The 113,671-nt window shown below is 73.5% G+C and carries 93 protein-coding genes, 1 other RNA gene and 1 pseudogene; 52 read left to right on the top strand and 43 right to left on the bottom strand.

From position 1 onward, the window contains the following. Positions 1-60 precede the first annotated feature (60 nt). Positions 61-795 carry a hypothetical protein gene (locus OG286_RS28155; protein WP_405365856.1) on the top strand — a complete coding sequence of 245 codons (735 nt, stop codon included), beginning with the start codon at positions 61-63 and terminating at the stop codon, positions 793-795. A gap of 84 nt (positions 796-879) precedes the next feature. Here OG286_RS28155 and erpA read toward each other — a convergent pair whose 3' ends face one another. Continuing rightward, entirely contained in the window at positions 880-1,233 is a 354-nt protein-coding gene (gene erpA, locus OG286_RS28150; protein ID WP_209411899.1) for an iron-sulfur cluster insertion protein ErpA, read from the bottom strand. A 246-nt stretch (positions 1,234-1,479) separates the two neighbouring features. On the opposite strand from erpA, the gene OG286_RS28145 reads away from it, so the two are divergent. Next, on the top strand, positions 1,480-2,355 hold the full coding sequence (locus OG286_RS28145) for a GNAT family N-acetyltransferase (protein ID WP_396319438.1): 876 nt from the start codon (positions 1,480-1,482) through the stop codon (positions 2,353-2,355). Between the two features lie 66 nt (positions 2,356-2,421). Here the strand turns inward: OG286_RS28145 and OG286_RS28140 are convergent, their stop codons facing one another. The 3 genes from OG286_RS28140 to OG286_RS28130 form a co-directional block, all read right to left on the bottom strand. Continuing rightward, positions 2,422-3,789, bottom strand: a complete 1,368-nt coding sequence (locus OG286_RS28140; RefSeq protein ID WP_396319439.1) for a pyridoxal phosphate-dependent decarboxylase family protein — start codon at positions 3,787-3,789, stop codon at positions 2,422-2,424. Between the two features lie 209 nt (positions 3,790-3,998). Continuing rightward, a complete protein-coding gene (locus OG286_RS28135) occupies positions 3,999-4,463 on the bottom strand; it encodes an Lrp/AsnC family transcriptional regulator (RefSeq protein WP_396319440.1) in 465 nt (154 codons plus the stop codon). A gap of 136 nt (positions 4,464-4,599) precedes the next feature. Then, positions 4,600-5,523, bottom strand: coding sequence for an NADP-dependent oxidoreductase (locus OG286_RS28130; RefSeq protein WP_396319441.1), 924 nt, complete (start codon positions 5,521-5,523; stop codon positions 4,600-4,602). Positions 5,524-5,745: 222 nt separating this feature from the next. On the opposite strand from OG286_RS28130, the gene nadA reads away from it, so the two are divergent. Beyond that, positions 5,746-6,978, top strand: a complete 1,233-nt coding sequence (nadA, locus tag OG286_RS28125; RefSeq protein ID WP_396319442.1) for a quinolinate synthase NadA — start codon at positions 5,746-5,748, stop codon at positions 6,976-6,978. A gap of 93 nt (positions 6,979-7,071) precedes the next feature. Here the strand turns inward: nadA and OG286_RS28120 are convergent, their stop codons facing one another. After that, positions 7,072-7,365, bottom strand: coding sequence for a PspA-associated protein PspAA (locus OG286_RS28120; RefSeq protein WP_396319443.1), 294 nt, complete (start codon positions 7,363-7,365; stop codon positions 7,072-7,074). A 37-nt stretch (positions 7,366-7,402) separates the two neighbouring features. Further along, positions 7,403-8,203, bottom strand: coding sequence for a PspA/IM30 family protein (locus OG286_RS28115; RefSeq protein ID WP_396319444.1), 801 nt, complete (start codon positions 8,201-8,203; stop codon positions 7,403-7,405). A 301-nt stretch (positions 8,204-8,504) separates the two neighbouring features. Between OG286_RS28115 and OG286_RS28110 the strand changes: the two genes are divergently transcribed. Together OG286_RS28110 and OG286_RS28105 are read left to right on the top strand one after the other, a co-directional pair. Then, entirely contained in the window at positions 8,505-9,104 is a 600-nt protein-coding gene (locus tag OG286_RS28110) for a DUF3043 domain-containing protein (RefSeq protein ID WP_396319445.1), read from the top strand. A gap of 200 nt (positions 9,105-9,304) precedes the next feature. Continuing rightward, complete coding sequence (locus OG286_RS28105) at positions 9,305-10,003, top strand: class I SAM-dependent methyltransferase (protein WP_396319654.1); 699 nt, start codon at positions 9,305-9,307, stop codon at positions 10,001-10,003. A gap of 37 nt (positions 10,004-10,040) precedes the next feature. On the opposite strand, the gene OG286_RS28100 is transcribed toward OG286_RS28105, so the two are convergent. Beyond that, complete coding sequence (locus OG286_RS28100; protein ID WP_396319446.1) at positions 10,041-10,244, bottom strand: hypothetical protein; 204 nt, start codon at positions 10,242-10,244, stop codon at positions 10,041-10,043. 106 nt (positions 10,245-10,350) lie between these two features. On the opposite strand from OG286_RS28100, the gene cobU reads away from it, so the two are divergent. The 7 genes from cobU to OG286_RS28065 all read left to right on the top strand — a co-directional run bounded on the left by cobU (position 10,351) and on the right by OG286_RS28065 (position 19,268). Then, entirely contained in the window at positions 10,351-10,929 is a 579-nt protein-coding gene (gene cobU, locus OG286_RS28095) for a bifunctional adenosylcobinamide kinase/adenosylcobinamide-phosphate guanylyltransferase (RefSeq protein ID WP_396319447.1), read from the top strand. Positions 10,930-11,080: 151 nt separating this feature from the next. Continuing rightward, entirely contained in the window at positions 11,081-12,196 is a 1,116-nt protein-coding gene (gene cobT / locus OG286_RS28090) for a nicotinate-nucleotide--dimethylbenzimidazole phosphoribosyltransferase (protein ID WP_396319448.1), read from the top strand. Positions 12,197-12,335: 139 nt separating this feature from the next. Beyond that, a complete protein-coding gene (locus OG286_RS28085; RefSeq protein ID WP_396319449.1) occupies positions 12,336-13,127 on the top strand; it encodes an adenosylcobinamide-GDP ribazoletransferase in 792 nt (263 codons plus the stop codon). Between the two features lie 297 nt (positions 13,128-13,424). Continuing rightward, positions 13,425-14,930 carry a leucyl aminopeptidase gene (locus OG286_RS28080; protein WP_396319450.1) on the top strand — a complete coding sequence of 502 codons (1,506 nt, stop codon included), beginning with the start codon at positions 13,425-13,427 and terminating at the stop codon, positions 14,928-14,930. Positions 14,931-15,363: 433 nt separating this feature from the next. Further along, entirely contained in the window at positions 15,364-16,752 is a 1,389-nt protein-coding gene (lpdA, locus tag OG286_RS28075) for a dihydrolipoyl dehydrogenase (protein WP_396319451.1), read from the top strand. Between the two features lie 57 nt (positions 16,753-16,809). Next, positions 16,810-18,573: a 2-oxoglutarate dehydrogenase, E2 component, dihydrolipoamide succinyltransferase gene (sucB, locus tag OG286_RS28070; RefSeq protein WP_405359606.1), complete on the top strand. Its 1,764-nt coding sequence runs from the start codon at positions 16,810-16,812 to the stop codon at positions 18,571-18,573. 179 nt (positions 18,574-18,752) lie between these two features. Then, positions 18,753-19,268, top strand: coding sequence for a DUF4240 domain-containing protein (locus tag OG286_RS28065; RefSeq protein ID WP_396319453.1), 516 nt, complete (start codon positions 18,753-18,755; stop codon positions 19,266-19,268). 162 nt (positions 19,269-19,430) lie between these two features. On the opposite strand, the gene OG286_RS28060 is transcribed toward OG286_RS28065, so the two are convergent. Both OG286_RS28060 and OG286_RS28055 read right to left on the bottom strand, forming a co-directional pair. Further along, positions 19,431-20,459 carry a DUF2510 domain-containing protein gene (locus tag OG286_RS28060; RefSeq protein WP_396319454.1) on the bottom strand — a complete coding sequence of 343 codons (1,029 nt, stop codon included), beginning with the start codon at positions 20,457-20,459 and terminating at the stop codon, positions 19,431-19,433. Between the two features lie 251 nt (positions 20,460-20,710). Beyond that, complete coding sequence (locus OG286_RS28055) at positions 20,711-21,208, bottom strand: GNAT family N-acetyltransferase (RefSeq protein ID WP_396319455.1); 498 nt, start codon at positions 21,206-21,208, stop codon at positions 20,711-20,713. Positions 21,209-21,281: 73 nt separating this feature from the next. On the opposite strand from OG286_RS28055, the gene OG286_RS28050 reads away from it, so the two are divergent. Both OG286_RS28050 and OG286_RS28045 read left to right on the top strand, forming a co-directional pair. After that, positions 21,282-22,187 carry a TIGR01777 family oxidoreductase gene (locus tag OG286_RS28050; protein WP_396319456.1) on the top strand — a complete coding sequence of 302 codons (906 nt, stop codon included), beginning with the start codon at positions 21,282-21,284 and terminating at the stop codon, positions 22,185-22,187. Between the two features lie 471 nt (positions 22,188-22,658). Continuing rightward, the gene (locus tag OG286_RS28045) at positions 22,659-23,990 is read left to right on the top strand and encodes an NAD(P)/FAD-dependent oxidoreductase (protein WP_396319457.1); all 1,332 of its coding nucleotides are present in this window, start codon (positions 22,659-22,661) and stop codon (positions 23,988-23,990) included. A 265-nt stretch (positions 23,991-24,255) separates the two neighbouring features. Here the strand turns inward: OG286_RS28045 and OG286_RS28040 are convergent, their stop codons facing one another. Further along, positions 24,256-26,094, bottom strand: a complete 1,839-nt coding sequence (locus tag OG286_RS28040) for a regulator (RefSeq protein WP_396319458.1) — start codon at positions 26,092-26,094, stop codon at positions 24,256-24,258. Positions 26,095-26,403: 309 nt separating this feature from the next. On the opposite strand from OG286_RS28040, the gene OG286_RS28035 reads away from it, so the two are divergent. The 7 genes from OG286_RS28035 to OG286_RS28005 all read left to right on the top strand — a co-directional run bounded on the left by OG286_RS28035 (position 26,404) and on the right by OG286_RS28005 (position 34,056). After that, on the top strand, positions 26,404-27,165 hold the full coding sequence (locus tag OG286_RS28035) for a 3-hydroxybutyrate dehydrogenase (protein ID WP_396319459.1): 762 nt from the start codon (positions 26,404-26,406) through the stop codon (positions 27,163-27,165). Between the two features lie 49 nt (positions 27,166-27,214). Continuing rightward, on the top strand, positions 27,215-28,591 hold the full coding sequence (locus tag OG286_RS28030) for an MFS transporter (RefSeq protein WP_396319460.1): 1,377 nt from the start codon (positions 27,215-27,217) through the stop codon (positions 28,589-28,591). Positions 28,592-28,790: 199 nt separating this feature from the next. Continuing rightward, positions 28,791-30,731: a helix-turn-helix domain-containing protein gene (locus tag OG286_RS28025; protein ID WP_396319461.1), complete on the top strand. Its 1,941-nt coding sequence runs from the start codon at positions 28,791-28,793 to the stop codon at positions 30,729-30,731. A 182-nt stretch (positions 30,732-30,913) separates the two neighbouring features. Then, positions 30,914-31,711: a lipoyl(octanoyl) transferase LipB gene (lipB, locus tag OG286_RS28020; protein ID WP_396319462.1), complete on the top strand. Its 798-nt coding sequence runs from the start codon at positions 30,914-30,916 to the stop codon at positions 31,709-31,711. A 182-nt stretch (positions 31,712-31,893) separates the two neighbouring features. Continuing rightward, positions 31,894-32,847 carry a lipoyl synthase gene (lipA, locus tag OG286_RS28015; protein ID WP_396319463.1) on the top strand — a complete coding sequence of 318 codons (954 nt, stop codon included), beginning with the start codon at positions 31,894-31,896 and terminating at the stop codon, positions 32,845-32,847. 184 nt (positions 32,848-33,031) lie between these two features. Further along, a complete protein-coding gene (locus tag OG286_RS28010; protein ID WP_396319464.1) occupies positions 33,032-33,217 on the top strand; it encodes a hypothetical protein in 186 nt (61 codons plus the stop codon). Between the two features lie 140 nt (positions 33,218-33,357). Next, positions 33,358-34,056, top strand: a complete 699-nt coding sequence (locus tag OG286_RS28005) for a DUF4191 domain-containing protein (protein WP_396319465.1) — start codon at positions 33,358-33,360, stop codon at positions 34,054-34,056. Positions 34,057-34,224: 168 nt separating this feature from the next. Here OG286_RS28005 and OG286_RS28000 read toward each other — a convergent pair whose 3' ends face one another. Next, entirely contained in the window at positions 34,225-34,692 is a 468-nt protein-coding gene (locus OG286_RS28000) for an RDD family protein (protein ID WP_396319466.1), read from the bottom strand. Between the two features lie 254 nt (positions 34,693-34,946). On the opposite strand from OG286_RS28000, the gene glnA reads away from it, so the two are divergent. Further along, positions 34,947-36,359, top strand: a complete 1,413-nt coding sequence (glnA, locus tag OG286_RS27995; RefSeq protein WP_396319467.1) for a type I glutamate--ammonia ligase — start codon at positions 34,947-34,949, stop codon at positions 36,357-36,359. 184 nt (positions 36,360-36,543) lie between these two features. On the opposite strand, the pseudogene OG286_RS27990 reads toward glnA, so the two are convergent. Together OG286_RS27990 and OG286_RS27985 are read right to left on the bottom strand one after the other, a co-directional pair. After that, positions 36,544-37,329, bottom strand: a pseudogene (locus tag OG286_RS27990) (PP2C family protein-serine/threonine phosphatase). A gap of 387 nt (positions 37,330-37,716) precedes the next feature. Further along, positions 37,717-38,934 (bottom strand): cytochrome P450, encoded by a 1,218-nt coding sequence (locus OG286_RS27985; RefSeq protein ID WP_405365855.1) that lies wholly within the window; start codon positions 38,932-38,934, stop codon positions 37,717-37,719. 143 nt (positions 38,935-39,077) lie between these two features. On the opposite strand from OG286_RS27985, the gene OG286_RS27980 reads away from it, so the two are divergent. Next, positions 39,078-39,443, top strand: a complete 366-nt coding sequence (locus tag OG286_RS27980) for an arsenate reductase family protein (RefSeq protein WP_396319471.1) — start codon at positions 39,078-39,080, stop codon at positions 39,441-39,443. 72 nt (positions 39,444-39,515) lie between these two features. Here OG286_RS27980 and OG286_RS27975 read toward each other — a convergent pair whose 3' ends face one another. Further along, complete coding sequence (locus OG286_RS27975; protein ID WP_396319473.1) at positions 39,516-39,986, bottom strand: pyridoxamine 5'-phosphate oxidase family protein; 471 nt, start codon at positions 39,984-39,986, stop codon at positions 39,516-39,518. 76 nt (positions 39,987-40,062) lie between these two features. Between OG286_RS27975 and OG286_RS27970 the strand changes: the two genes are divergently transcribed. The 3 genes from OG286_RS27970 to OG286_RS27960 all read left to right on the top strand — a co-directional run bounded on the left by OG286_RS27970 (position 40,063) and on the right by OG286_RS27960 (position 42,201). Then, complete coding sequence (locus OG286_RS27970; RefSeq protein WP_396319474.1) at positions 40,063-40,614, top strand: DUF1697 domain-containing protein; 552 nt, start codon at positions 40,063-40,065, stop codon at positions 40,612-40,614. Positions 40,615-40,719: 105 nt separating this feature from the next. Next, positions 40,720-41,265 (top strand): FHA domain-containing protein, encoded by a 546-nt coding sequence (locus tag OG286_RS27965; RefSeq protein WP_396319475.1) that lies wholly within the window; start codon positions 40,720-40,722, stop codon positions 41,263-41,265. 342 nt (positions 41,266-41,607) lie between these two features. Then, positions 41,608-42,201: a DUF6891 domain-containing protein gene (locus OG286_RS27960; RefSeq protein WP_396319476.1), complete on the top strand. Its 594-nt coding sequence runs from the start codon at positions 41,608-41,610 to the stop codon at positions 42,199-42,201. Between the two features lie 94 nt (positions 42,202-42,295). Here OG286_RS27960 and OG286_RS27955 read toward each other — a convergent pair whose 3' ends face one another. Next, the gene (locus OG286_RS27955) at positions 42,296-43,054 is read right to left on the bottom strand and encodes a hemerythrin domain-containing protein (RefSeq protein WP_396319477.1); all 759 of its coding nucleotides are present in this window, start codon (positions 43,052-43,054) and stop codon (positions 42,296-42,298) included. A 194-nt stretch (positions 43,055-43,248) separates the two neighbouring features. After that, positions 43,249-44,316, bottom strand: a complete 1,068-nt coding sequence (locus tag OG286_RS27950; RefSeq protein WP_396319478.1) for an alpha/beta hydrolase — start codon at positions 44,314-44,316, stop codon at positions 43,249-43,251. Positions 44,317-44,710: 394 nt separating this feature from the next. On the opposite strand from OG286_RS27950, the gene OG286_RS27945 reads away from it, so the two are divergent. Further along, complete coding sequence (locus OG286_RS27945; RefSeq protein WP_396319479.1) at positions 44,711-45,490, top strand: SDR family oxidoreductase; 780 nt, start codon at positions 44,711-44,713, stop codon at positions 45,488-45,490. 29 nt (positions 45,491-45,519) lie between these two features. On the opposite strand, the gene OG286_RS27940 is transcribed toward OG286_RS27945, so the two are convergent. From OG286_RS27940 to pulA, 6 genes are all read right to left on the bottom strand, one after another. After that, a complete protein-coding gene (locus OG286_RS27940) occupies positions 45,520-45,741 on the bottom strand; it encodes a hypothetical protein (protein WP_405359616.1) in 222 nt (73 codons plus the stop codon). 131 nt (positions 45,742-45,872) lie between these two features. Continuing rightward, entirely contained in the window at positions 45,873-47,618 is a 1,746-nt protein-coding gene (locus OG286_RS27935; RefSeq protein WP_405365854.1) for a carbohydrate-binding module family 20 domain-containing protein, read from the bottom strand. 591 nt (positions 47,619-48,209) lie between these two features. After that, positions 48,210-48,548, bottom strand: coding sequence for a P-II family nitrogen regulator (locus tag OG286_RS27930; protein WP_396319482.1), 339 nt, complete (start codon positions 48,546-48,548; stop codon positions 48,210-48,212). Beyond that, entirely contained in the window at positions 48,545-49,870 is a 1,326-nt protein-coding gene (gene amt / locus OG286_RS27925; RefSeq protein WP_396319483.1) for an ammonium transporter, read from the bottom strand. The genes OG286_RS27930 and amt overlap by 4 nt, the downstream gene beginning before the upstream one ends. A 311-nt stretch (positions 49,871-50,181) precedes the next feature. Next, positions 50,182-52,515, bottom strand: coding sequence for a M4 family metallopeptidase (locus OG286_RS27920; protein WP_396319484.1), 2,334 nt, complete (start codon positions 52,513-52,515; stop codon positions 50,182-50,184). 558 nt (positions 52,516-53,073) lie between these two features. Beyond that, a complete protein-coding gene (pulA, locus tag OG286_RS27915) occupies positions 53,074-58,599 on the bottom strand; it encodes a pullulanase-type alpha-1,6-glucosidase (protein ID WP_396319485.1) in 5,526 nt (1,841 codons plus the stop codon). 320 nt (positions 58,600-58,919) lie between these two features. Here pulA and OG286_RS27910 point away from each other — a divergent pair, with 320 nt between their 5' ends. Then, positions 58,920-59,885, top strand: a complete 966-nt coding sequence (locus OG286_RS27910) for a phosphatase PAP2 family protein (RefSeq protein WP_396319486.1) — start codon at positions 58,920-58,922, stop codon at positions 59,883-59,885. A 133-nt stretch (positions 59,886-60,018) separates the two neighbouring features. Here OG286_RS27910 and OG286_RS27905 read toward each other — a convergent pair whose 3' ends face one another. Then, on the bottom strand, positions 60,019-63,042 hold the full coding sequence (locus tag OG286_RS27905; RefSeq protein ID WP_396319487.1) for a bifunctional [glutamine synthetase] adenylyltransferase/[glutamine synthetase]-adenylyl-L-tyrosine phosphorylase: 3,024 nt from the start codon (positions 63,040-63,042) through the stop codon (positions 60,019-60,021). A gap of 298 nt (positions 63,043-63,340) precedes the next feature. Between OG286_RS27905 and OG286_RS27900 the strand changes: the two genes are divergently transcribed. Beyond that, positions 63,341-64,108 carry a class E sortase gene (locus tag OG286_RS27900; RefSeq protein WP_396319488.1) on the top strand — a complete coding sequence of 256 codons (768 nt, stop codon included), beginning with the start codon at positions 63,341-63,343 and terminating at the stop codon, positions 64,106-64,108. Between the two features lie 150 nt (positions 64,109-64,258). Here the strand turns inward: OG286_RS27900 and OG286_RS27895 are convergent, their stop codons facing one another. Next, positions 64,259-65,443: an LAETG motif-containing sortase-dependent surface protein gene (locus tag OG286_RS27895; protein WP_405359624.1), complete on the bottom strand. Its 1,185-nt coding sequence runs from the start codon at positions 65,441-65,443 to the stop codon at positions 64,259-64,261. Positions 65,444-65,683: 240 nt separating this feature from the next. Further along, on the bottom strand, positions 65,684-67,045 hold the full coding sequence (locus OG286_RS27890; protein ID WP_396319490.1) for a glutamine synthetase family protein: 1,362 nt from the start codon (positions 67,043-67,045) through the stop codon (positions 65,684-65,686). Positions 67,046-67,196: 151 nt separating this feature from the next. Here OG286_RS27890 and OG286_RS27885 point away from each other — a divergent pair, with 151 nt between their 5' ends. After that, positions 67,197-68,978 carry an NAD+ synthase gene (locus OG286_RS27885; protein ID WP_405359626.1) on the top strand — a complete coding sequence of 594 codons (1,782 nt, stop codon included), beginning with the start codon at positions 67,197-67,199 and terminating at the stop codon, positions 68,976-68,978. 7 nt (positions 68,979-68,985) lie between these two features. Here the strand turns inward: OG286_RS27885 and OG286_RS27880 are convergent, their stop codons facing one another. The 3 genes from OG286_RS27880 to OG286_RS27870 all read right to left on the bottom strand — a co-directional run bounded on the left by OG286_RS27880 (position 68,986) and on the right by OG286_RS27870 (position 72,904). Further along, entirely contained in the window at positions 68,986-70,113 is a 1,128-nt protein-coding gene (locus OG286_RS27880; protein ID WP_396319492.1) for an endonuclease/exonuclease/phosphatase family protein, read from the bottom strand. Between the two features lie 309 nt (positions 70,114-70,422). After that, positions 70,423-71,055 (bottom strand): TetR/AcrR family transcriptional regulator, encoded by a 633-nt coding sequence (locus OG286_RS27875; RefSeq protein WP_396319493.1) that lies wholly within the window; start codon positions 71,053-71,055, stop codon positions 70,423-70,425. 220 nt (positions 71,056-71,275) lie between these two features. Continuing rightward, positions 71,276-72,904, bottom strand: a complete 1,629-nt coding sequence (locus OG286_RS27870; protein WP_396319494.1) for a DHA2 family efflux MFS transporter permease subunit — start codon at positions 72,902-72,904, stop codon at positions 71,276-71,278. 339 nt (positions 72,905-73,243) lie between these two features. Between OG286_RS27870 and panB the strand changes: the two genes are divergently transcribed. From panB to OG286_RS27855, 3 genes are all read left to right on the top strand, one after another. Next, a complete protein-coding gene (panB, locus tag OG286_RS27865; RefSeq protein ID WP_396319495.1) occupies positions 73,244-74,113 on the top strand; it encodes a 3-methyl-2-oxobutanoate hydroxymethyltransferase in 870 nt (289 codons plus the stop codon). A 189-nt stretch (positions 74,114-74,302) separates the two neighbouring features. Continuing rightward, complete coding sequence (locus tag OG286_RS27860; RefSeq protein WP_396319496.1) at positions 74,303-75,334, top strand: ATP-binding cassette domain-containing protein; 1,032 nt, start codon at positions 74,303-74,305, stop codon at positions 75,332-75,334. Next, entirely contained in the window at positions 75,331-76,143 is an 813-nt protein-coding gene (locus tag OG286_RS27855) for an ABC transporter permease (protein ID WP_396319497.1), read from the top strand. Before OG286_RS27860 ends, OG286_RS27855 begins: the two co-directional genes overlap by 4 nt. Before the next feature lie 125 nt (positions 76,144-76,268). Here the strand turns inward: OG286_RS27855 and OG286_RS27850 are convergent, their stop codons facing one another. Then, complete coding sequence (locus OG286_RS27850; RefSeq protein ID WP_396319498.1) at positions 76,269-79,610, bottom strand: ATP-binding protein; 3,342 nt, start codon at positions 79,608-79,610, stop codon at positions 76,269-76,271. A 288-nt stretch (positions 79,611-79,898) separates the two neighbouring features. Here OG286_RS27850 and OG286_RS27845 point away from each other — a divergent pair, with 288 nt between their 5' ends. Next, entirely contained in the window at positions 79,899-80,714 is an 816-nt protein-coding gene (locus tag OG286_RS27845; RefSeq protein ID WP_396319499.1) for a site-2 protease family protein, read from the top strand. A gap of 30 nt (positions 80,715-80,744) precedes the next feature. On the opposite strand, the gene OG286_RS27840 is transcribed toward OG286_RS27845, so the two are convergent. Both OG286_RS27840 and npdG read right to left on the bottom strand, forming a co-directional pair. Beyond that, positions 80,745-80,942 carry a hypothetical protein gene (locus OG286_RS27840; RefSeq protein ID WP_396319500.1) on the bottom strand — a complete coding sequence of 66 codons (198 nt, stop codon included), beginning with the start codon at positions 80,940-80,942 and terminating at the stop codon, positions 80,745-80,747. Between the two features lie 145 nt (positions 80,943-81,087). Beyond that, positions 81,088-81,780 carry an NADPH-dependent F420 reductase gene (gene npdG, locus OG286_RS27835; protein WP_396319501.1) on the bottom strand — a complete coding sequence of 231 codons (693 nt, stop codon included), beginning with the start codon at positions 81,778-81,780 and terminating at the stop codon, positions 81,088-81,090. Between the two features lie 47 nt (positions 81,781-81,827). Here npdG and OG286_RS27830 point away from each other — a divergent pair, with 47 nt between their 5' ends. The 3 genes from OG286_RS27830 (at position 81,828) to OG286_RS27820 (ending at position 84,679) form a co-directional block, all read left to right on the top strand. Beyond that, entirely contained in the window at positions 81,828-82,427 is a 600-nt protein-coding gene (locus OG286_RS27830; protein ID WP_396319502.1) for a hypothetical protein, read from the top strand. Positions 82,428-82,546: 119 nt separating this feature from the next. Continuing rightward, on the top strand, positions 82,547-83,944 hold the full coding sequence (locus OG286_RS27825) for an MFS transporter (protein WP_396319503.1): 1,398 nt from the start codon (positions 82,547-82,549) through the stop codon (positions 83,942-83,944). Positions 83,945-84,004: 60 nt separating this feature from the next. Then, on the top strand, positions 84,005-84,679 hold the full coding sequence (locus OG286_RS27820) for a GNAT family N-acetyltransferase (RefSeq protein WP_396319504.1): 675 nt from the start codon (positions 84,005-84,007) through the stop codon (positions 84,677-84,679). Positions 84,680-84,714: 35 nt separating this feature from the next. Here OG286_RS27820 and OG286_RS27815 read toward each other — a convergent pair whose 3' ends face one another. Then, a complete protein-coding gene (locus OG286_RS27815; RefSeq protein WP_396319505.1) occupies positions 84,715-84,945 on the bottom strand; it encodes a hypothetical protein in 231 nt (76 codons plus the stop codon). Between the two features lie 106 nt (positions 84,946-85,051). On the opposite strand from OG286_RS27815, the gene map reads away from it, so the two are divergent. Continuing rightward, the gene (map, locus tag OG286_RS27810; RefSeq protein WP_396319506.1) at positions 85,052-85,897 is read left to right on the top strand and encodes a type I methionyl aminopeptidase; all 846 of its coding nucleotides are present in this window, start codon (positions 85,052-85,054) and stop codon (positions 85,895-85,897) included. An 18-nt stretch (positions 85,898-85,915) separates the two neighbouring features. On the opposite strand, the gene OG286_RS27805 is transcribed toward map, so the two are convergent. After that, positions 85,916-86,617: a bifunctional DNA primase/polymerase gene (locus OG286_RS27805; RefSeq protein WP_396319507.1), complete on the bottom strand. Its 702-nt coding sequence runs from the start codon at positions 86,615-86,617 to the stop codon at positions 85,916-85,918. Between the two features lie 461 nt (positions 86,618-87,078). Between OG286_RS27805 and OG286_RS27800 the strand changes: the two genes are divergently transcribed. Together OG286_RS27800 and OG286_RS27795 are read left to right on the top strand one after the other, a co-directional pair. Beyond that, on the top strand, positions 87,079-87,309 hold the full coding sequence (locus OG286_RS27800) for a hypothetical protein (protein WP_405365853.1): 231 nt from the start codon (positions 87,079-87,081) through the stop codon (positions 87,307-87,309). A 40-nt stretch (positions 87,310-87,349) separates the two neighbouring features. Continuing rightward, complete coding sequence (locus OG286_RS27795) at positions 87,350-87,550, top strand: hypothetical protein (RefSeq protein WP_405365852.1); 201 nt, start codon at positions 87,350-87,352, stop codon at positions 87,548-87,550. A gap of 37 nt (positions 87,551-87,587) precedes the next feature. On the opposite strand, the gene OG286_RS27790 is transcribed toward OG286_RS27795, so the two are convergent. Beyond that, complete coding sequence (locus OG286_RS27790) at positions 87,588-88,253, bottom strand: PadR family transcriptional regulator (RefSeq protein ID WP_405365851.1); 666 nt, start codon at positions 88,251-88,253, stop codon at positions 87,588-87,590. A 158-nt stretch (positions 88,254-88,411) separates the two neighbouring features. Here OG286_RS27790 and OG286_RS27785 point away from each other — a divergent pair, with 158 nt between their 5' ends. Both OG286_RS27785 and OG286_RS27780 read left to right on the top strand, forming a co-directional pair. Continuing rightward, positions 88,412-88,810 carry an ACT domain-containing protein gene (locus OG286_RS27785; protein WP_405365850.1) on the top strand — a complete coding sequence of 133 codons (399 nt, stop codon included), beginning with the start codon at positions 88,412-88,414 and terminating at the stop codon, positions 88,808-88,810. Positions 88,811-88,975: 165 nt separating this feature from the next. Further along, complete coding sequence (locus tag OG286_RS27780) at positions 88,976-89,233, top strand: Prokaryotic metallothionein (RefSeq protein ID WP_148645382.1); 258 nt, start codon at positions 88,976-88,978, stop codon at positions 89,231-89,233. A gap of 70 nt (positions 89,234-89,303) precedes the next feature. On the opposite strand, the gene rnpB is transcribed toward OG286_RS27780, so the two are convergent. From rnpB to OG286_RS27765, 3 genes are all read right to left on the bottom strand, one after another. Next, positions 89,304-89,723: RNase P RNA component class A (rnpB, locus tag OG286_RS27775), an RNA gene on the bottom strand. 13 nt (positions 89,724-89,736) lie between these two features. Continuing rightward, positions 89,737-91,173 carry an MFS transporter gene (locus tag OG286_RS27770; protein WP_396319656.1) on the bottom strand — a complete coding sequence of 479 codons (1,437 nt, stop codon included), beginning with the start codon at positions 91,171-91,173 and terminating at the stop codon, positions 89,737-89,739. Positions 91,174-91,277: 104 nt separating this feature from the next. After that, positions 91,278-92,756 carry an RNB domain-containing ribonuclease gene (locus OG286_RS27765; protein ID WP_396319512.1) on the bottom strand — a complete coding sequence of 493 codons (1,479 nt, stop codon included), beginning with the start codon at positions 92,754-92,756 and terminating at the stop codon, positions 91,278-91,280. 246 nt (positions 92,757-93,002) lie between these two features. Here OG286_RS27765 and yaaA point away from each other — a divergent pair, with 246 nt between their 5' ends. Then, on the top strand, positions 93,003-93,788 hold the full coding sequence (gene yaaA, locus OG286_RS27760; protein ID WP_396319513.1) for a peroxide stress protein YaaA: 786 nt from the start codon (positions 93,003-93,005) through the stop codon (positions 93,786-93,788). 66 nt (positions 93,789-93,854) lie between these two features. Here yaaA and OG286_RS27755 read toward each other — a convergent pair whose 3' ends face one another. Next, entirely contained in the window at positions 93,855-94,514 is a 660-nt protein-coding gene (locus OG286_RS27755; protein WP_396319514.1) for a DUF1062 domain-containing protein, read from the bottom strand. Between the two features lie 838 nt (positions 94,515-95,352). Here OG286_RS27755 and OG286_RS27750 point away from each other — a divergent pair. Beyond that, positions 95,353-95,787, top strand: coding sequence for a tyrosine-type recombinase/integrase (locus OG286_RS27750; protein ID WP_405359640.1), 435 nt, complete (start codon positions 95,353-95,355; stop codon positions 95,785-95,787). A gap of 89 nt (positions 95,788-95,876) precedes the next feature. Here OG286_RS27750 and OG286_RS27745 read toward each other — a convergent pair whose 3' ends face one another. Beyond that, positions 95,877-96,677, bottom strand: a complete 801-nt coding sequence (locus tag OG286_RS27745; protein ID WP_396319515.1) for a maleylpyruvate isomerase family mycothiol-dependent enzyme — start codon at positions 96,675-96,677, stop codon at positions 95,877-95,879. 123 nt (positions 96,678-96,800) lie between these two features. Here OG286_RS27745 and OG286_RS27740 point away from each other — a divergent pair, with 123 nt between their 5' ends. Together OG286_RS27740 and OG286_RS27735 are read left to right on the top strand one after the other, a co-directional pair. Next, positions 96,801-97,550 carry a hypothetical protein gene (locus OG286_RS27740; RefSeq protein ID WP_405358688.1) on the top strand — a complete coding sequence of 250 codons (750 nt, stop codon included), beginning with the start codon at positions 96,801-96,803 and terminating at the stop codon, positions 97,548-97,550. 129 nt (positions 97,551-97,679) lie between these two features. Continuing rightward, positions 97,680-98,999: a transposase gene (locus OG286_RS27735; protein WP_405365849.1), complete on the top strand. Its 1,320-nt coding sequence runs from the start codon at positions 97,680-97,682 to the stop codon at positions 98,997-98,999. A 373-nt stretch (positions 99,000-99,372) separates the two neighbouring features. Here the strand turns inward: OG286_RS27735 and OG286_RS27730 are convergent, their stop codons facing one another. The 3 genes from OG286_RS27730 to OG286_RS27720 are packed head-to-tail and all read right to left on the bottom strand — an operon-like array spanning position 99,373 to position 102,138. Then, positions 99,373-100,530 carry a bifunctional RNase H/acid phosphatase gene (locus OG286_RS27730; RefSeq protein ID WP_396319516.1) on the bottom strand — a complete coding sequence of 386 codons (1,158 nt, stop codon included), beginning with the start codon at positions 100,528-100,530 and terminating at the stop codon, positions 99,373-99,375. A 4-nt stretch (positions 100,531-100,534) separates the two neighbouring features. After that, entirely contained in the window at positions 100,535-101,278 is a 744-nt protein-coding gene (locus tag OG286_RS27725; protein WP_396319517.1) for a zinc ribbon domain-containing protein, read from the bottom strand. Between the two features lie 23 nt (positions 101,279-101,301). After that, positions 101,302-102,138 carry a Nif3-like dinuclear metal center hexameric protein gene (locus OG286_RS27720; protein ID WP_396319518.1) on the bottom strand — a complete coding sequence of 279 codons (837 nt, stop codon included), beginning with the start codon at positions 102,136-102,138 and terminating at the stop codon, positions 101,302-101,304. 570 nt (positions 102,139-102,708) lie between these two features. Between OG286_RS27720 and lanL the strand changes: the two genes are divergently transcribed. The 6 genes from lanL (at position 102,709) to OG286_RS27690 (ending at position 112,429) form a co-directional block, all read left to right on the top strand. Next, entirely contained in the window at positions 102,709-105,705 is a 2,997-nt protein-coding gene (gene lanL / locus OG286_RS27715; protein WP_405365848.1) for a class IV lanthionine synthetase LanL, read from the top strand. Next, entirely contained in the window at positions 105,702-107,810 is a 2,109-nt protein-coding gene (locus OG286_RS27710) for an alpha/beta fold hydrolase (RefSeq protein WP_396319520.1), read from the top strand. Before lanL ends, OG286_RS27710 begins: the two co-directional genes overlap by 4 nt. Before the next feature lie 161 nt (positions 107,811-107,971). Next, positions 107,972-108,115 (top strand): VenA family class IV lanthipeptide, encoded by a 144-nt coding sequence (locus OG286_RS27705; RefSeq protein ID WP_153882823.1) that lies wholly within the window; start codon positions 107,972-107,974, stop codon positions 108,113-108,115. A gap of 297 nt (positions 108,116-108,412) precedes the next feature. Then, positions 108,413-110,089: an ATP-binding cassette domain-containing protein gene (locus tag OG286_RS27700; RefSeq protein ID WP_396319521.1), complete on the top strand. Its 1,677-nt coding sequence runs from the start codon at positions 108,413-108,415 to the stop codon at positions 110,087-110,089. A gap of 176 nt (positions 110,090-110,265) precedes the next feature. After that, entirely contained in the window at positions 110,266-112,104 is a 1,839-nt protein-coding gene (locus OG286_RS27695) for an ATP-binding cassette domain-containing protein (protein WP_396319522.1), read from the top strand. A gap of 160 nt (positions 112,105-112,264) precedes the next feature. Then, positions 112,265-112,429, top strand: a complete 165-nt coding sequence (locus OG286_RS27690; RefSeq protein ID WP_396319523.1) for a hypothetical protein — start codon at positions 112,265-112,267, stop codon at positions 112,427-112,429. A 71-nt stretch (positions 112,430-112,500) separates the two neighbouring features. On the opposite strand, the gene OG286_RS27685 is transcribed toward OG286_RS27690, so the two are convergent. After that, complete coding sequence (locus OG286_RS27685) at positions 112,501-113,589, bottom strand: alcohol dehydrogenase catalytic domain-containing protein (protein WP_396319524.1); 1,089 nt, start codon at positions 113,587-113,589, stop codon at positions 112,501-112,503. Positions 113,590-113,671: the final 82 nt, after the last annotated feature.

Genomic DNA, 113,671 nt, shown 5'->3' with positions numbered 1-113,671 from the left:
TCACATCCGCGCGGTACGGCCGGGAAGGCGGTGCCGCTGAGCCCTCGGGAGGATGGACAGATGGATCTGTTGGATCTGGAGCCGATGCCCCGGCACACCGGTGGTGTGCCTGCCCGCCGGTCGCGCGGGCGGCGGACGGTGGCGCTGGCGGGTCTGGTGCTGGCGGCGGCCGTCACGGTCGCCGGGTGCGACGGGGGCGGCAAGTCGGCCTCGGACGCGGCCTCCGGCTCGGCGCAGCCGGTGTCCGCGAGTGCGACGCCGTCGGCCACCGCGTCCCCCGGCGGCCCGTCCTCCGCGGCGGCGCCGTCGGCCGGCGCCACCACGCCGGTGACGCCCCCGCCGGCCGATCCGTCGGCGGGCACCCCCGACCCCCGGCCCTCGTCGACGGCGCAGCCGCCGGCGCCCCCGGCCGATCCCCCGGGCAACGGCATCGCGGTCGGCGAGCCGGCGCCGACCGGGCAGGGGAGCGGGGCGGCGGTCCACCCCGCGGTCACCTACCGGGTGGACGGCAACAAGCTGACGGTCTGGTTCTACGGCGGCGTCTGCGAGCGGTACGCGCTGAAGGCGGACGAGTCCAAGCCGGGCCGGGTGGACGTCAAGGTCACGCTGGCGGCGCCGGTTCCGGCCGGGCAGGTCTGCGCCGAGCTGGCCAAGCGGCAGACGGTGTCGGCCGAGCTGAAGCAGCCGCTGGCGGGCCGGGCGGTGACGGACCTCGCCACCGGGCAGCCGGTGCCGCTGGAGGCCGACCCGCACGTCGGTCCGGACCCGGCGACCCCGGACGTCTCCGGGAAGTAGGCGGCGGGCAGGCGGCACGGACGGTCCGCAGAAACGGCGAAGGCGGCCCCGGGAGGATCCGGGGCCGCCTTCGCCGTCTGCCGACTAGCTGAACGAGTCGCCGCAGGCGCAGGAGCCGGTGGCGTTCGGGTTGTCGATCGTGAAGCCCTGCTTCTCGATGGTGTCCACGAAGTCGACGGTGGCGCCGCCGAGGTACGGGGCGCTCATCCGGTCGGTGACGACCTTCACACCATCGAAGTCCTTGATCACGTCGCCGTCGAGCGAACGCTCGTCGAAGAACAGCTGGTAACGCAGGCCCGAGCAGCCACCGGGCTGGACGGCGACGCGCAGAGCGAGGTCTTCGCGGCCCTCCTGCTCCAGCAGGCCCTTGACCTTGGCCGCGGCGGCATCGGTAAGGAGGATGCCACTCTCGACGGTGGTCTCGTCCTGGACGGTCATCTGCTTTCTCCCGGTCTTGACGACGGTCTGCCGCCAGTGCCAACCGATGGCCGTCCGGATTCATTTCCCGGACGACGGTGTATTTCGTCGGTGGTCCTCTGCGGCGGAATTTCCGTGGGCCGGGTGTACCACCCGCTCCCCTACGCTCCCCATGCTCGCACACCGGCGGGGGTCGGGCACCGCCCCGGCCTGCCGATCCGGACGAACCGGCCCCGTCCGGGCGTCCCGGCGGCCAGGATGGAAGGCATGATCCTGCGACAGGTCCAGGACACCGCCGCCGACGCGGAGGCCGTCCAGTACATCGCCCGCGCCTCCTTCGCCTCGCTCCCCGACTCCCCCGGCGCCGGCACCCCTGCCGACGCCCCGCCGCCGGTCCGCTCACTGGCCCGGACGAGACACCTGGTGCGGACCGACCCGCAGGGCTGCTGGCTGGCGGAGAGCGGCGGCCGGCCGGTGGGGTCGGTGCTGTCGCTGCGCCGCGAGGGCGTCTGGATCCTCGCGCTCTTCGCGGTGGTGCCCGAGGCGCAGGGCAAGGGCGTCGGGCGGCTGCTGCTGGAGCGGGCCGCGACGTACGGGCGGGGGTGCCTGCGCGGGATGCTCTGCGCCTCGCCGTCCCCGGCCGCGGCCAGGCGCTACCGGCTGGCCGGGTTCACGCTGTACCCGGCCATGCGGCTGGCCGGGCGGGTGGACCGGTCCGGGCTGCTCGATCCCGGGGACATCCCGGTGCACCCCGGCAACGCCACCCACCGGCACCTGCTGGACTCGGTGGACCGGCGGCTGCGCGGCGCCGCGCACGGGCCGGACCACGAGCTGATGCTGGCCCACTGCGAGGAGCTGCTGGTGGCGGACGCGCTGGCCGGCAGCGGCTACTGCTACCGGGACGGCGGCGAGGTGAAGCTGCTGGCCGCCACCTCGAAGCGGATCGCCGTGCGGCTGCTGCGCGAGGCGTTGGCCCGGGTACCGGACGGGGTGGAGGCCCAGGTGGAGTACCTGACCGCCGAGCAGGAGTGGGCGCTGGACGTCGGGCTGGAGGTGGGCCTGGCGCCGCAGACCCGGGGCTATCTGGGCCTGCGCGGGATGCGGCCGCCGACGCCGTACCTGCCGAACGGCGCGCTGCTGTAGCCGGCGCAGCGGTAGGGACGGCCAACCCCCCGCCGGGCGCCCCGGCGGGGGGTTTCGAAGGCCTGGTCAGACCATGGTGTCCAGGATCTCCCGGACCATGTCCATGGTGGTGCCCGGGTGCAGGAAGGCGAAGCGGGCGACCGTCTCGCCGTCCCAGCCGGTCGGGGTGACGAAGCCGATCTGGTCCGCGAGCAGCTGCTGCGACCAGCGGTAGTAGTCCTCGTTGGTCCAGCCGGTGCGCTTGAAGCAGACCGCGGAGAGCTGCGGGTCGAACAGCAGCTCCAGGTGCTCGGTGTCGCGGATCAGCTGCGCGGTGTCCCGGGCCAGCTGGAGGCCGGTCTCGATGGCGTCGGTGTACGCCTGGGTGCCGTGCACGGCCAGCGAGAACCAGAGCGGCAGGCCGCGGGCGCGCCGGGTCAGGTGGTAGGCGTAGTCGGTGGGGTTCCACTCGTCGCCCTCGGTGTGCAGCACGTCCAGGTAGGAGGCGTCCTGGGTGTGCACGGCGCGGGCCAGCTGCGGGTTGCGGTAGATCAGCGCGGCGCAGTCGAACGGGGCGAACAGCCACTTGTGCGGGTCCACCACGAACGAGTCGGCGTGCTCGATGCCGTTGTAGCGCTCGCGCACCGAGGGGGCGAAGAGACCCGCGCCGCCGTAGGCACCGTCCACGTGGAACCACAGGCCGCGCTCGCGGGCGACCTCGGAGAGGCCCTGCAGGTCGTCGACGATGCCCTCGTTGGTGGTGCCGGCGGTGCCGACGACGGCGATCACCGTCTCCGGGTTCGGGTCGGCGGCCAGGGCGGCCCGCAGCGCCTCACCGGTGAAGCGGCGGTCGACGGTCGGGACCTTGAAGGCCTCGACGCCGATGATGTTGAAGGTGTTCTTGACCGAGGAGTGCACCTGGTCGGCGACGGCTATCCGCAGCCTGGCCTCGGGGCCGACGCCGAGCCTGCGCCGGGCGGTGTCGCGGGCGACCACCAGCGCGGAGAGGTTGCCGGCCGAGCCGCCGGAGACGAAGGTGCCGCCGGCCGTCTCGGGCATGCCGGCGCGGTCCGCGATCAGGCGCAGCACCTGGTTCTCGGCGGCGATGGCGCCGGCCGCCTCCAGCCAGGAGATGCCCTGGAGGGAGGCGCAGGAGACGACCATGTCGAAGAGCAGCGCGGCCTTGGTGGGGGCGCACGGGATGAACGACAGGTAGCGCGGGCTGTCGGCGGAGATCACCGCGCGGGAGAGCTCGTGGTCGTAGAGCTTGAGGACGTCGGCCGGGTTGTTGCCGTCCGGGTTGAGCAGGCCGGCCAGCTGGGCGCGCAGGTGCTCGCCGTCACCGGGGTGGTCGAGCGGGACGGGGTCGTACTGCAGCCGCTCCCGCATGTAGTCGAAAACCAGGTCGACCAGTTCGTTGTCGGGCCGGTGCATGCGGTCGGGGGCTGCGGACACGGGGGTCCCTCTCGGCTGTGGGGTGTCGGGGGAGGACCGGCGGCGCGGGGCTCGTCACCGCGTTGCCGGACGTCATCAGCCTAGGCAGCGGGGGGCCGGCGCCGCGCGTCGGAACGCGGCCGGCCGGGCAGGATTCGGGCGTCTTCGGGCCGGTCCGCGCAGGATTCCTGCGCCGGGGCCGGCCGGGGCCGTACTGGGCCCTTCGGGGGTCAGCCGATGAGCTGGGAGAGGACGACGGAGGAGCGGCTGCGCTGGACGCCGGGCTCCTTGCGGATCCGCTCGATCACCGCCTGGAGGTGGTGCATGTCGGTGGCGCGCAGGTGGACCAGGGCGTCCGGGTCTCCGGTGACCGTCCAGGCGGCGACCACCTCGGGGAACTGCCTCAGACTGGCCAGGATCTCCTCGGGGGCGGTCCGCTCGCGGCAGTAGACCTCGACGAAGGCCTCGGTCTGCCAGCCGAGGACGGACGGGTCGAGGACGACGGTGAAGCCGCGGACGACCCCGCGCGCCCGCAGCCGGTCGATCCGGCGGCGGACGGCGGTGGCGGAGAGGTTCACCTGGAGGCCGATCTCGGCGTAGGAGGCGCGGCCGTCTCCGGCCAGCCGGGCGAGCAGCAGCCGGTCGGTCTCGTCCAGGTCGGCCCCGACCGTCTCGTGCGCTCGGCTGCTGCTCATCGGTGCGGGGCTCCACAGGTCGTACGGGATCGGCGAGGGGCAGCTGGAGGCGGCGGCCGCCGAAACGGTTCTGCACCATTCTGGCGGATGACAGGACCGAGTCCACCGCTGGCAGATGACGACCGTTGGACGGTTGTCAGTCCACCAGCAGGACGATCTTGCCCCGGGTGCGGCCCTCGGCGCTCAGCGCCTGGGCGGAGGCGGCCTGGGCGAGCGGGAAGGTGGAGGCGACGGTGACGGTGAACCTGCCGGCGTCGGCCAGGGCGGCCAGCTCGGCCAGCCCGGCGGCGTCCGGGCGGACCCAGAGGTACCGGCCTCCGAGCGCCCTCACCCGGTAGTCGGCGACCGAGGCGATCCGGGCCGGATCGGCGACCAGGCCGGCGGAGAGCTCGGCGGCGCCGCCGCCGACCAGGTCGAGGGCGGCGTCCACACCGCCGGGGGCCAGCGCGCGGACCCGCTCGGCCAGGCCCTCGCCGTGCGCGACCGGCTCGGCGCCCAGAGCCCGCAGGTAGTCGTGGTTGCGCTCCCCCGCGGTACCGATCACCCGGGCGCCGAAGGCCCTGCCGAGCTGCACCGCGAGGTGGCCGACCCCGCCGGCCGCGGCGTGCACCAGCAGGGTGTCGCCTTCCCGGATCCCCAGCGCCTTGAGCCCCTGGAGCGCGGCCAGCCCGGCCAGCGGCAGGCCGCCGCTCTGCGCCCAGTCCAGCGCAGCCGGCCTGCGGGCCAGGGTGCGGACGGGCGCGGCGACCAGCTCGGCGTAGGTGCCGTGCTCGACCCAGTCCTTGCGGACGTACCCGAAGACCTCGTCCCCGGGGGCGAACTCGGTGACCCCGCCGCCGACCGCGCGGACCACCCCGGCCACGTCCCAGCCCATCACCAGCGGGAAGTGGGCGTCCAGCAGCCCGTCCAGGTGCCCCTCGCGGACCCGCCAGTCCACCGGGTTCACCCCCGCCGCCCTGACCTGCACCAGGACCGAGTCCGGCCCGACCTTCGGGTCCGGCAGCTCGGTGTACTCGACCACCTCGGGGCCGCCGTAGCGGCGGATCGCGATTGCCTTCACGGGCCAAGCCAACGCGATCCGCCCCGGATATCGATTCGGCCACGCCGGACCCCTGCCGTATCTTGCTCCCGGCTCCGCCGGAGGACTCCGAACCGGCGAGCGGTTCTCGTCACATCGACAGGACGGCCATCGTCAGTCTGACGCTAACCGGTTATCATAGATAGCGTCAGATAGACGAGAAGGCTGCACCGACCGATCGGCCGCACAGAAGGGCACCCGCCCGTGACCACCACCATCACCGAGACCTACGGCGTCGACCCCACCCCGACGCCGCTCGCTCTGCTGCTGCTCGGCCGTGAGGCCGACCCGAACAGCGAGCGTGGCGTCGAGTGCCCCGGCGACCTCCCGGCCGCCTCCGACCCGGACCTCGTCGAGCGCGCGCGGGCGGCCAAGGCCGCACTCGGCGACCGCGTCTTCATCCTCGGCCACCATTACCAGCGCGACGAGGTGATCGAGTTCGCCGACGTCACCGGCGACTCCTTCAAGCTCGCCCGCGACGCCGCCGCCCGCCCGGAGGCCGAGTACATCGTCTTCTGCGGCGTGCACTTCATGGCCGAGTCGGCGGACATCCTCACCACCGACGCCCAGCAGGTCGTCCTCCCGGACCTCGCCGCCGGCTGTTCGATGGCCGACATGGCCACCGCCGAGCAGGTCGCCGAGTGCTGGGACGTGCTGACCGATGCCGGCATAGCCGACGTCACCGTGCCGGTCTCGTACATGAACTCCTCCGCCGACATCAAGGCCTTCACCGGCAAGCACGGCGGCACCATCTGCACCTCGTCCAACGCCAAGCGGGCGCTGGAGTGGGCCTTCGAGGAAGGGGCGGCGCGAAGCGCCTCGACCGAGGGTGACGGTGGGCGACGGGTGGGCGAGAAGGTGCTCTTCCTGCCGGACCAGCACCTGGGCCGCAACACCGCCGTGCGCGAGATGGGCTTCTCGCTGGACGACTGCGTGCTCTACAACCCGCACAAGCCGAACGGCGGCCTGACCGCCGAGGAGCTGCGAAACGCCAAGATGATCCTCTGGCGCGGCCACTGCTCGGTGCACGGCCGGTTCTCGCTCGACTCGGTGAACGACGTCCGCGCGCGCATCCCCGGCGTCACCGTGCTGGTGCACCCCGAGTGCAAGCACGAGGTCGTCGCGGCCGCCGACATGGTGGGCTCGACCGAGTACATCATCAAGGCGCTGGACGCCGCCGAGCCCGGCTCCAAGTGGGCCATCGGCACCGAGCTGAACCTCGTCCGCCGGCTGGCCAAGGCGCACCCCGACAAGGAGATCGTCTTCCTGGACCGGGCGGTCTGCTTCTGCTCCACCATGAACCGGATCGACCTGCCGCACCTGGTCTGGGCGCTGGAGTCGCTGGTCGAGGGCCGGGTTCCGAACGTGATCAGCGTCGACCCGGAGACCGAGAAGTACGCCAAGGCGGCGCTGGACCGGATGCTCGCCCTGCCGTAACCCGGCGCCGTACGAACGCAGAAAGGGCGGGCCCCCTCCATCACGGAGGGGGCCCGCCCTTCATCGCGTCTGGCGTCCGGCGCGAGACGGCAGCTACTCGGGGATGCCGGGGATCAGGCCGTCACCCTCGGCCCGAAGCAGCTGCCGGACCTGGTCGATCGTCGCGTCGGCATCCGGGAGGATCAGGTCGGACGGCTCCAGCGAGTCGTCCGCCAGCGGGGTACCGAACTTCTTGACGGCACTCAGCAGTTCACCGAGCGCCCGCCGGAAGTGTTCCTCGTCCCCCGACTCCAGTGCGGCGAGGAGCTCCTCGTCCAGCTCGTTGAGCCGGTTCAGATGGGTCTCGCCCACCTCGAACTGGCCCTCCCCCATGACCCTCATGATCATGCCGTGCGTCTCCCTGGTTGGTGGGGTGAAGCTCAGATCACTTGTTGTAGTTGATACGCGGGGTGTCCTGCTGCGACGCGTCCTGCGCCTTGCCCTGCTCGATGGCCTGCGGGCCGGAGGACGGCGAGCCGCCCGTCAGCTCGGCCTTCATCCGGGCCAGCTCCAGCTCGACGTCCGAGCCGCCGGCCACGCGCTCCAGCTCCGCCTCGATGTCGTCCTTGCGGCCGAGCCCGCTGGCGTCGTCGAGCGCACCGGAGGCCAGCAGCTCGTCGATCGCACCCGCGCGGGCCTGCATCTGGGCGGTCTTGTCCTCGGCCCGCTGGATCGCCAGACCGACGTCGCCCATCTCCTCCGAGATACCGGAGAACGACTCGGCGATCCGGGTCTGTGCCTGGGCAGCGGTGTAGGTGGCCTTGATGGTCTCCTTCTTGGTGCGGAAGGCGTCCACCTTGGCCTGCAGCCGCTGGGAGGCGAGCGTGAGCTTCTCCTCCTCGGCCTGGAGCTGCTGGTACTGCGTCTCCAGGTCGGTGATCTGGGACTGCATGTTCGCCTTGCGGGTCAGCGCCTCGCGCGCGAGGTCCTCCCGGCCGAGCGAAAGCGCCTTGCGGCCCTGGTCCTCGTACTTCGCGGACTGCTGCTGGAGCTGGGTCAGCTGGAGTTCCAGGCGCTTGCGCGAGGTGGCCACGTCCGCGACGCCGCGACGTACCTTCTGGAGCAGCTCGAGCTGCTTCTGGTACGAATAGTCCAGCGTCTCTCGCGGATCCTCCGCCCGGTCCAAGGCCTTGTTCGCCTTGGAGCGGAAGATCAGCCCCATACGCTTCATGATTCCGTCGCTCATGGGCCTCGGGTGCCCCCTTCTCCGGCCTGCGGTCTCTATCTCGTTACCAGACACGACGAGTGTATGTGCAGCGAGCCCGTCGCCGCAGTGCACCTGCCTGCAACAAGACTGCTACAGCGACCCCCGCGACTGCCTCATCCCCGCGGTGGATCCGGCCCTCATCCCACCCACCGACCTCCGAAGTGATCCCCTACGGGAAGACCCCCGGAAACCCGGCACCGGGCCCGGCCGCACGCGATCGATATGCGTTTGGGTCCGAGGACACCCGAAGAAGCGGTCCCGCACCCCGTACGCTGGTGGTGTGTTCCGACGCCGTTCAGATGATGCCGCCGCCTCCGCCGCTGTGCTGGAGAAGCAGGACGAGACGACCCAGGCCCGCGACCCGCAGGCGAAGAAGGGCCGCCCCACGCCCAAGCGCAGTGAGGCCGAGGCCAACCGGCGTACCCGGGTGACCGTGCCCAAGGACCGCAAGGAGGCCTCCCGCCAGGCGCGCGAGCGCATGCGCGCCGAGCGCGAGAAGCAGCGCACCGCGCTGCTGGAGGGCGACGAGCGCCACCTGCCGGCCCGCGACAAGGGCCCGGTGCGCAAGTTCGCCCGCGACTACGTGGACGCCCGCTGGTCGCTCGCCGAGTTCTTCCTGCCCGCCGCGGTGGTCATCCTGGTCCTCAGCATCGTGAAGGTGCCGGCCCTCCAGCTGCTCTCCACCGTGCTGTTCCTGGCCTTCTTCGTACTGGTGATCCTGGACTTCGTCCGCCTCGGCTTCGGTCTGCGCAAGCAGCTCGCCGAGCGCTTCGCCGGCCAGAACACCCGCGGCGCGGTCGCCTACGGCGTGATGCGCATCCTGCAGATGCGCCGGCTCCGGCTGCCCAAGCCGCAGGTGCGGCGCGGGGAGAAGCCCTGACCGCCGAACCGGTGGACTCCGGCTGGGCCCCTCCCGCCTGGGAGGGGCCCGGCCTGTACGCGCTGCCGGGCCAGGGGGACGGCGGCCACGACCGGATCGCCCAGGAGCGCCGGCTGCCCTCGCGCAGCGGCTCCTTCGCCGGCGGCACCGGCCCCTGGCTGGACCGGCTCGGCAGCCTGCGCAACCTCGTCCGGCAGGAGATGGTCGCCCGGCAGCTCGCCGAGCAGCTGACCGGCCGCGTCGCGCAGCGCGTCCTCGACATCGGCTGCGGCCAGGGCACCCAGGCGCTGCGCCTGGCCCGGGCCGGCCACTACGTCACCGGGATCGACTCCGACCCGGTCGCGCTCGGCGTCGCCCAGGGGGCGCTGGCCGAGGAACCGGCGGAGGTGCGCGGCCGGCTCCAGCTGCTCAGCGGCGACGGCCACCAGTGCGGACGCTGGTTCGGGCCGCGCAGCTTCGATGTCGTGCTCTGCCACGGCGTCCTGACCTACCTGCCGGACCCGGACCCGATGATCGCCTCGCTGGCCCGGCTGCTGGCCCCCGGTGGGCTTCTCTCCCTGCTGGTCCGCAACCGCGACGCGCTGGCCCTGCGTCCCGCCGCCGCCGGCGACTGGCGGGCCGCCCTGCACGCCTTCGAGAGCGACCGGTACTACAACCGGCTCGGGCTGGCCGCCCGCGCCGACCGGCTCGCCGACCTCGCCGTCACCCTCTCCGAAGTGTCCGTGCCGCTGCGGCACTGGTACGGCGTCCGGGTCTTCACCGACAACACGCCCGACGATGCGGCGCCGCCGGTGGACGGGCGGCAGCTGGCCCAGCTGCTCGAAGCCGAGGAGCGGGCCGGCCGCACCGACCCGTACCGGCAGGTCGCCGCGCTGCTGCACGTGTTCGGGGCCAAGTAGCCCGTCCCTCGCCCCTGGCCTCCGGGGCACCCGGCCCTCAGGCCTCGTGCAGGCTCATCGAGTAGATCTCCCGGCCGTCGTCGAGCAGGACCGCGGTGTCCACCCCGTCCTCGGCCAGCTGCTTCCAGGACTCCCCGATCCAGGTCTCGGCGTCCCCCTGGCCGGCGAACTCCTCCTCCTGGCCGCCGCCCGGAGCCACCGCGGTGCCGTCCGCCTTCTCGTACCGCCACGTCCACACCATGCCCGGCTCCTCCTGTGTGCTGCCTGCCCTGTACGGCCCTGTGTGCTGCGCACCTTAGCCTGCCCGGTGGGATCTTCCGTATGCCTCGTCCGGCAGGATGAGCGGTATGGCAACTGCTCCCGCACTCCCCCGCACGCTGGTCCTCGGCGGTGCGCGCTCCGGCAAGTCCACCAAGGCCGAGCAGTTGCTCGGCCGGTACGAGGACGTGCTGTACGTGGCCACCAGCGGCACCCGGGACGACGACACCGACTGGGCGCAGCGGGTCGCCCTGCACCGCGAGCGGCGGCCGGCGAGCTGGCGCACCGCCGAGACCTGCGACCTGGAGGCCGTACTGGCCGACGACGCGGACCGGGCGCCAGTGCTGATCGACTGTCTGGCGCTCTGGCTGACCGCCGTGATGGACGAGTGCGGTGCCTGGGACGACACCGTGTGGGCGGACGGCGGCGAAGCGGCGGTGCAGGCCCGGTGCGAGGCGCTCGCCGGGGCCTGGGCGGCGACCGGACGGCAGGTGGTCGCGGTCAGCAACGAGGTCGGCATGGGCGTCGTCCCGGCGACCGCCGCGGGCCGGCGCTTCCGGGACACGCTCGGAAGGCTGAACATGGCCGTGGCGGACGCCTCGGAGCGGGTCCTGCTGGTCGTGGCCGGACAGGTCCTGGCCATCAAATCGGTGGGAGTCGGCGTGTAGCCTTCCGACCGGTGACTCCTCCACCTCGGCGACGAGGCGGCTTCTCACTCGACCACTTGGGCAGTCTCATGACGGCCAAGCCCTGACCGCTGCCTGAGGCAGACCTCGAATGTACTGCGCGCATCCCGCGCTGTGAGCGAGAAACGGACAAATGGACACGACCGTGGATCTCGACACGTTCTCCTCGCTCGTCGAGCGCCCCGACGAGAGTGCCCGGCGGGCCGCCGAGGAGCGCTGGCAGACGCTGGACCGGCCGCGCGGCGGTCTGGGCCGGCTGGAGGAGCTCGGCAGCTGGCTGTCGTCCGTACAGGGGCGCTCCCCGGTGCGGCCGCTGTCGGCGCCCAAGGTGCTGCTGTTCGCCGCCGACCACGGGGTGGCGGCCCTCGGGGTGTCCCGCCTGCCCGCGCAGGGCGGCACCGCCGCCCGGGTCCGGGCGGTCCTGGACGGCACCGCGCCGGTGGCGCTGCTCGCCCGTCGGTTCGGCGCCGACGTACGGGTGGTGGACGTCGCGGTGGACGCGGAACCGTCCGACTTCCCCGACGCCGTGGTCGCGCACCGCGTACGGCGTGGCTCCGGCCGGATCGACCGCGAGGACGCGCTGACGCCGGAAGAGACCGTCAAGGCCTTCCGGGCCGGGATGACCGTCGCCGACGAGGAGGCCGACGCCGGGACGGACCTCGTGGTGCTGGGCGACCTCGGGGTCGGCTCGACCACGGTGGCGGCGGTGCTGGTCGGCGCGCTCTGCGGGACGGACGCGGCCGCGGTGACCGGGCGCGGCTCGGGCATCGACGACAAGGTGTGGATGGTCAAGTGCGCGGCCATCCGGGATTCGCTGCGGCGGGCCCGGCCGGTGCTCGGCGACCAGCTGGCACTGCTCGGCGCCACCGGCGGCGCCGACTTCGCCGCGATCACCGGCTTCCTGCTCCAGGCCGCGGTGCGGAAGCTGCCGGTCGTCCTCGACGGGGTGGTCTCGGCGGCCTGCGCGCTGGTCGCGCAGCGGATCGCGTTCCGTGCGCCCGAGTGGTGGCGGGCCGGGCAGTCCAGCGGCGAGCCGGCCCAGGCGAAGGCATACGACCGGCTGACCCTGACGCCGCTCCAGGAGCAGGGGATCATCATGGGCGAGGGCATCGGTGCGCTGATGGCGCTGCCGCTGCTCCAGGCCGCGGCGGACACCCTGGCCGAGCAGGCGCCCGCGCCCTTCGTGCCGTCGGCGCCGAAGGAGCAGCCGAAGCTGCCGTCGGCGGCGGAGCTGCTGGGGCGGGTGTAGCGGGGCCCTGCCCATTGGGGCAGAGAGCGACGGCCACCGGCCGTCGGCGCTCCAGGACCGATGGCGGCCTTCCGCCGCGCGCAGTTCCCGCCCCTTCCGGGCCGCGGTACTGGGCGGTGACCGACCGAGGAACGGGTTCGTGCAGAGCAGAGACGACCAGGCCGGCTGGGGGGAGGGACTGCGGTTCGGGTTCGGGACGCTGTCGGTGCTGCGGGTGCGGGTCGAGCGGTGGGACCGGGCGGCGGCGGGGCGGGCGATGGCGTCCGCCCCGGTGGTCGGGGTGGTGCTCGGGGCGATGGCGGCGGGCGCGGGGGCGCTGGTCGCGTGGCGTGCGGGCGGGCTGCTCGGCGCGGTGGCGGCGGTCGGGGTGCTGGCCGCACTGACCCGGGGGCTGCACCTGGACGGGCTGGCCGACGTCGCCGACGGCCTGGGCAGCGGCAAGCCAGCCGAGGATGCGCTGCGCATCATGAAGCAGTCGGACATCGGGCCGTTCGGCGTACTCACCCTGGTCCTCGTCCTGCTGGCCCAGATCGCCGCGCTGGCCGGGCAGTTCGACGCCTCGGTGCCGCGCGGAGCGCTCGCCGTCCTCACCTCGGCCACGGCCGCGCGGTGCGCGCTCGCCTGGGGGTGCCTGCGCTCGGTGCCGGCCGCCCGGCCGGGCGGGCTCGGCGCGATGGTCGCGGGGACGGTTTCGCCGGCCGCCGCGATCACGGCCACGGCCGGGTCGATGCTGGCGGCCGCCGCCGCCGGCACGGCCGACGGATGGTCAGTCCTCCGGCTTCCGCTGGCCGTTGTGGCCGGGCTCGGGTGCGCCTGGCTGCTGTTGCGGCGCTGCGTACGGCGGTTGGACGGGATCACCGGGGACGTCCTCGGCGCGATGGCGGAGACCACCGCGACCGGCACGCTGGTGGCGCTCGCGCTGCTGGGCTGAGGCGCACCGGCGGGCACCGGCAACGGACGGCCGGGCACCGGGCGGCGCGTGATCCCAGCATGCGGACTACCATGCGTGGAGCACCGCAGCCCTGCACCGTCGCAGGTCCTGCCCGGCCGACGCGCGTCGAGGAGCCGGGGCTTCTGGTGTGTGCGGCCGCCGCGACCGGCGGCCGCGCGCGCCAGGGGCCCCGGACCCGGCCCGCGCCACCGGGAGGCCCGCGGCGGCGGCTGGCTGCGCCGGTGCGGCAGCCGCGCCGCGACCGGTCGTGGACCGCGAAAGAACAGGACGCATTACGTGACTGCATTGTCTGTGAGCACCTCCTCCGCCGCCTCGCTGCGCGCGGACGCCTTGGTGATCGGTGTCGCGAAGGGCCCGAAGGGCATTGTGCTGGCCCCCGGCGCCGAGGCCGTGAGCGAGGCGTTCGAGGGCAAGCTGGCCGAGGTCCTCAGCACCCTGGGCGCGACCGGCGCCGAGGGCGAGACCGTCAAGGTGCCCTCCCCCGCCGGCCTGAAGGCCGCGCTCGTGCTCGCGGTCGGCCTCGGCGAGGCCGCCGACGGCGGCTACGGGCTGGAGGCGCTGCGCCGCGCCGCCGGTGTCGCCGCCCGCGCCCTGGCCGGCTGCAAGAAGGCCGCGCTGGCGCTGCCGGCCGAGTCGGCCGACGAGGTCGAGGCGGTCGCGCTGGGCGGCCTGCTCGGCTCCTACGCCTTCGGCACCTACAAGGGCAACGGCAACGGCAAGGAGCCGGTCGGCGAGCTCGTCCTGCTGGCCGCCCGCAAGGGCAGCAAGGACGCCAAGGCCGCCGTCGAGCGCGCCCTGGTCGTCGGCGAGGAGATGAACCGGGCCCGCGACCTGGTCAACACCGCCCCCAACGACCTGAACCCGAAGGGCTTCGCCGCGATCGCCCAGGCGGCCGGCAAGGAGCACGGCCTCAAGGTCGAGGTGCTGGACGAGAAGGCGCTGCTCAAGGGCGGCTTCGGCGGCCTGCTGGGCGTCGGCAACGGCTCGGTCAACCCGCCGCGACTGGTGAAGGTGGCCTACACCCACCCGAAGGCCAAGGCCACCCTGGCGTTCGTCGGCAAGGGCATCACCTACGACTCGGGCGGCATCTCGCTGAAGCCGGCCGGCCACAACGAGACCATGAAGTGCGACATGGCCGGCGCTGCTGCCGTCTTCGCCGCCGTGGTCGCCGCCAAGCGGCTCGGCCTGGCCGTCAACGTCACCGCCTGGCTGGCGCTGGCGGAGAACATGCCGTCCGGCTCGGCCACCCGCCCGGGCGACGTGCTGAAGATGTACGGCGGCACGACCGTCGAGGTGCTGAACACCGACGCCGAGGGCCGTCTGGTGCTCGCCGACGCCATCGTGCGGGCCGGCGAGGAGAAGCCGGACGTGATCGTCGACGTCGCGACGCTGACCGGCGCGATGGTGCTGGCGCTGGGCAACCGCACCTTCGGCGTGATGGCCAACAACGACGAGCTGCGCGAGACGCTGCACACCGTCGCGGGCGAGGTCGGCGAGCAGTCCTGGCCGATGCCGCTGCCGGCCGAGCTGCGCAAGGGCATGACCGAGTCGACCATCGCCGACCTGGCCAACATGGGCGAGCGGATGGGCGGCGGCCTGGTGGCCGGTCTGTTCCTGAAGGAGTTCGTGGCCGAGGGCATCGACTGGGCCCACCTGGACGTCGCCGGCCCGGCCTTCCACGAGGGCGCGCCGTTCGGCTACACCCCCAAGGGCGGCACCGCGAGCGCGGTGCGCACCCTGGTCCGCTTCGCCGAGCAGACCGCGGCGGGCAGCAAGGCCTGATCCGGAGGTTCGGAGCGGACGGGGTCCGGCGCGGGTGCGCCGGACCCCGTCCGGCTTTCCGGGCGCGCCCACGGGCGTCCGGCCGCCCGCACCGCTGTTACCTGCGGGTAAGGAACGAAGCCCCACCCCGCACCCTTGTTCGCTGCGGGCGAAACTTTGTTCCACTGTGCGGAACCGGCCCGCCGGCAGACCGCCCGAAGCACCGTTCACGCCGCTGTCAACCCCGCCCTGACCTGCGATGATGCCCTTCTGTCGGGGGTATTCCCACCCCGGTGACCGCCCTGTGGGACACCCCCGGGGTGGACCCGGACATCAGCCGCCGTGAACAAGTGCGAAGATGTATTTCCGGCACGACTGGGCGCCCCACAAAGGCTTCCGACCCACCGGACCGCGACCGGCCCGGCGACCCACCCCATTGCATGGAGGACGTGACGTGGCGAACGACGCCAGCACCGTTTTCGACGTAGTCATTCTCGGAGGCGGAAGCGGCGGTTACGCCGCGGCGCTCCGCGCCGCTCAGCTGGGCCTGAGCGTCGCCCTGGTCGAGAAGGGTGAGCTGGGCGGCACCTGCCTGCACCGCGGCTGCATCCCGACCAAGGCGCTGCTGCACGCCGCCGAGATCGCGGACGAGACGAAGGAGGCCGCCGAGTTCGGCGTTCTGGCCACCTTCCAGGGCATCGACATCAACGGCGTCCACAAGTACAAGGACGACGTCGTCGCCGGCCTGTACAAGGGCCTGCAGGGCCTGGTGGCCTCGCGCAAGGTGACCTTCATCCAGGGCGAGGGCAAGCTCTCCTCGCAGACCTCGGTGGACGTCAACGGCCAGCGCATCGAGGGCCGCCACATCGTCCTGGCCACCGGCTCCGTGCCGAAGTCGCTGCCGGGTCTGACCATCGACGGCGACCGCGTGATCTCCTCCGACCACGCGCTCAAGCTCGACCGCATCCCGAAGTCGGCCGTCATCCTCGGCGGCGGCGTGATCGGCGTCGAGTTCGCCTCGGTCTGGAAGTCCTTCGGCGTCGAGGTCACCATCGTCGAGGCGCTGCCGCACCTCGTCCCGCTGGAGGACGAGAACTCCTCCAAGCTGCTGGAGCGCGCGTTCCGCAAGCGCGGCATCAAGTTCGAGCTGAAGGCCCGCTTCTCCGGCGTCGAGTACACCGAGACCGGTGTGCGCGTCTCGACCGAGAACGGCAAGCAGATCGACGCCGACCTGCTGCTCGTCGCCATCGGCCGCGGCCCGGTCTCGGCCGGCCTCGGCTACGAGGAGAACGGCGTCGTGATGGACCGCGGCTACGTCCTCGTCGACGAGTACATGCGCACCAACGTGCCCACGATCTCCGCCGTCGGCGACCTCGCCCCGACCCTGCAGCTGGCCCACGTCGGCTTCGCCGAGGGCATCCTGGTGGCCGAGCGCCTGGCCGGCCTGAAGGCCGTGCCGATCGACTACGACGGCGTCCCGCGCGTGACCTACTCCAACCCCGAGGTCGCCTCCGTCGGCATCTCCGAGGCGAAGGCCGTCGAGCTGTACGGCAAGGAGAAGGTCGTCACCCTCAAGTACAACCTGGCCGGCAACGGCAAGAGCAAGATCCTGAAGACCGCCGGCGAGATCAAGCTCGTCCAGGTCAAGGACGGCGCCGTGGTCGGCGTCCACATGGTCGGCGCCCGCATGGGCGAGCAGGTCGGCGAAGCTCAGCTGATCTACAACTGGGAGGCGCTGCCGGCCGAGGTCGCGCAGCTCATCCACGCGCACCCGACCCAGTCCGAGGCCCTGGGCGAGGCGCACCTGGCGCTGGCCGGCAAGCCGCTGCACGCGCACGACTGATCGCGCCCCACCTTCCCCCATTCCAGTACGCAAGACTTGATAGGAGTCGCTGAAACCATGGCGGTCTCAGTAACACTGCCCGCGCTGGGCGAGAGCGTTTCCGAGGGCACCGTCACCCGTTGGCTGAAGGCCGAGGGTGAGCGCGTGGAGGTCGACGAGCCGCTGCTCGAGGTCTCCACCGACAAGGTCGACACCGAGATCCCGGCCCCGGCCTCGGGCATCCTGGCCTCGATCAAGGTCGGCGAGGACGAGACCGTCGAGGTGGGCGCCGAGCTGGCGGTCATCGACGACGGCTCCGGCGCCCCGGTCGCCGCTCCGGCCCCCGCCGCCGAGGCCGCCCCGGCTCCGGTCGCCGCTCCGGCCCCGGTCGTGGAGGCGCCCGCCGCCCCGGTCGCCGAGGCCCCGGCCGCGCCCGCCGCTCCGGCCGGCGACGCCACCCCGGTGCTGCTGCCCGCGTTGGGCGAGTCCGTCACCGAGGGCACCGTCACCCGCTGGCTGAAGGCCGAGGGTGACACCGTCGAGGTCGACGAGCCGCTGCTCGAGGTCTCCACCGACAAGGTCGACACCGAGATCCCGTCGCCGGTCGCCGGCACCCTGGTGAAGATCCTGGTCGGCGAGGACGAGAGCGCCGAGGTCGGCGCCCAGCTCGCGCTGATCGGCGCCGCCGGTGCCGTCGCCGCCCCGGCCCCGGCCCCGGCTGCCGCTCCGGCTCCGGCCGCTGCCCCGGCTCCGGCGGCTCCGGCCCCCGTTGCCCCGGCTGCCCCGGTCGCCGCTCCGGTTGCCCCGGCCGCCCCGGCTCCGGTTGCCGCTCCGGTTGCCCCGGCCGCCCCGGCTCCGGTTGCCGCTCCGGCCCCCGTCGCCGCCCCGGCTCCGGTCGCGCCGGCCGCCCCGGTGGCCGACAGCGGTGACGCCTATGTCACCCCGCTGGTGCGCAAGCTCGCCGCCGAGCAGGGCGTCGCCCTGGCCTCCGTCACCGGCACCGGTGTCGGCGGCCGGATCCGCAAGCAGGACGTCATCGCCGCCGCCGAGGCCGCCAAGGCCGCGCCGGCCCCCGTCGCCGCCCCGGCCGCCGCGCCGAAGGCCGCTGCCGCTGCGTCCCCGCTGCGCGGCGAGACGGTCAAGATGACCCGCATGCGCAAGGTCATCGGCGACAACATGCTGAAGGCCCTGCACGAGCAGGCCCAGCTGACCAGCGTGGTCGAGGTGGACGTCACCAAGATCATGTCGCTGCGCGGCAAGGCCAAGGACGCCTTCCTCGCCCGCGAGGGCGTGAAGCTGTCCCCGATGCCGTTCTTCGTCAAGGCCGCGGCCCAGGCGCTGAAGACCAACCCGGTCGTCAACGCCCGGATCAACGAGGCCGAGGGCACCATCACCTACTTCGACACCGAGAACATCGGTATCGCGGTGGACTCCGAGAAGGGTCTGATGACCCCGGTCATCAAGGGTGCGGGCGACCTCAACATCGCCGGCATCTCCAAGAAGACCGCGGAGCTGGCCAGCAAGGTGCGCGGCAACAAGATCACCCCGGACGAGCTGTCCGGCGCCACCTTCACCATCAGCAACACCGGCTCGCGCGGTGCGCTGTTCGACACCGTCATCGTGCCGCCGAACCAGGTCGCCATCCTGGGCATCGGCGCGACCGTCAAGCGCCCGGTCGTCATCGAGGCCGAGGGTGGCACCGCCATCGGCATCCGCGACATGACCTACCTGTCGCTCTCCTACGACCACCGCCTGGTGGACGGCGCCGACGCCGCCCGCTACCTGGTGGCCGTCAAGGAGATCCTGGAGGCCGGCGAGTTCGAGGTCGAGCTCGGCCTGTAAGGCCCCTCCGGCGGAACTCCGGAACCCCGCGTCGTCCCCGGACGGCGCGGGGTTCCGCGTTCCCGGAGCGGACGGAGGAGGCCGGGTATCGGACGAACGGGGCCGGGCATCGGAAGAACGGGCGTTTCGCGGGCCCATCACATGCGCGGGCGCGGGCGAACGGGGATGCTGGAGCGGTGATGGACGAGACCGACTTCTGGCAGATCATCGACGACACCCGGGAGGCCGCCGAGGGCGACCCGGACGAGCAGGCGGAACGGCTGGTGGAGCGGCTCGTCCAACTGACCCCGGACGACGTCATCGACTTCGCCCGGCTCTTCGAGGCGCGGTTCCAGCGCGCCTACCGCACCGACCTCTGGGCCGCAGCGTACCTGCTGCTGGACGGCGCCTCGGAGGACAGCTTCGACTACTTCCGCTGCTGGCTGATCGGCCAGGGCCGGGACGTGTTCGAGGGCGGGCTCCACGAGCCGGACGACCTGGCCGACCTGCTCCCGGACTTCGACGAGGAGGAGGACGGCGAGGCCGAGGACCTCGGCTACGCCGCCGACGAGGCGTACGAGCAGCTGACCGGGCTGCCGCTGCCCGAGGTGGGCGAGCGGCAGCCCGCGCGGCCGTCGGGTGCCTCCCTGGACTTCGACGACCCGGACGCGATGGCGAAACGGTTCCCCAAGCTCTGGGAGCGTTACGGGGACTGAGCCGCCGGCACCGGGCCACGGGCGGGGCCGCGGGCACCGGCCTGAGCCGCCGGCACCGGGCCGCGGGCACCGGCCTGAGCCGCGAGCACCGGGCCACGGGCGGGGCCACGGGCACCGCAGCCGACAACGCTGTGCGGCCCGGGCCACGGCGGCGCCTCCGTCTCAGGCACCCGAGCCGGAGGCGGTGCCGTCCTGCTTGATGCCCTTGAGGATCTGGTCGAGGACGCCGGGGTCGGGCGCGCCCGCCGCGTCGTCCACGCCGCCCTCGAAGGCCACGTAGCCGCCGCCCTTGGCCGGGACGGCCACCATCAGCACGTAACCCTTGGTGCCGTCCGAGGTGGTGATGTGCCAGCGCACCGCGTACCCGGAGACGCCCGCCACCGTGGTGTTGGAGGAGCCGGCGTCGGTGTGCGAGGTGATCCCGGTGAAGACCGCCCCCGCGTAGGTGGGCATCGCCGCCTCGGCGGCGGCCCGGGCGGACGTGCCGGAGATGGTGTCCTTCTCGATCGAGAACTGGCCGCGGATGCAGGAGCCGCCGGTCGGGCAGGTGTAGCGGCCGCTGCCCAGGAAGACCGTCGAGTGCGTGGTGTCGGTCTGCGCGTCCCAGCCCTGGAATATCGGCACGGTGATGGAGTGCTGGGTGTCGGCGGCGGTGTCCTTGATCACCGGCACCGGCGGCAGGCTCGGCGTGGGCGTCGGCGTCGGGGTGGGCGTGCGCTTGGTCGGGCTGGCGGTCGGGCTGTCCGTGACGGTGACCGTCGGCACCGGCGTCGGGTCCGCCCGCGGAGTGTCGCCACCGCTGTTGAGCGCGATCGCGGCCACCACGCCGACCACGACCAGCACCCCGGCCACGATGCCGATCACCACGCCGGGTTTGGTCCGCCCGGGCTGCGGGGGCGGCGGGTAGCCGCCCTGCGGGTAGCCGTAGGCGGGCTGGTTCTGTGCCGGGTAGCCGTACCCGGGCGCGCCCTGCTGCGGGGCGCCGTAGCCGTACGCGGGCGGCTGGGCGGGGGCCGCCTGCTGGGGGGTCTGCCAGGAGACCTGTGTCGGGGCGTCGGCGAGCCCGCCGCCGCCCGCCTGGACGGGGCGGACGTCGCTGGTCCAGGCGGTGCCGTCCCACCAGCGCTCATGACCGGCTGTGCCGTCCGCACCCGGTACCGGGTACCACCCGGGAGGCGTCGAGTTGCTCACGGCCGTACGGTACCCGGCGTGGCGCTACTCCAGACAGGTTGGGTATGTCACGACTCTGCTACCGGCCGGACACGAAATCCGACGGGTCGTCAGGGGGTCCGGCACCGGCGGGACGGAGGGTGCCGAGGGTGCGAGCGACCCCGGGCGGACGGCGCGGGGCGGGCGGCGCGGGGCGGGCGGCGCAGGGCGGACGGCGCGGGGCGGGCGGCGCGGGGCGGGCGGCGCAGGGCGGGCGGCGCGGGGCGGGCGGTTCAGGCCGCGAGCGGGCGGGCCATCCAGATGTCGTCCACGTACCGGCCGTCGATGAGGAACTCCTCGGTGAGCGAACCCTCGACGACGAAGCCGCAGGCCTCGTAGAGGCGCCGGGCCGGGGCGTTGTGCCCGAGCACGCGCAGGGTGATCCGGCGGGCGCCCTGCTCCCGGGCGGCCGTGCAGGCGGCCTCGACCAGCGCCCGGCCGAGGCCCCGGCCGCGGGCCGAGGCGTCGACCGCCAGCCCCTGGATCTGACGCACGTGCCGGTTGCTGGCCAGCGGGGTGGGCGGGACCACCCGGACGTAGCCGACGACCCGGCCGCCGAGCAGCGCCAGCAGGAACTGGTCCGGGGTGTGGCGCTCGTCGAACACCACGTCCCCCTCGGGCGGCTGCGGGGCGACGTCGCTCAGCCAGGACCAGGCCGCGCGATTGAGCTCCGACAGCTCCTTCTCGTCCTCGGGCCGAGCGGGGCGGATGATCAGATCTTCGTCGTGCATGGGCGTCATGCTAATCAGCGACCCCCGGCCTGTACACGGAGTTCCGGCCCCCGGAAACTGCGAGGATGACCCCATGCGAATCGCGGTCACAGGCTCCACGGGATTGATCGGCTCGGCACTCGTCCGCTCCCTGCTGGCGGACGGCCACGAGGTGGTCCGGCTGGTCCGGCACCGCTCCCGGACCGGCCCGCAACCGGACGGGACGACGGCGATCGGCTGGAACCCGCTGCTCGGGCAGGTCGACCGGGACGGGCTCGCCGGGGTCGAGGCGGTGGTCCACCTGGCGGGGTCCGGGGTCGGCGACCGCCGGTGGACGGACGCCTACAAGCGGGATATCCGGGAGAGCCGGGTGCTCGGCACCGAGACGCTGGCCGTCGCGCTGGCCGAGCTGAAGGAGCCCCCGCGGGTCTTCGTCAGCGCCTCCGCGGTCGGCCGGTACGGGCAGACCGGGGATGCGGTGATCGACGAGGACTCCCCCGCCGGGGACGACTTCCTGGCCGAGGTCTGCGTCGAGTGGGAGGCCGCGGCCCGGCCGGCCGAGCGCGCCGGGATCCGGGTGGTCCACCCGCGCACCGGGATGGTGCTCTCCGCCAAGGGCGGGGCCGGCGGGCGGCTCTTCCCGCTCTTCAAGCTGGGCCTCGGCGGGCGGCTCGGCGACGGCCGGCAGTACTGGAGCTTCATCTCGCTGGCGGACGAGGTCGCGGCGCTGCGGTTCCTGATCGACCGGGACGACCTGAGCGGCGCGTTCAACCTCAGCGCGCCGGAGCCGGTGACCAACGGCGAGCTGACGGCGGCGCTGGGGAGGGCGCTGAACCGGCCGACGCCGTTCCCGGTGCCGACGCCGGTGCTGAAGGCGGTGCTGGGCGAGCTGGCGATCGAGGTGGTGGGCAGCCACCGGGTGGTGCCGAAGCGGCTGCTGGAGGCGGGATTCCGCTTCGAGCACCCGGACGTGGACTCGGCGGTGCGGGCGGCGCTGTAGCGCTCCTGCGGCGGCTCGCGTCGCGTGGTGCCGAGGGGACGCGTCGCGTAGTGGCGGCGAGCCGCGTCCGGGGCGGGCTGCGTCGTGCCCGCGAGCCGCGTCCGGGGCGGGTCGCCGTCCGCGCGGGTGCCGCAGGCCCGCGTACGCCCGCTCCGGCGGCGACGCCGGCCAGGGGCATATGCCGAGCGGGGGGCGGTCGGGGCTCCGGCAGGGGGCGCACGGGAGCACGAAGTGGGCGCGCCGCACGCCCCCGGTGACCGTGCGCGCCCGCAGACCCCCGAACCCGGCCCCTTGGGCCACAGTCCGTGACGGCGCCGCCATCCCGTGCGGCCGAACCCTCCCCGGCGCCGGATACGGCCCGATGCGCTTGTCTGACGCTCACACTGACTGGGCATCACATCGTCGGACCGTGTCCCGGCACCCCGCTGCCTGCGTCGGCCGAAGCTCCGGGACCAGGGAGGGAGCACGCCAGTGCCCACGTACGACTTCACTCGCCGCGCCCGCCGACAGTCCGACCCGGACGTCGTCGTGGTGGGCGCCGGACTCGCGGGCCTGGCCGCCGCCCGCGTACTGACCGGCCACGGACTGACCGTCCACGTCCTGGAGACCACGGACCGCGTCGGCGGCCGGATGGCCACCCGCGAACTGGACGGTTTCCGGCTCGACCACGGCAGCCAACTGCTCAACACCGCCTACCCGGAGCTGCGCCGCGTCCTCGACCTGGACCGCCTCGAACTGCGCCCGCTCGCGCCCGGCGTACTCGTGCACGGCGGCGGCCGCCGCTACCGCGCCGGAGACCCGCAGCTGACCACCGCCCGGCAGGCCGCCACCCGGGCCCCGCTGGGCAATCCGCTGGACAAGGCCCGGCTGGGCAGCTGGCTCAGCAGGCTGGCCGCCACCCCGGCCGGCCGGCTCCAGGCCCGGCCGGAGACCACAGCCGCCCGTGCGCTCACCGAACGCGGCCTCGCCCCGCGCATCGTCGACGGCTTCCTGCGGCCGCTGCTCGCCGCCCTGCTCAGCGACCCGGCCCTGGGCACCTCCAGCCGGATCGCCGACCTGGTGCTGCGCAGCTACGCACGCGGCCGGCTCTGTCTGCCCGCCGGCGGCATAGCGGCCGTGCCGACCCAGCTGGCCGCCGCGCTGCCCGCCGGGACGGTGCGCACCGGGGTGCAGGTCACCTCGATCGCGGCCGACGGCGTGGAGACCGCCGGGCACGGGCGGATCGGCGCGCAGGCCGTGGTGGTGGCGACCGGCGCGCGGTCCGCCGCCGGGCTGCTGCCGGGCCTGCGGCTGCCGGACTTCCACCCCGTCACGACCTTCTACCACGCGGCCGACCGGGCCCCGATCGGCGAGGCCGTCCTGCTGCTGGACGGCGACCGTCCGGGCGGGCGGCCGCCGCTGGTCTCGCACTCGGTGGTGCTCAGCGAGCTGCACCCCTCGTACGCCCCGGCCGGGCAGGCGCTGGTCGCCACCACGGTGCTCGGACGGCGCTCGTTCGACGCCGGCGGCCCGGCCGCGCTGGAACCGGCGGTGCGCGCGCGGCTGGCGGAGCTGTACGGCGCGCCGACCAAGGAGTGGCAGTTCCTGAGCGTGCGCCACGTCCCCGACGCGGTACCGGCCATGCCGCCGCCGCACAACCACCGGCGCCCGGTGCGGCTGCTGGCCGGGCTGTACGTCTGCGGGGACCACCGGGACACCAGCACCGCCCAGGGTGCGCTGGTCTCGGGCCGGCGGGCGGCGCAGGCCGTGGTGCGCGACCTGGGAGTGCCGACCGGCGCCCGCGAGGCGGAGGCGGCGGCCTGACGCGGACCGGGACGGGGCGGGTCACGGGGCCCTTCGGGGCCGGCCCCGTCGCGGTGGACGCCGGGCACCTGCCCTCGTCCACCGCGGCGGCGCTGGTCGGCGCGGGCATCCACCCGGCGCTGCTCTTCCCGCTGCCGGCGCTGCTGTTCCCGCTGCCGGTGCTGGTCCTCCCGCTCCCGGCGCAGGGGCCGCTCGGCGGCGTCCGCCCGCCGGGCGCCGAGGGCGACCGACCGCGGGTGCACGCCGGGAGCGGGTGGTCGAGGTTTCAGATCACCCCCGCCTGGCGGGCCGTCTCCTCGAAGGCTCGGGCCACCGGGCTGCCGCGGTACGGGGTGAGCCGGCGGTGGAAGTCCCGGACGTACTCCAACGAGCGGGCCGAGCGCATCTCGCCGGCCGCGCGCAGGGCGTCGGTGGCCATGGCGCACGCCTCGTCGAGGTCGCCCATGCCGAGCCGGGCGGTGGCCAGCACCATCCGGCAGAAGATCCGGCTCCGGGCGTAGGCGGGCGAGCGCAGCCGCAGCGACTTCTCGGCGTGCTGGGCGGACGTCCGCCACTGCTGGAGGTCCCGGTAGCAGTGGGCGAACTCGTCGGAGAGCTGAGCCTCGTCGAAGTACCTGGCCCAGGAGGGCAGTTCGTCGCCGGCCCGGGCCGCTGCCAGCGACCGCTCGGAGCGGACCAGCGCGGTGGTGCAGGCCCGGACGTCGCCGAGCAGGCCGTGCCCGCGCGCCTCGGCGGCGTGCAACAGCGCCTGCACGGTGGGCGGTACGGCGGTGCCGACACCCTGCTGGGCGACCCGGGCCAGCTGGACGGCCTCCCGGCCGTGGCCGAGGTGCACCGCCTGCTGGCTCATCGTCACCAGGACGTAGCCGCCGAGCGCGCGGTCCCCCGCGGCCTGGGAGAGCCGCAGCGCCTGGACGAAGTAGCGCTGGGCCAGGCCGTGCGCGGCGATGTCGAAGGACGTCCAGCCGGCCAGCCTGGTCAGGTCGGCCACCGCGCCGAACAGCGCCCGGCCGATCTGCTCGCCGTACCGGCCGCGCAGCATCGGCTCGGCCTCGCTCTCCAGGTAGCGGACCAGCGCCTGGCGGGCGTGGCCGCCCCCGTAGGCGTGGTCCAGCGCGCGGAAGAGGTCCCCGACGGCGCGGATGGCGGCGATGTCGCCCCGGCCGACCCGCAGCGCCGGCCGCTGCTCACGGGCCGGGTCGGTGTACGGCGGCTCGACGGCGACGGGCGGGCGCCGGCTCTGGCTCGGCACCCGGCCGAGCGCGGTCGACGCCGCCTGCCCCGCGGCCGAGGGCGGGGCGGAGGCCCGGGAGGAGGGCGCACCGGAGGCCGGGGCCGGGCCGCGCACCGGGGGTGCGGCGGGCGCACCGGGCGCGGCGGCGGACGGTGCGCCGGGGGCGTCCGGGCGGGGCAGGGTGGAGCCGTCCCGGGCGACGCGCTCGTCCGTCCGGCCGATCAGCCAGTCCCGGCTGGGGACGACCAGCCCGGCCGGGGTGAAGGCGATCCGGCGCAGCTCGGACTGCGGGCCGTTGTCCTTGCGCCACATGCTCGCCACGATGTCCACCGCCTCCTGCGGAGTCTCGGCGAACTCCAGGCCCGCGTAGACCGGGGCGCAGGCGTCCAGGCCGAGGTCCTGGGCGGTGAGGCGGCGGCCGAGCCGACGCGTGAAGACCTCGGCGATCAGGGCCGGGGTGGCGCCGCGCGGCTGCTGGCCGCGGAGCCAGCGGGTGACGGAGGTCTTGTCGTACCGCAGGTCGAGGCCGTGCTCCAGGCCGAGCTGGTCGACCCGGCGGGCCAGGCCGGCGTGCGAGAACCCGGCCTCCTCGATCAGTGCGGCCAGCTGGCCGTTCTGCGGACCCGGGCCGGAGTGGCCGGCCGTGGGCGGGGGCGGTGCGGGTGCGGGCGCGGCAGAGTCGTCGCGGGCGGCGGCAGCGCCCTGGTGCCGTTCGGGCGTGACGGACGTGATCTGCGCGGGCACTCGCAACTCGTCGGCGGTCGGGGCGTCGGGGGCGTCCGGAATGGCCCGGCCGACCGGACCTCGGTGCTGGTCGAGCGGGTCGAGCGGTCCGTACGCCGGGCTGTCGGTTGCAGGCCGTTGGGGCATAGTCAGTCAACACCTCTCGGACGCCGCACCGGCTCCACCAGCACTTCGGCTGCCCGTGGCGGCGCCCCCTGTCGGGAATCGGCGCGAATGTAGCGAGCATTCGGGCGCTATGGGTGGTTCTGGCCGAGCAATCCTCCGAACGGGTGAAGCATCGGCGCCCATTGTGGGGAAGCCCGGACAGGATGGGTTTGGCTCCAGGTGGCCGAACCGCCGATCGATGGTCGTAGTGATGACCGCCATGGTTCACCGGAGTGCTGTAGGCCCCCACCACATAGGAGCCGGGCCGCAGGATTCCTACCGTTCTCGGCCATGGACACCACTTCAGCCCGCCCGCTCGACGGCCGTACGGCCCTGGTCACCGGGGCCGCCTCGGGCATCGGCCGGGCCTGCGCGGAGGCCTTCGCCGAGGCCGGCGCCCGGGTCTACGTCGTCGACCTCTCGGCCGCCCCGGCCCGGGAGCTCGCCGAGCGGATCGGCGGCGTCGCCCACGTCGCGGACCTCTCGGACCCGGAGGCGGTCGAGGGCCTGCCGGACGACGCCGACATCGTGGTCAACAACGCCGGCCTCCAGCACGTGGCACCCCTGCACGAGTTCCCGCTGGAACGCTTCACCCTGATCCAGCGGGTGATGGTCGAGGCCCCGTTCCGCATCCTGCGCCGCACCCTGCCGCACATGTACGAGCGGGACTGGGGGCGGGTGGTCAACATCTCCTCCGTCCACGGCCTGCGCGCCAGCGCCTTCAAGTCGGCCTACGTGACCGCCAAGCACGCGCTGGAGGGGCTGAGCAAGACGGTCGCCCTGGAGGGCGCGCCGTACGGCGTCACCAGCAACTGCATCAACCCCGGCTACGTCCGCACCCCGCTGGTGGAGCGCCAGATCGCCGGCCAGGCGCTGGCGCACGGCATCCGCGAGGACGAGGTGGTGGAGCAGATCATGCTCGACCGCACCGCCGTGAAGCGGCTCATCGAACCCGACGAGGTGGCCCAGCTCGCCCTCTGGCTCTGCTCCCCGCACGCCTCCTACATCACCGGCGCCAGCCTCCCCGTCGACGGCGGCTGGACCGCGCACTGATGCTCCCCGCCGCACCCCGCCCGTCCCCCCCTCCGAGAGGCTTGATTCCATGGCCAGTTCTCCCACCGTCGCGAGACCGGGCTCACCACTCTGGAAGGTGGTCGGTGCCAGCCTGATCGGCACCACCATCGAGTGGTACGACTACTTCCTGTACGGCACCGCCGCGGCGCTGGTCTTCGGCAAGGTGTTCTTCCCGGCGAGCGATCCGCTGACCGGGACCCTGCTCTCCTTCCTCACCTACGCGATCGGGTTCGCCGCCCGGCCGCTCGGCGCGCTGGTCTTCGGGCACTTCGGCGACCGGATCGGCCGGAAGAAGCTGCTGGTGGTGAGCCTGCTGCTGATGGGCGGGTCGACCACACTGATCGGGCTGCTGCCGACGTACCACCAGGTCGGCGTGGCGGCACCGGTGCTGCTCACCCTGCTGCGGCTGGTGCAGGGCTTCGCGCTCGGCGGCGAGTGGGGCGGCGCGGTGCTGCTGGTGTCCGAGCACGGCGACGCCCGGCGGCGCGGGTTCTGGGCGTCCTGGCCGCAGGGCGGCGCACCGGCCGGGAACCTGCTGGCGGCGGGCGTGCTCTCGCTGCTGACCACGGTGCAGTCCGACGCCACCTTCCTCTCCTGGGGCTGGCGGGTGCCGTTCCTGCTGTCGGCGCTGCTGGTCGCGGTGGGGATGTGGATCCGGCTGGCGGTGGACGAGTCCCCGCTGTTCAAGGAGGCGCTGGCCCGCTCCGAGGCGCGCAAGGCCTCGCAGCGGCAGGCCGAGCAGCCGCCGCTGGTCGCCGTGGTGCGGCACCACTGGCGGGAGGTGCTGGTGGCGATGGGCGCCCGGATGGCGGAGAACATCTCCTACTACGTGATGACCACGTTCGTCCTGGCCTACGCCGTGACCAGGGTGCACCTGCCCAAGCAGACCGCGCTGAACGCGGTGCTGATCGCCTCGGCGGTCCAGTTCGCGCTGATCCCGCTCTTCGGGGCGCTCTCCGACCGGGTCGGCCGCAAGCCGGTGTACCTGGTCGGCGCGGTGGGCGTCGGGATCTGGGCGTTCGTCTTCTTCGGGCTGGTGGACACGAAATCGTTCGGCTCGCTGGTGCTGGCGGTGACCGTCGGGCTGGTCTTCCACAGCGCCATGTACGCACCGCAGGCGGCCTTCTTCTCCGAGATGTTCGCCACCCGGATGCGGTACTCGGGTGCGTCGATCGGCGCCCAGTTCGCCTCGGTGGCGGCCGGCGCGCCCGCGCCGCTGATCGCGACCGCGCTGCTGAAGGACTACGGCAGCTCCACCCCGATCGCGGTGTACGTGGCGATCGCCGCCGCGGTCACCGTCCTCGCGGTGCTCTGCGGCCGGGAGACCCGGGGCAGCGACCTCACGGAGGTCGAGCCGGAGGCCGCTCCCGAGGCCGTGGCGCTCGCCAAGCCCGCGACCGCCTGACACCCCGTTCCACGGCCGGCGCCCATGACCGGATGGGCGCCGGCCCGCTACGGCCACCGGGGGTGAGCAGCTACGATCGCGCTTCCGTCCCCGGGGCCTGTCCTCGAAGCAGCGTCGTCCGCCCGGACGCCGCCGGGAAGGCGGGACTTCGACGACAGGGACCGAGGCCTGTGACCCACTGCCGATTGGCGGCCGTACCGTGAACGACCCCGTCCCCCACACCAGCTCGGCGCCCGCGCTGCGGCGGCTGCTCGACCTGCTCGCCTCCGGCGCCGCCACCGAGGACTTCGCCGACGTGCTGGCCGACGCGCGCCGGCAGGGGGCGCCGGGCGCCGTGCTGAGCGAGATCGACGACGCCACCTGGCAGGCGCTGCGGGTACACCGGACGCTGCGTCAGCACCGCCGCCGCGAGGCCGAGCTGACCGCCCTTTTCGACACCGCCGGGGATCTCGCCGCCTCCCGGGACCTGGACACCGTGCTCCAGGCGATCGTCCGCCGGGCCCGGATGCTGCTCGGCACCGACACCGCCTACCTGACCCTCCCGGACGAGGCCGCCGGCGACACCTACATGCGGGTGACCGACGGCTCGGTCTCCGTGCTCTTCCAGACCCTGCGGCTCAGCCTCGGCGACGGCCTCGGCGGCCTGGTCGCCCAGACCGCCCGCCCGTACGCGACCCCCGACTACCGGACCGACGAACGCTTCCACCACACCGGCACCATCGACGCCGGTGTGCTGGACGAGGGCCTGGTCGCGATCATCGGGGTACCGCTGCTGCTCGGCGGCCGGGTGATCGGGGTGCTCTTCGCCGCCGACCGCTCGCCGCGCGCCTTCTCCCCCGACGAGGTCGCGCTGCTCTGCACCCTGGCCGCGCACGCCGCGATCGCCCTGGACACCGCCAAGTCGCTGGCCGACACCCGGGCCGCGCTCGCCGAGCTGAACAGCGCCAACGAGCTGATCCGGGCCCACTCCGCCGCCGTCCAGCGCGCCGAGCAGGGCCACGACCGGCTCACCGACCTGGTGCTGCGCGGCGCCGAGGTACCGGACGTCGCCGCCGCGGTGGCCGCGCTGCTGGGCGGCGAGATAGCCGTCCTGGACACCGGCGGCGAGCCGCTGGCCGGCCGGGCGGTACCCGCCGAGGGGCTGGCCGCGGCAGTCGCGGCGTCCCGGTCCGAGGGCCGGTCGGTGCGGCACGGCGACGCCTGGGTCTGCGCGGTGCTGGCCGGCCAGGAGCCGCTGGGCACCCTGGTGCTGCTCGGCCGGCCGGGCCTGGACGACGCCGACCGCCGGCTGTTCGAACGGGCCGGTGTGGTCACCGCGCTGCTCCTGCTGCTGCGCCGCTCGGTCGCCGAGACCGAGAACCGCGTCCGCGGCGAGCTGCTCGCCGACCTGCTCACCACGCCCGACCGCGACCCGGCCGGCCTCACCGCGCGCGGCCGCCGGCTCGGGGTGGACCTCGGCCGCCCGCACCTGGTGCTGGTCGCCGAACCGGCCGGTGCCGCCGGCGCCGCGCCCAGCGCCGCCACGGCGGCCGCCGACCGCGGCCGGCTGGCGGGCGCCGCCGGGCGGTACCTGTTCGGCTCGCGCGGCATCAGCGCGGAGCACGGCGAGGCCGTCGTCCTGCTGCTCCCGGACGACGGTTCGGCGGGCGCCCCGCAGGAGGCGGCCGAGCAGTCGGCCGAGCGGCTCGCCCGGCTGGCCGGGTTCCCGGTCACCGTGGGCGCCGGCCGGCCCGCCGCCGGCCCGCTCGCGCTGGCCGCCTCGTACGCCGAGGGCCTGCGCTGCGTCCGGGCGCTGCGCGTGCTCGGCCGGGCCGGGGGCGGCGCCTCGGCCCGGGCGCTGGGCTTCCTGGGGGTACTGCTCGGGGACGGCCACGACGTGGACGGCTTCGTCGGCGCGACGCTCGGCCCGCTGCTGGACTACGACGCCCGGCGCGGCACCGAGCTGGTCCGCACGCTTCGCGCCTACTTCGACTGCGGCGGCAGCCTGACCCGGGCCAAGGACGAGCTGCACGTCCACGTGAACACGGTGGTGCAGCGGCTGGACCGGGTCGAGGTGCTGCTCGGCCGGGACTGGAACCACCCCGAACGCTCCCTGGAGCTGCAGCTGGCACTGCGGCTCCAGCTGCTCGCCGGCAACTGACCGGACGGCCGGACCGGGGCTGCCCGCGGGCACCCGGACGGCCGATCGCGGCCGGGGCGTACAGTGGCGAGGTTGGTCTCGAACGCCTGGCAAGGAGCAGCAACGGTGAGCGAGCGTAGCGAGCAGACGGTCGGACGGTGCGCGTCGCGCGAAGTGACCGCCGAGTGCGGCGGGGTGCGCGCATGAGCGAGAACGTGCGGTTCGTGCGGATGGGCATGGGCGAGGGCGCCGTCCCCTACCAGGAGGCCTGGGAGGAGCAGCAGCGGCTGCACGCGCTGCGGGTCGCGGACGAGATCCCCGACACCGTGCTGCTGCTGGAGCACCCGCCCGTGTACACGATGGGCAGGCGCACCAACCCGGCCGACCTGCCGCTGGACGGCACGCCGGTGGTCGAGGTCAACCGGGGCGGCGAGATCACCTGGCACGGCCCCGGCCAGCTGGTCGGCTACCCGATCGTGAAGCTCCCCGAGCCGATGGACGTCGTCGCGTACGTGCGCCGGCTGGAGGAGGCCCTGATCCGGGCCTGCGGCGAGTTCGGCGTGGAGACCACCCGGGTCGAGGGCCGCAGCGGGGTCTGGGTCCTGGGCGAGGCCATCCCGGACGCGGTGGTGGACCCGTCGCAGGTGGTGGACCTGGGAAAGCTGACCCTGCGGATGGGCCTGCCGCTGGGCATCGACCCCCGCCTGGCCGGGCCGGAGTACGCGCCCTCCAACGCCGGGCAGCGCGGCGACGACCGCAAGCTCGCCGCGATCGGCGTGCGGGTCTCGCGCGGGGTGACCATGCACGGCTTCGCGCTGAACTGCGATCCGGACATGACCTGGTTCGACCGGATCGTGCCCTGCGGCATCCGGGACGCGGGCGTCGCGTCGCTCTCCGGCGAGCTGGGCCGGGAGTTCCCGGTCGGCGAGGCACTGTCCGCGGTCGAGAAGCACCTGGCGGACGTGTTCGCCGAACTTCCGGAGCCGGCGCTCAGCCGCTGACCCGGGACGACCCGGCAGGTCCGGGGAATCCACCCGGCAGGTCCGGGAATCCGCCCGGAAGGTCCGGGGAATCTACCCGCCGGTAGCGATGTTGCCCTGCGATTGCGGGCCACCGGCCCGGCGAAGGCCGTACAAGCACAGGCGTACCCTGGGGGTACCCCGTCTAGTTCTAGGAGTCGCACGTGTCCGCTGTCGCACCCGACGGCAGGAAGCTGCTCCGCCTGGAGGTCCGCAACAGCGAGACCCCCATCGAGCGGAAGCCCGAGTGGATCAAGACCCGCGCGAAGATGGGCCCGGAGTACAACGCCCTCCAGTCGCTGGTGAAGAAGGAGGGGCTGCACACGGTCTGCCAGGAGGCCGGCTGCCCCAACATCTTCGAGTGCTGGGAGGACCGCGAGGCGACCTTCCTCATCGGCGGTGACCAGTGCACCCGCCGCTGCGACTTCTGTCAGATCGACACCGGCAAGCCCGCCGAGTTCGACCGCGACGAGCCGCGCCGCGTCGCCGAGTCCATCGTCACCATGGACCTCAACTACGCCACCATCACCGGCGTCGCCCGCGACGACCTGGAGGACGGCGGCGCCTGGCTGTACGCCGAGACGGTGCGGCAGGTGCACGCGATGACGGCCGGGCGCGAGGCCGGCCGCACCGGCGTCGAGCTGCTGATCCCCGACTTCAACGCGGTGCCCGAGCAGCTGGCCGAGGTCTTCTCGTCCCGCCCCGAGGTGCTGGCGCACAACGTCGAGACGGTCCCGCGGATCTTCAAGCGGATCCGGCCCGCGTTCCGCTACGAGCGCTCGCTGGACGTCATCACCCAGGCCCGCGCGGCCGGGCTGGTCACCAAGTCCAACCTGATCCTGGGCATGGGCGAGACCCGCGAGGAGGTCAGCCAGGCGCTGGCCGACCTGGTCGGGGCCGGCTGCGAGCTGATCACCATCACCCAGTACCTGCGCCCGTCGGTGCGCCACCACCCGGTGGAGCGCTGGGTGAAGCCGCACGAGTTCGTCGAGCTCCAGCAGGAGGCCGAGGAGCTGGGCTTCGCCGGCGTCATGTCCGGCCCGCTGGTGCGCTCCTCGTACCGCGCCGGACGGCTGTACCGGCAGGCGCTGGAGCGCCGCGAGCAGGCGTCGGTCTGACCGGCCGGCGACTTCTGGCCACCGAAGGGCGGAGCCTCGGCTCCGCCCTTCGGGTTGTTCGGGTTCACCAGGCTTTGACTGCCAGGTCACGACCTGGTAACACGGGGTGGTGACAATGGGACCGTTCGAATCATTTCCGCCACGGACCCTGTCACTGGGTCCGTCACGAGGGGAGCTGTTCGACATGCAGGTCGGCATCCGGTCGGTGGGCACCGCGCTGCGACTGGCCGAGAGCGTGCTGCTGGCGGGCGGCCAGCGACAGGCCCGCCGCAACGCCTGGGCGGCGGTCTGCGAGAACCGCCGGTACGCGGCGGACCGCGAGCGCGACGCGCGGCCCGGCGGCGCCGTCGCCGAGTCCGCGCACGGCTAGCGGGCGCCGCTCCGGCGGCTGCGCACCGCCCTCGGGACCCCCGCGTTCGTACCCGTACGGAGTCGCGCGGGTTCACCCGAGTCACGGTTGGGGACGAACGGGTACCCGGGCTTGGATATCCCGTACCCGCGGCACGTACCATGAGCGTTATGGCGAGGGAAACATCCGAAAACCCCGGGCGGCTGAAGCAGATCCGCCAGGCGTACACCATGACCAAGAAGGTCGACACCAAGATCGGCCTGATCATCGCCGGCGTCGGCCTGCTGACCTTCGGCGTGTTCCTCGCCATCGGCTTCGCAATCGACCACCCCATCTACCTGGGCATCCTGGGCTTCATCGTGGCCTTCCTGGCCATGGCGATCGTCTTCGGGCGCCGGGCCGAACGCGCCGCGTTCGGACAGATGGAGGGGCAGCCGGGGGCCGTGGCGGCCGTGCTGAACAACATCCGGCGAGGCTGGAGCGCCAGCTCCACCCCGGTCGCGGTGACCCGTAGCCAGGACGCGGTCTACCGCGCCGTGGGCCGGGCCGGCATCGCGCTGATCGGCGAGGGCAACCCGAACCGGGTGCGCCAGCTGCTGGCCTCCGAGAAGAAGAAGATGGCGCGGGTCGTCGGCGACGTGCCGGTGCACGACATCGTGGTGGGCAACGGCGAGGGCGAGATTCCGCTCAAGAAGCTGCAGATCCACCTGATGCGTCTGCCGCGCGCCATCACCCCGGCCCAGGTCACCGAGACCAACGACCGGCTGCGCGCCCTGGGCGACCTGCTCTCGAAGGCGCCGATCCCCAAGGGCCCGATGCCCAAGGGTGCCCGGATGCCCAAGGGCGGCCAGGCCCGCTGACCCACCCCTCCCCATTCGCACGAAACGGCCCCGCCGCGGAAGCTCCGCGGCGGGGCCGTTCGACGTTCTCGAGACCTGGTTCCGGGCACCGGCCCGGCTTCCGGGATTCGGGACTCGAACCTCGGCCCCGGGATCCGGGCCTCGGAACCGAGGCCCCAGGGCCGGACCTCAGATCCGCACCTCGGCGGTGCCGACCGCCTTGTCGTGCAGGCCGCGGGTGTCGCGGTCCCAGACCAGGGCCGGCACCAGCAGGCAGAGCAGCAGCGTGCGGAGCAGCACCTGGGGGATGGTGGCGCGGCTGCCGTCCAGGCGCACCACCCGCAGGCCGAACAGCCGCTTGCCGACGGTCGTCCCCGTGGTGGCGAGCAGCAGCGCGGTGACGGCGAAGAAGAGCGGGGTGGTCCACATGTTGGCCGAGCCCGGGGAGCCCTTGGCGATCAGCCCGTAGGCGACCAGGGAGACCAGCCAGCCGTCGACGAAGAGCGCGCCCAGCCGGCGGCCCGGACCGGCGATCGAGCCGGTGCCCTCCTTGGGGAGTCCGAGGCGCTCGCCGCGGTGGCCGAAGTCGGTGCCCATCTTCTCGGCGGCCGCCTTCGGGCCGTCGATCCACGATCCCAACGCTTCTCTGGTGTCCACGAATCCACACTAACCGGGCGGACGGTCCGGGCCTGCACCGGCTCCCCCGGAGGGTGAATCGCGTCTTCCGGCACTTCCCAAGTGGTCCAGACCACTCAGACGACCCAACCAGGGCGGGCGAAGCGTTTTGCCCCGGAGCGTACGACTTTGCCGCCCGTTCAACGACGGCGGTTAACATTCAGGAAACGACCGGGTCACCGGTTGGAAACGGGCCATTCCTAGGGTGAGCCCCATTCGCACGCCGAGGAGGATGGATGTTCAACAACGCCGCCGAAGTGAAGCAGTTCATTCAGGACAACGATGTGAAGTTCATCGACGTCCGGTTCTGTGATCTCCCGGGCGTCATGCAGCACTTCTCCGTGCCCGCGGCGACCTTCGACCCGTCCGAGACCCTGATGTTCGACGGTTCGTCGATCCGCGGCTTCCAGGCCATCCACGAGTCCGACATGGCACTCGTCCCGGACCTGGCCACGGCCCGGCTCGACCCGTTCCGCAAGGAGAAGCACCTCAACATCAACTTCTTCATCCAGGACCCGGTCACCGGCGAGGCCTACAGCCGCGACCCGCGCAACGTCGCCAAGAAGGCGGAGGCCTACCTCGCCTCCTCCGGCATCGCCGACACCGCGTTCTTCGGTCCCGAGGCCGAGTTCTACGTCTTCGACTCGGTCCGCTTCGACACCAGCGCCAACGCGTCGTACTACCACATCGACTCCGAGGCCGGTGCCTGGAACTCAGGCTCCGCCGAGGGGGACGCCCGCGGCTACAAGGTCAAGTACAAGGGCGGTTACTTCCCGATCCCGCCGGTCGACCACTTCGCCGACCTGCGCGCCGAGATGTCCCTGGAGCTGGCCTCGGCCGGCCTGGAGGTCGAGCGCCAGCACCACGAGGTGGGCACGGCCGGCCAGGCGGAGATCAACTACAAGTTCAACACCCTGCTGCACGCCGCCGACGACCTGATGCTGTTCAAGTACATCATCAAGAACGTCGCCTGGCGCAACGGCAAGACCGCCACCTTCATGCCGAAGCCGATCTTCGGCGACAACGGCTCTGGCATGCACGTCCACCAGTCGCTGTGGACGGAGGGCTCGCCGCTCTTCTACGACGAGCAGGGCTACGCCGGGCTCTCCGACACCGCCCGCTACTACATCGGCGGGCTGCTCAAGCACGCCCCGTCGCTGCTGGCGTTCACCAACCCGTCGGTGAACTCCTACCACCGCCTGGTCCCGGGCTTCGAGGCACCGGTCAACCTCGTCTACTCGCAGCGCAACCGCTCGGCCGCGATCCGGATCCCGATCACCGGCTCCAACGCCAAGGCCAAGCGCATCGAGTTCCGTGCGCCGGACCCGTCGTCCAACCCGTACCTGGCCTTCGCCGCGATGCTGATGGCCGGCCTCGACGGCATCAAGAACAAGATCGAGCCGCTGGAGCCGGTCGACAAGGACCTCTACGAGCTGGCCCCCGAGGAGCACGCCAATGTGCCCCAGGTGCCGTCCTCGCTCCCGGCCGTCCTGGAGGCCCTGGAGGCCGACCACGAGTACCTGCTCGCGGGCAACGTCTTCACGCCCGACCTGATCGAGACCTGGATCGACTTCAAGCGCACCAACGAGATCGCCCCGATCGCCCTGCGCCCGCACCCGCACGAGTTCGAGCTCTACTACGACCTGTAGGCCGTCGCGGCCGAACGCCGTCGCCGCGTGCTCCCGGAGCCCCCTCCCCGACATCGCTTGCCGGGGCGGGGGCTCCGGCGTGCGGAACCGGCGGGGCGGGGAATCGGGCGGGGCAGGGAATCGGGCGGGGCAGGGAATCGGGCGGGGCAGGGAATCGGGCGGGGCAGGCCGACGGTGTGCCCGGTCACTCCCGGGTGAGGGCGAGGATGGCGAGGTCGTCGGCGAACAGGCCGGCGTACTCGTGGACGTCGTGGGCGAGGAAGGAGACCAGGCGCTCCGGGGTTGCCGTGCCGAGCGTGGTCAGACGGCCGGCCAGCGGGTAGAAGGCGCCGGTGGCATCGCGGGCCTCGCTCACGCCGTCCGTGTAGCACAGCAGGGTGTGACCGGGCGGGAGGGGGACGGCCGCGGGGTCGGACCGCCGGGCGGAGGGCCGGCCGAGGCGGCCGAGGCCGAGCGGCAGCTCGTACGGGCAGTGCACCGGGGTGGCGCCGTGGTCGGAGAGCAGCAGCGGCGTGACATGACCCCGGTTGACGATCTCGGCGTGCTCCGCCCCGGCGCGCTACTGGAGCAGGACGGCGGTCACGAACAGCTGGTCGTCACCCCGGGCGGCGGCGTCGCGCAGCACCGCGCGGTCCAGCTGCTCGGCGAGTTCGACCAGATCGGCGGTGTCGTGGGCGGTTGCCCGGAAGGCGCCGAGCACGTCGGCCACCGTCCGGACCGCGCCGAGGCCCTTGCCGCGGACGTCGCCGAGCAGCACGCGGGCACCGAAGCGGGTGTCGCAGACCTCGTAGAGGTCACCGCCGACCAGCGCCTCGGCCTGGGCCGGGCGGTAGAGGCCCGCCACCCGCAGGCCGCCGGCCCGCTCGGGGACGGGGCGCAGGACGGTCCGCTGCAGGGTCGCGGCCACCGTGCGGGTGCGCAGCAGGGTGCGGCTCTGCCGGATCCGCTGCCAGGAGAGGGCGGTGCCCATGACGCCGGCGAGCAGGGTGGAGATGTAGACCCAGACGTGGTCCTGCTCGTCGAGGTGCCCGGCACGCAGGGCCAACAGGAGCTGGAGGGCGAGGGCGCCGGCCGTGGCGCCGGCGGTGATCGCCGGGCCGTAGCTGAACGCCACCACCACCGGCAGCGCGGTCAGCAGGAAGCCGGCCGCGACGGCGTCCGGGACGACCGCCTCGCCGCCAGGTCGAGCACCAGCAGCACCAGCGGGAGCCAGGCCACCCAGCGCGGCGGTCTCGGCTCCTCGGCCACCGGCTGCGGTGGGCGGGGCGCTGTGGGCGGGGCGGAGACCTCCTGGCCGGCCCCTTGCTTCGGTCCCGGCCGCCCGGCCCCTGCGGCCCCTGGCCCCAGGGGCCGCAGTTCAGCGGACCGTGACCGGCAGCGTCTCGTAGCCGCGCAGGACGAGGCGGTCCCGGCGGGTGGAGACGCCGCCGGGAGCCAGCCGGGGGAAGCGGTCGAGCAGGGCCGGCACGGCGACCTCGGCCTCCATCCGGGCCAGCCGGGAGCCCAGGCAGAAGTGCGGGCCGCCGCCGAAGCTGAGCGGCTGGCTGTCGGTGCGGCCGGGGTCGAACAGCTCCGGACGGTGATAGCGGGCCGGATCGCGGTTGGCCGCGCCCAGCAGGACCAGCACCACACTGCCGGCCGGCGCCGGCACCCCGGCCACGGCGAGCCCCTCGGCGGCCGCGACCCGGGTGGTGAGCTGGACCGGCGAGTCGTGGCGGAGCACCTCGTCGGTGAGCAGCTCGGGCGCCACCGCGCCGGTGCGGAGCCCGTCCATCGCCTCCGGGTGGCGGAAGAGCAGGGCGAGACCGTTGCCCAGCAGGTTGGTGGTGGTCTCGAAGCCGGCCACCAGCAGCAGCACCAGGTTGGCCAGCAGTTCGGCGCCGGATATCCGGTCGGGGGCATCGGCGGCGATCCGGGCCAGATCGCTGACCAGGTCGTCCTGTGGGCGGGCCAGGCGCTCGGCGACCAGCGCGGTGAAGTAGCCGGACAACTCCTCGGCGGCCTCGTCGGCGACGGTGAGCTCGTCGAGGTCCTGGATCAGCTCCAGCGCGATGGTGAGGTCGCCCGCGAGGCCCCGGAAGCGGTGGCGGTCCGGCCCGGGGACGCCGAGCAGCTCGCAGATCACCTCGACCGGCAGCCGGAAGGCGAAGGCGTCCATGAAGTCGACGGGCGGACCGTCGGCGCCGCGCTGCGCCATGCCGTCCAGCAGCCGCCCGACCGTCGCCGCCACGGCCGGCCGCAGCGCGGCCACCCGGCGGGCGTTGAACGCCGAGGCGATCAGCGAGCGGACCCGGCCGTGGTCGGGCGCGTTCCGCTGGAGGATCGAACGGCCGAGCAGGGTGACGGAGGAGTGCCGGGCGATGGCGGCGTCCGACAGGGCCAGTTCCCCGGTGTCCTCCAGTGCGAAGGCCGGGTTTCGCAGCACCTGGTTGGCGGCGGCGTGCCCGATCGCCAGGACGGTGCCCGGCCCGGCGGGGGCGGCCGCGCCCAGCTCGTGCGCCCGCGCGTACAGCGGGTACGGATCCGCCCGGCCCTCGCTGGTCATCAGCTGTCCGATGATCGACGCGCCGTCCATCCGGTGCTCCCCTCCCGAGACCCGACCCCTGGCCTCTCAACCCTCCGTGGGCGGAAGGAAGTTCCCGTCCGGCGCAGGCCCTGCACCGGACGGTCCGCGCCCGGGTCGCCCGCGCCGGACCGGGCGGTCGGTACGCTGGCCGCATGGAGATCTGGATCAACCCGCGCTGCGGGAAGTGCCGAACGGCGCTCGGCGAGCTGGAGGCCGTGGGCGCCGAGTACACCGTGCGGCGCTACCTGGAGGACCCGCCGACCGCCGCCGAACTGGAGAAGGTGCTGGAGCGGCTGGGGCTGGAGCCGTGGGACATCACCAGGCTCGACGAGCAGTCCGCCAAGGACCTCGGGATGAAGAAGTGGACCAGGGAGCCGGGTGACCGGGCGCGCTGGATCGCGGCGATGGCCTCGCACCCGATCCTGATCCAGCGCCCGATCATCACCGCGGACGACGGCCACGCCGTCGTGGCCCGCACGCCCGAGGTGCTCAAGTCCGTACTGCCGAAGAAGGGCTGACCCGCGCGGGAGCCGCTCCCGGTGCCGGTGCAGCCGTCGGCACCCCGGTCGGTGCCGTGGCCGGTACCGCTGTCAGAGCCGCTGGATGCGCTGCACCGGCTCACCCGGGCGCCAGGACGTGATCCAGAGGTGGTCCTCGCCCACCGTGGTGTGCACCACCTGCTCCAGCTCCAGCCGGAAGGCGTGGAACGGGCCGGGCGGCGGCTGTGGCAGGTCGGCCTCGTAGGCGGCCAGCTCGGCCTCGTCGGTGATCTCGACAGCGCGGCCCGAGATCTTGGAGTCCCCGCCCTCCATCGTCTCGTCGCCCGGGTGGGCGTGCAGGGCGAAGCGGCCGTCCCGCTGGAGGTCGCGGGCCTTCACCGCCCCGTACATCGACCCGAGGGTGAGGTCGGCGCCGATGAACTCCACCTCGGTGCCGCTCACCCGGGGTGAGCCGTCCTTGCGCAGCGTCGCCAGGACGTGGTGTTTGTTGGCCTCGAAGCGGGCCCGCACGGCGGGGGCCAGATCCGGTGCCTCGTGCTCGAAATCCTGCCAGGTAGCCATGGCGTCAGTGTGGCACCGGCCGGTGACGATCCCGGTGAACCGGGGCGCTGTCGGTCCCCGGTGCCAGACTGACCGGATGACCACCACGACCACGTACATCGCCTTTCTGCGGGCCGTCAACGTCGGCGGCCGGACGGTGAAGATGGAGCGGCTGCGGGCGCTCTTCGCCGAGCTGGGCCTCGACGACGTGCGCTCGTACATCCAGAGCGGCAACATCTTCTTCACCACGGACGAACCGGACCGAGCCGCGCTCACCCGGCGCATCGAACAGCACCTGGCCGAGGCGCTCGGCTACCCCGTCCCGGTGATGCTGCGCACCGTGGAGGAGGTCGAGGCGGTGCTCGCCGCCGAGCCGTTCGCGGGCGTCGAGGCCACGCCGGACCTGCGGCTGATGATCAACTTCCTCTCCGAGCCGCTGCCGGCGGACTTTCCGGTCCCGTACACCTCGCCGAAGGGCGACTACGAGGTGATCGGCGCCGACCCGGCCACCGCCTACGTGGTGGTCCACCTCCAGGACGGCCGGCTGAAGAGCACCGGCAACCTCTTCGGCAAGTCCTACCAGGGCTCGGCCACCGCCCGGTTCCTGCACACCACCGTCAAGATCCTGGCCGCCGCGAGGAAGAGCTGACCCCGCCTCAACGCGCCCGGGAGCCCGGTCCGCGCCGCCGGCGCCGCCCCCAGGGGCCCGGCCGCAATCTGGACAGGTGGGGGCGGCTGAGCCGACAATCGGGCCATGACGTCTCCTGAGATCCGGACGCACGTGGTCCGGCCGTCCGAGGTCGAGCGCGAGCAGGCGCTCGGAGTGCTGCGGGAGGGCGCGGGCAGCGGCCGGATCTCGCACGACACCTTCCTCGGCCGGATGGAGCTCGTGCTGCACGCGAGCAGCCGGGCCGAGCTGGACGAGGCGATGGCGGGCCTGCCGGCCGGCAACCCCGTCGGGCGGTTCCTGCTGCGGACGGTGGGCCAGGTCTCGGCGTTCGGCGTGCGGCTGCGCGGAGCGTGGCGGATCGAGCGGCTGCCCGGACTGAGCCTGCCGCAGGGCGGGGAACGTCAGCTGACGATCGGACGGGTCCCCGGCTCGGGGCTGCGACTGCACGACATCTCGGTGTCGCGCCACCACGCCGAGCTGCGGCGGGAGGGCGACAGCTGGGTGCTGTACGACCTCGGCTCGACCAACGGCACCCATGTGAACGGCCTCCGGATCGCGGGCGGGGTCCGGGTCCGCCCGGGTGACCAGGTCCGCTTCGGCAACCTGGAGTTCCGGCTCGCCTCGGGCTGAGCGGCGACCGGCCGAAGCGGCAACTCGCTGAACCACTCGGCGACCATGCCGATCTGACGTGGCATCACGGGCGTGCCCGATCGGCTCCGGGCAGCGGCGACCGGCCGCTACCGGTGCAGCCGGCGGCCAGGTGGTGCACCCGCTTTGCCGGCCGCGCACAGGGCGGGCGGCCGGCGGCAGGGCCGCGTACACGTCCGAGCCGGCGCCGGAGCCGGCGGTCAGGCTGCGGTCGGCGCCTGGCAGACGGGTGATCAGGGGGCGGTCGGAGACTGGAGAACACCGGCGGACGGCAGCCCCGGGCCCGGCGGCGGGAGTGTCGGTGGGCGGTGCGAGGATTCGGGCATGAACCAGGAGACCGAGCTCACCTTCGATGTACGGCGCGAGGCCGAGGAGCGTGCCCGCGAGTTGATCCGGTGCGGCTTCCAGGAGTCCGACGAGATAGCCGAGTCCCTGGTCGACGAGTTCGAGGACCAGGGGCTGGAGGAGGAGGACGCCGAGGAGATCGTCGCCCCGCTCTGGCGGGAGCGGCTGGACGAGCAGGCGTCCTGGCCGGAGACGACGGACGTGGACCGGCTGGAGGAGGCGTTCGACGCACTGGAGGACCAGGGCATCGTCGCGGCCATGGACTTCACCTGCTGCGCGAGCTGCGGCTACGAGGAGATCGGCGGCGAGGCCGAGGAGGACTCCCGCGGCTTCGTCTTCTTCCATCAGCAGGACACCGAGGGCGCCGCCGCCGGGCGCGGGCTGATGCTGCGGTACGGCGGGTTCCGCGCCGAGGGCGAGCCGAAGGAGTCGGCGGAGCGGCGGACGGTGGAGATCGGCCGCGAGGTGGTCGCGGCGCTGGAGGCGGCGGGCCTGCCGGTGGAGTGGGACGGCTCGCCGGGCAAGGCGATCGCCGTCACCCCGCTGACCTGGCTCAACCGCCTGCCGGAATAGGCTCCCGCCGTCCGCTCGGGCGGTCAGCGGCCGACGAAGCATGCCGGGCATATGCCACGCGCGTAGATCACCGGCCCGGAAAAACGGCCACCGGTCACTCGGCGGCGCCGTCCCGGACGTCGGGCGGGCCCCAGAGCGGGGCGGTGCAGCGCTGGTAGGTGGACTGCCAGTGCGGCCAGCTGCGGGCCACGTCGTCATCGCAGTCCGCGATCAGCCGCTCGACCTGCGCCGGCTCGACGCCGTCCAGCAGCCAGGCGAGCGCGTCCGCCGTGCCCGGGCCGTCGGCGGAGCGCAGCAGGTCCAGCAGCTCGGGCAGGCCGCCGACCCGGGAGGTGGTCTTGAACACCAGCTCCATCCGGGGCAGCAGCTGCCGCTCCTCGATCCGCAGGTGGGTCTCCAGCCGGGCCGCGAGGTCCTCCATGGCGTAGGCGACCGGCCAGGCGCTGCCCGCGTCCCGGCTGGCGATCCGGACCAGGGTGCCGACCCGGGTGAAGGAGTGGTCGAGGTTGTGGTGGTCCTCCTCCAGCCAGTTGAGCAGCAGCCGCAGCTCGGGCGCGAAGCGGCGGACGATCGGCCAGACCCGGCCGTCCTGCTGCTCGTGGTGGCAGGTCAGCATCGCGTTGACGAAGTGCCAGTGCCGCAGCAGTGCCGCGCCCTTCTCGTCCTCGCCGGGCTGGAGCAGCCGCAGCGCGTTGGGCAGCCGCGCCAGGTCGCGGCGGAGCGCCGCGTGCACCAGCCGCAGCCCGGCGAACCGGACGGCCTGCGGCTCCTCGTCGGCGGCCTGCACACGGTCGGAGCCCCGCTGGGCGGGGGCTGCGGGCGGGGACGCTACGGGCAGCAGATGGCTCGGCATGACACTCTCTTCACGACTTGGCACGGCTGGTGGACGGCGGTTCCACCAAAGTGCTCACAGTCGATCAGAGCCGAATCAATGTCCGATTGACGTGCAGGTCAGCGGGCCGGCCGGAGCTGCCCGGCCCGCCGGAAAGCGTCGGCGCCGGGGGCCACGGAGGCACTCCCGGCGCCGGCGGCGCGGCACGGACCGGGTCAGTCGCTCGCCGGGCCCGCCAGGTTCTTGCTGAGCCACTGCAGGGTGTCCGGGATCATCTTCTTGAAGTCGCTGGTGAGGTGCTTGCCGCCGGGCTGCTCGTAGTACTCGACGGAGAGCGGCGGCGCGGCCTTGGCGACCCACGCCTTGACCAGCTTGGTCTCGTATCCGTTGGCACCGCCGGCGGTGGCCAGCATCTTCACGTCGGCCTTGCCCTGGGCGACCATCACGTCGGGGCTGTTGGCCTGCCGCTCGGCCTCGTGGCCCTTCCAGAACCCGGAGTCCGGGTTGAAGTAGCCGTCGATCGGGACGGCGGCCTTGAACTTGTCCGGGTACTGGAGAGCGAGCTTCGCGCTGCAGAAGGCGCCGGTGGAGGCACCCATCAGGCCCCAGCCGTCACGGCCCTTCACGGTGCGGAAGTTGGCGCGGACGAAGTCCGGGATGTCCTCGGCCATCCAGGTGCCCATCTTGGGCTGGCCGGGGATGTCGGAGCAGTCCAGGGCGTTCTTCTCGTCGGAGGTGAAGTTCTGCACCGGCATGATCATGATGAACGGGTGCGCCTTGCCGGCCTTCGACAGTTCGGCGTCCTGCTGCTGGATCGGCAGCTGGTCGTCGGTCCAGGTGTTGTAGCCGTTGCTCTGGCCGCCCGCGTAGAGGGTGAGCACGGGGAAGCCCGACTTGGCGAACTTCGGGTCGTTGTACTCGGGCGGCAGCCAGACCCAGACCTTGCCGGAGACCCCCGACTTGGGACCGGCCAGCGTGGTCACGAAGATCTGGCCGACGGGGGTGTCCCGGGCCTTGGCGAGGGCGGCGGTCGGACCGGTGGGCATCAGGACCTTGCCCGAGGCGGTCGGGGTGGCGCCGGCGGGCGTGGCGGAGGTGCTGCCCCCGGCCGTCGGGCTGCCCGGGGCGCTGCCGCTCGTGCTCGGCGTACCGGCGGCCTTGGCGGAGTCCCCCTTCTTCCCGCCGCCGCTCTCCGTACTGCCGCAGGCCGCCAGCGAGGCGGCCAGGGTGAGGGCGGCGACGCCGGTCAGGACGGCGCGAATACGGGTGGGATGCGGCTGCACGGTGAGGACTCTCCGACCGGTGTCGCGCCCGCTCCGTCGGGAGTCGGGCGGTGGCCCCCGGGTGGGGCCGGACAGGCCCGGGGCGCGACGACGTCCGTGACCCCCCGGGAGTCGGCGCGCCCTCCCTCGCGGCGGCGCGCCGTCCTGCGATCTTATGACGTGGGCCGGGGCGGGCCGGTTGCGGTACGACCGACGTCGGTCCAACGTTTGATCCTGATCCGGTAAAGACTTCCGGCACCCCCTGCCGACCGGCGGGGAGGCGCACCCGCCGGACGGCGGGGAACACAGTCGCGCAGGTGCCGCGCCCGCCGCGTTCTGGGCCCTCGTACCAGTGACTCCGGGAGCCGGATCGGGGACGATCGGCTCGCCCGTACCACCGCCCGAGGAGTCCGCCATGCCCCAGCAGATCGCCGTCGTCACCGGAGCCGGGAGCGGGGTGGGCCGCGCCGTGGCCGTGGAGCTGGCCGCCGCGGGCTGGCGGCCGGTGCTCGCCGGACGGCGGGAGTCGCCGCTGCGCGAGACGGCCGGGCTCTGTGATGCGGCCGCACCGGGGGCGGCGGCCGGGACGGACGACGGCGGGGCCGCCGTGGTACCGACCGACGTCACCGACCCGGCGGCGGTGGACGCGCTCTTCGCGGCGGCCGCCGAGCGGTTCGGCCGGGTCGACCTGCTGTTCAACAACGCCGGGACGTTCGGCACGCCGACCCCGGTGGACGAGCTGGACGTCGCCGAGTGGCGGGCCGTGGTCGAGCTCAACCTGACCGGGGCCTTCCTCTGCGCACGGGCCGCGTTCCGGCAGATGAAGGCCCAGGACCCGCAGGGCGGCCGGATCATCAACAACGGCTCGATCTCGGCCCACGTGCCGCGCCCGCAGTCGATCGCGTACACGGCGACCAAGCACGCCGTGACCGGGCTCACCAAGTCGCTCTCGCTGGACGGCCGCCCGTACCGGATCGCCTGTGGGCAGATCGACATCGGCAACGCCGCGACCGACATGACGGCGGCGATGAGCGTCGGCGTCCGGCAGGCGGACGGGCGGGTCGCGGTGGAGCCGACCATGGACGTCGCCGACGTGGCCCGCACCGTGCGGCACATGGCCGGGCTGCCGCTGGAGGCCAATGTGCAGTTCGCCACCGTGATGGCGACGGCCATGCCCTACATCGGGCGCGGCTGAGCGCAGCCCCGGCGGCCACGAGGCCGGCCCTACTCGTCGTGGGAGTACCGGTAGCGCCACCGGGCGCCGGGCTCGTCGAGCCGGTAGACGCTGGTGGTCGGCCAGTACTCACCGGCCTCGGTGACGGGCAGTTCGGCGCGGAGCACCATCCGCAGCGGGGGCGGCGGGGCGGTGGCGTTGACGCGCTCGCGGTGGCCGTCCCAGCGGCCGCCGCAGAGTTCGGCGTCGAGGACGACGGGGAGGGCTCTCATTCCGTGATGCTGGCAGCGTTCACCCGTCACGGGAGGTTTGACCCGGCGACGCCACTCGCAAGGGGGAACCGTCGAACGACAGGCTGACGGCCGCCCCTTCCCCGTCGGGAAGGAGCGGCCGTCAGCACGTGTCACGGACGCCAGGTGTCGTTCAGCGTCACCGCGCCCGAGGCGGGCACCGTCGCGGTCCGGTTGGCGCCGGACTCCCAAGTGACGTTCCCGGCGGCGTCCTTGCGGATGTACTTGTACTCGAACGCCGCCCCCGCGGACATCGCCACGTCCAGCTTCCAGACCGGGTAGGCCGCCGAGGAGAGCAGCAGCGCCTTACCGGTGTCCCAGCCGCCGAGCGCCGCAGTGCTGCCGGCCACGTAGATGTTCTGGCCCAGGACGGTGGTGGCGTTGACCGCGAAGGAGGCGCCGCCGCTCACCGGGTTGCCGCCACCGGAGCCGCCCGGGGCGCCCACGTACAGCGCCACCGCGTCGCCCGCGCCGACGGTCGCGGTGAACCGGCCGTCCGAACCGACGGTGTACGACGGCCCGGTGCAGCCGCCCGCGGCCGGGTCGCCGTGCTGGACGTCGCAGTACGAGCCCGCCGGCAGCGACGTCTGGAAGGTCTGGGTGACCGGTCCGGACTCGCGGTTGACCGCCACGAAGCCCTTGTTGCCGCGCCCGAAGGCGATCGCGTTGTTGCCGTTGGACCACCAGTTGGTGACCCCGGTGCCCGCCACCGCGTTGCGGAAGCCGACCATGTTGGCCACCTGCCGCCACGCGTGCGTGCAGTTCCAGCCGTCGCTGTAGCAGGCGTTGACGGTGCCGCCGTTCGGCGGGCCGTCGTCGTGGCCGGTGAAGGCGTAGCCGGAGTAGACGTTGGGCGCGCCGTACGGGTACGCGAGCATGAAGACGTTGGCCAGGGTGTAGGCGGAGCCGTCCTTGTAGGTCAGGGTGGAGCCGTTGCGCTCGGTGTCCCAGTTGTCGACGAAGGTGCGGGCCTTGTCGCTCGGCAGCAGGCCGGAGCCCCAGTTCGCCAGGTCGGCGATCCGGCCGCCCTGGAAGGCGCTCTTCAGCCAGGTGCCGGAGCGGAACTCGTCCACGTCGCCGGTGCCGGTGTACTCGGAGGGCTGGATCGGCTCGCCCGCGCCGTAGATGACCTCCTGGACCCAGTACGCGTTGGGGTTGGCCGTCTTCGCCTTGATCGCGGCGAGGTCGGCGGCGGCGATGTGCTTGGCCGCGTCGATCCGGTAGCCGTCGACGCCGAGCGAGGCCAGGTCGTTGAGGTAGCCGGCGATGGTCTGCTGGACGTAGGCGCTGCCGGTGTTGAGGTCGGAGAGGTTGACCAGCTCGCAGTTCTGCACGTTGGAGCGGTCGCCGTAGTTGCTGATCGCGGCGCGGCAGGAGTGGAAGTCCTGGTCCTGGTAGTACCCGGGGTAGTTGTACTTGGTGTAGTTCGTCCCGCCGGTGCCGGTGCCGGAGCCGGCCGACATGTGGTTGATCACCGAGTCGGCGACCACCTTGACGCCGGCCGCGTGGCAGGTGTCGACCATGCTCTTGAAGGACGCGCGGTCGCCGAGGCGCCCGGCTATCTTGTAGCTGACCGGCTGGTAGGAGGTCCACCACTGGCTGCCCTGGATGTGCTCCTGGGGCGGCGAGACCTCGACGAAGCCGTAGCCCTTCGGGCCGAGTGTGTCGGTGCAGGCCTTGGCCACGGAGTCGAAGCGCCACTCGAAGAGGGTCGCCGTGACGTCCTTGCCGTTGCCGGGCGGGGAGGCCTGGGCGGGGGCGGCGCCGAACGCCGCGGTGAGCGAGAGGGCGAGCGCCGCCGAGGCGGTGAGCGCGCCGGCCGTCCGGGCAGGCCGGCGGGTGGGGGCGGTGGTGACCACGATGTCTCCTGGGGGCTGGGGTGGGGGCAGCCTGGGGTACCGCTCGTGAAAGATTGCTGAAACTTTCTGGAAACTTGCAGCGCTGAACCTAGAGTCGTGGCCAGGGCCCGTCAAGGGCTTGGAAGCAACGTTTCTGCAGCTCCGGAAAGCTCGTATGCGACGCTCCCGCCTCCATCGCACGGACGGCCGCGGGTCGACGGCATGGGCAGGCGGGGATCACCTAGGACGATCGTGGACGAACAGCCATGTCGGACGAGCGGTCACGCCGAAGGAACGGCGCACGGGCGGAATCGGGCGGGGGCGGAACGAGCGGGGCGGGGAGTCCGAGCAGTGCGCGGTCGACGGGGCCCGGGGGCTCACCCTGGTCGCCGCGCACGCGCACGCTGCCGCCCGCGGGGCTCTGGAGGCGCTACGACAGCGGGCAGGGCGGCAGGCACGGCCCCGACATGCGCAAGGGCTCTCACGGGCCGTCACGCCGCCCTGCGCCGCCCGCGGCGAGTCCGCCCGGGCGGCCGGGTGCAGCTGCTCCACCGGCGGCACCGGCACCGCCCGCAGGCGGCCGGGCTCCCGGGCGGCGCCCCGGGAGCGGCCCTACACCGCGTCCGGCCCGCGTTCCCCGGTGCGGACCCGGATGATCGACTCCACCGGCACGGCCCAGACCTTGCCGTCACCGATCTTGCCGGTACGGGCGGCTCGGACGATCTCCTCCATCACCCGCTCGGCGTCCTCGTCCTCCACCACCACCTCGATCCGGGCCTTGGGCACCAGGTCGATCCGGTACTCGGCGCCCCGGTAGACCTCGGTGTGGCCGTGCTGCCGGCCGTACCCGCTGGCCTCGGTGACGGTCAGTCCGTGCACACCGACGGCCTGCAGCGCGTTCTTGACCTCGTCCAGCTTGAACGGCTTGACGATCGCGGTGATCAGCTTCATGCGGAGGAGGCCCTGTCGGACGGGTGCGTGAGCACGGTGGTGGCGGCGTGGGCGGTCGTGCCGTGCCCCAGGACGCCGTGATCGTACGCGGTCTCGGCGTGCAGGGCGAGGTCCAGGCCGGTGAGTTCGTGCTCCTCGCTGGCGCGGAAGCCCATCACCCGGTCGACGGCCCGCCCGATCCCGTACGTCGCGGCGAAGGCGTACGCCGCGACGGCGAGGATCGCCACCAGCTGCTTGCCGAGCTGCCCGAGGCCGCCGCCGTGCAGCAGGCCGGCCGGGCCGCCGGTCATCGCGGCGGTGGCGAACAAGCCGATCAGACCGGTGCCGATGACGCCGGCCACGAAGTGCACGCCCACCACGTCCAGCGAGTCGTCGAAGCCGAACCGGAACTTCCAGCTGACCGCGTACGAGCAGACCACACCGGCCGCGAGCCCGATGAGCAGCGCGCCGAGCAGGTCGACGCTGCCGCACGACGGGGTGATCGCCACCAGGCCGGCCACCGCGCCCGAGGCGGCGCCCAGCGTGGTGGCGTGACCGTCCCGGCGCTTCTCCACCAGCAGCCAGCCGAGCAGCCCGGTGCAGCCCGCCGCCTGGGTGTTGAGCAGAGCGGACGCGGCCAGACCGTTGGCGCCGAGCGCCGAGCCCGCGTTGAAGCCGAACCAGCCGAACCAGAGCAGGCCCGCGCCGAGCAGTACCAGCGGCAGGCTGTGCGGGCGCATCGCCTCCTTCCGGAACCCGATCCGCGGGCCGAGCAGCAGCGCCAGAGCCAGGCCGCTGGCCCCGCAGTTGACCTCGACGACGGTGCCGCCGGCGAAGTCCAGCGCGCCGAGCTTCGACAGGATCCAGCCGTCGGGGGCGAACACCCAGTGCGCCACCGGGACGTAGACCAGCAGCGTCCAGACGGCGGTGAAGGCCACCCAGGAGCCGAACTTCGCCCGGTCCGCGATGGCGCCGCTGATCAGCGCGGCGGTGATGATCGCGAACGTCAGCTGGAAGGTGGCGAACAGCACGGTGGGCACGTGGCCGGTGAGCGAGGTGGGGGTGATCCCGGCCATCCCGAGGTGGTCCGGGGCGCCGATCAGACCCCAGCCGCCGGCGTCCCGGCCGAACGCGAGCGAGTAGCCGGCCAGCAGCCAGACCACGGTGACCACGGCGATCGAGACGAAGCTCATCATGATCATGTTGAGCACGCTCTTGGTGCGGACCATGCCGCCGTAGAAGAGCGCCAGCCCGGGGGTCATCAGCAGGACGAGCGCGGTGCTGGCGAGCAGCCAGGCGGTGTCACCGGTGTCGAGGCCGGGCGACGAGTCAGCCAGGAACATAGGGGAGCCTTCCCAAAGGCCTGCGTCAGGGTGGGGTTCGCAGGTCGCGGTTGGGAGAGTGTCGCGAGGACGGATTTCCGGTCGCGGACGGACACGTTTCGCCGGTGTTTCGTGTTGCCCGGCGGTTGCTCCGCAGTTGCCGGGCGGTTTCCGAAAACTCACCTGCCCGGCCCACGGCACCGGGCCCGGCCCGGCCCAGCCCACTACACGGCACCGGCACCGGCACCGGCCCACGACACAGGGCCCGGCAGCAGTCGCTGCCGGGCCCCGCACCTGTCTTACCTGGTTCCGCCGGCGCTACCGGCCCGGGTTCAGCTGGTCTGGATCGAGGTGTCGTCGATCACGAAGCTGGTCTGCAGCGAGGAGTCCTCGGTGCCGGCGAACTTCAGGGTGACCGTCTGGCCCGCGTAGGACGAGAGGTCGAAGGTGCGCAGCTGGTAGCCGGCGGCCGCGTCCACGTTGGAGTAGGTCTTCAGCGCGGTGCCGTTGACCGTGACGGTCAGCTTGTCGTACGCCGTCGTGCCGGTCTCGGCCGTGTCGACGTGCAGGTAGAAGCCGAGCGACGCCTTGCAGCCGGCCGGGATGGTGACCGTCTGCGAGAGGTTGTCCGAGTGGGTCGAGCCGTAGCCGTTCAGCCAGGACTTCCAGGAGCCGGAGTGGGCGGCCTGCGAGGCGCTGTTGTCCACGACGCCGCTGGTGGCGGTCCACGGGGCGGCGCTGCCGGTCTCGAAGCCGGCGTTGCCGAGCAGCTGGGCCGGGGTGCAGGTGCCGCCACCGCCGCCGGAGACGGTCCAGGTGAAGCTGGCGGAGCCGGTCTTGTTGGCGGAGTCCTTCGCGGTGACGGTCACGTTGTACGTGCCCGCGGCCGTCGCGGTGCCGGTGATCTTGCCGCTGGAGCTGATCGACAGGCCGGTCGGCAGACCGGTGGCCGAGAAGGTCAGCGGGGCGGTGCCGCCGGTGGCGGCGATCTGCAGGTTGACCGCGCCGTTCAGCGCGGTGCTCTGGTTGCCCGGGCTGGTGACGGTGACGCCACCCGGGTTCGGCGCGGTGCCCACGTTGACGCCCGCCCAGGCGGTGCTGACCGCGTTGAGCTCGGCGCTGCCCGCGCCGTACAGGTCGGTGGCCGCCTTCTCCGTCGCGATGCGCGCCGCGGCGTAGTTGGTGGTGGAGGTCATGTAGGTGGTCAGCGCGCGGTACCAGACCGCGGCCGCCTTGTCCCGGCCGATGCCGGTGACGGTGATGTTGCCCTGGGTCGGCGAGTTGTAGCTGACGCCGTTGATGACCTTCGCGCCGCTGCCCTCGGACAGCAGGTAGAAGAAGTGGTTGGCGACACCGGACGAGTAGTGGACGTCCTTGTTGCCGACGGTGGAGGACCAGTAGTCGGCCGAGCCGCCGTCCTTGGACGGCTTGTCCATGTAGCGCAGCGGGGTGCCGTCCCCGTTGATGTTGATCAGCTCCCCGATGAGGTAGTCGGGGTTGTCGGTCGGGATGTTGGCGTAGAACTCGACCATGGTGCCGAAGATGTCCGAGGTGGCCTCGTTGAGGCCGCCGGACTCACCCGAGTAGTTCAGGTTGGCGGTGGCCGCGGTCACGCCGTGGCTCATCTCGTGGCCCGCGACGTCGAGCTCGGTCAGCGGGTGGGTGTTGCTGTCACCGTCGCCGTACGTCATGCAGAAGCACGAGTCGTCCCAGAAGGCGTTCACGTAGTTGTTGCCGTAGTGGACGCGGCTGTAGGCGCCGACCCCGTCGTTGCGGATGCCGTTGCGGCCGAAGGTGTTCTTGTAGTAGTCCCACGTGGCCGCGACGCCGAAGTGGGCGTCGACCGCGGCGGACTCGCTGTTGGCGACGGTGCCGTCGCCCCAGCTGTCGCTGGACTTGCTGTACAGGGTGCCGGTGCCCGAGGTCCCGTGGTTCAGGTTGGTGGTGTACATCCCACCGCGGGCCCCGTCCTTCATCTGGTACGACGAACCCGACTGGGTGGTACCGATGGTGACGTTGCCGACGAAGACGCCCTTGCCGGTGCCGGTCTGGATGCCCTCGAACTTCTGGATGACCTGACCGGAGGTGGCGTCGGTGACCACGTGCAGCTTGCTCGGGGTGCCGTCGGCCTCGGTGGAGGTGACGACCGTCTCCCAGGCGAGGCGCGGGTTGTTGTCGGCGGCCCAGACCACCAGGCGCGGCGCGGCGTCCAGCGAGGAGCCCGAGGCGGCGGCCAGCGCGGCGGACTGCGCGGCCGGCGCGGCCAGCTTCGGCGTGGTGCTCACACCGGTCAGCGCGGCGGTGCTGGCGCGGTCCACGCCCTTGGTCGCACCCGTGGCGGACTGGTGGACCACCAGGTCGCCACCGAGGACGGGAAGGCCGTTGAGGGTGCGCTCGTACCGCAGGTGGCGGGTACCGTCCGCGTCCTGGGACACGTCCTTGGTGACCAGCTTCTCCTCGCTGCCCAGGCCCAGGGTCTGGGCGAGGGAGGTGGACTGCTGGCTCGCGGAGGCGATCAGCTGGGCGCGGCTCGCCTGCTGGGCGGCAACGGCTGCCGGAGCGTCCGGGGTGGCCGCCTGCGCAATGACCGGAATGCCGGTCACCAGCAGCGCGGTGGAGGCGGCCATGACAACCGCTGCCTTCCGGGCCTGGGTGTAACGGGACATGCGGACTCCTTTTCCGACCGGCGCGGGTTCGCGAACGGTGGAGAGAACCTGGCCGCAGGGTTGCGGCGCAGTGGGGGCCCCCGCCGCCGGGTTCGCGGCGCGGGTGCGGTTGCGGAGCAGTTGCCTAGCGAGTTCTTGGCAGGGGGACGCGCTGTTCGTGACCTGGGACAGCTGCACCGGGGGGTGGGGCCCCCTCGATTGCAGCCGGGGGAATCGTGGCAGCAAACGAGTCGTTAATGACAGATGCATGCCACGGATTGGCCGATTAGCTACCGGACCCGTTCATCCGTCAGGCGGGCATTCGTGTTACAGGCACACAAACTCTCGAAGACGGTTTTCATTACCGCAGGAAAGGTTCGATCACCCTCGGCGGCCACTGACCAGCACTCAGGGCACCTCGGACGTCCGAATGGTGGACGGCAGCGCCGCACGGGTGCGGCACGTCACCATTCAGGCCGTGCCAGGGTCGGATTTCGGCCATACCCGTCGGCGTCCGGTCCGGAACGCACCGGGCCCCGCTCCGCCGGCCGGCGGAGCGGGGCCCTGCCGGGCGGCCCGTCAGTGCTGGACGAACACCGCCACGGTGCGGCCGGGCACGGTGAAGGTGCCGGTCGCGGCGTCGAATCCGGCCTGTCGGACCACCTGGTCCTTGCCGCCCGCCTGGACGGGGTGCAGCGCCTGCGCCGTCCCCTTCAGCGCGGCCACGGTCTGCCCCTGCGCGGCGGGCGTGGCGTTGAACACCACGGTGACGCCCTTCTCCGCGCCCGCCAGCCCGGTGCCGTCCAGGTGCAGCGTGATCACCCCGGGCGTCTCGCCGGCCGTGCCGGAGAGCGGGTAGGAGAGCCGCTGCTGCACGGCGGCGAGGGTGGGCAGCGAGAACAGCGGCGAGCCCTGCTTGATCTGCAGGAACTGCTGGTACTGCGCACTGGCCGCCCGGATGTCGGCGGCGCCCACCGTCAGCTTCGGGTCGGCCAGCAGGGACTTGGCGGCCGGCCACATCTCCTTGTTGTCCGCGGCCGGCGGCAGACCCCGGCCCCAGCCGTTGCCCTGCGCCGGGTCCCAGTGGATGGCGTTGAACCAGTCCCCGGAGTCGTAGGAGTTGGCATCCAGCGACTTGGAGCGCAGCAGGTCGCTGCCGGCCTGGGCGAAGCCCGGACCCTGGGTCAGCGCGGTCAGCGAGAGCGCCAGTGCCTGCATCCGGGCCCGGTCGGCGGGCGCGGTGCCGGCCGGCAGCTTGTACGCCAGCGCGTCGAACAGGTCGGCGTTGTCGTGCGCGTCCACGTACTCGACGGCCTCGCCGGGCTTGGCCGCGTAGCCGGTCGGGGCGCCGTTGTAGTCGACGCCCGCGCCAGTGACGGACTTCCCGGAGCTGTCGGTGAAGCGGTAGCCGGCCAGGTTGCCGGTGAGCGCCACCTTCAGCTGGTCCATCTGCTTGAGCAGCCGGGCCTTCTGCTCCTCCGGGCTGCCGTTGGCGGGCGAGCCGTTCGGGTCGGTGAACAGCCCCGAGGCGAAGCCCTGCTGCGGGGCCGAGGAGAGCTGGAAGTTGCCGCCGCGCGCCGCGTCGCGGATCCGGTCGTCGAAGGTGGCGATGCCGGTGCCGGCCATGTTGAGCTGGGTGGCCTGCTCGAACCGGGCGTTGTCCGCGACGACACCGAAGTTCCAGCCCTCGCCGTAGAGGAAGACGTTCTTCCCGTCGACGCCGTCCGAGTCCGGGGTCATCTTCCGCAGCGCGGCCTGCACGTCCAGCATGGTGGACTTCGGGTCGAGGCCCATCAGGTCGAAGCGGAAGCCGTCCACCTTGTACTCGCGGGCCCAGGTGGTGACCGAGTCGACCACCAGGCGGTTCATCATGGCGTGCTCGGGCGCCGTGTCCGAGCAGCAACTGTCGGTCGTCACCTTGCCGTTGGCGTCGAGGCGCTGGTAGTAGCCGGGGACGACCCGGTCCAGCACCGAGTGCTCGGCCTGGCCGCTGGCCGCGGTGTGGTTGTAGACCACGTCCAGGACCACGCGCAGCCCGGCCGCGTGGATCGCCTGCACCATCTGCCGGAACTGCACGGTCCGCGCGGTGCCCCCGGGGTCGGTGGCGTACGAGCCCTCCGGCACGTTGTAGTGCAGCGGGTCGTAGCCCCAGTTGTAGGCGTCCTCGGCGGCCACGGCCGCCACGCACTCCTGCTGCTTCTCGCTGTCCGCCGCAAGGGACTTGAGGTCGCAGGCGGGCAGCTTCTGCTCGGCCCGGTTCTCCCGGATGGTGGCGATGTCGAAGGTCGGCAGCAGGTGGACGGTGGTCACGCCCGCCTTGGCCAGCTCGCGCAGGTGCTGCATGCCCGCCGACTGCGACTCGGTGAAGGCCAGGTAGGTGCCGCGCTCGGCGGCCGGCACGGTGGTGTCCTCGACCGAGAAGTCCCGGACGTGCAGCTCCTGGATCTGCTGCTGCGCGGGCGCCACGGCCTTCGGGACGGTGTGGTTCTCCCAGCCCTGCGGTTTGAGCTCCTCGGCGGCGAGGTCGGCGACCAGGCTGCGCCTCGAGTCGGCGGAGAGGGCGACCGAGTACGGGTCGGTGACGGTGTTGACCACCAGCTTCCGGACGCTCGGCGCCCAGACCTTCACCTGGTACAGGTAATACTTGCCGTCCAACTCGGCCTTGTCCCGGACGAGTTCCCAGACGCCGGTCTCGTCGTCCAGCTTCAGCGGCACCGTCTTCGGAGTACCGCCGGCCGGGCCGTCGAAGAGCTGGACGGAGACCTCCTGCGCGGTCGGCGCCCAGACCGAGAGCGCCACCTTGCCGTTGTAGTACGCCGGGCCGAAGTCCACCCGGCCGGTGCGGCGCGCGTACAGGTCGTCGAGCACGCCGGGGGTCTGCACCCCGGTGGCGGCCAGGGCGGCGCCGCTGGGCAGGTGCTCGGTGAAGAGCAGCTGGCTGCGGAGGGCCTGGGCGACCCGGCCGGTGTCCCGCGGGTCCACCGTGAAGGCGCGGTAGCCGGCCAGGTGCGGGAACTTGGCCTTCTGCGCGTCGGTGAGGCCGCCGGGGGCGGGCGTCAGCCGGATCCACTGGCCGGGCCTGCTCAGCACGCCCTTGTCGGCCGTGATGGCACCCTCGGGGTCGTACACCAGCTGGGCGCTGGTCCCCCCGGCCAGGGCGGCGTCGGCCGCACCGTAGGCGGCCGGGACGACCACCGTCCGGGCGTCGATCCACTGGGCCTTGGCCGAACCGAGGTCCACCTGCGAGGAGGCCGCGGCGTTCTGCGGCAGCAGGTAGCCCTCGCGGCCGCCGAGGATCCAGACCTCGCGGCCGTTGACGGCGAAGTCCAGCGACTGGTCGCCCGGCAGGTCCTTGTCGTTGCCCTTGTGCAGGATGTAGCTGAGGCTGGTCGCGCCGGGGGCCAGCGGCACCTCGAAGACGGCACCGAAGGCGTCGCGGCGCACCGGCTGCAGCGGGTTGCCCCAGTCGGTGGGGCTGGCGGCGCCGGTCCAGTCGTGCAGGCCCCAGCCGTCGTAGTCGCCGTCGGCCCGGTTGTAGTGGATCACCGCGGTGTCGGCGGGCTGGGTGTTCACCGGTCCGGGATTGGCCGTCCGGACGGCCTGGTCCCCCTCCTTGAGCCAGATCTCACCGCCCGCGCCGACGTCGAGATGGCGGTCGGCGTCCACGTCCTTGACGCCGTCCTTCTCCACGATGAAGCCCACGTCGGAGGCGCCCGGCTTCAGCTTCACGTAGGCGAAGGCGCCGTACGCGTCCCGGCCGGTGAAGCCGTGCCCGACCGGCCAGGGGGTCGCCTCGCCGTCCGCGAGGTCACCCCACGCATAGAGGTTCCAGCCGTCGTAGTCGCCGTTCTTGCGCTGGTAGTGCACGACGGCGTACGGGCGGGCGGTGGCGCTGGGCACCGGCTTGGGTGCGGGGGCGCCGGTGGTGAAGCTGCCGGTGGCGGAGCGCAGGTGGCCGGACGAGTCCTGCACCACGGCCTTGTACCGGACCACCGTGCCGGGGGCGACGGTGCTCAGGTCCTGGGTGACCTGGAATCGCCTGTGGCCGTCCGGGCCGGACCTGCCCGTGTCGGAGGTGCCGAGCACCTGCCAGGGCGCGTCGCCGACCTGCGCGGCGAAGGAGACCCGGTTGAAGCCGCCGCCGTCGACGTCGGCGCCGATGGTGACGGCGCCGGACGAACCGTCGGCCGGGGCCTTCACCCCGATCGCCGGCGCGGCCGCGACGGGGGCCGGCCGGCCGGCCGCCTTGAGGACGACGGACGACAGCGCCGGCACGGTGACGGTGACCTTGCGGTCCGCGCCGCTGGTCAGCCGCTCCCCCGCCGCCGGGTAGATCCGGTCGAAGCCCTGACCCGCGGAGAAGGTGTCCAGGGTGACGGTCTTTGCCTCGGTCGCGTTGTTGACCGCGACCAGGTACTCGATCTGCTGCCCGGCGTCGATCCGGGAGAAGGCGTACACGCCCGCGCCGTCCGCGGCGTACCGCTCGATCTGGGCGCCGTCGGCGAGCGCCGGGTGGTCGTGCCGCAGCTTGGCCAGCCCGGCGATGCCCTGGTAGAGCTCGCCGCCCTGTCCGTAGCGGTCGGCGGAGCCGGCGGAGCCGCCGAGCACCTGGTCGCTGTTGTAGGAGGGGGTCTGCGAGGCGAAGAGGTCCTGCCGGGCGTCCTTGTCGCCGCCCGCGCCGGTGAAGCCCTGCTCGTCGCCGTAGTAGACGACGGGCTGGCCGCGGGTGAGGAACTGCAGCTCGTTGCCGAGGCGGTCCTTCTTCAGCAGGGTGGCCTCGTCCGCGCCCTGGTTGTCGCCGAGCAGGAAGGAGCCGAAGCGGCCCATGTCGTGGTTGCCGAGGAAGGTGGGCAGCTCGTAGGCGTCGGTGTCGGCGGTGGTGTAGCGGTAGTCCTGCCCGTACACGTCGGCGAGGCCCGAGGCCGGGCCGCCCTGCGAGACGTAGGAGCGGGCGGCGTTCTGGAACGGGAAGTCCAGCGTGGCCTGGAGCCTGCCCTTGGTGACGTACGGCGAGGTGACCGCCGGGTCGCCGGAGTAGACCTCGCCGAACATGAAGAACTTCTTGTTGCCCTGCTTGGCCGCGAAGTCCTTGAGCGCGGGCGCCCACTGCTGCCAGAAGGCCATGTTGACGTGCTTGACGGTGTCGATCCGGAAGCCGTCCACACCGGCGTCCTTGACCCACTGCTGGTAGACCTTCTCGAAGCCCTGCACCACCTTGGGGTTCTGGGTGTCGAGGTCGTCCAGGCCGGAGAAGTCGCCCTCGGTGGCGGACTCGCCGACGAAGGTCGAGTCGCCCCGGTTGTGGTAGAGCGCGGGGTCGTTGAGCCAGGCCGGGGTCTTGGCGGTGGCGTCGGCCGGGTTGCGGAAGACCGGGCTGTACGGGAACGAGTCCTTGGTCAGCTTCGGCCAGGCGGCGCCGGCGTCGGCCACCGCGGTCTCGTCGACCGGCCGGCCGTCGGCGTCCAGCACCGGGTAGGCGCCGGCGGAGCGGTAGCCGTACTGCTGCTGCTGGTAGTCGATGACGTCGGCGGTGTGGTTGGTGATGACGTCGAAGAAGACCTTGATGCCCCGCTGGTGCGCCTTGGCTATCAGCTCCTTGAGCTGCTCGTTGGTGCCGAAGTGCGGGTCGACCTGGGTGAAGTCGGTGATCCAGTAGCCGTGGTAGCCGGCCGAGGCGTTCTCTCCCGTGCCCTGCACCGGCTTGTTCTTGAAGATCGGCGCCATCCAGATGGCGGTGGTGCCGAGGTTCTGGATGTAGTCGAGCCGCTGGATCAGGCCGGCGAGGTCGCCGCCGTGGTAGAAGCCCTTGTCGGCGGGGTCGAGGCCGTGGTCCAGCCGGCTGCCGACGATCCCACCGGTGTCGTTGGCGTGGTCCCCGTTGGCGAACCGGTCCGGCAGGACGAAGTAGAACTGCTCACGGGTGAGGTCGTGGCGGCCGGCGGTGGCGGCGAGCGCGGCGTCCGACGGCGGGGCGGGCGGGGCGGCGGCGAACACGGCCGGGGCGGTGCCGAGGGTGGCGGCGGTCAGCGAGGCGGCGAGCAGCACGGCCGTCCGGCCGGGTCTGCGGGTGGTGCCGCGGCGGCGCCGGGGCGGGACATCGGCCACTGAGGGCTCCCTGCGGGGGAAAGGGGTGATCGAGTTGCCAGGACGCTAGCGGGCTGCAATATGTTTCAGCAAGATGCAGAAACCGTTTCGCTCGGGGAAAATCCGCTCGCCGTACCGCACCCCGGCCCCCCGATTGCGCCGGTCGATCCACCCGGCGTGACAATGGGACGTATGCCCGTCCCACCGGTTAGCACCAGACCCAGCCTCACCCCCTACCCCGGTGGGAGAAACCCCCTAACCCTCAAGGGGGACAGCCGGTGAAGAATCCACTTCCAGAGGATGAGCAGACGGCTACGGGACGTCTGGCAGACTTCTCGGTCATGGGGGAACCAACCGAGATCCAGCAGCCCGGCGCCGAGCACGCCGACGCGGCCCACGGCGGCGGTTCCGAACCGGCCCCGGCCGGGCTCGGCCGGATGCCCGACGGAGCCACCCGCGCGGCCCAGACCCGCTCGGCGGCGCTGCGCAACCGCGTCCGCGAGCAGCGCCGCTCGCCGGCCCGGCCACGGATCTGGTTCGAGCTGGCGCTGATCGGGATCAGCTACTGGGTCTACTCCCTCGTGCGCAACGCGGTGCCCGAGCAGGAGGCCACGGCCCAGAAGCACGCGAGCCTCATCTGGGACTTCGAGCAGAGCCTCGGCGTCGCGATCGAGCGCTCGGTGAACCACGCGGTCGACAAGGCCTCGTGGCTGATCGTCGGGATGAACTACTACTACGCGACGCTGCACTTCATCGTGACCATCGGCGTCCTGGTCTGGCTCTACCGCCGGCACCCCGGGCGCTACGTCGCGGCCCGCACGGTGCTGTTCGTCACCACCGGCATCGCGCTGGTGGGCTTCTACTTCTTCCCGCTCGCTCCGCCCCGGCTGATGACCGACGGCGGGTTCATCGACACCCTGAAGGTCCACAACACCTGGGGTTCGATGGCCTCCGGGCCGGCCACGCACGTCTCCAACCAGTACGCGGCGATGCCCTCGATGCACATCGGCTGGTCGATGTGGTGCGGTCTGGCGATCTTCTTCCTGGCCCGCCGGACATGGGTCCGGGTGCTCGGCCTGCTCTACCCGGCGGCCACCCTGCTGGTGATCATCTCCACCGCCAACCACTTCTGGATGGACGCGGTCGGCGGTGAGCTCTGCCTGCTGGTGGGCTTCCTCGCGGCCCGCTGGCTCTACTACGTCTGGCCGTACAAGCTGCCGAGGGTCCCGGCCAGGGAGACGGCGCAGGAGCCGATCACCGTCCCCGAGCAGTGGAGCTCCCCCGAGGTGAGCGCCGGGCGGCGCTGACCCCGCACCCCGCGTACGCGTCCCGTACGCCCCTCGTACGCCCCTCATGCCGACGGAAGGGCCCGGTGAGCGATCACCGGGCCCTTCCGCATCCCACCGAGCGGCGGTCTCCCGTAGCCCGTGGCGAGCCGCCTCACCCGTAGAACAGCCGCTCCACCACCGCCCGGGCCCGCCGGGTGGTGCGCCGGTAGTCGTCCACCAGCTCGCCGCTGTGCCCGGCGCCGTAGCCCAGGTAGCGGGCCACCCCGGCCAGCTCCCGGGCGTCCGCGGGGAAGCTGTCCCCCGGCCGCCCGCGCACCAGCATCACCGCGGACCGCACCCGCGACGCCAGCACCCAGGCGGCGTCCAGCACCGCCGCGTCCTCCCCGCCGACCAGCCCGGCCTCGGCGGCGGCCGCCAGCGCGGCCCTGGTCCGCGTCGTCCGCAGGGCCGGCAGCTCGTGCCCGTGCTGGAGCTGGAGCAGCTGGACGGTCCACTCGACATCGGCCAGCCCGCCCCGCCCGATCTTGGTGTGGGTGGTCGGGTCGGCCCCGCGCGGCAGCCGCTCGGCCTCGATCCGGGCCTTGATCCGGCGGATCTCCACCACGTCCCGCTCCGGCACGCCGGCCCCCGGGTACCGCAGCGGGTCGATCAGCTGCCGGAACCGCGTGCCCAGCTCCTCGTCCCCGGCCACCGGCTCGGCCCGCAGCAGCGCCTGGCTCTCCCAGGCGTGCGACCAGCGCCGGTAGTACGCCGCGTACGAGGCCAGGGTGCGCACCAGCGGGCCGTTGCGGCCCTCCGGGCGCAGGTCGGCGTCGACCTCCAGCGGCGGCTCGGTGGACGGCGCCGCCAGCAGCGCGCGCAGCTCGTGGCAGACCGCCTGGGCGGCCTTCGCGGCGTCGTGCTCCAGCGAGCCGAGCAGCGGCTCGTGGACGAAGAGCACGTCCGCGTCGGAGCCGTAGCCGAGCTCGTGCCCGCCGAACCGGCCCATGGCGATCACCGCGATCCGGGTCGGCAGGCCGCCGTTCCGGGCCTCCCAGCCGGCGATGCAGGCCCGCAGCGCGCCCTGCAGGGTGGCCGCGTTGAGCGCGGTGAGCGCCTCCCCGGCGGCCTCCAGGGCCTCGGCGGGATCGTCGCCGAGCCGGCCGAGCACGTCGGCGGCGGCCGTGCGGAACAGCTCGCGGCGCCGCACCGAGCGGGCCGCGGCGACCGCCGCGCCGGTGGTGTCGGCCCGGCCGACGGCGGCCAGTATCTCCTGCTCCAGCCCGGCCCGGCCGCGCGGCACCAGGCCCTGCGGGTCGCCCAGCATGGCCACCGCCTCGGGGGCGCGCAGCAGCAGGTCGGGGGCGAGCCGCCCGGCCGAGAGGACCCGGGCGAGCTGTTCGGCGGCGGCGCTCTCGTCACGCAGCAGCCGCAGGTACCAGGGGGTGCGGCCGAGCGCGTCGGAGACCTGGCGGAAGTTGAGCAGCCCGGCGTCCGGGTCGGCGGAGTCGGCGAACCAGCCGAGCAGCACCGGCAGCAGCGTCCGCTGGATGGCGGCCTTGCGGCTGACGCCGGAGGCCAGCGCGGAGAGGTGGCGCAGCGCGGCGGCCGGGTCGGCGTAGCCGAGCGCCTCCAGCCGGGCCCGGGCGGCGTCCGGGGTGAGGCCGGCCGCGCCGGCCGGCAGCTCGGCGACGGCATCCAGCAGCGGCCGGTAGAACAGCTTCTCGTGCAGTCGGCGGACCTCGACGGCGTGCCGCTTCCACTCCCGCTGGAGGGCGGCGACCGGGTCGGCCCGGGTGTCGTCGTTGATCAGCGGGGCGAGCGAGCGGGCCAGCCGGCGCAGGTCCTCCGCGCCCTTGGGCATCAGGTGGGTGCGGCGGAGCCGGTGCAGCTGGATGCGGTGCTCCAGCGAGCGCAGGAAGCGGTAGGCGGCGTCGAGGGAGGCGGCGTCGGCCCGGCCGACGTAGCCGCCCCGGGAGAGCGCGGCGAGCGCCTCCAGGGTGTTGCCGCTGCGCAGCGCCGGGTCGGTGCGGCCGTGCACCAGCTGGAGCAGCTGGACGGAGAACTCGACGTCGCGCAGCCCGCCGGGGCCCAGCTTGAGCTGGCGGTCCAGCTCGGTGGCGGGGATGGAGTCGATCACCCGGCGGCGCATCTGCTGGACGTCGGCGACGAAGTTCTCGCGGGCGGCGGCCTGCCAGACCATCGGTTCCAGCGCGGCCAGGTAGTCGGCGCCCAGCTCGGCGTCGCCGGCCACCGGGCGGGCCTTGAGCAGGGCCTGGAACTCCCAGGTCTTGGCCCACCGCTGGTAGTACGCCTGGTGGCTGGCCAGGGTGCGGACCAGCGGCCCGTTGCGGCCCTCCGGGCGCAGGTTGGCGTCCACCGGCCAGATGGTGCCCGCACCGGTGGTGTCGGCGCAGAGCCGGGTGAGCGCGGCGGCGAGCCGGGTGGCGGCCTTGAGGGCCTCGTACTCGTCGACGCCCTCCTGCGGCTCGGCGACGAAGATCACGTCCACGTCCGAGACGTAGTTCAGCTCGCGCCCGCCGCACTTGCCCATGCCGATGACGGCGAGGCGGCAGGCCCGGGCGGCGTCCGGATCCTGCTGGGCGGCGATGTCCAGGGCGGTCTGCAGGGTGGCGCCGGCCAGGTCGGCGAGCTCGGCGGCGGTCTGCGCGAGGTCGGTGGTGCCGGTGAGGTCGCGGGCGGCGATGGCCAGCAGGCAGCGGCGGTAGGCGACCCGCAGCGCGTCCGCCCGGTTGCCGGCCCCGTTCTCCCAGACGCCCTGGTGGAGCGCGCGCAGGAAGTCGTCCGGGCCGGGGTGCATGTCGCGCAGCTCGAAGGTGACCAGGGCGTGCCAGTCGTGCGGGTGCCGGGCCAGGTGGTCGGCGAGCGCGGTGGACGCGCCGAGCACGCCGAGCAGCCGGTCGCGCAGCGGCTTCGAGGTGGTCAGGGTGTCGCGCAGGGTGTGCCGGTCCGGCTCGTCGGCAGCCTCCAGCAGGCGGGCCAGGCCGAGCAGGGCGAGGTCCGGGTCGGCGGTGGCGCCGAGCGCGTCCAGCAGGACGGGGTCGTCGGCCAGCCCTTCCAGGCCGGGCCCGGCGAGCAGCCGCACGGCCTGCGCCGGATCGGTGAACCCGCGCCGGACGAGTCTGATCTCCGGCCGGCTCACCCGGCTCCCGGCCCGCTGCTCCTCCACCGCCATCGCCCCTCCATCCGTCCGTTCAGCAGATTACGCGCCCCCGCGGCGCCGCGCCGGGCGTGACCGCGGACCGGACCCGCCCGGCCACCGGCGTGGCGTGTCGGCTTGCCCGCACGTTCGGGGACGCGGTGAAGTACGCCCATGACCAGCCCGGACACCTTCGGCGGGGGTGCTCGCGCCGTGCCGCCACCGCTCCCCGCCCGCCGTAAGCGAGGGCTGCGGCCCCGGACCGGGCCTCGCCCCGGAGCCGACCGGCCTACGCTCCCTCCCCCGCTCACCCACCCCGACCGAAGGACAGCCCATGGTGACCGCGCCCCCGTCCGCGGCACGAGCCCCACGCCGGCGCCCCCTCCGGGTCGCGGTCGGCGTGCTCGGTGACCTCCTCTTCACCGTCGGCGTGCTACTCGCCCTGCTGGTCGCCTACTCACTGTGGTGGACGGACCTCACGGCAGCCCGGCACGCGGATCTCGCCGCCGAGCACCTGCGCCAGCGCTGGTCGACGGCGGCCCCCGCGGCTCCACCCACCGGGAACGCGGGCACCGCCGCTCCGGCCCCGTTCGAAGCGGACGGGGGCGTCGGCTTCCTGCACGTGCCCGCGATGGGTGCCGGCTACCAGGTGCTGATCAAGATCGGCGCCGGCGAGGACGTCCTCGCGGAGGGGGTCGCGGGCGCCTACACGGAGCCGTACGCCGCCGCCATGCCCTGGGAGCCACAGGGGAACTTCGCCCTCGCCGCCCACCGCGACGGCCACGGCGCGAAGTTCCACGACCTGGACGCGCTGAAGCCGGGCGACCCGCTGGTCGTGGAGACCCGTGACCGCTGGTACGTGTACCGCGTCGACGCCACGCTGCCGAAGACCTCCAAGTACGACACCGGCGTCATCGCCCCGGTGCCCACCGGCTCCCCCTACACCGGGCCGGGCCGCTACATCACCCTGACGACCTGCACGCCGGTCTACACCGCGCTCTACCGGATGGCCGTCTGGGGCAGCCTGGTACGGGAGCAGCCGGTGGACGCCGGCCGTACGCCGCCTCCCGAACTGCGGGAGGCGGGCCCCTCCGAGGGGTGAACGGTGGAAGCCGGCCGGCGGGCGGGCTCGCGCCGCGCCTGGTCCACGTGCCGCCGTCCCGGCCGTTTGACGGCCGGGACAGCGGCACGCCGGGTAATCGCGCAGCGCTGCCCCTACGCGGTTACCCGGCACTCCGGGGGGCTGGTCCGGTCATGCACGCCGCCGGCCGAGCCGCATCGCCGCCGCGCCCGCCGCGAGGAGCGCCGCTGAGAGACCGACCAGGACCGGCGTCCCCTGGGAACCCGTCTCGGCCAGCTCCCCGTGGTGGTGTCCGGAGTCGTGGTCGGTGTCCTTACCGTGCTCCCCGGCCGTCCACTCGTGCTCCTGGCCGCCGTGGTTAACCGCCTTGTACGGCTTCCCCTCCTTCGCGACGAAGCTGGTCTTGTTCACGTGGGAAGCCTGCTGGTGCTTCTGGCTCTGCTCGTTGGACAGGTGGTTGGTCTGCGACGCCGACTGATGCGCCGCGTTGTGGGCGGAGTTGTTCGCGCTGCTGGCGGCGACGTTGTTCGCGCTGTTGTCGAGGTTGTTGGTGACGGCGTTCTGCACCACGACGGTCACGTGGACGTGCTGGTCCTGCGCGCCGGTCTGGCTCTGGCCCTGACCCTGACCCTGACCCTGGCCGTGGTCGTCGTGGCCCTCGTGACCACCGTGGTCACCGTGGTCGCCGTGGCCCTCGTGACCACCGTGGTCACCGTGGTCACCGTGGTCGCCGTGGCCCTCGTGACCACCGTGGTCGTCGGGAGGGCAGACGCAGTCGGAGAGCCCGTGGCCGCCCGCGGGGCCGTGCCCGTCCTCTTCACAGAGCTCACCGCTGGCGGCCGGCCTGCCCTCCGGGCCCGCGATCGCCTGCGGCAGAGTCAACGGCCGACTGCGCTCGAGGCCGTCCAGGGCCAGCACCAGCTCCTCCTTCTTGACAACGTCGGCCACGGCCGGCGCCGCCGACTCCCGCGCCCCGCCGCCGGCCTGAACGGCGTCGGCCACGGCCGGCGCCGCCGACTCCCGCGCCCCGCCGCCGGCCTGAACGGCGTCGGCCACGGCCGGCGCCGCCGACTCCCGCGCCCCGCCGCCGGCCTGAACGGCGTCGGCCACGGTGCCGCTGTCGGCTCGCAGGGCCGGGCGGACCACCGGCTTGGAGTGGATGGTGCTGCGGGCGGAGGCGGTGTCCTCCTCGGCCAGGCGCAGGAGGCTGTCGACCCATTCGCCATGGGCCTCCGCCGATTCGGAGACTGCGCCGTGGTCGACGACGGGTGAGGCGAAGGCCGTGCCGCCGGCGCCGCACACGAGGGCGGCCGAGGCCAGTCCGGACAGGACCAGGGTGGTGATTCGAGTACGCATGACGCTCCAGGATGATCCGCAGAACAAACGGATCTTCTGAATACGCCCCCCGGTCACCCAGTCACGGTTCGCACCGCTGCAGAGTAACCGCATCGGCCTAACGAATTAGCGTGCGCGGGGGACGCCGTGCGGGCGCAACCGCCCCGCCTCCCGGAAGACACCGGAACGGGACCCCGCCCCCATGGCAGCAGAGTGGGCCTACTCCTAACGAGGCAGGCCCACTCGGCACTTGACGGCAGATCAGAGCACCTGGAGGTTTTTCCGCAGCTCGAAGGGGGTGACCTCGGAGCGGTACTCCTCCCACTCCTGGCGCTTGTTGCGGAGGAAGAAGTCGAACACGTGCTCGCCGAGGGTCTCGGCGACCAGCTCGCTGCGCTGCATCAGGTCGATGGCCTCGCCGAGGTTCTGCGGCATCGGCTGGATGCCGAGGGCGCGGCGCTCGGAGTCGGTGAGCGCCCAGACGTCGTCGTCGGCGCCGGGCGGGAGTTCGAGGCCCTCCTCGATGCCCTTGAGGCCGGCGGCGAGGGTGACGGCGTAGGCGAGGTAGGGGTTGCAGCCGGTGTCGAGGGAGCGGACCTCGATCCGGGTGGAGCCCTGCTTGCCCGGCTTGTACATCGGGACGCGGATCAGCGCGGAGCGGTTGTTGTGGCCCCAGCAGATGTAGGACGGGGCCTCGCCGCCGGCGCCGGCGGTGCGCTGGGAGCCGCCCCAGATCCGCTTGTAGGAGTTCACCCACTGGTTGGTGACGGCGGCGGTCTCCGCGGCGTACTTCAGCAGGCCGGCGATGAAGGAGCGGCCCACCTTGGAGAGCTGGTACTCGGCGCCGGACTCGTGGAAGGCGTTGCGGTCGCCCTCGAAGAGCGAGAGGTGGGTGTGCATCCCGGAGCCGGGGTGGTCGGAGAACGGCTTCGGCATGAAGGTCGCGTGCACGCCCTGCTCCAGCGCGACCTCCTTCATGACCAGGCGGAAGGTCATGATGTTGTCGGCGGTCGAGAGCGCGTCGGCGTAGCGCAGGTCGATCTCCTGCTGGCCGGGGGCGCCCTCGTGGTGGGAGAACTCCACCGAGATGCCCATCGACTCCAGCATGGTGATCGCCTGGCGGCGGAAGTCGTGGCCGACCCCGCGCGGGGTGTGGTCGAAGTAGCCGGACTGGTCGGCGGGGATCGGCGGGGTGCCGTCACCGGGCAGGTTCTTCAGCAGGAAGAACTCGATCTCGGGGTGGGTGTAGAAGGTGAAGCCCAGATCCGATGCCTTCTCCAGGGTGCGCTTCAGCACGAACCGCGGGTCGGCGAAGGAGGGCGAGCCGTCGGGCATCAGGATGTCGCAGAACATCCGGGCCGTGCCGGGCGTCTCCGAGCGCCACGGCAGGATCTGGAAGGTGGTCGGGTCCGGCTTGGCGATCATGTCGGACTCGTAGACCCGGGCGAAGCCCTCGATCGCCGAGCCGTCGAAGCCGATGCCCTCCTCGAAGGCCTGCTCCAGCTCCGCCGGCGCCACCGCCACCGACTTCAGGAACCCGAGCACGTCGGTGAACCACAGCCGGACGAAACGGATGTCACGCTCTTCGAGCGTCCGAAGCACGAACTCCTGCTGCTTGCCCATGGGGACAGTCTCACCTCTGCTCTTTACGTTCGTGTTACGCCCGGAAACCACCCGAAAGCGACTGACCCCATCATGGCGGATCACCGGCTCCGAGGGCAGTGGCGACCCCCGCCCGAGACATTGCGTCAGATAGACGATTACACTCCGAAGCATGCCCAATCTGCGTCTCGCCCTGAGCCAGACCGACCCGTGGGTCGGTGACATTGCACGCAACGGCGATGAGGTGGTGCACTGGACCAAGCGGGCCGCCGAGGCCGGCGCCCAGCTGGTCGCGTTCCCCGAGATGGCCCTGACCGGCTACCCGGTCGAGGACCTCGCCCTGCGCCGTTCGTTCGTCGAGGCATCCCGGTCCGCGCTGGTCGAGCTCGCCGCCCGGCTGGCCGCCGAGGGGCTGGGCGAGCTGCCGGTGGTGGTCGGCTACCTCGGCCGCTCCGAGCACGCCTCACCGCGGTTCGGCCGCCCGGCCGGGTCGCCGCAGAACTGCGCGGCCGTGCTCCACCGGGGCGAGGTGGTCACCCGGTTCGCCAAGCACCACCTGCCCAACTACGGCGTGTTCGACGAGTTCCGCTGGTTCGTCCCCGGGGACCAGCTGCCGGTGCTGCGGCTGCACGGGGTGGACGTCGCGCTGGCGATCTGCGAGGACATCTGGCAGGACGGCGGCCGGGTGACCGCCGCCCGCGAAGCCGAGGCCGGTCTGCTGCTGGTGATCAACGGCTCGCCGTACGAGCGCAACAAGGACGACGTCCGGCTGGAGCTGGTGCGGCGCCGCGCCGCCGAGGCGGGCTGCCCGCTGGCGTACGTCAACATGGTCGGCGCCCAGGACGAGCTGGTCTTCGACGGCGACTCGATCGTGGTCGGCGCCGACGGCGAGGTGCTGGGGCGCTCCCCGCAGTTCGAGGAGCACCTGCTCGTCCTCGACCTGGAGCTTCCGGCCGCGAGCAGCGACCACACCGACGGACTGCTGCTCAGCGACGGCCTGCACCTGGTCCGCACCGAGCTGGACGGTGAGCCGCTGCCGGCGCCCGCCGTCGGGGCATCCACGGCCGAAGGCCGGGGGACGGTGCGGGCCGAGGTCGCCCCCCGCCTCTCGGACGAGGCCGAGATCTGGGCCGCGCTCGTCTCCGGCACCCAGGCGTACGTGCGCAAGAACGGCTTCCGCTCTGTGCTGATCGGCCTCTCCGGCGGCATCGACTCGGCACTCGTGGCGGCCGTCGCGGTGGACGCGATCGGCGCCGAGAACGTGTACTGCGTCTCGATGCCGAGCCGGTACTCCTCAGAGCACTCGAAGGACGACGCGGCCGAGCTGGCCCGCCGTACCGGGCTGCACTTCCGGACGGTTTCGATCGCGCCGATGTTCGACGCCTATCTGGCGGCCACCGAGCTGACCGGCCTGGCCGAGGAGAACCTGCAGTCCCGGCTGCGCGGCACGCTGCTGATGGCGATCTCCAACCAGGAGGGGCACATCGTGCTCGCGCCCGGCAACAAGAGCGAGCTGGCGGTCGGCTACTCCACCCTGTACGGCGACTCGGTCGGCGCGTTCGGGCCGATCAAGGACGTCTACAAGTCGCTGATCTTCCGCCTCGCCCGCTGGCGCAACGAAGAGGCCGAGCGGCGCGGCGAGGTCCCGCCGATCCCCGAGAACACGATCAGCAAGCCGCCGTCCGCCGAGCTGCGGCCGGACCAGAAGGACACCGACTCGCTGCCCGACTACGACCTGCTGGACACCGTGCTCGACCTCTACGTCGAGGGTGACCAGGGCCGGGACGCGATCGTGGCGGCCGGCTTCGACCCGGCCGTGGTGGACCGGGTGGTCCGGCTGGTCGACACCGCCGAGTACAAGCGGCGGCAGTACCCGCCGGGCCCGAAGATCTCGGCCAAGGGCTTCGGCCGGGACCGCCGCCTCCCGATCACCAACCGCTGGCGCCGGGGCTGAGCGACCCCTAGTACCTGTAGGTGGCGGCCACCGCGAGGTGGTCGCTGCCGTCCCGGCCCAGGGTGCGGGAGTCGGTGGGCTGCAGGCCGCCCTTGCTCATGATCTGGTCGATCCGGGCCATCGGGAAGGACGCCGGCCAGCTGAAGCCGAAGCCGTCGCCGGCCGCGCCCTGGGCCGAGCGCATCTGCGAGGTGACCGGCGCCAGGCTTCGGTCGTTCATGGTGCCGTTGAGGTCGCCGAGCAGCAACACCTTCTTCAGCTGCTCGGCCTGGATGGCGTCGCCGAGGGCCTGCGCGCTGGCGTCCCGCTGGTTGACGGTGAAGCCGCCCTCGGCCTTCAGCCGGACGGAGGGCAGGTGCGCGACGTACACCGCGACCGGGCCCTGCGGGGTGGCGACCTGGGCGCGGAAGGCCCGTGTCCAGCCCATCTTGATGTCCACCACCGAGACCCCGCTGATCGGGTACTTGGACCAGAGGCCCACGGTGCCCTCCACCGCGTGGTACGGGTAGGCGTCGGCCAGCCCGGTCTCGTAGCTGCGCAGCGCCCTGCCTGCCAGCTCCTGCAGGGCGACGACCTGTGCGCCGGACTCCTTCAGCAGCTTCACCGTGGCCTGCGGGTCGGCGTTGGCGGCGGCCACGTTGTGGCTGACCACCGTCCAGTCGCCGGTGCCGCCGCTCTTGTCGCTGAGCAGACCGCCGAACATGTTGAACCAGATCACCACCGGCAGCAGCAGCGCGACCAACGCCGTCGCGGAACGGCGCAGCAGGGCGGGCACCAGCAGCACCGGGACGGCGAGGCCGAGCCAGGGCAGGAAGGTCTCCAGCAGACTGCCGAGGTTGCCGGCTCCGTTGGGCACCTCGGAGTGGAAGGCCAGCAGGGCCGCGGTGAACAGGGCGAGGGCGGCGACGACCAGGCCGCGCCGCCAGGTGGTGCTGCCCCGGCCGTCCCGGCCCCAGCCGCGCAGGCCCAGGAAGCCCGCGCCGGTGGGGCCCGAGCCGCCGGAGCTCCCGGAGCCGGGGCCGACCGGGTCGCCGGGGCCGTCAGGGCGGTCGCCGGCGACCCGGTCGGCGGTGGCCGGGCCGCTGCCCTCCGCCGCCGGTGCCCCCGTCCGGTCAGCCCTGTCCGCCTGCGCCATGCCGTGGCTCCCGTCGTTCGTCCCGCCTGCCGGTCCGGCACCCGACGCCGCCGGTGGGCGGGCACGGTGCCGGACTGGTGCCGGTTTGATCGGATTCCCGGCTCAGCCTATGCCGGGACAGACGCGGGGCCGGTGGAGCGGGGTTCCGGCGTGGCCCGGTTTGGTGAGCCAGGCCACGCCGGGGCCGTAAAGGGGGCCGCGAGCATCCGGACCCGACAGCTCCGGAACGAAGGGCTCCGGATTTGCCCGGTCCGGGACGAGGAGCTCCGGGACGAAGGGCTCCCGGACGAAGGCTCCGGGAGCTGCCGGTCAGCCCCGGGCCGCCGGGCCGGCCAGGCCCTGGAGCAGGGCGTCGACCATCCGGGGGGCCAGTTCGGGGTCCTCCAGGTCGGAGTCGTCCCAGAGGATGCTTCGGTAGAGGATCGGGCCCAGCAGCAGGTCACCGAGCAGCTCCTCGTCGAGGTCGGAGCGGAGCTCGCCCTCGTCGATTCCGCGCTGGATCACCTCCCGCGCCAGCTGGCGCCGCGGCATGATCACCCGCTCGCGGTACGCGCTGTGCAGCTCCGGGAGGCCCTGCATCTGGCTGAGCGCGGCTTTGAGCACCCAGCGCGTGCGCTTGGCCAGGCCGCGCAACCGCATGTACTCGATCATCGAGACCAGGTCGTCCCGCGCGCTGCCGCCGGTGGGCTCGGGCACCGGGGTCTCCAGCCGGCTGACCATGTCGACCAGCAGGGCCTCCTTGTTGGGCCAGCGGCGGTAGATGGTGGCCTTGCCGACGCCGGCGGCGGTGGCGATGCCCTCGATGGTCAGCTCGGACAGGCTGGTGCCGGCCGCCATCAGCTCCTCCACCCCGGCGAAGATGGCCTGCTCGGCCGCCTCACTGCGCGGGCGGCCCCGCCGCGGGTTGGTGCAGTCCGGCTCGGCCGTGGTGTCCGTCTTCATCCCCGCTCTTCTCCCTGGGTCTTGCGGGCGCGAGGCGCCGTTCCCACTTCCGATTGTCGTCCGCCGGCCGGGCCGGTGGGGCCTGGGTGCGGACGACGGCCCTGCCCGTCCGGACGCGGCCGGCCGGGCAGGGCCCCCATTGTCGCGCAGCCCGGTCGCGACTCGGTCGCGCCCAGCCGCAGGTCAGGCACCGGCGGCCGGGTCGGGCACCGTGGCCGGGTCAGGCGCCCGCGACCTCGGTCTCGCGCGCCGGGCCGGCCGCCTTCTCCGGGGAGGGCGCGCCGCCCGGCGCACCGCCGGGGCCGCCCGCCGGGATGCGGCCGGGGAGCAGGAACCAGGCGAACAGGGCGCCCACCACGGTGATGCCGGCGGAGAGACCGGCCACCACGTGCATGGCGTTGATGAAGGAGTCGTTGGCCGGGCCGATCAGCGCGGCGCCCTGCGGGCCGAGCCGGTCGGCGACGGCCAGGGTGGCCTCCAGGGACTCCCCCGCCTTCTCGCGCAGCGCCTCGGTCGGCAGCTGGTCCAGCTTGTCGGCCATGCCGTCGCGGTAGACGGTGGAGAGCACCGCGCCGAGCACGGCGACCCCGAGCGAGCCGCCGACCTGCCGGAAGGTGTTGTTGACCGCCGAGCCCGCGCCGGCCTTCTCGCGCGGCAGGGAGCCCATGATCGCGACGGTCACCGGCGGCATGACGTGTGCCATACCGGCGCCCATCAGGAAACCGAGCACCACCAGGATCCAGATCGGGGTGGTCGCGTCCAGCATCAGGTAGCCGAGGAAGCCGACCGCGATCAGTGCCATGCCGCCGGCACAGGTGGCGCTGACACCGAAGCGGTCGACGACCAGCCGGGCCCGGGGCGCGAACATCAGCTGGGCGACGGCCAGCGGCAGCATCAGCAGGCCGGCCTGGAGCGCGCTGTAGCCGCGCACGCTCTGGGTGTAGAAGACGCCGAAGAAGGAGACGCCCATCAGCGCGAAGAAGACCACGCCGACGACGACCACGGAGGCGCTGAAGACCTTGTTGCGGAACCAGCTGACGTCCAGCGCGGGGTGCGCGGTACGGCGCTCGAACCAGACGAAGGCGGCCAGTGCGGCCACGCCGACCAGGATCGGCACCCAGGCGCCGGGAGCGGTGAAGTCGGCCAGCTCGCCGCCCTTGATGATGCCGTAGATCAGCGCGACCAGGCCGATGATCGAGAGCAGCACGCCGACGGGGTCGAGCCGGCCCGGGTTCGGGTCCTTGGACTCGGGCACCAGCAGCACCATCGCGATCACCGAGACGATCACGATCGGGACGTTGACCAGGAAGACCGAGCCCCACCAGAAGTGCTCGATCAGCAGGCCGCCGGTGATCGGGCCGATGGCGATGGCCAGACCGACCGCGCCGGCCCAGATGCCGATCGCCTTGGGCTGCTCGGAGCGCTCGAAGACGTTCATGATGATGGCCAGCGTCGCGGGCATCGCCAGCGCGCCGCCGACGCCCATCAGGGCGCGGTAGCCGATGAGTTCACCGGGCGAGGCGGCCATCGCGGAGAGCAGCGAGGCTATGCCGAAGACGACCATGCCGGCCAGCAGGGAGCGCTTGCGGCCGAAGCGGTCGCCGAACAGGCCGGCCGTGAACAGCAGCCCGGCGAAGACCAGGGTGTACGAGTTGATCGACCATTCCAGGTCGCTCTGGCTGGCGCCGAGGCCGGTGGGCGCCGGGGAGGCGATGGTCTTCATCGCGACGTTGAGGATCGAGTTGTCGAGGACGACGACGAGCAGGGCGAGCACGAGGGTGCCCAGGATCGCCCATCGCCGGCGGTGGATGGCTTCCGGCACGCGAGGTGGCGCGACTGCGGTGGTCATTGCGGTTCCCGTCCGTGGTGGCGTGACACTGGCGGGCAATTCCGAGCCGCAAGCGTCTCGTAACCCCCTGGGCCAGCGTAGCGCTATTTTCGATACGAGACGAGCCCGTTTCGTAAAGTGAGCGCAAAGGCCTCCTCCGGGGGCCGGGGCGCCGTACGCCGGGGGCCGGGGCGCCGTACGCCGGGGGCCGGGGCGCCGTACGCCGGGGCCTGGTGTGCCGTAGATCGCACCGCACCCGCGGCACGCCTCTTTGCGGCTGTGCCGGGGCGTGCAAGCATGGAGGTGATCCGGGGACGCCACACGGCGCCACGAGACGACAACCCTTCAGGAGCCTGTTCGATGAACGCTTCTTCGCCTTCGCCTGCCCAGAACCAGGCGTCGACCGCCACGCTCTACGGCGGGGTCACCAACCGCCGCGTCACCGTCCGCGACCTCGCCGCCGCCAAGCAGCGCGGGGAGAAGTGGTCCATGCTGACCGCCTACGACGCCCTCACCGCGGGCGTCTTCGACGAGGCCGGCACGCCCGTCCTGCTGGTCGGCGACTCGGCGGGCAACTGCCACCTCGGCTACGAGACCACCGTCCCGGTGACCATGGATCAGATGGTGATGCTCTCCGCCGCCGTCGTCCGCGGCACCAAGCGGGCCATGATCGTGGCCGACCTGCCGTTCGGCTCCTACCAGGAGTCCCCCGCGCAGGCCATGCACAACGCCGCCCGGCTGATGAAGGAGGCCGGGGTCGGCGCGGTCAAGCTGGAGGGCGGCGAGCGCAGCGCCCGCTCGATCGAGCTGCTGGTCGAGGCCGGCATCCCGGTGATGGCGCACATCGGCCTCACCCCGCAGTCCGTGCACGCCTTCGGCGGCTACCCCGTCCAGGGCCGCGGCGACGAGGCGGCGCACCAGCTGCTGCGCGACGCCAAGGCCGTCCAGCAGGCCGGCGCGTTCTCCGTCGTCCTGGAGGCCGTGCCCGCCGAGCTGGCCGCGCAGGTCACCGAGCAGCTGTCGATCCCGACCGTCGGCATCGGCGCGGGCGTGGACACCGACGCCCAGGTCCTGGTCTGGACGGACATGGCCGGCATGACGGCCGGCCGGGTGCCGAAGTTCGTCAAGCAGTACGCCAACCTGCGGGCCGTCCTCGGCGAGGCCGCCCGCGCGTTCGCCGACGACGTGCAGTCCGGCGCCTTCCCGGCCCCCGAGCACACCTTCCACTGACGGAAGGACAGGGCCCCGCTCTCCCCAGGTCCCCGGGGCCGGAGCGGGGCCCTTGGCCTGCCCCGCCCATCGCCGGAGGCGGCCGCTGTCGGCGGCGCGACCGCGGGATGACAGCGGGACGACACCGGGACGGCGGCGCCGGCCGGGCGGTGACAGCCCGCTGACAGCGGAGCCGGACAGCCTGGAGGCATGACAAGCATCGCCACCGCCCCGAACGACCGGGGGCCCGCCACGGGCAACGCCGTGGAGGTCCGCGGCATCGTCAAGCACTACGGCGCCACCAAGGCCCTCGACGGAGTCGACCTCACCGTCCGCGAGGGCACCGTGCTCGGCGTCCTCGGCCCCAACGGCGCCGGCAAGACGACCCTGGTCCGCGTCCTCTCCACCCTGATCAAGCCCGACGCCGGCACCGCCGTCGTCGGCGGCTACGACGTCCTGCGCCAGCCCAAGCAGCTGCGCCGCACCATCGGCCTCACCGGCCAGTACGCCTCCGTCGACGAGATGCTCTCCGGATACGAGAACCTCTACCTGATCGGCCGGCTGCTCGACCTCTCCCGCAAGGACGCCAAGGCCCGCGCCGCCGAGCTGCTGGAGCGCTTCTCGCTCACCGAGGCCGCCAAGCGGGTCGCCAAGACCTACTCCGGCGGTATGCGCCGCCGCCTCGACCTGGCCGCCAGCATGATCGGCCGTCCCCGGGTGCTCTACCTGGACGAGCCCACCACCGGCCTGGACCCGCGCACCCGCAACGAGGTCTGGGACGAGGTGCAGCGGATGGTCGCCGAGGGCTCCACCGTGCTGCTCACCACCCAGTACATGGAGGAGGCCGAGCAGCTCGCCGACGAGCTGACCGTCATCGACAGGGGCCGGGTGATCGCCGCCGGAGGCGTGGCCGAACTCAAGGCCCAGGTCGGGGGGCAGACCCTGCAGGTCCGCGCGGCGCACCCGGCCGAACTCCCCGAGATGGCCCGCTGCCTCCAGGAGACCGGCAGGGCCGAGGCCACCTTCTCCGCCGACACCGGGCTGCTCTCGGTGCCGATCACCGGCGAGGACCAGCTCACCACCGTGATCGGGGTGCTCGGCAACCGGGGCTTCGCCATAGCCGGGATCGACACCAAGGTGCCCAGCCTGGACGAGGTCTTCCTCGCGATCACCGGCAAGCCCGCGACCGCCACGGCGCCCGCGGCGACCACCCCCAGCCTCGCCAAGGAGCCCGTCGCATGACCACCGCAACCGTCTCCCCCGCCCGGGTGGAGGACACCCGGATCGGCCTGGCCGGAAACCTGCGCCACGTCGGCGCGCTGACCCGCCGCAACCTGATGCGGATCAAGGCGGACCCGGAGTCGATGTTCGACGCCGTGCTGATGCCGATCATCTTCACCGTGCTCTTCGTCTACGTCTTCGGCGGCGCGATCGCCGGCGGCCAGGACGCCTACAAGCAGTACATGATCCCCGGCCTGCTCGGGCAGACCGGCCTCACCCTGGCGATGGCCGTCGGCACCGGGCTGAACAGCGACTTCCAGACCGGGGTGATGGACCGCTTCCGCACCCTGCCGATCGGCCGGTCCTCCGTCCTGCTCTCCAAGATCGCCGCGGAGACCTTCCGAGCGTTGGTCTCCTTCACCATCCTGATCGGCTTCGCGCTGATCCTCGGCTTCGAGGTGAAGACCGGACCGCTGGAGCTGCTGGCCGCAATCGGTCTCTCACTGGTGTTCGGCATGTCGATCGTCTGGATCTCGATGCTGCTCGGCATGGCGATGAAGAGCGCCCAGGCCGTCCAGGGGGTCTCCATGCTCGTCCTGATGCCGATGCAGTTCGGCAGCTCGATCTTCGCCGAGCCCAGCACCATGCCGGGCTGGCTGCAGTCCTTCACCAAGGTGAACCCGCTCTCGGCGCTGGCCGACGCCTGCCGGGCGCTGCTCAACGGTGAGGGTGCGGTGGCCCACCCGGTGCTCATCGTGCTGGGCTGGTCGGTGGGCGTCACCGCGGTCTTCGCGCCGCTCGCGGTGGCCCGGTTCCGCAAGCGGACCTGAGGCCGCGCGCCGTGGACGGGCCGGCCGTCCGGCCCCGGGGGGACGGGCCCCGGGACCGGACGGCCGGCCCTTCGGTGCACCCCGGGGGCCGGCCCTCAGCCCTCGTGAGGGCCGGCCGGCCCCGGTCAGCCGATCAGGTCGTCCAGCAGGACCTTGGTCTGCTGCGAGGTCAGGCCCTCGCCCGCGGCCACGGCGCTCTCGTACGCGGCGTCACCCAACAGGCTCCGCAGGGCGGCGGCCGCGCGGTCGCGTTCCATCCGGTCCAGGTAACCGCCCTTCGGGCCGTTCAACCCGGTGTGTGCGCCGAGCAGCCGGGCGGCCGCCCGGGCCCGCTCCAGGTCCCCGTCGCGCTCGGCGAACGCACGCAGCACCCCGGCCACGGCCGGGACCACCATGACCGTCATCTGCTCCGCGAACCCGGATGCCGCCTCCATCGCGCCGAGCAGCCGCCGGCCGTCGCGGAGCAGGACAAGCCCCTCGTCCGGTTCGCCGGCGCGGGCCATGACCCAGCCCCGGGAGGTGGCCAGCAGCCCGCTGACCACCCCGGGGGCGAAGCCGCCGACCCTGGTGCTGTCGAGCTTGTCCAGTTCGGCCAGCGCCTGGTCGTACTCGCCCCGCTGGGCGTGGATGCCGCAGAGCGTCAGACGGCCGAACAGCAGCGCGCCGGTGGTGGCCTGGTTCGCCCCGGGAGCGTCGATCCCGGCGATCGCGTCCCGGACGATCCGCTCGCCCTCCGCCATGTCCCGCTCCAGCACGGCACCGCCGAGGCTCACCCGCAGGATCGGCACCTCCTGCGGCGCGCCCAGCTCCTCGGCCAGCTCGATCGCCCGCTCGTACGCGGCGGCGGCCTCGTCGGCCATGCCCCGGTTGGCCAGCGACTCGCCGCGGGCCGCCAGCGCCTGGGAGATCCCCCAGAGGTTGCCGGCCCGGGTGTACAGCTCCAGGGACTTCTCTCCGTCCCGGGCCCCCTGCTCCTCGCCACCGGGCCAGTCGTTCATCATCTTGGCCCGGATCTGCAGGATGAACGCCAGGTCGTTCGGCCCGCCGTGCTCCTCGCAGCCGCGGACCGCGTCGTCCACCAGGTCCTTCAGCAGATCCAGGCGGCCGGCCAGGAAGGCCCCGAACACCCGCATCAGCGCCGGGAAGCGGTAGGACTGCGGCAGGTCCGGGCGGTACGCGTCGAGCAGCCGCTGCGCAGTGGCGGTCGCCACCGGGTCGCCGAGGACCTCAAGGCTGCCCTCGAAGAGCCCGGCCAGGCGGTACAGGACGATCAGCCGGCGGGATTCCTCGATGACCCCCTCGGGCATCGGCAGGCCGTACGCGAGGACGTTCCGCTCCACCGGCACCGGTGCCGGTCCGTCCGGATCGAACGGGTCCGGGCCGAGCGCGGCCACCGCCTCGTACCAGTCGCGGGCCTCCAGGCTGAAGCCGCGCAGCGACCAGTACCAGCTCATGCCGAGGGAGATCACGAGCGCCTGCTCCTCGTCCCGCAGGTCGACCGCGCGGCGCAGCGCCGCCCGGATGTTGTCCTGCTCGCGCGCCAGCACCCCCAGCCAGTGCAGCTGCTGCGGGCCGTGGACGCTCAGGTCGGCGGTGCTGACCAGCTCGCGGAAGTGCGCCAGGTGACGGCTCTCGGTGGCGCCGCGTTCGGCGGCCGACTCGGCCAGCCGCTCGGTCGCGTACTCGTGGATGGTCTCCAGCATCCGGTAGCGCGGCAGCCCCTCGCCGTCGAGGTCGGCCACCAGCAGGGACTTGTCGACGAGCGACAGCAGCTGGTCGGCGACCTCCTCGCGGGGCACCTCGACGTCGTCCGCGCAGATCGCCTCGGCGTCCTCCAGCGTCCAGCCGCCGGCGAAGACCGAGAGCCGGCGCAGCACCGCCCGTTCGCGCTTGCCGAGGAGGTCCCAGCTCCAGTCGACCACCGCGCGCAGGGTCTGCTGGCGCGGCAGCAGGGTACGGCTGCCGCCGGTGAGCAGCGCGAACCGGCCGTCCAGGCGGTCCGCGATCTGGCGGGCGGTCATCACGCGCAACCGGGCGGCGGCCAGTTCGATGGCGAGTGGCAGGCCGTCCAGGCGCCGGCAGATCTCGGCACACGCCTCCGGGTCGTTCTGCGGGTCGAAGCCGGAGCGGGCGGCGGCGGCCCGCTCTGCGAGCAGGCGCAGCGCCACCGGGCCGGGCAGCGGCTCGACCGGCAGGACGGTCTCGCCGGGTACGCCGAGCGGCTCGCGGCTGGTGGCGAGAACGGTGAGGCCGGGGCACTCGGCGAGCAGCCGGTCGACGAGATCGGCGGCGGCCTGGATCAGGTGCTCGCAGTTGTCCAGGACCAGCAGCATCTGGCGGTGGCCGCAGTGCTCGACCAGTCGGCGCACCGGGTCCTCGGCGCGCTTCTCCAGCACCTCGGCGACCATGCTGCCGGTGTGCAGCACGATCTCGCGCAGGCCGAGCGCGGAGACCACGGCGGCCGGGACGGCGGCCGGGCTCCCCAGCGGGGCGAGTTCGGCCAGCCAGACGCCGTCCGGCCAGCGCCCGGCGCCCTGTTCGGCGCGGCCGGCCTCGACCGAGAGCCTGGTCTTGCCGGAGCCGCCGGGGCCGGTCAGGGTGACCAGCCGGCTACCGGTCAGGGCTCCGCGCAGGGCGCCCAGATCGCCCTCCCGGCCGACGAAGCTGGTCAGCCGGCCGCGCAGGTTGCCCGTACTGCGGGGCGGTGGGGCCGGCGGCGCCGCCTGCTCGCGCACCGAAGGCCCGACCGGCTCCACGGGTGCCAGCAACTCGGCGTAGAGGGACTGGAGTTGGCGGCCAGGGTCGACGCCCAGCTCGTCCGCCAGGGCCCGTCTGGTCCGCTCGTAGTGGCGCAGCGCCTCGGCGGTGCGCCCGCTCTCGCGCAGCGCTTGGACCATCAGGTACTGCAACGGCTCGTCCAGCGGCTGCTGTTCGCAGAGCTCGGCGAGTTCGGCGACCAGCTCGGCGGCCCGGCCGAGGCCGAGGTCGGCGGTGATCCGGTGGCGGCGGGCCTCGTCCCGCTGGGCCTCCAGCCGGGTGGCGGGGCCGCTGCGGTCGGGCAGGTCGGCGAGGGCCGGGCCGCGCCAGAGCGCCAGGGAGGCCCTCAACTTCTCGGCGGCCAGCGCGTGGTCGGCGTCCTCCAGCGCCCGGCGGCCCTCGTCGGCCAGCCGCTGGAACTCGCCGAGGTCGGTGCGCGGCTCGGTCAGCCAGTAGCCGGCCGGGCCGGAGCCGACCCGGTCGCGGCCGAGGGTGCGGCGCAGCCGGCCGACCAGGGTCTGCAGGGCGGCGGAGGAGTCCTGCGGCGGTTCGGTGTCCCACACCTCGTCCACCAGGAGGTCGGCCGGCACCGGCCGCCCCTGCCGCAGGACCAGCGCGGCGAGCAGCGCCCGCAGCCGGGCCCCGCCGAGCGGGACGGGTGTGCCGTCGTCGTGGTGGGCCGTGGTGGTTCCGAGGATGCCGTAGTGCACCCGCCCATTCTGGTCGATGGCCGCCGCCGGCACGCACAATTGTCCGGGCCGCCGCCGGTGGCCGGTGCGAGTGTCCGGTGCCGGGGGCTCCGCGGTCCGCCGTCGGGGCTCACTGTCCGGCGCCGGGGCTCCCCTGTCCGGCACCGGGGCCCGGAACCGGGACCGGGTCGTCGTACGTTCACCCGGGACGGCTTGTCCGCCGACGGACCCGCCCGGCATGATCGGTCCCTGCCCCATCCCGGACACCCACACCCGAGACACCCCCCAGACACCCGGAGCACCCACACCATGACCTTCGCCGCAACGCAGCGCTCGCGCAGCGAGGACCGCCGGATCAGCCCGGTGTTCTGGGTGCTGCTCGCGATACTCGCCACGTCCGGCTGGGCGGTGTACGCGGGGTACGGCAACGCCTCGTTCGGGGTGTTCCTGTTCGTGGTGGCGGGCTGGATGGTCTCGCTCTGCCTGCACGAGTACGCGCACGCGCGCACCGCGCTGCACGGCGGCGACCTCACCGTCGGCGCCAAGGGCTACCTGACGCTCAACCCGCTCAGGTACACCAACATCCTGCTCAGCTTCGTGCTGCCGGTCGTGTTCGTGATCCTCGGCGGCATCGGCCTGCCCGGCGGCTCGGTCTGGATCGAGCGCCACCGGATCAACGGCAGGCTCAAGCACAGCCTGATCTCGGCGGCGGGCCCGCTGGTCAACCTGGCCTGCGCGGCGCTGCTGCTGATCCCGATCGGCGCGGGCTGGCTGGACGACCCGTCGGTGCACGCCCAGTGGCACGGCTACGAGCTGACCGTCTCGCCGTTCTCCGGCGCGCTGGGCTTCCTCGGGCTGCTCCAGCTGAGCGCGGCCCTGCTGAACCTGCTGCCGGTGCCCGGCCTGGACGGCTACGGGATCATCGAGCCGTGGCTGTCGTACCGGACCAGGCGCGCGGTCGAGCCGTTCGCCCCGTACGGGATGCTGGCGGTCTTCGCACTGCTCTGGCAGCCCGAGGTGAACCGGTTCTTCTTCGACGCCGTGTACGGCCTGATGGGCCTGTTCGGCGCGGACGCGGGCTACGCGACGCTCGGCCGGTACCTGTTCTCGTTCTGGAAGAACTAGGGAACCGGAAGGCCCGGAGGCCCGGAAGGGCTAGGCGTGCTGGCCGGCCCGCTCGGCGGCGGCCTTCGCGATCTTCTCGCGGCGCAGGTTCAGCCAGAGGACGTTGCTGGCGACGCCCGCCATCGGGATCCAGATCAGGCCCCACCAGAAGCCCTGGGTCAGCGAGACCACACCGGCGGCCAGCGCGAGGACGACGACGATCGAGGCGAAGAGGGACGTGCGGGGCATGGCGGGGGCTCCTAGCGCGGACTGACGGTCGGCCCCCATTGTCGCCGACCTCACCCCCGGACCTGGTCCAGGGGTGAGACCGGCGGCCGGCACGTCGCGCGGCGGCGGCCCGGGCGCCGGCTCCGGTACCGGTCCGGGTGCCGGCTCAGACGTCGGTGATCCGCAGGCCCGCGTGGGCCTTGTACCGCCGGTTGACCGAGATCAGGTTGGCGACCAGCGACTCCACCTGGTGGGCGTTGCGCAGCCGGCCCGCGAAGATGCCGCGCATCCCCGGGATCCGGCCGGCCAGCGCCTGCACGATGTCGGTGGCGGCGCGCTCCTCTCCGAGCACCATCACGTCGGTGTCGATCTGCTCGACGGCCTCGTCCTGGAGCAGCACCGCCGAAAGGTGGTGGAAGGCGGCGGTGACCCGCGAGTCCGGCAGCAGCGCGGCGGCCTGCTGGGCGGCACTGCCCTCCTCCGGCACCAGCGCGTACGCGCCCTGCTTGTCGAAGCCGAGCGGGTTGACGCAGTCCACCACGATCTTTCCGGCCAGCTCCTCGCGCAGGGCGGAGAGGGTGGCGGCGTGCCCGTCCCAGGGGACGGCGACGATCACGATGTCGCTCTCCCGCGCGGTGGTCGCGTTGTCGGCGCCGCGCACGCCGAGGCCGAGTTCGGCCGCCGAGGCCTCGGCGCGGGAGGCGTCGCGCGAGCCGATGATCACCTGCTGGCCGGCCTTGGCGAGCCGCAGGGCGAGCCCCCGCCCCTGGTCGCCGGTGCCGCCGAGGACACCGACCACCAGCTGCGAGACGTCCGGCAGCTCGTGGGCCGGGTTTGTCGCTGAATCGAGGGAAGTCATGGGCCGATCCTGCCAAATGCCGGGCCCGCCGCGACATTCTGTGCCGCATGGACGCGATGAGAGTTTCGGCACTCCGGGATCGGCTGGCCGGTACGGGCTGGCTGGAGGCGGTCGGCGGCTTCGCCGGCTCGCTGCGGCATGCGGTCGGCCGGCGCGGTGCGGACGGGCTGCTGCTGGTCGGCACCGAGGCGTACGAGCCCTGGCACCTGGCCGCGCACCTGGAGGACGAGGCCGCCTGGTCGGACGTCCCCCGGCTGGCGCCGACCCTGCTTCGGCACCGGGTGCCCGCCGGGGCCCCGGCCCACCTGGCGCACGGCCTGCGGCGGCTGGCCGGGGCCGGGCGCGGGGCGACCGTGCTGGTGGTGGCCCCGGCGGCGGCCGGTGAGGGACTGCTGGAGCGGGTGCAGGACGCCCGCCGCGGCGGGGCGACGGTGCTCGCCCTGGACGGCACCGCCGGGCCGGGCGGCCTGGCGGGCCTGGCACACGAGCGGCTGACCGTCGGTACGGCCGAGGAGGAGCCGTTCGACCTCGCCCAGCACCTGGTCAGCGCGGCCGCCGGGGAGCCCTCGGCCCGCCGGTCGGCGCTCGGCCGCCTGGCCGACCTCGCCGGGCGGCTCACCGCGGGGCCGGCCGTCAACCGCTGGTAAGGGCCCCCGCCCGCACCCCGGCCCGGCGCGCAGGCGGGCACGCGCGGGCACGGGCGGGCACGGGCGGGCACGGAAAACCTGTTGCCGGGGCGCGAACGGCCAGCCGAGGATGGTCGTTCGTGAACGACTCCGAACCACCACCGAGCAGCCGGCTGCGGACGCTGCTGCGATCGCTGCGCCCCGACCTGACGCCCTGGCACTCCTCGCAGGACTTCCGGCTGCTCTGGCTCTCGGGGTGCATCACCAGCCTCGGCAGCTTTCTCACCTACGTCGCCGTGCCGTTGCAGATCAAGGAGCTCACCGGATCGTCCTTCGCGGTCGGCCTGGTCGGCGCCTTCGAGCTGGTGCCGCTGATCGTCTTCGGCCTCTGGGGCGGAGCCCTCGCCGACGCGCTGGACCGCCGCCGGCTGGTGCTGTTCTCGGAGGCGGGGCTCGGCCTGCTCACCGGCGTCCTGCTGCTCAACGCACTGCTGCCGACGCCGGTGCTCTGGCCGGTCTACCTGGTGGCCGCACTGGTCGCCGCCGCCGACGGGCTCCAGCGCCCGGCGCTGGACTCGCTCACTCCGCGGATCGTCCCGCACGACCAGCTGACCGCCGCGTTCGCGCTCAACTCCCTCTACCGCAACGTCGGTTCGGTGGCCGGCCCGGCCCTGGCCGGGATCATCGTGGCATTCGCCGGGGTACAGACCGCGTACGCGCTGGACGTGCTCACCTTCGCCGCCTCGCTGCTGCTGCTCGCCCGGATCCGCGCGGTGCCACCACCCACCGACGCCGAGAAGCCGTCGGTACGGGCCGTCCTGACCGGGGTGCGGTACGCCTGGAGCCGCAAGGACCTGCTGGGCACGTACGCCGTCGACCTGGTCGCGATGCTGTTCGCCTTCCCGGTGGCGATCTTCCCCTTCCTGGCCTCCGAGCTGCACGCCGACTGGGCGCTGGGGCTGATGTACTCCGCCTCGGCGGTCGGCGCGCTGGCGGTCTCGGTGACCAGCGGCTGGGCCTCCCGGATCCACCGGCAGGGCCGGATGCTGGTGGCCGCCGCCCTCGGCTGGGGAGCGGCGATGGCCCTGGCCGGGTTCTCCGCCTCCGTCTGGCTCGTGCTGCTCTGCCTGGCCGTGGCCGGCGGCGCCGACCAGATCAGCGGCATCGCCCGCTCCACCATGTGGAACCAGTCCATCCCGGACGAGGTGCGCGGCCGGATGGCCGGCGTGGAGCTGCTCAGCTACTCGCTCGGCCCGCAGCTCGGCCAGGTCCGGGCCGGCGGCATGGCCGGGCTGGTCGGCGTCCGGGCGTCGGTCTGGGCCGGCGGCCTCGCCTGCGTGGCCGGTGTGATCGCCCTGGTCGCGGCGCTGCCCAGCCTGCTCGCCTACGACGACCGCACCAACCCTCACGCGGCGGCCGTCCGCGCCGAGCACGAGAAGGCCGCGGCGGAGCGGGCGGCGGCCGAGCAAGCGGAGGCGGAGCGAGCTGAGGCGGCCGCAGCAGTGGGACAAACGGAGGCGATCACTCGAAGTAAGTAGCGCTAAGCCACTGGGCCTATTACTCTTTCCTTCATCGGATCGTCGGTCGGAGGGGTGGCCATGCTGGAGATCACGACGGAGAACGTCGTTCGCTGCTGGGTGGACGGGTGGGTCGTGTCGCGGCTCGCGGCGCCGCCCGTCGTCGAGCCGTGGGGGTACACCGTGGACGTCGGCGTCACCGGCCACGTCACCCGGCACGTCCTCGACGCCACGGGGGACGCCGTACGGGAGGCCGACGTCCGCAAGGTCGCCGGCGACGTCCGCGCCGAGGGGACGTGGCTCAAGATCTTCGCGGAGCCGGCCCTCGTCGCCCCCTGGCTCGGCCCCGACTGGTGGATCGACGACGAACCCGGCTACCTGATGACCGCCCCGCTGGCCCCGGCCCCCGCCCACCGGCTGACCGCCCCGGACGGCTACCACCTGCGCACCTGGACCCGGGGCGGCGTGGTCCGCACCCTCGTCACCGATGCCACCGGCGCACTGGCGGCCCGCGGGCAGACCGTCCCGCTCGGCGCGACCGCCGTCGTCGACCAGGTCGAGACCTCCGTCGAACACCGCCGCCGGGGCCTCGGCAGCCTGGTGATGCGGACGCTCGCCACCGCGGCGTTCGACCAGGGCGCCCAGACCGGCATCCTCGCCGGCACCCCGGACGGCCACGCCCTCTACACCTCGCTCGGCTGGGACGTCCTCGCCCCGCTCACCAGCGCGAAGTACCTCGGCCCCCAGGGCGGCTGACGACGAAGCACCTCCGCCCCGAGGGCCGCTGACGACTACCCGGCCCGGCCGTCCGTCGGCCTGTCGCTCCAGCGCGGGTCGTTCTTCCACTCGCGGTTGCGCTCGTCGGCGAGCTGGAGCGCGTGGGCCGCCTCCTCGCGGCTGGCGTAGGGGCCGAGGCGGTCCTTGGCGGGGCACTCGGGGCCCTCCTCCACCTTGGCGTGCTTGATGCAGTAGAACCACTCGCCGGGCTTGCCGGTCGGCTTGCGGTGGAATCCCAGGGGCATGGCGGTCACTCCCGTTCGGCGGGGCAGGTCGGTACGGATCATTCCCAGGAGGGGGCCCCTCCGCACGCCCCCGGGCGGGTCAGGGGCGGCGGATAGACTCGCAGCCATGGCTCTCGTACCCGGCATCCAGTCCCCCACCCGCAAGGTCCCGGCGCACATCGCGCGCCCCGAGTACGTCGGGCGGCCGGCGCCGGCGCCGTACACCGGGCCCGAGGTGCAGAGCGCCGAGACGATCGAGAAGATGCGGATCGCGAGCCGGATCGCCGCGCAGGCGATGGAGGAGGCCGCGAAGCTGATCGCGCCCGGGGTCACCACGGACGCGCTGGACGCCGTCGCCCACGCGTACATGTGCGACCACGGCGCCTACCCGTCCGACCTCGGCTACCGGGGCTTCCCGAAGTCGATCTGCACCTCGATCAACGAGGTGATCTGCCACGGCATCCCGGACTCGACCGTGCTGCAGGACGGCGACATCGTCAACATCGACGCCACCGCCTACATCCACGGGGTGCACGGCGACCTCAACGCCACCTACCTCTGCGGCAACGTGGACGAGGAGTCGCGGCTGCTGGTCGAGCGGACGCGCGAGTCGCTCAACCGGGCCATCAAGGCGGTCAAGCCCGGCCGCCAGATCAACGTGATCGGCCGGGTCATCGAGTCCTACGCCAAGCGCTTCGACTACGGCGTGGTGCGGGACTTCACCGGGCACGGCATCAACACGTCGTTCCACTCCGGCCTGATCATCCCGCACTACGACAGTGAGCGGGCCACCGAGGTGATCAAGCCGGGGATGACCTTCACCATCGAGCCGATGCTGACCCTGGGCACCTACGACTACGAGGTCTGGGCGGACGGCTGGACCGTCGTCACCAAGGACCGCAAGCGCACCGCGCAGTTCGAGCACACCCTGGTCGTCACGGCGGACGGCGCCGAGATCCTCACCCTGCCGTAACCACCCGGAGTGGGCGCGTCAGCCGATCAGCCACTGCTCCTCGGCGACCGCGCCCACCTCGGTGCAGGCGTCGGTCAGCACGTCCAGGACGCGCAGCGGGTCCGGCAGGGGCTGCTCGGGCCCGCGCAGCCAGCGCACCTCGGAGCCGTCCGGCAGCGCGGCCGGCGGCAGCAGGGTGTACGAGCCGCGGCAGTGCCAGCGCAGGCCGGGGTGCTCGGACATGGTGTCCGGGGTGGAGTCGAGGGCGCTCGGCCACCACTCGTCCTCGTCCACCGGGGTGCCCCGGGTGGCGGTGAAGAACAGGTAGCGGTCCTCGCCGACGGCGGCCACCGGGCCCTCGACGCCCAGCGCGGTGAGCCGCTCCAGGGCCAGCCGGCCGGCCTCGGCGGGCACGTCCAGCACGTCGTGGGCGCGGCCGGTGGCGGTGATGAAGTTGGCCTGGGGATCCCGGGAGAGCCAGCGGCCGACCTGCTCCGGGTCGGTGGTCGCCTGGGTCTGCCAGGCGAAGGAGACCGGGTGCTGTGCGGGGGCCGGGCAGGCGACCCGGTCGCAGGAACACCGGTAGCCGGCCGGATGCGCGGCGGGCGCGAGCGGGAATCCGGCGCGCACGGCGCCCAGCAGCTGATCCAGTCTGGCGGCGGGGCCGTCCATGTCGGCCGGCCGCACCCGCTGACGGTCACGCTTCTGCCACCAGGTCGTCCACCTGCTGCCGGCTTCCATCGGGCCCCTCTCCGCGCACTGCCGTGCCTGGTGTGACACAGCATTCGACGTACCACTCCGACGCAACGCACAGCGCCCCCCGCTTGCTTCCCGGGGTGGTGCTCGGCCCTGCCGTCCACGCCCTGCCGGCCGGAGCCGGGGTTGCCGGACGGCCGACGCCCGGGTCACGGTACGGAGTCACGGCAGCACGGACGCTGCGGCTCAGCGGCCCGGCGGGCACACCGACGTGCGCCTTGCCCGGCCCGTACGGGGCCCGCTGACCCGGGTGAACCCCGAGGGCGTAACAGGAAGGATAAGGGTGCGCGGGGCCTCCGGATGACCGGGGGCGGTGCCTCTCCGGTCACACTCCCGGCACCTGCGCGCCACAAGCCCTCCCCCGGACCACCCCGGGCGGCCGTTCACCTGCGGGCCCCCGCGAAGCCGCCCGCCGGCCACCTGCGCCGGGGTGAGACCCTGGTGTGGTGAAGAGCGCGGACACCGAATTCGTCGGCGGACCCCTGGACGGCCGGATCCTGCCGATCCCGCTGGGGCCCATGTACGGCGTGCCCAAGACCTACAAGGTGCCGGTCCCCGCGCACGGCGAGACGCCCGCGCGCACACTGGTGTACATCCGGGCCAAGCAGCAGCGGGGCGCCCGCTGGTACTGGCGCTACGAGTACGACGAGGCGGCCAGCGCCCGCGCCTCCGGGTGACGGCCGCTCCCCTCGGGAGCCCGACCCAGGGAGGACGGCGATGGCGAGGACCGTACGGCACCACCCCAGGTCGAAGTCCCGCGCGGTGATGCACCACAACCGGCAGGTGGCCGCCGTCACCGCCGGACTGCTGGTGGTGGTCAGCATCTACAGCGCGGCGATCGGACCGAACGGCTGGCTCTGGTTCGGCTGGGCGGTGCTGCTGCTCGCGTGCGTGGCACTGTTCGCCGTCCGCCCCTGAGCAGCAGCACCGTCCGCCCCCCGGCCCCCCTGAGCCGTCACGCGTCCTCGGCGAGGATCAGGTACAGCTTCTTGCGGGCCTCGTTCAGCACCGCCAGGCCCTTGGCGCGCTGCGCCTCCGTGCCCGTCGTCATGACCTGCCGGATCGCGTGGTCGACCGCGCCGAGCGCCTGGCCGACCTCCTGGACGGCCTCCCAGTCGACCTCCCGGCCGGCCTCCGCCCACGGTTCGGCGGCCCCCGCCTCGGCCTCGGCCCGGCCCGCCTCGGTGAGCGAGACCAGCCGCTTGCCGCCGACCTCCTCCGCGGTGATCAGGCCCTCCTCCTCCAGCAACTGGAGGTTGGGGTAGATCGAGCCCGGGCTCGGCCGCCAGGCCCCGCCCGTCCGCTCGGCGATCTCCGCGATCATCTCGTAGCCGTGCATCGGCCGCTCCTTGAGCAGCGCCAGCAGCGACGCCCGCACGTCCCCGCGCCGGGCCCGCCCGCCGCGCCGGCCGCGCGGGCCGTGCCCGCGGCCCCCGTGCCCGCCGAAGCCGCCGAACGGCCCGCCCATCGGGCGTCCGGGCCCGAACGGCGGCGGGCCGAAGGGGCCGAAGGCACTCCGGCCCTCGAAGCCCTCCCCGGGCATCCCCCCGAACTCCGGGCCCGGCCCACGGCGCCTGCCGCCGAGCGGGCCCTCCTCACGAAATCGTCGTCCTGAGCGCATGGCGCCCACCTCCACATGATCGGCCTGTCGGTCGTTCGGACAGTCGAGTAACTGTCTCGATAACTCGACGATATATCGGTGACTGTCGCTCGTCAACGGTTTCCGACACGTCGGCCGACGGCCCGTGCGGCGCAGGCCCAGCCGCTACGGTGGCGGGCATGGCCGGTGAACGAGACCTTGCGACCCTGCTGCGCGGGATGCACCCGCAGCTCAACCCGGGGCGGTACGTCTACTGCACGCTGCCCGCGAAGGTGCCCGCCGGGATGCGGCCGGTGGTGACCGTCGCCGAGCCCGAGGGGGTCACGGTGGTGGTGTCGCAGGAGGAGGCGGACGCGCTCGGCCTGCGCTACGACTACGTGGCGGCCTGGATCACGCTGCAGATCCACTCGGCGCTGGAGGCCGTCGGCCTGACCGCCGCCGTGGCGGGGCGGCTGGCCGAGGAGGGGATCAGCTGCAACGTGGTGGCCGGCTTCCACCACGACCACCTGTTCGTCGGCATCGAGGACGCCGACCGGGCGGTCCGGGCGCTGGAGGAGCTGTCGGCCCGGCCCGCCTGAGCTCACCTGGGCCCGCCGGGTGGCCCGGCCCCCGGGTACGTCCGGGCCTGCCGAGCCTCCCGGGCGGGTGCGGCCGAGTGGCCGCCCCCGGGGGCCGCTCCGACACTGGGAAGGGCTGAGCGCCCGACCGGCCGTTCAGCCCCCACCGGAAGGGAGACGGCCACCATGGCCATCTGCGTCACCTGCGGCAACGACTACTGGCTCGCCTTCGAGATCAAGACCATCACCGGCGACGTGTACACCTTCGACAGCTTCGAGTGCGCGATGGAGAAGCTCGCACCGCGCTGCGAGCAGTGCCAGGTCCGGATCGTGGGCCACGGCGTGGAGGTGGCGGGCCGGTTCTTCTGCTGCGCCAACTGCGCCCGCGTCAACGGCGGCCTCGGCGAGCAGATCCGCGACGCGGTCGGCGCCCACCCGGCCTGAACCGCGGGCCTACGGAGAAAGGCCCGCCGGCCCGCTGAGCGGACCGGCGGGCCTTCACCACGCCTGAGGACGGACGAGCAGGCCTGTACGCCGGGTTCTGTCTCCCGGGTTGCTTGCGCGGCCCGGGGAGGCGGCCATCCATCTAGGGCTGCCGTTGCCGACAGCCTCGTGCGGTCTACCCGCGGACTCGGGCGAGCAGCCCTCAAGCATCCGCGCACGGCGCCCGAGGGCGCCGATCTTGACCTTGCTCCAGGTGGGGTTTACCGAGCCGTCCGGGTCACCCCGGTCGCTGGTGGTCTCTTACACCACCGTTTCACCCTTACCCGCTGCCTTGCCACCCCTCGCGGGGCGCAGAGCGGCGGGCGGTCTGTTTTCTGTGGCACTGTCCCGCGGGTCACCCCGGGTGGGCGTTACCCACCACCCTGCTCTGTGGAGCCCGGACGTTCCTCGGCGGGCCCTGAGGACCCGTCGCGACCGCCCGGCCGGCTCGTCCGCCGTAGTGGTCATGGTAGCCGCTCGGGCGGGGCCTCCCGCACGCCGGGCCTGACGACGGGCGGTTCGCCGCCGAGGCGGGCCGCCACCCGGGCGGCGGTGCCGGTGGCCCAGGTGGTGGTGGTGACCAGGCCGAGGACGAGGATGGCGACGCCGAGGCCGGTCACGATCCACCAGCCGGCGTGGCTGGCCGGGGCGAAGCCGGTGGCGAGCGGGCCGATCACGGCCGAGGTGACCACGGTGCCGATCACCGCGACGCCGAGCGACTGGCCGACCTGCCGGCTGGTCGAGGCCACCGCCGCCGCCACGCCCGCCTGGGCGCGCGGCATGCCGGAGACCGCGGCGTTGGTGATCGGAGCGTTCACCATGCCGAAGCCGAAGCCGAACAGCGCGTAGGCGACCAGCAGCAGCGACGCCGGGGAGTCCGCGGCCAGCCGGGTGAGCAGCACGCCGCTGGCGGCGAGCCCGAGGCCGGCCGCGACCAGCGGGCCGCGCGGTCCCCGGCCTCCGACGATGCGGCCGGAGAGCGGCGCGCAGACCAGCATCATCCCGGCCATCGGCAGCGTCCACAGGCCCGCCTCGACCGGGCTGTAGTGGCGGACGTCCTGGAGGTAGAGGGTGTTGAGGAACAGGAAGCCCCCGAGCGCGGCGAAGGCGCAGACGGCGGTGACGGTGGCGCCGGTGAAGGGCGCGCTGCGGAAGAACCGCGGGTCGACGAGCGGTTCGGGGACCCTCCGCTCCCAGAGCGGGAAGGCCACCAGCGCGGCGAGCGCGGTCGCGGCGAGGGCCAGGATCAGCGGGCTCGTCCAGCCGTGCTCGGGGCCCTCGATGATCGCGGCGGTGCCGCAGCCGAGCAGCATCACCATCAGCAGCTGGCCGACCGGGTCCAGCCGGCGGGCCCGCGGCGCTCGCGACTCGGGGACGTACCGGGCGGTCAGCAGGCAGGCGAGCAGGCCGACCGGGACGTTGATCAGGAAGATCGACTGCCAGCCGGCGCCGTCCACCAGGAAGCCGCCGAGCAGGGGGCCGAGCGCCATCGAGATGCCGACCACGCCGCCCCAGATGCCGATCGCCCGGGCCCGTTCCCTCGGCTCGGTGAAGGTGTTGGTGATGATCGACATCGCCACCGGGTTGAGCATCGAGCCGCCGACGGCCTGCACCGCGCGGAACACCACCAGCCAGGCCAGGCTCGGCGCCAGGCTGCAGAGCAGCGAACCGAGCACGAAGAGCAGCAGGCCGGTCTGGAACACCCGGCGCCGGCCGAAGCGGTCGGCCACCGAGCCGCACAGCATCAGCAGGGAGGCCAGCACCAGGGTGTAGGCGTCGATGATCCACTGCAGCCCGGAGGCGGGGGCGTCGAGGTCCTTCTGGATCGCCGGGAGGGCGATGTTCACCACGGTGTTGTCGAGCCCGACGATGAACAGGCTCAGACAGCAGATCGCCAGCACCAGCAGCCGACGGCGCCGGCCGGGAACGGCGGACGGCTGCTCGGCGGACCGCGGACGGGGGGAGGTCTGTTCGGTCACGGGACGATCCTCCCACCGGGCCGGGATCAGACGGCGGCGAAGCGGACCGTCCGGGTGGCCGGGTCGGCCACCGTCAGCCGGACCACGACCTGCTCGCCGAGCGGCAGGCCGCGGCCGGCACCCGGCGCGCCGCCCGCGCCGTCGGGGCGGTCGCAGCGGGCCCGGACGGCCGGCTCGCGCAGCTGGACGGTGCCGCGGGTCGGCCGCTGCTCGTCCACGTCGATGACCAGCGCCGGGAAGTCCTCCCCCTCCCGGCCTGCCAGCAGTTCCGCCTCCACCAGGTCCACGCAGGCCCGCTCCACCTCGGCCGAGCGGCGGTCCCCGCCCGCCATCAGGGACGGGACGGCGGGCAGTGCCTCCCGCGCCCAGTCCGGCACCGTCTCGCCGGCGGCGACGGCCGCGCAGATCTCCTGGGCGAACCGGTCGCCCAGCCGGCGCAGCGGCGCCGTGCAGTGCGCGTACGGCGCAGCCAGGGCGGCGTGCACCGGGTCGGCCGGGGCCGGCAGGCCCTGCGTGGCGTCGAAGGCCAGGTAGCCGGCTCCGCGCAGCAGACCGGTGCACTCGTTGAGGAAGGCCGCGTCCAACGGGGCGTCCGGGTCGAGCGAGCGGATCAGTTCCGGGTACGGCAGGCCGTCCGGCCATTCCACGTCCAGCGCGCGGGCGGTGCGGCGCAGCCGCGCGTACGCCTCGGGCGGGGCGGCGGGCAGGGTGCGCAGCAGGCCGACGCCGGCATCCAGCATCAGTTCGGCCGCGGCCATGCCGGTGAGCAGCGAGATCTGGGCGTTCCAGCCGTCGGCGGGGGCGGGTGCGCGGTAGCCGAGGACGTAGCCGTGCAGGGTCTCCTCGATCTCCTGCTCGGGGAGGGGCAGGCTGATCCCGCCGCGGGTGCGCTCCTGCTCCTCGCGCAGCCGGCCGACGGTGGCGAGCAGGGCGAGCTGTTCGTCGGCGCCGCCGCCGTCGACGGCGCGCTGGACGGCGGCGTAGTCCAGCCTGCGGTGCGAGCGGACGAGGGCGCGGCGCAGGTCGGCGAGGACGACGGCGCCGTCGGCGTCCAGGTCGAGCTGCCAGAGCAGGGCCGGGCGGGTCTCCCCCGGCAGCAGGCTGGCCGCGTCCTCGGAGAGCCGGGCCGGGTGCAGCGGGACGCGGTGGTCCGGGAAGTAGAGGGTCTGGACGCGGCGGCGGGCCTCGGCGTCGATCAGCCCGCCGGGCCGGACGAAGGCCGCCACGTCGGCGATCGCGTAGTGCACCCGGTAGCCGCCGCCCGGGCGGTGGGCCAGGTGCATGGCCTGGTCGAGGTCCCGGGATCCGGGCGGGTCGACGGTGAACAGCGGCAGCTCGGTCGCGTCGTACTCCGGCAGCCGTGGCGTGCGGGCCGCCTCCTCCGCCTCGGCGAGGACGGGGTCGGGCCACTCGGTGTGGATCTCCAGACGGGCACGCAACTCGGCCAGTTCGGCGTTGATCCGGGCGGAGTCGGCGGCCTTGACGCGCAGTTTTCGGCGTGGCATGGAGGCAGCGTAGGGCGAATCGGGTGATTCCGGGCGGATCCGGGGGCGGGCGCGCCGGTACCCGGGCCTGCTTCCCAGGAGTGGGGTCAGCGGCCGGGCAGGGGCGGGCCGGAGCGGCCGCCGGGCGGGCGGGCGCCCCCGGCGGCGGCCGCCTGGCGTTCGCAGGACGGACCGGGCGCCCGGTCCGGGGGCGGTTTTGCGTAGGGTGGCGGGGATCGTCCGCCACAAACTGTCGAGGAGTCCGCTGTGCTGGTGCTGTTGCCGCCCTCGGAGGGCAAGGCCGCGTCCGCCGACGGGGTGCCGGTGGCGCTCGACGGCCTGTCGCTGCCCGGGCTGACGGCGGCGCGGGCGCAGGTGCTGGAGACCCTGGTCGGGCTGTGCCGGGGCGACGAGGACGCGGCCGCCGAGGTGCTCGGGCTGAGCCCGGGCCTGCGCGGCGAGATCGCGCGCAATGCCGCGCTGCCGACGGCGGGCGCGCTGCCGGCCGGCGAGGTGTACACCGGGGTGCTGTTCGACAACCTCGGGCTGGCCCGGCTGGACGAGGCCGCCTACGACCGGGCCGCGCGTTCGCTGCTGGTGTTCTCGGGGCTGTGGGGCGCGGTGCGGATCGGCGACCGGATCCCGCCCTACCGCTGCTCGATGGGCGTGAAACTCCCCGGCCTGGGGGCGCTCGGGGCGTACTGGCGGGGCACCATGGCGTCTGTGCTGCCGGAGGTGGCGGACGGCCTGGTGCTGGACCTGCGCAGCTCGGCGTACGCGGCGGCGTGGAAGCCGGCGGGCGAAGTGGCATCCCGGACGGCGACCGTGCGGGTGCTCCAGGAGCGCAACGGCAAGCGCACCGTGGTGAGCCACTTCAACAAGGCGACCAAGGGCCGGCTGGTGCGCGGCCTGCTGGTGGCGGGCGCGGAGCCGAAGACGCCCGGCGAGCTGGTGGACGCCCTGCTGGGGCTGGACCACAAGGTGGAGGTCGCGGCCGAGGGCACCGCCCGCAAGCCGTGGCAGCTGGACGTAGTGGTCACCGAGATCCACTGATCCGCACCCGGATCCCCAAGCCGCAGTCGGCTGATCGCAGCTGCGAGCAACTGCGATCAGCCGCGATCAGCGGTCGGCCGCCAGCACCAGCGTGTCCTGGCGTACCTGCTGGGCGACCGGGTGCGGGGCTTCCACCAGGCGGCCGGGGCCGGCCGGAGCAGCCCCGGCAACGGTGAACTCGAAGTCCTGGTGCACCTTGCCGTCCACGGGCACCGGCAGCTGCACGCGCCCGGCCGCGACCAGGCGGCGTATCCCGCTGCGGCTGAGCCCGAGGCCGAGCATCAGCAGCCGCTCCAGCCGGACCGGTGCGGGCAGTTCGAAGGCCACCCGGACCGTGAGCGGACCCGGCCCGTCGAGCGCTGGGCTGGGCGTGTCGGTCTCCAGCGCCCAGGTACCGGCCCAGTCCAGGTGGTAGCCGTTCTTCGTGGCGAGCGACGCGCTCATCGCCAACTCACGGACCACCGCCGGCGAGTTGGCCTCGTACGCCTCCCGCCGGGCGGGCTTGAGCGCCGAGACGTGCACGCGCTCGTGGACCGGCGCCTTCGAGGTCCGGTCACAGCCGTCGCAGCTCAGCAGCAGCCAGACGTCGAGCAGCTTGCCGTTCGCGTTGACCCGGATCTTGCCGGAGGGGTGGTGCCGCGTGCTGGAGCAGTCCGGGCAGCGGCGGACGATGGTGGGCAGGCCGGACTGGCGCACGGCCCACTGGGCCTTGCGGTCGATATGCATGATTATGGGTTGCTTTCATGGCTGAGCGGGAGCTCTCGCGGCCCAGGGCCGCGGCTCCCAGCATCTGGAAAATGCACACGCGGGCGCGATCGACCGCTACGGCAGCCGGGTACTCAGGCTCCGAGGTCGTGCGCGCGACTTGTCCAGTTGTCGGTACGTGGCATCTCACAGGTCCATGCGGGCAATAGTGATCCAGCCCGCTGCCTGCGGCAACCGGTTTTCCCACCGGGCTAGATGATCTGGTGATTGTCGGCTTGGCCGGAAACCGGACGGCGCAGGACTGGATCATCAGCGTCGCGGGAGTCCCAGCCGCCCGACTCAAATGCCCGCCGCCATGGGGGCGAGACCGACCCGGACGGCACGCCCGTCCGGATGGCGACCATGGCGTGGGGCGAGGTCCGCAGGCAAGCGAGACGGCTACTGCCCGGGAGTCACTTTCGCCGCCATCCGCTGTGGCCTCTTCGCCTGTCTGGGACAAGCCCGCCGAAGAGATGAATCGGGTCGTGACCGGCGAACAGGGCGAGTTTTCAGGGATCGCCTGCACCCGGAGAGGAGGGGGTCCAACGTCAGTGTGTGAAGACAGAGTTGGACTCCATCGCGACCGCCCTCTACGTCAAGACCGACGATCTTCTGAAGCATCCCCCGCAGCTCGCCCCGTGGCGGCGGACTGTGGGTACCGCGCCGCGGCTCAGCAACGCGGAGCTGGTGACCTTGGCGATGATGCAGGCGATGCTCCTCCACCTCCGAGGCGCGGTGGCTGCGACATGCCCGCGCCCATCTGCGGCACCTCATCTCGGTCGTCCCCCGTGACGACAACCCCGACGGAGCTCGCGTCAAGATGCGTAGGCCGCGCCGGATTTATGCGAGCTCCGACCTCGAACGGCGCTACGCCGACCACCTCACCGATCTCGCGCTCCGGGCAGCCGGCCTCGGGCTCCCCATCGACCCGAGCGACTACCTGTTCGTCAACCTCTACCGGCCGCCGTTCCTCTCTCCAACGCGTGAGGGAACCGTCCGGGACAAGGTCGCCGCGCTCAAGCGCCAGGGGATCGGGTCGGCTGGCTGGACACCGCACTGGTTCAGGCACACCCATGCCACCGCCCTCCTTCTCGGCGGCACACCTGACTGGGTCGTCTCGCGCCGCCTGGGCCACTCCAGCGTACAGATCACCCAGGACCTCTACGGGTGGGTCACCGAGGACGCCGAACGCCGCGCGGCGGCGAACCGGCAGCACTACACGGAAGGCTGGAAGGTCGTCACCGATGCGCTCTGATGCGGCCCTGCGGGTCATTCCTGCGTGCGGAGGTCGTGAGTTCGAGCACCAGGTAGACGGTCGGCGCGGCCGACCGCCCCGGCTACGTCCTACTTCTCCTCCGGCTCCCAGGCGCGGAGCAGGTCGAGCAGCCCTGCATCTCCGTCAACGTGCAAGGAATCGGCCTGGATACGGTCGTACAAGTAGAGGACCAACTCACTGGCCGTGCCATGGATGGAGGCGCCGGCTGCGTCCGAGTCCTCGCCGGTCGCGGCAGTGGGCGCGGGGATGCGGGTGGAGCGTGCGCCGTCGCCGTCGACCGTGAGGCGCCAGGAGCGGCCCTCGGCGGCGTGGAAGTCGAAGGCCGTGGGCTTGTGCGGCCAAGCACTCGGCGTTCCGCAGACGGTGAACAGGAACTCCTCCACACCGTCGAGTACCACCTCGACCGGCAGCGGTTGCGGGGCGCCCCAGGCGAGCTGGGCGTCGTACGTGTGCACCGCGGTCTCCTGGACCCGGTGCCGGGCGACACCGCCGGAGGTTGGCGGTGACTGCGACGCAGGCCACCACGTCCAGCAACCGCTCTCCGGTCCGGCCTCGCGCAGGGCGCTCAGCAGAAGCTGCGTCGACGCGGCCAGCCAGGCCAGCAGGGCCTCACGCTCCCGCGGCACTACCAGAGCGGCGCGCGCAGCGGCGGCCTCGGCCGGGGGAGCGTCGGCAGGCCCCGCACCGACGATGGCGGCCCAGAAACGGTCTCCCCCACCCAGGTGCTTCACCAGATCGAACAGCGTCCACCCGGGGCAGGTCGGCACCTGGGCGTCAAGACTGGGCGCGGCGGCGACCGCGGCGCGGAAGGCGGTCGACCGTTCGTCGATCAGTCGCAGCAGGTCAGGGAACTCAAGATTCTTTTCCACGCCGGATGTCTATCACCGTGCTCCGGTGATCTCGACTTTCGCAGATCTCGCAGGGTCGCTCGGGTGGGTGTGACTGGTGGCGTTCGGCTCCAGGGCCCTTGGTGTCGGCCGTAGGGTGCGGCTGTGAATGAGTTGCTTGTTACGCGGGTGCGGCTCCTGGATCAGCAGGGCCGGTCAGTGAAGGCGATCGCCAAGACGCTGGGGATGAGCACCGGAGACGTTGTGGGGGTGCTGAATGGCGCGGTCGCAGCCTCGGGGCCGGGTGGCGGCGAGCCGCGTTGCTGGGTGAACGCCGGCTGGAGCCGCAGTGTGGATCTTGAGGGTGCGCCGCAGTGGGCAGGCCTTGATCCCGGGGCTTCCGATGCGGAGGAGGTGCGCGGCCTGGTCGCGGTGCTCGTCGCCGCGGACGGCATGCGCTCCACGAAGGCGCAGGTCGCGGGGTTCCTGCTGGATGTGTGGTGTCTGGGGGTGAAGAACACGCTCGCCCCGGAGCCGATGAGTGAGAGCCGGCTGGCCGGGCACCGGGGGCTCTACTTCAGCGCCTTTGAGGGGCATGTGCAGGTTCCCGTCGGCCTCGCCCGCGCCCTGGTGTTCGGGGCCGCCGCCTACGCGCGCGGCTTCGGGTTCGAACCCGAGGGGGAGCTCGCTGAGGAGTTCGCGGAGGCCGCCGTGCTGCTTGGTGATCCTGCGGGCCCCAGTCCGATCGGCTTCGGCCGGGACGGCAAGCCCTTCTTCGTCAACGGCCCCTACGACGATCCCGAAGCGGTGTTGCGGACGCTGCGGCGCGCGGTCGGCGACGACGGTTTCCACTTCGAGGTCGCCTTCCCCGAGCAGCCGTCGCGGCGGCGTCGCTTGTTCGGGCCGCGAGGGTAGCGGTCGGGGGCGGGAGCCGAACAGCGGTTCCCACCCGGGCGGGTGACGGGCCGGCTGTTCGTGCCCGTGGTGGGCCGGAGTGTCGGCAGCATCGGCGCTGTGGCGACCTTGCCCGGGGAGGGGAAGCCGATGCCCGCGAGTCCGACGGTGCCGGCGTCGCTGCTGGCCGTGCTGGGGAAGCTGCGCGTATTCACCGCGCCGGGCTTCATCACGTTCACCGCGATGGTGACTGGGTTGGTCGCGCAGACCGGGGCCAGCACGGTGACCGGGATGCTGACCGGGGCGGGCCTGGCCCGCGCCTGGCCGCACGACCGGGCCCACGCCTTCTTCTCCCGGACGCGCTGGAACGTCGACAACCTGGGCATCGTGCTGGCCCATCTGATCGTGAAGACCCTGTTCCCGGACGGCGCGGCGATCACGGTCGCGGTCGACGACACCTTGTTCAAGCGGAGCGGGAAGAAGGTATTCGGTGCCGCGTGGCAGCACGACGGCGCCGCCAGGGGCCCGAAGCCGGTCGGGCGTGGAACGTGCTTCGTGGTGGTCGGGATCGTCGTGGAACTGCCGTTCCTCACCCGGCCGGTGTGCCTGCCGGTGATGGCCCGGCTGTGGCGGCCGAAGACCGGACCGACCAAGGTCGAACTTGCCGCGTCGATGGTGAAACTGCTGGCCGTGTGCCTGAACCGGCCCCTGCACGTGGTGGCGGATGCCGCCTACCACGGTAGGGCCCTGCGTCACCTGCCCGAGGCGATCACCCTCACCACCCGGCTGCCGGCCAGCGCCGTGCTGTTCGATCTCGCGCCGCCGCCGACGAACAAGCGTGGCCGCCCCCGCCTCAAGGGCGCCAGGCTGGGCACGCCCGCCGAACTCGCGGCGACCGCCACGTTCACGACCACGCGCGTCGCCCGGTACGGCCGCACCGACCAGGTCCGGATCGCCGAGGTCCGCTGCCTTTGGTACGGCTCCTTCCACACCCAGACCGTCCGCGTCATCCTGATCCGCGACGAGGACACCACCACCGGCTACGACCTGGCCCTGGTCACCACCGACCTCGCCACCCCGGCCGTGGCGCTGGTCACCCGATACGCCTGGCGGTGGTCCATCGAGACCACCTTCGCCGAGGCCCGCACGCTGCTCGGCGTCGGACAGGCCCGCAGCCGCACCGAGAACGCGGTCCGCCGCACCGTCCCGTTCGGCCTGTACTGCTACACGATCACCGTCGTCTGGTACGCGTTGCATGGCCACCATCCCAGCGACGCCGCCGACCACCGCGCACGGGCCCCCTGGTACATGACCAAGACCGAACCGTCCTTCGCCGACATGCTCGCCAAGCTCCGCCGCGTGATCATCGCCGCCCGATTTCTCCCCGTCGCCCCAGGCCAGCCGACAGACGCCGAAATCCAGGCCGTCCACCACGCCTGGGCCCAAGCAGGCCTCCGACACACAGCTTGATCACACCGGCCCCGCGAGAACAGCGAAAGTCGAGGGTGATCGGACAGCGATTTTTTTCACAGTCGCCGCCGGTTGGCCACTGCGGACGTCCACGCCTCCCGCCGCTCGGGTGACAAGCTGCGCACCACTGCGAAGACGCTGGTGGTGGCGGTACGCCCGGCGTCGCGCCAGGAGAACCGGCCGGGCCGGGTCCGGCGGGTCCAGCGCCGCCTGGGCGCCAGCGGGGGCCGGGGACACCGGCGACCCGGCCACCCGGCGACCCGAGCTACCACCGCAAGGCATCGCTGTTGCAATGGGACAAACGTCACGAACCGGGAAGACAGTCATTTCAGCCAAGCGAACCGTCGATGGCCAGGGGAGCCCCCACCGGCGGTCAGCGCAGGTGCCCGGTGTCGTTGAGCAGCCGCAGCGAGGCGTTGCCGTCCGCGTAGTACTGGACGGCGCAGAGCGCGGCGGCGGACAGCTCCATCCGGTAGAGCGAGTCCGGCGGGGCGCCGAGCGCGAGCCGGACCAGCGTCTTGATCGGGCTGACGTGCGAGACGACCAGCACGGTCTTGCCCGGGTGGCGGGCCAGGATCTTGTCGCGGGCGACCCCGGCCCGGTGGGTGAGGGTGGTGAAGCTCTCGCTGCTGCCGGTCGGCTTGGCCTTGGGCGAGCCGAGCCAGGCGTTGAGGTCGTCCGGGTAGCGCTGCTGGACCTCGGCGAAGGTGAGTCCCTCCCAGTCGCCGAAGTCGACCTCGCGCAGCCCGTCCTCGTACCGGACGTCCAGGCCCAGGCGGGCGGCGACGATCTCCGCGGTCTCCCGGGTGCGGCGCATCGGGGAGCTGACCACGGCCTGGACGGACCCGCGGGCGGCCAGCGCCTCCGCTGCCCGCTCGGCCTGCCAGCGGCCCTTCTCGGAGAGCTCCGGGTCGCTGCCGCCGCTGCCGGAGAAACGCTTCTCCGGAGTGAGGTGGGTCTCGCCGTGGCGGAGCAGGACGAAGGTGGTCGGCGTGCCGAGGTCGGCGGCGGCCGCCCAGCCGGCCTTCGGCGCGGCCTTCTCCAGCGGCGGCTCGGCGGCCGGCTCCACGACGACGGGCGACGCGGACTTCAGCGGCCTGGGCTCCCACTGGCGGCCGGCCTTGCCCGCGTCCATCGCCTCGTTGGCGAGCCGGTCGGCGTCCTTGTTCCTCTCGCGCGGGATCCAGGTGTACTTGACCTGGCCGCGCGGGAGCACGCCGCGTGCCTCGGCGGCGAGCGGCTGCATGTCGGGGTGCTTGATCTTCCAGCGCCCGGACATCTGCTCGACCACCAGCTTGGAGTCCATCCGGACGTCCACCGAGGCGTCCGGGTCGATCTCCCGGGCCGCCTTCAGGCCGGCGATCAGGCCCTTGTACTCGGCCACGTTGTTGGTGGCGTGGCCGATGAACTCGGCGGCCTCGGCGATGATCTGGCCGGTGTCACCGTCCCGGACCACCGCGCCGTAGCCGGCCGGCCCCGGGTTGCCCCGGGAGCCGCCGTCCGCCTCGACGATGAACCTGCGCCCCGCCACCGGATCAGATGCCCGAGTCGGCGGTGCGCACCAGGATGCGGCCGCAGTTGTCGCAGCGGACGACCGCGTCCTTGGGCTCGGCCTTGATGGCGTTCAGGTCGGAGACGGCAAACTCGACCCGGCAGCCCTCGCAGCGGCGCTGGAAGAGGCGGGCCGCGCCGACGCCGCCCTGCTGCTCGCGCAGGCGGGTGTAGAGCTTCAGCAGGTCGGCCGGGACGACTGCGGCGACGGTCTCACGCTCGCGCCGGACCTTGTCGGCCTCGCCGTCGATCTCGGCGAAGGAGGCGTCCCGGCGGCCCTCGGCCTCCTTGAGCACGACCGAGGAGTGCTCCAGGCGCGCGGTCAGCTCGATGACGCGGGTCTGGGCCGACTCCAGCCGCTCCATGATCTCCAACACGACCTCCTCGAGGTCGCCCTGGCGCTTGGCCAGCGAGCCGATCTCGTGCTGGAGGTTCTCCAGGTCCTTCGGCGAGGTGATCGCGCCGGAGTCCAGGCGCTGCTGGTTGCGGGCGGCCCGGGCGCGGACCTGCTCGACGTCCTGCTCGGCCTTGGTCAGCTCGCGGGCGGTGTCGCCCTGCTGGGCCTGGGCGGCGACGACCAGGTCCTTCAGCGCGGTGTGGTCGGCGGTGGCCTTCTCGATCTCGGCGTGCTCGGGCAGGCTGCGACGCCGGTGGGCCAGCTGGTCGAGCTTCGAGTCGATGGCCTGGAGGTCGAGCAGGCGGATCTGGTCGGCGGGCGCGGCGTTCAAGCGGAGAGCTCCTGTGAATCGGGTCAGACGGTGAAGGACATGGGGGCGTGCGCGGTCCACGGGTCGGTGACCTTGTGGGAGACCTTGGTCTCCACGGCCCAGCCCCGCTGCTCGGCGGCGCCGTGCAGCGCCCGCTCGGCCAGGGCGAGCCAGGGCCACTCGGTGGCCCAGTGTGCGGCGTCGAGCAGCGCGACCGGCGCCGCCTCGGCCGCCTCGGAGGCCGGGTGGTGGCGCAGGTCGGCGGTGAGGTAGGCGTCGACACCGGCCGCGCGCACCTCAGCGAGGAGGCTGTCGCCGGAGCCGCCGCACACCGCGACCCGGCTGACCAGCCGGTTCGGGTCCCCGGAGACCCGGACGCCGGCGGCGGTGGCCGGCAGGCCCTTGGCGACCTGGGCGGCGAAGACGGAGAGCGTGAGCGGGGGTTCCAGCAGGCCGATCCGGCCGGTGCCGCGCCGGCCCAGCGGGTCGGTCGGGTCCGCCACCAGCGGGCCGGTGACGCGGAGGCCGATCGCCTCGGCCAGCGCGTCCGAGACGCCCGGGTCGGCGTGGTCGGCGTTGGTGTGCGCCACGTGCAGGGCGATGCCGCCCCGGATCAGCGTGTGCACGACCCGGCCCTTGAAGGTGGTGGCGGCGACGCTGGTGGTGCCGCGCAGATAGAGGGGGTGGTGGGTGACCACCAGGTCGGCACCCCACTCGACGGCCTCGTCGACCACCGCCTGCACGGGGTCGACGGCGAAGAGCACGCGGCGGACCTCGGCCTGAGGGTCCCCGCAGACCAGGCCGACGGCGTCCCAGGACTCCGCCCACTGGGGCGGGTAGACCTCTTCGAGCGCGGTGATGACGTCGGACAGTTTCGGCACCTGTCGAGACTACCGTGCGCGCGGGGGCGCCCGGGCCGCCCGGGCCCGGTGCGTTCCCGGGCCGGCGCGGGCCGGCCGGCCGGCCCGCACGGTGCCCGGTGTGGGGGACGGGGCGTACAGATGCGCGTCAATCCGCGGTCCGGCGCGTTCGGGCGGCGCCGGGAGACGGCCCACGGGCCGTTTCGGGCGGCGCGCCCGCCGGGGCGCGCGGGGGTCACCACTCACAGCGGGCGGCTCGCACACATTCGAAACAGCGCCCAGATCACCCTTACGAGTGAAGTGACTCGCTACGCGTTGAGCCCGCCCCGATACCGAAAGTAACTTCACTTCTGCGAACGGGAGTTGCCCCGGCCAGGGGGTCGGGAAGGCGCTCCGCCGGAGCTCGGGCCCAGGTCAGACGGGCCCGCTCCGGCCCCCGGAAGGGGTCCGGTCCGGCCGAGGTCCGCGGCGGACGCGGCCGGGGCAGCGCTCCCGTGTTTCCGAGAACCGATCAGGCCGTGGCCGTGTGCCCGGATACCGGAGCAGTGGGCACCCACGGGCGCCGGCCGAGACGAGGGGATGTGAAGGCGGATGGGGGCGGGCACATCGCTTCGTACGGCCGGGGGAAGGGGATCGGCGGGCCGCGGGCCGGAAGCGGCCGGCTCGTGGCCGGAGATCACGCGGGCGGCGCTGGCCGGCGCCGGGGGCCGGGGAGGCGACGGCGACTGGGAGGTCACCGTCGGGGGCTTCTGGTGCACGGCCAGGCCGTCCGCGGGTGAACTGGCCGGGGAGGGCTGGAAGATCCACGTCAGCGCGGCGTCGGCGGTCGGGGGCGCGGTGCTGGCCGCCGTCGCCGAGGTGCTGGCCGACGACCCCTGCGCGTTCAAGTTCGCCGCCGGACCGGCGCAGCTGCACGAGCTCAACTCGCGCAACAGCGAGCGGGGTTCGGCGGGCAAGTTCATCACCGTCTACCCGGACGGCGAGGAGCAGTTCCGGCGGCTGGCCGCCGCGCTGCACCGGGCCACCGACGGCCTACCCGGGCCGGTCGTGCTCTCCGACCGGCCGTACCGGCCCGGCAGTCGCGTCCACTACCGGTACGGCGCCTTCGCGGCCCGCGCCGAGCTGGGCAACGACGGCGGGTACCGGTCGATGCTGCGCGGGCCGGGCGGTGAGCGGGTCGAGGACGTGCGCGGGGCTTCGTACCGGTGTCCGCCGTGGGCGCGCGACCCGCTGGCGGAGGGTCCGGGGGTCGAGGGGTGGGGCGCCGAGGAGCAGGGAGCGGACGGGCGGGGCGCCGAGGGGCGGGGTGCCGTCCCCGGCCGCCGTGGGCCCGGGGCGGCCAAGCCGGCCGCGGCGCGGCGCGGGGCCGGCGGGGTGCTGCTGGCCGGGCGGTACGTGATCACCGGCGCGATCCGGCACGGCGCCAAGGGCGGGGTCTTCCTCGGCCGGGACACCGAGGGGGGCGCGGAGGTCGTGGTCAAGCAGGCCCGCGCACACATCGAGGTCGACCGCTCCGGGACGGACGCCCGGGCCGCGCTGCGGCACGAGGCCGCGCTGCTGACCCGGCTGGAGGGGCAGGGGCTGGCGCCGAGGCCGGTCGAGCTGATCGAGCAGGACGACTCGCTCTTCCTAGTCCAGGAACGAATCGCCGGGCAACCGCTGGGCAGCTGGGTCGCCGCCCGGCTGCGCCGCGACGGCAGCCCGGACGTCGACTGGGCCGAGGCCGGCCCCCTGGTGCACGCCCTGCTCGACCTCGTCGAGCGGGTGCACGAGCTGGGCCTGGTGCTCCGCGACCTCTCCCCCGGCAACGTCCTGGTGCAGCCCGACGGCACGCTGCGGCTGGTCGACCTGGAGCTGGCCGCTGAAGCCGGCCGCCGCGCCGGCTCGGCCGGCACCCCGGGCTACCGCGCCCCCGAGCAGGGGCCCGGGCGGCTCGCCCTGGTCGAGGACGGACCGGCGGGCGACGGCAGCTGTGCGGCCGAGCCGACGGCAGACCTGTACGCGCTCGGCGGGCTGTTCTTCCTGCTCGCCACCGGCCACGATCCGCTGCTGCCCGAGGACCTGCCGCACGCCCGCCCCGTCGCCGACCGCCTCGGCCGCTGGCTCGCGCTCGCCGCTCGCTCGGGCGACACCGCGCGGCGGCTCGCGCCGGTGGTGCTGGGGCTGCGCGCGGAAAAAGCCGAGCAGCGGTGGCCCCTTCACCGTGTCCGGGAGGCCTTGGCGGGCGGGCCCGGGGAGCCGGCGCCGGGTGGCGGCCGCACGGAGGCAGCCGGGCCGGCGCCCGCGGGCGCCACGGCCGGCCGCCCCGCCGAGGACGGCGGCGCCGTCGTCGACCGGGTCCTGCACGACGGCCTGCGCCACCTCGCGGCCACCGCCACCCCGCTGCGGCGGGACCGGCTCTGGCCCACTGTGCCGGCCGGGCAGCGGTCCGACCCCTGCAACGTGCAGCACGGCGCCGCCGGGGTGCTGGCCCTGCTCGCCCGGGCCGCGGTGGCCCGCGGCCTGCCGGCCGGGGTGCGGGAGGAGGCCCGCCGGACGACGGAGACGGCCGTGGAGTGGATCGAGCGCCGTTGCGCCGCCGAGCCCGTCGTCCTGCCCGGGCTGCACTTCGGCCGCTCGGGCACCGCCTGGGCGCTGCGGGACGCCGCCGGTTCGCTGGGCGACCGGGCGCTCGCCGAACGCGCCGCCGGACTGGCCCGCGGGATAGCCGTCGAATGGCCCAACCCGGACGTCTGCCACGGCGCGGCCGGTGCCGGCTTCCTCCAGCTTCGCCTTGCAGCCGATGCCCCGGGAACCGACGCCGCCCAGGAGTTCCTGGCTCGGGCCGCCCGCTGCGGCCACGGTCTGCTGGCCGCCGGAAGGGCAACCCCGTACGGCACGGTCTGGCCGGTCCCGAAGGACTTCGACTCGGCGCTCGCCGGGATCACCCACCTCGGGTTCGCCCACGGGGTGGCGGGCGTCGGTGCGTTCCTGCTCGCCGCCGCCGAGGCCACCGGCGACCGGGCGCTGCTCGAAGGCGCCGCCGAGGCCGGGCGGACGCTCGCGGCCACCGTGCGGTGGGAGTCCCGCGGCGGGGCGCAGGAGAGCGCCTGGTGGCCGCAGGACGCCGGCGACCCCGACCACGTCAGGCTCGCCCACTGGTGCAGCGGCGCCTCGGGCGCGGGTACCTTCCTGCTCCGGCTCTGGCAGGTGACCGGCGACGCCACCGCCCGTGAACTCGCCCTAGCCGCCGGGCGCGCCGTCCTGGCCGGGCGCTGGCACTGCGGCGTCAGCGCCTGCCACGGGCTGGCCGGCAACGGCGAATACCTGCTCGACCTCGCCGAGTTCACCGGTGACGCCGAATTCCGCTCCGGAGCCGATGAGCTGGCGCAGCTGATCACCGCCCGGCCGGCGCTGCGCGACGGACTGTTGGTGCTGCCCGACGAGACCGGCACCGGCTGCGCCGCCGCGTACGGCACCGGGACGGCCGGCGCGCTCGCCTTCCTGCTGCGGCTGCGGCACGGCGGCCCACGGCTCTGGGTGGACCCGGTGCCGCCGGCGCCGCCGGGCGAACTCCCGCCCCCCGCAGGCGAGACGAGGGCGACATGACCGTGGCCACCAGAAGCGCGACGCAGGCCCTGCGCCGCCTCAGCTTCACCTTCGCCGCCGACGGCAGCCACGCCGCCTGCCTCGCCTCCGCCGCCGATGGCGGCTGGTACGCGGAGAGCTGGCACCTGCCGGCGACGGGACCGGCCGTGCCGACCTCACTGGCACTGCCCGGCAACCGGTCCGAGAACCTGCGCTCGCAGCTGATCGCACTGCCCGACGGCTCGGTCCTGGTCTGCCGGCACGACGGCGAGCGGCACGACCTGGTGGCGCTCAGCGCGGCCGAACCCGGCCGCGGACCAGCCACCGCCGAATGTCAGTTGGCCACCCTGAGGCGGCCCGGCCTGCGGCTGCTGCCGCTTCCGGCGGCTTCTGCGGACGGCGCCCGCGCGCCGGAGGGCACCCGCGCGCCGGAGGGCGTACCTACGCCGGAGGTCCGACCTGAGCCGGACGGCCGGCGAACGCCGGACGACGCCCGTGCGCTGGACGGCCCCCGCGCCCCGGTCGCCGTGGCGCTGGGCACCGACACCCGGCCGGCCACCACCGTCTGGCTGGTGCACGCCGACGGCAGCGAGCCCCGGCAGGTCGCCGAGATCCCCGGACTGCACGGCGGCGGTGTCTGGCTCGACCGCGCCGGCACGCTGCTGGCGCTCGACCGGGTCGACTCGGGCATCGTCCGCACCGTCGTCCTGGACCTGCGCAGCGGCGCCGTCACCCCGCTGCTGGAGATCGGCGAGCGCAGCAACGACCGGCTGGTGCTGTTCGATCCGGACAGCAGCTTCGCGATGGTGCGCAGCGATGCGCCCGGAACCGACCGGCTGGGCTGGGGCCTGCTGGGCGGCGGGGAGCCGCTGCGGTTCCCGGAGTGCCTGCACGTCTCGGGCATGTTCCTGCGCCCCGTGGCGCTGCGGCCCGCGCCGGAGGGGGCCCGGGTGGTGGTCCAGATCGACCACGGCGCGGGCTCGGCGCTGGCCCTGTGGCGGCCCTCCGCCGGGCGGTTGGACCCGCTGCCGGTGCCACCCGGTCGGCTCGGCGCGGTAGGCCACTGGTCGGACGCGGGGCTGCGGATGCCGTACTCCTCGCCCGACCACCCGACGGCGCTGGCCACCCTGGACGTGGACGCTCTGCTGGCGCACGGTCCGGCACCCGTAGGGTCCGGACCGGTTCCGCTGCCCCTGCAGTTGGCGCCGCTCGGCTCCGGGCCGCCCGGGCCGTGGCGCGACACCGTCCTGCCCTGGCAGCCCGGCGGACCGCGCACCTCCCCTACCGCCTCGGCCGGTTGGCAACTGGACGGCTCCACCCCGCCCGGCGACGGCTGCCGCTGGCACCCGGCCCAGGGTCTCGAACTCGCCGGTCCGGCCGGGCCGTTGGAGGCCGTGGTGTACGGCGGCGACGCCTGGCTGAGCAGCCCGCACCTGGTGCTGGCCCTGCACGGCGGCCCGGCGGACGCCTGGCGGCTGGAGTTCGACCCCGCCCTGCAGCGCATGGCGGCCGAGGGGATCGCCGTGGTCGCGCCCAACCAACGCGGCTCCACCGGCTACGGGTTGGCGCACGCGATGGCCATCCGGGGCGCCTGGGGCGGGCCCGACCTCGACGACATCCTGTACCTGCTGGACGGCATCGCGGGCCAGCGCGCCGCACTCGGCCTGGAGCCGCCCGCCCTGTTCGGCGTCAGCTACGGCGCGTTCCTGGCCCTGCTGGCGGCCGCGCACGCGCCGGCCGAGCAGGTCGCGCGCTGCGCGGTGGTCGCGCCGTTCCTGTCCGGCGCCCGGCTTCTGGCCGAAGCAGCGCCCCCCGTCAGGGCGTTGACCACCCGGCTCGGCGGCGGCGAAACGATCGCGGACGCCCGCGGCCCGCGCGATGTGCTCCAGCTGGCGCACCGGCTCAGCGCACCGCTGCTGGTCGTACACGGGGACCGGGACGAGGTCGTCCCGGTGAGCCAGTCCCGCTCACTGCGGCACGAGTTGCTGCGGATCGGCCGCACCGAGGGCGCCGACTTCCGATACGTGGAAGCGGCCGGCGCCGGGCACGAGGTGCTGGCCGAGGACGGCGCCGCCGTGCTGCACGAACTGCTGGCCGCCTTCCTGCGGTCCGGCCGACCGGGGTAGCCCCTGCCGACCGGACGGGGCGACCCGGTCCGCTCACAGACTCCCGGGCCCCGATGGCCCGGGGTGGTACCCGCGGTGGTGGATGGAGGCCGCCGCGGGAGCAACACCCGACGCCCGTACCGCAGATCGCGGCGGGCGGAACACAGGGGAGGAACCCGATCATGGAGAACATGGTGGACTTCGAGACCGACCTCGCGGCCCTGCAGGAGCTGCCCGAGACCGAGTCCGTCGAGCTGACCGGCCACGGCGGCGGCTGCCAGTACACCTGTCTCATCCTGACCTGCCTGATCTTCACGATCAGCTAGTCGTACGGCGGTCGGTCACCCGCTGATGCGGTGACCCACGGGCGCCGCTCCCGCCTGTCCGGACAGGCGGGGGCGGCGCCGTCCCGTTCCGTCCTTCGCTTCGTTCCCCTCCTTTCCCGCGCCCCCCTTGCACCTCCTTCCCCCTCGTTTCCCTAGCGCCCGCCTCCTTCCCCCTCGCCTCCTTCCCCCTCGCCTCCTTCCCCCTCGCCTCCTTCCCCCTCGCCTCCCTCGCTCTCTCCTTCTTGACTCGCCCCGCCCCTTTTCCGACCCACGACCCACCCCGACGGGAGCCCGCCCATGCCCCGCCGTCCCACCGGCTGGACCCTCGCGCTGGCCGTCGCCCTGCCCGCCGAGGCCGCCACCACGCTCACCCTGCCCCCGGCACTGGCCGGCGCCGTCGACGCCGCGCTCGAGCGGGACGCCGGTGGCTCCGCGTTCGGGCTGCTGGCCCTCGTCCTCGGCACGGCCGCCGCCGCCAACGCGCTCGCCGCCGCGGCCGGTCCCGCCTGCGCGGCCGAGGCCACCGCCGCCCTGCGCGACCGGCTGGTGCGCCACCTGCTCGACCTCGGCCCCGGCGGCCGGCTCCGGCACGGCGGGCCGCCGCCCGGCGACCTGACCGCGCGCCTGATCGGCTCGGCCGCCGACGCGGGCGGCCGGCTGCCGGCCGCGCTCGGCGCGACCACCGCGCTGCTCACCTCGCTCGGCGCGATCGTCGGCCTCGGGGTGCTCTCGCCCTGGCTGGCGCTCGCCTTCTGCGGCGGCGTGGTGCCCGGGGTGGTGCTGATCCGGCTCTTCCTGCGGGAGGCCGGGCAGGTCTTCCTCCGCTACCAGGAGGTCCAGGCCGACCTCGCCGGCCGGCTCGCCGGCGCGCTCACCGGGCTGCGCAGCATCCACGCGGCCGGTGCGAGGCGGCGCGAGGCGGCGCGCGTGCTGGAGCCGCTCCCCGCTCTCTCGGAGGCCGGGCACGCGCTCTGGGCCGCCCAGCGGCGGACGGCGTGGCAGGCGACGCTGCTGATCGCCGTGGTCGAAGTCGCGGTGCTGGCCACCGCCGGCGCCCTGGTGGCGGCGGGCACGCTGGCGCCCGGCGCGCTCGCGGCGGCAGCCGGCTGGGCGGCGCTCGGGGCGGGACTCTTCGAGCAGGTCGAGGCGCTGGTCGGGGTGGCGCACGCACGGGCCGGGCAGACCCGGGTGGACGAACTGCTGGAGCTCGCACCGGCCGCCGGCGGCACGGCCGTCCTGCCGGAGGGCGGCGTGGGCGAACTCGCCTTCCGCGGTGTGGTGGTACGCGACGGCGACCGCGTGCTGCTCGGGCCGCTCGACCTCACCGTGCCGGGCGGGCACACCGTCGCCCTGGTCGGCCGATCCGGCTGCGGCAAGTCCCTGTTGGCCGCTCTGCCCGGCCGGCTGCGCGACCCCGACGAGGGCCGGGTGCTCGTCGACGGCGTCCCCGTCGACGAGTTGACCGCTCCCGAACTGCGCCGCGCCGTCGGCTACGCCTTCGAGCGCCCCGCACTGACCGGCCGGACCGTCCGCGAGGCACTGGACGGCGCCGGCCCCGAGGCCGCGGCCGCCGCTCGCGCGGACGGCTTCCTACGCCGTCTGCCCGCCGGCTGGGACACTCCGCTGGACGAGCTCCGGCTATCCGGCGGAGAGCTGCAACGACTGGGGCTGGCAAGGCTGCTGGCCCGCCCCGCGCGGGTGGTGGTGCTGGACGACGCCACCTCGGGGCTCGACCTCGCCACCGAGTACCAGGTCACCGAGGCCCTGGACCGGGCCACTCACGGGCGCACCCGGCTGGTGGTCGCCCACCGCGAGGCGGCGGCCGCCCGCGCCGACCTGGTCGCCTGGCTCGACGCCGGCCGGCTCCGCGCCCTCGCCCCGCACACCGATCTCCTCGGCGACCCCGACTATCGCGCCACCATCTCCGGCACCGCCCTCGAAGCGGCCACCGCCCTCGAAGCGGCTACCGCCTGATGGGCCGGCACAGCGCCGCCGCCGGCGTGCCGCGCGCAGGAAGCCGGCCCGGTCGACTTCCTGCGCGGCTCCCCGAGCCGTTCTCCGACCCCGACGGCGCCGGAGCGGGCCCCGTCCCCTCCGAGCCGGTGGGGGCGACCCCGGCTCACACCAGAAGTCGGCCCCGCCGACTTCTCGTGCAGCACCGCTCGCCCGGCTGGGCGCTGCTCGGGCGGCAGCTCGCGAGCACGAGGGGGGCGTTGTGGCGGCTGCTCGGATGGTCCGGGCTCGAGGCGCTGCCGGCGCTGGTGTCGGGGTTGATGGTGTCGGCCGCCGTGGACCAGGGGTTCCTGGCCGGGCGGCCGGCGGTCGGGGTGGCCTGGCTGGCCGGTATCGGGGCGGTGACCGCCGCCCGCGCGTACGCGGCGCGGGCCGGGTTCCCGCACCTCGCGGCCGTGGTCGAACCGCTGCGGGACGCTCTGGTGGAACGCGTCGTCCGGAGCGCGCTCGCCCGGCCGTACGCCGATCCGGCCGAGATCGCCCGGCTCACCGAACAGGTCGAATCCGCGTGGCAGTTGACCGCCACCCTGCTACGGACGGTGCGCGGGGCCGGGGTGACCCTGGCCGCGGCCCTGGTCGGTCTGACCCTGCTCGCGCCCGCCGTCCTGCCGCTCGTCCTCGTCCCCCTGCTCGCCGCCGGCCTGCTGTTCGCCCGGCTGCTGCGCCCGCTGGTGGACCGGCGCCGCGCCGTCGTGCTTGCCGAGGAGCGCCTCGCCGCCGAGGCCGGCCGCGCCCTCCACGGGTTGCGCGACATCCAGGCCACCGGCGCCCGGCAGCGGACGGCCGAGGCACTCGCCGCCGGCGCCGGGGACAGCGCCGCCGCCTCCCGCGCGCTCGGCCGGGCCGCCGCGGCCCGGTCGCTGGTGGTCGCGCTCGGCGGCCGGCTGCCCGTGCTGGCGGTGGTCGCGGCGGCGCCCTGGCTGCTCGGCGGCGGCGGCCTCACGCCCGGCGAACTGCTCGGCGTGGCCACCTATCTGCTCCAGCAACTCGACCCCGCGGTCAGGACCTTGGCCGGTACAGTCGGCGGCTGGCTGCTGGGCCTGGCCGTCGTCCTCGACCGCCTCGCCACCACCTCCGACGAACCGGAGCCGGAACCCGGACCCGAGCCGGAGACCGTACCCGAGCCGGAGACCGTACCCGAGCCGGATCGCGACCCTGGTCCGGGCCACGGCCCCGAACCCGGCGCCGGGCCGGAACCCCCCACCCTCCGCCTCACCGCCCTCCGCTACGCCCACGGCCCTGCCGCCGAACCGGTCTTCGACGGCCTCGACATGACGACGGCCCCCGGCGAGCACCTGGCCGTGGTCGGCCCGAGCGGAACGGGGAAGTCCACCCTCGCCGCGCTGCTCGCCGGCCTACTGGTGCCGCTCGACGGCGAGGTGACCGTGGACGGCGTCCGCCCGCACCTGCTCCCCGACGCCGGGCGTGCCCGCCTGGTGGCGCTGCTCCCGCAGGAGGCGTACGTGTTCCCCGGTACGGTCCGCGCCAATCTCTGCTGGCCCGACGCGCCCGCCGAGGCCCGCCCCGACGACCCCCGACTCGCGGACGCCACAACCCTCCTGGGCGCCGACGCGCTCGTCGCCCGGCTCGGCGGCCCCGACGCCGTGCTCGCCGATCCGGGCGCGCTCTCGGCCGGCGAACGCCAACTCCTGGCGCTGGTGAGGACGTACCTCTCCCCCGCCCCCGTCGTGGTGCTGGACGAGGCCTCCTGCCACCTGGACGCCGCCGCCGAGGACCGGGTCGAGCGGGCCTTCGCGGCCCGGCCCGGGGTGCTCGTCGTGGTGGCGCACCGGATCAGTTCGACGCTCCGGGCCGACCGCGTCCTGCTGCTGGACGGCGGCCGCGGCGTGCTCGCACGGCACGGCGATCTCCAGGTGCTGTCGCCGCTGTACCGCCGGCTGGTGGGCCACTGGTTGGGTTCGGGCGGGCCGCGCGGAGCCGTGCCGTTCGCGGACCATCCATCAGGATCTCGATAGGATCTCGCCCGTTCCGGCCGTTATGGTGGCCGGGGCACGGGCCGTGATCACCGGCTCTGGCGCGGCTGCTGCGCCCGATCATGCCGGTCACGCGCCCGACTCGCCCGCGGCGCCCGCCTGGCGCCGAAGCACCTGCACCCTCGCACGGAAGACGATTCTGATGTCCGACACCCTCACCGACACCACCGGACCCGCGGCCAACGGGACCACGGCCGAGGACACCGCGTCGCACGGCCGCCACCGCGGCCGTTCCGCCGCCGACGACCGCCCGGAGGCCGACCCGCACGGGCGGCACCGGCTCGGCACCGGAGCCGACCAGGGCTGAGCCCGCTCCCGCAGTACGTGACAGGGCCCGCCGGGTGCACCGGCGGGCCCTGTCACGTCCGGCGACGGCGATCAGGCCGGCGTGACGACCGTCCGCAGCGCCTCGCCGCCCCGCATCTGCGCGATGGCCTCGTTGACGTCCGCAAGCCCGACCCGGTGCGTGATCATCCCCTCGAGGTCGATCCGCCCGGCCCGCCAGAGGTCCACCACCAGCGCGATGGTGCGTGGCACGGACGCCCCGCCGTACAGCGACGGCAGCAGCCGCTTCTCGTTGAAGAACAGCTCGCCCATGGTGAACTGCGCGAGGTCGTCCTGCGCTCCGGCGCCGATCACCACCACCGCTCCCCCGCGCCGCGCCGCGTCGTACCCGGCCCGGACGGTGGCCGCGCGGCCGACCGCCTCGAAGACGTAGTCGAACCCGCCGCCCGGCATGCCCTTCGCGACGCCCTTCAGCTCCTCGGGGGCGAGCGCGTCGGTGGCACCGAACGCCAGCGCCCGCTCCCGCCGCGAGGTGACCGGGTCGACCACGACGATCCGGCCCGCGCCGCAGACCCGGGCCCCCTGGACGGCCGCGACGCCCACCCCGCCGGCGCCGATCACCGCGACGGAGGCGCCCGGCTCGACCTGCGCGGTGTGGACGGCGGCACCGATGCCGGTGGTCACACCGCAGCCGATCAGGGCGGCCAGCTCGTACGGCAGGTCGGCCGGGACCTTGATCACGGCGTCACGCTCGACCACCACCTCCTCCGCGAACGAGCCGGTGCCGTAGAAGCCGGAGGCCTCGACCGGGACGCCGTCCTCGTCGTAGCGGAACCCCGGGGCGCCGAGCCGGCGCAGGCTGGAGACACAGAGGTGTCCGCGCCCGCGCTCGCAGTGGGCGCAGCGGCCGCAGGGCGCCATCCAGCAGAGCACCACCCGGTCGCCGACCTCGATGCCGGTCACGCCCTCGCCGACCTCCACCACGTCACCGGCGCCCTCGTGGCCGGGGACGAACGGCGCGGGCTGCGGCAGGACGCCGCTCATCGCCGAGAGGTCGGAGTGGCAGAGGCTCGCCGCCCGCAGGCGGACTCTCACCTTGCCGGGGCCGAAGCCGACCGCCACCACGTCGTCGCGGACGTCGAGCGTGTCCTGGCCGGTCTTGTACAGGATGGCTGCGCGCATGGGGCTGCTCCCGGGTTCCCCTCGGATCGGTGGTCGGGCCGATTCTGGCACGGCGCGCCTGCCCGGAGTAGAACACGTTCCA

Source organism: Kitasatospora sp. NBC_00039 (assembly GCF_045160625.1).
Taxonomy (GTDB): Bacteria; Actinomycetota; Actinomycetes; order Streptomycetales; family Streptomycetaceae; genus Kitasatospora.
Note: the sequence above shows the minus strand (reverse complement) of the source record. Positions and strands in the feature narration are given on the sequence as shown.

What these genes read in the sequence shown, in the direction of transcription:
- OG286_RS28155 (WP_405365856.1), top strand. Translation starts at nt 61, where the DNA reads ATGGATCTGTTGGATCTGGAGCCGATGCCCCGGCACACCGGTGGTGTG.
- erpA (WP_209411899.1), bottom strand. Translation starts at nt 1,233, where the DNA reads ATGACCGTCCAGGACGAGACCACCGTCGAGAGTGGCATCCTCCTTACC.
- OG286_RS28145 (WP_396319438.1), top strand. Translation starts at nt 1,480, where the DNA reads ATGATCCTGCGACAGGTCCAGGACACCGCCGCCGACGCGGAGGCCGTC.
- OG286_RS28135 (WP_396319440.1), bottom strand. Translation starts at nt 4,463, where the DNA reads ATGAGCAGCAGCCGAGCGCACGAGACGGTCGGGGCCGACCTGGACGAG.
- OG286_RS28120 (WP_396319443.1), bottom strand. Translation starts at nt 7,365, where the DNA reads ATGATCATGAGGGTCATGGGGGAGGGCCAGTTCGAGGTGGGCGAGACC.
- OG286_RS28115 (WP_396319444.1), bottom strand. Translation starts at nt 8,203, where the DNA reads ATGAGCGACGGAATCATGAAGCGTATGGGGCTGATCTTCCGCTCCAAG.
- OG286_RS28105 (WP_396319654.1), top strand. Translation starts at nt 9,305, where the DNA reads ATGGTCGCCCGGCAGCTCGCCGAGCAGCTGACCGGCCGCGTCGCGCAG.
- OG286_RS28100 (WP_396319446.1), bottom strand. Translation starts at nt 10,244, where the DNA reads ATGGTGTGGACGTGGCGGTACGAGAAGGCGGACGGCACCGCGGTGGCT.
- cobU (WP_396319447.1), top strand. Translation starts at nt 10,351, where the DNA reads ATGGCAACTGCTCCCGCACTCCCCCGCACGCTGGTCCTCGGCGGTGCG.
- cobT (WP_396319448.1), top strand. Translation starts at nt 11,081, where the DNA reads ATGGACACGACCGTGGATCTCGACACGTTCTCCTCGCTCGTCGAGCGC.
- sucB (WP_405359606.1), top strand. Translation starts at nt 16,810, where the DNA reads ATGGCGGTCTCAGTAACACTGCCCGCGCTGGGCGAGAGCGTTTCCGAG.
- OG286_RS28065 (WP_396319453.1), top strand. Translation starts at nt 18,753, where the DNA reads ATGGACGAGACCGACTTCTGGCAGATCATCGACGACACCCGGGAGGCC.
- OG286_RS28055 (WP_396319455.1), bottom strand. Translation starts at nt 21,208, where the DNA reads ATGCACGACGAAGATCTGATCATCCGCCCCGCTCGGCCCGAGGACGAG.
- OG286_RS28050 (WP_396319456.1), top strand. Translation starts at nt 21,282, where the DNA reads ATGCGAATCGCGGTCACAGGCTCCACGGGATTGATCGGCTCGGCACTC.
- OG286_RS28040 (WP_396319458.1), bottom strand. Translation starts at nt 26,094, where the DNA reads ATGCCCCAACGGCCTGCAACCGACAGCCCGGCGTACGGACCGCTCGAC.
- OG286_RS28035 (WP_396319459.1), top strand. Translation starts at nt 26,404, where the DNA reads ATGGACACCACTTCAGCCCGCCCGCTCGACGGCCGTACGGCCCTGGTC.
- OG286_RS28030 (WP_396319460.1), top strand. Translation starts at nt 27,215, where the DNA reads ATGGCCAGTTCTCCCACCGTCGCGAGACCGGGCTCACCACTCTGGAAG.
- lipB (WP_396319462.1), top strand. Translation starts at nt 30,914, where the DNA reads ATGAGCGAGAACGTGCGGTTCGTGCGGATGGGCATGGGCGAGGGCGCC.
- OG286_RS28010 (WP_396319464.1), top strand. Translation starts at nt 33,032, where the DNA reads ATGCAGGTCGGCATCCGGTCGGTGGGCACCGCGCTGCGACTGGCCGAG.
- OG286_RS28005 (WP_396319465.1), top strand. Translation starts at nt 33,358, where the DNA reads ATGAGCGTTATGGCGAGGGAAACATCCGAAAACCCCGGGCGGCTGAAG.
- glnA (WP_396319467.1), top strand. Translation starts at nt 34,947, where the DNA reads ATGTTCAACAACGCCGCCGAAGTGAAGCAGTTCATTCAGGACAACGAT.
- OG286_RS27985 (WP_405365855.1), bottom strand. Translation starts at nt 38,934, where the DNA reads ATGGACGGCGCGTCGATCATCGGACAGCTGATGACCAGCGAGGGCCGG.
- OG286_RS27980 (WP_396319471.1), top strand. Translation starts at nt 39,078, where the DNA reads ATGGAGATCTGGATCAACCCGCGCTGCGGGAAGTGCCGAACGGCGCTC.
- OG286_RS27975 (WP_396319473.1), bottom strand. Translation starts at nt 39,986, where the DNA reads ATGGCTACCTGGCAGGATTTCGAGCACGAGGCACCGGATCTGGCCCCC.
- OG286_RS27970 (WP_396319474.1), top strand. Translation starts at nt 40,063, where the DNA reads ATGACCACCACGACCACGTACATCGCCTTTCTGCGGGCCGTCAACGTC.
- OG286_RS27965 (WP_396319475.1), top strand. Translation starts at nt 40,720, where the DNA reads ATGACGTCTCCTGAGATCCGGACGCACGTGGTCCGGCCGTCCGAGGTC.
- OG286_RS27960 (WP_396319476.1), top strand. Translation starts at nt 41,608, where the DNA reads ATGAACCAGGAGACCGAGCTCACCTTCGATGTACGGCGCGAGGCCGAG.
- OG286_RS27955 (WP_396319477.1), bottom strand. Translation starts at nt 43,054, where the DNA reads ATGCCGAGCCATCTGCTGCCCGTAGCGTCCCCGCCCGCAGCCCCCGCC.
- OG286_RS27945 (WP_396319479.1), top strand. Translation starts at nt 44,711, where the DNA reads ATGCCCCAGCAGATCGCCGTCGTCACCGGAGCCGGGAGCGGGGTGGGC.
- OG286_RS27940 (WP_405359616.1), bottom strand. Translation starts at nt 45,741, where the DNA reads ATGAGAGCCCTCCCCGTCGTCCTCGACGCCGAACTCTGCGGCGGCCGC.
- OG286_RS27930 (WP_396319482.1), bottom strand. Translation starts at nt 48,548, where the DNA reads ATGAAGCTGATCACCGCGATCGTCAAGCCGTTCAAGCTGGACGAGGTC.
- amt (WP_396319483.1), bottom strand. Translation starts at nt 49,870, where the DNA reads ATGTTCCTGGCTGACTCGTCGCCCGGCCTCGACACCGGTGACACCGCC.
- OG286_RS27920 (WP_396319484.1), bottom strand. Translation starts at nt 52,515, where the DNA reads ATGTCCCGTTACACCCAGGCCCGGAAGGCAGCGGTTGTCATGGCCGCC.
- OG286_RS27910 (WP_396319486.1), top strand. Translation starts at nt 58,920, where the DNA reads ATGGGGGAACCAACCGAGATCCAGCAGCCCGGCGCCGAGCACGCCGAC.
- OG286_RS27905 (WP_396319487.1), bottom strand. Translation starts at nt 63,042, where the DNA reads ATGGCGGTGGAGGAGCAGCGGGCCGGGAGCCGGGTGAGCCGGCCGGAG.
- OG286_RS27900 (WP_396319488.1), top strand. Translation starts at nt 63,341, where the DNA reads ATGGTGACCGCGCCCCCGTCCGCGGCACGAGCCCCACGCCGGCGCCCC.
- OG286_RS27895 (WP_405359624.1), bottom strand. Translation starts at nt 65,443, where the DNA reads ATGCGTACTCGAATCACCACCCTGGTCCTGTCCGGACTGGCCTCGGCC.
- OG286_RS27890 (WP_396319490.1), bottom strand. Translation starts at nt 67,045, where the DNA reads ATGGGCAAGCAGCAGGAGTTCGTGCTTCGGACGCTCGAAGAGCGTGAC.
- OG286_RS27885 (WP_405359626.1), top strand. Translation starts at nt 67,197, where the DNA reads ATGCCCAATCTGCGTCTCGCCCTGAGCCAGACCGACCCGTGGGTCGGT.
- OG286_RS27880 (WP_396319492.1), bottom strand. Translation starts at nt 70,113, where the DNA reads ATGGCGCAGGCGGACAGGGCTGACCGGACGGGGGCACCGGCGGCGGAG.
- OG286_RS27875 (WP_396319493.1), bottom strand. Translation starts at nt 71,055, where the DNA reads ATGAAGACGGACACCACGGCCGAGCCGGACTGCACCAACCCGCGGCGG.
- OG286_RS27870 (WP_396319494.1), bottom strand. Translation starts at nt 72,904, where the DNA reads ATGACCACCGCAGTCGCGCCACCTCGCGTGCCGGAAGCCATCCACCGC.
- panB (WP_396319495.1), top strand. Translation starts at nt 73,244, where the DNA reads ATGAACGCTTCTTCGCCTTCGCCTGCCCAGAACCAGGCGTCGACCGCC.
- OG286_RS27860 (WP_396319496.1), top strand. Translation starts at nt 74,303, where the DNA reads ATGACAAGCATCGCCACCGCCCCGAACGACCGGGGGCCCGCCACGGGC.
- OG286_RS27855 (WP_396319497.1), top strand. Translation starts at nt 75,331, where the DNA reads ATGACCACCGCAACCGTCTCCCCCGCCCGGGTGGAGGACACCCGGATC.
- OG286_RS27845 (WP_396319499.1), top strand. Translation starts at nt 79,899, where the DNA reads ATGACCTTCGCCGCAACGCAGCGCTCGCGCAGCGAGGACCGCCGGATC.
- OG286_RS27840 (WP_396319500.1), bottom strand. Translation starts at nt 80,942, where the DNA reads ATGCCCCGCACGTCCCTCTTCGCCTCGATCGTCGTCGTCCTCGCGCTG.
- npdG (WP_396319501.1), bottom strand. Translation starts at nt 81,780, where the DNA reads ATGACTTCCCTCGATTCAGCGACAAACCCGGCCCACGAGCTGCCGGAC.
- OG286_RS27830 (WP_396319502.1), top strand. Translation starts at nt 81,828, where the DNA reads ATGGACGCGATGAGAGTTTCGGCACTCCGGGATCGGCTGGCCGGTACG.
- OG286_RS27820 (WP_396319504.1), top strand. Translation starts at nt 84,005, where the DNA reads ATGCTGGAGATCACGACGGAGAACGTCGTTCGCTGCTGGGTGGACGGG.
- OG286_RS27815 (WP_396319505.1), bottom strand. Translation starts at nt 84,945, where the DNA reads ATGCCCCTGGGATTCCACCGCAAGCCGACCGGCAAGCCCGGCGAGTGG.
- map (WP_396319506.1), top strand. Translation starts at nt 85,052, where the DNA reads ATGGCTCTCGTACCCGGCATCCAGTCCCCCACCCGCAAGGTCCCGGCG.
- OG286_RS27805 (WP_396319507.1), bottom strand. Translation starts at nt 86,617, where the DNA reads ATGGAAGCCGGCAGCAGGTGGACGACCTGGTGGCAGAAGCGTGACCGT.
- OG286_RS27795 (WP_405365852.1), top strand. Translation starts at nt 87,350, where the DNA reads ATGGCGAGGACCGTACGGCACCACCCCAGGTCGAAGTCCCGCGCGGTG.
- OG286_RS27790 (WP_405365851.1), bottom strand. Translation starts at nt 88,253, where the DNA reads ATGCGCTCAGGACGACGATTTCGTGAGGAGGGCCCGCTCGGCGGCAGG.
- OG286_RS27785 (WP_405365850.1), top strand. Translation starts at nt 88,412, where the DNA reads ATGGCCGGTGAACGAGACCTTGCGACCCTGCTGCGCGGGATGCACCCG.
- OG286_RS27780 (WP_148645382.1), top strand. Translation starts at nt 88,976, where the DNA reads ATGGCCATCTGCGTCACCTGCGGCAACGACTACTGGCTCGCCTTCGAG.
- OG286_RS27765 (WP_396319512.1), bottom strand. Translation starts at nt 92,756, where the DNA reads ATGCCACGCCGAAAACTGCGCGTCAAGGCCGCCGACTCCGCCCGGATC.
- OG286_RS27755 (WP_396319514.1), bottom strand. Translation starts at nt 94,514, where the DNA reads ATGCATATCGACCGCAAGGCCCAGTGGGCCGTGCGCCAGTCCGGCCTG.
- OG286_RS27750 (WP_405359640.1), top strand. Translation starts at nt 95,353, where the DNA reads ATGCGTAGGCCGCGCCGGATTTATGCGAGCTCCGACCTCGAACGGCGC.
- OG286_RS27735 (WP_405365849.1), top strand. Translation starts at nt 97,680, where the DNA reads ATGCCCGCGAGTCCGACGGTGCCGGCGTCGCTGCTGGCCGTGCTGGGG.
- lanL (WP_405365848.1), top strand. Translation starts at nt 102,709, where the DNA reads ATGGGGGCGGGCACATCGCTTCGTACGGCCGGGGGAAGGGGATCGGCG.
- OG286_RS27710 (WP_396319520.1), top strand. Translation starts at nt 105,702, where the DNA reads ATGACCGTGGCCACCAGAAGCGCGACGCAGGCCCTGCGCCGCCTCAGC.
- OG286_RS27705 (WP_153882823.1), top strand. Translation starts at nt 107,972, where the DNA reads ATGGAGAACATGGTGGACTTCGAGACCGACCTCGCGGCCCTGCAGGAG.
- OG286_RS27700 (WP_396319521.1), top strand. Translation starts at nt 108,413, where the DNA reads ATGCCCCGCCGTCCCACCGGCTGGACCCTCGCGCTGGCCGTCGCCCTG.
- OG286_RS27690 (WP_396319523.1), top strand. Translation starts at nt 112,265, where the DNA reads ATGTCCGACACCCTCACCGACACCACCGGACCCGCGGCCAACGGGACC.
- OG286_RS27685 (WP_396319524.1), bottom strand. Translation starts at nt 113,589, where the DNA reads ATGCGCGCAGCCATCCTGTACAAGACCGGCCAGGACACGCTCGACGTC.